101 protein-coding genes, 1 tRNA gene and 2 pseudogenes (2 of these 104 running past the window's edge) are annotated in these 113,256 nt (G+C 72.0%); 54 read left to right on the top strand and 50 right to left on the bottom strand.

Features of this window, described 5'->3' with window-relative positions; translation table 11 throughout:
- Positions 1–1,189, bottom strand: the beginning of a protein-coding gene (gene metH, locus AAW13_RS17840) for a methionine synthase (RefSeq protein WP_046734458.1). 2,327 nt of this gene lie to the left of the window's left edge; only the first 1,189 of its 3,516 coding nucleotides appear in the window; its start codon is at positions 1,187–1,189; its stop codon lies off the left edge, out of view.
- 382 nt (positions 1,190–1,571) lie between these two features.
- Between metH and AAW13_RS17835 the strand changes: the two genes are divergently transcribed.
- The 7 genes from AAW13_RS17835 to AAW13_RS17805 all read left to right on the top strand — a co-directional run bounded on the left by AAW13_RS17835 (position 1,572) and on the right by AAW13_RS17805 (position 12,525).
- Positions 1,572–2,336 carry an IclR family transcriptional regulator gene (locus AAW13_RS17835; protein WP_046734457.1) on the top strand — a complete coding sequence of 255 codons (765 nt, stop codon included), beginning with the start codon at positions 1,572–1,574 and terminating at the stop codon, positions 2,334–2,336.
- Positions 2,337–2,714: 378 nt separating this feature from the next.
- Positions 2,715–3,509, top strand: a complete 795-nt coding sequence (locus AAW13_RS17830) for an MIP/aquaporin family protein (RefSeq protein WP_046734456.1) — start codon at positions 2,715–2,717, stop codon at positions 3,507–3,509.
- A 54-nt stretch (positions 3,510–3,563) separates the two neighbouring features.
- The gene (glpK, locus tag AAW13_RS17825; RefSeq protein WP_046734455.1) at positions 3,564–5,105 is read left to right on the top strand and encodes a glycerol kinase GlpK; all 1,542 of its coding nucleotides are present in this window, start codon (positions 3,564–3,566) and stop codon (positions 5,103–5,105) included.
- A 67-nt stretch (positions 5,106–5,172) separates the two neighbouring features.
- Entirely contained in the window at positions 5,173–6,789 is a 1,617-nt protein-coding gene (locus tag AAW13_RS17820; RefSeq protein ID WP_046734454.1) for a glycerol-3-phosphate dehydrogenase/oxidase, read from the top strand.
- 515 nt (positions 6,790–7,304) lie between these two features.
- Complete coding sequence (locus AAW13_RS46790) at positions 7,305–10,556, top strand: hypothetical protein (protein WP_338059050.1); 3,252 nt, start codon at positions 7,305–7,307, stop codon at positions 10,554–10,556.
- 51 nt (positions 10,557–10,607) lie between these two features.
- Entirely contained in the window at positions 10,608–11,279 is a 672-nt protein-coding gene (locus tag AAW13_RS17810) for a FadR/GntR family transcriptional regulator (RefSeq protein WP_046734453.1), read from the top strand.
- 196 nt (positions 11,280–11,475) lie between these two features.
- A complete protein-coding gene (locus tag AAW13_RS17805) occupies positions 11,476–12,525 on the top strand; it encodes a PAC2 family protein (protein WP_046734452.1) in 1,050 nt (349 codons plus the stop codon).
- A gap of 285 nt (positions 12,526–12,810) precedes the next feature.
- Here the strand turns inward: AAW13_RS17805 and mshC are convergent, their stop codons facing one another.
- The 4 genes from mshC to AAW13_RS17785 form a co-directional block, all read right to left on the bottom strand.
- Entirely contained in the window at positions 12,811–14,040 is a 1,230-nt protein-coding gene (gene mshC / locus AAW13_RS17800; RefSeq protein ID WP_046732829.1) for a cysteine--1-D-myo-inosityl 2-amino-2-deoxy-alpha-D-glucopyranoside ligase, read from the bottom strand.
- A gap of 92 nt (positions 14,041–14,132) precedes the next feature.
- Positions 14,133–14,948, bottom strand: a complete 816-nt coding sequence (locus AAW13_RS17795) for an SCO1664 family protein (protein WP_046732791.1) — start codon at positions 14,946–14,948, stop codon at positions 14,133–14,135.
- Positions 14,912–15,502, bottom strand: coding sequence for a DUF3090 domain-containing protein (locus AAW13_RS17790; protein WP_046732792.1), 591 nt, complete (start codon positions 15,500–15,502; stop codon positions 14,912–14,914). Before AAW13_RS17790 ends, AAW13_RS17795 begins: the two co-directional genes overlap by 37 nt.
- A 101-nt stretch (positions 15,503–15,603) precedes the next feature.
- The gene (locus AAW13_RS17785; protein WP_046732793.1) at positions 15,604–16,290 is read right to left on the bottom strand and encodes a histidine phosphatase family protein; all 687 of its coding nucleotides are present in this window, start codon (positions 16,288–16,290) and stop codon (positions 15,604–15,606) included.
- A 62-nt stretch (positions 16,291–16,352) separates the two neighbouring features.
- On the opposite strand from AAW13_RS17785, the gene corA reads away from it, so the two are divergent.
- Positions 16,353–17,357, top strand: coding sequence for a magnesium/cobalt transporter CorA (gene corA / locus AAW13_RS17780; RefSeq protein WP_046732794.1), 1,005 nt, complete (start codon positions 16,353–16,355; stop codon positions 17,355–17,357).
- 111 nt (positions 17,358–17,468) lie between these two features.
- Here corA and AAW13_RS17775 read toward each other — a convergent pair whose 3' ends face one another.
- Together AAW13_RS17775 and AAW13_RS17770 are read right to left on the bottom strand one after the other, a co-directional pair.
- A complete protein-coding gene (locus tag AAW13_RS17775) occupies positions 17,469–18,257 on the bottom strand; it encodes a ferritin-like domain-containing protein (RefSeq protein WP_046732795.1) in 789 nt (262 codons plus the stop codon).
- A 229-nt stretch (positions 18,258–18,486) separates the two neighbouring features.
- Entirely contained in the window at positions 18,487–19,542 is a 1,056-nt protein-coding gene (locus AAW13_RS17770) for an LLM class F420-dependent oxidoreductase (RefSeq protein WP_046732796.1), read from the bottom strand.
- A gap of 262 nt (positions 19,543–19,804) precedes the next feature.
- Here AAW13_RS17770 and AAW13_RS17765 point away from each other — a divergent pair, with 262 nt between their 5' ends.
- Entirely contained in the window at positions 19,805–20,788 is a 984-nt protein-coding gene (locus tag AAW13_RS17765) for an aldo/keto reductase (protein WP_046732797.1), read from the top strand.
- Positions 20,785–23,127, top strand: a complete 2,343-nt coding sequence (locus tag AAW13_RS17760; protein WP_046732798.1) for a helix-hairpin-helix domain-containing protein — start codon at positions 20,785–20,787, stop codon at positions 23,125–23,127. The genes AAW13_RS17765 and AAW13_RS17760 overlap by 4 nt, the downstream gene beginning before the upstream one ends.
- Positions 23,128–23,210: 83 nt before the next feature.
- Here AAW13_RS17760 and AAW13_RS17755 read toward each other — a convergent pair whose 3' ends face one another.
- Positions 23,211–23,939 carry a hypothetical protein gene (locus tag AAW13_RS17755; RefSeq protein ID WP_046732799.1) on the bottom strand — a complete coding sequence of 243 codons (729 nt, stop codon included), beginning with the start codon at positions 23,937–23,939 and terminating at the stop codon, positions 23,211–23,213.
- A 47-nt stretch (positions 23,940–23,986) separates the two neighbouring features.
- Between AAW13_RS17755 and AAW13_RS17750 the strand changes: the two genes are divergently transcribed.
- A complete protein-coding gene (locus AAW13_RS17750) occupies positions 23,987–24,175 on the top strand; it encodes a DUF5703 family protein (protein WP_046732800.1) in 189 nt (62 codons plus the stop codon).
- A gap of 85 nt (positions 24,176–24,260) precedes the next feature.
- Here AAW13_RS17750 and AAW13_RS17745 read toward each other — a convergent pair whose 3' ends face one another.
- From AAW13_RS17745 to AAW13_RS17735, 3 genes are all read right to left on the bottom strand, one after another.
- A complete protein-coding gene (locus tag AAW13_RS17745) occupies positions 24,261–25,409 on the bottom strand; it encodes a chaplin family protein (RefSeq protein ID WP_420855472.1) in 1,149 nt (382 codons plus the stop codon).
- Between the two features lie 163 nt (positions 25,410–25,572).
- Positions 25,573–25,806, bottom strand: coding sequence for a chaplin ChpH (gene chpH, locus AAW13_RS17740; RefSeq protein WP_046732802.1), 234 nt, complete (start codon positions 25,804–25,806; stop codon positions 25,573–25,575).
- A gap of 145 nt (positions 25,807–25,951) precedes the next feature.
- Positions 25,952–27,277, bottom strand: a complete 1,326-nt coding sequence (locus AAW13_RS17735) for a M20/M25/M40 family metallo-hydrolase (protein WP_046732803.1) — start codon at positions 27,275–27,277, stop codon at positions 25,952–25,954.
- 199 nt (positions 27,278–27,476) lie between these two features.
- On the opposite strand from AAW13_RS17735, the gene AAW13_RS17730 reads away from it, so the two are divergent.
- Positions 27,477–27,564 (top strand) — tRNA-Leu (locus tag AAW13_RS17730).
- Positions 27,565–27,671: 107 nt separating this feature from the next.
- On the opposite strand, the gene AAW13_RS17725 is transcribed toward AAW13_RS17730, so the two are convergent.
- Together AAW13_RS17725 and AAW13_RS17720 are read right to left on the bottom strand one after the other, a co-directional pair.
- Complete coding sequence (locus AAW13_RS17725) at positions 27,672–27,902, bottom strand: DUF397 domain-containing protein (RefSeq protein ID WP_046732804.1); 231 nt, start codon at positions 27,900–27,902, stop codon at positions 27,672–27,674.
- A 3-nt stretch (positions 27,903–27,905) separates the two neighbouring features.
- On the bottom strand, positions 27,906–28,772 hold the full coding sequence (locus AAW13_RS17720; protein WP_046732805.1) for a helix-turn-helix domain-containing protein: 867 nt from the start codon (positions 28,770–28,772) through the stop codon (positions 27,906–27,908).
- A gap of 241 nt (positions 28,773–29,013) precedes the next feature.
- Here AAW13_RS17720 and AAW13_RS17715 point away from each other — a divergent pair, with 241 nt between their 5' ends.
- The 4 genes from AAW13_RS17715 (at position 29,014) to AAW13_RS17700 (ending at position 35,488) form a co-directional block, all read left to right on the top strand.
- The gene (locus AAW13_RS17715) at positions 29,014–29,457 is read left to right on the top strand and encodes an ATP-binding protein (protein WP_046732806.1); all 444 of its coding nucleotides are present in this window, start codon (positions 29,014–29,016) and stop codon (positions 29,455–29,457) included.
- Between the two features lie 273 nt (positions 29,458–29,730).
- The gene (locus AAW13_RS17710; protein WP_046732807.1) at positions 29,731–33,597 is read left to right on the top strand and encodes a Pls/PosA family non-ribosomal peptide synthetase; all 3,867 of its coding nucleotides are present in this window, start codon (positions 29,731–29,733) and stop codon (positions 33,595–33,597) included.
- Positions 33,598–33,677: 80 nt separating this feature from the next.
- A complete protein-coding gene (locus tag AAW13_RS17705) occupies positions 33,678–35,051 on the top strand; it encodes a M1 family metallopeptidase (protein WP_046732808.1) in 1,374 nt (457 codons plus the stop codon).
- A gap of 14 nt (positions 35,052–35,065) precedes the next feature.
- Positions 35,066–35,488 (top strand): YchJ family protein, encoded by a 423-nt coding sequence (locus AAW13_RS17700; protein ID WP_071659583.1) that lies wholly within the window; start codon positions 35,066–35,068, stop codon positions 35,486–35,488.
- 5 nt (positions 35,489–35,493) lie between these two features.
- Here AAW13_RS17700 and AAW13_RS17695 read toward each other — a convergent pair whose 3' ends face one another.
- On the bottom strand, positions 35,494–36,195 hold the full coding sequence (locus tag AAW13_RS17695) for a FadR/GntR family transcriptional regulator (protein ID WP_046732810.1): 702 nt from the start codon (positions 36,193–36,195) through the stop codon (positions 35,494–35,496).
- 149 nt (positions 36,196–36,344) lie between these two features.
- Here AAW13_RS17695 and AAW13_RS17690 point away from each other — a divergent pair, with 149 nt between their 5' ends.
- On the top strand, positions 36,345–36,866 hold the full coding sequence (locus tag AAW13_RS17690) for a gluconokinase (protein ID WP_046732811.1): 522 nt from the start codon (positions 36,345–36,347) through the stop codon (positions 36,864–36,866).
- Between the two features lie 23 nt (positions 36,867–36,889).
- A complete protein-coding gene (locus AAW13_RS17685; RefSeq protein ID WP_046732812.1) occupies positions 36,890–38,287 on the top strand; it encodes a GntP family permease in 1,398 nt (465 codons plus the stop codon).
- A 70-nt stretch (positions 38,288–38,357) separates the two neighbouring features.
- Here AAW13_RS17685 and AAW13_RS17680 read toward each other — a convergent pair whose 3' ends face one another.
- The 3 genes from AAW13_RS17680 to AAW13_RS17670 all read right to left on the bottom strand — a co-directional run bounded on the left by AAW13_RS17680 (position 38,358) and on the right by AAW13_RS17670 (position 40,756).
- Entirely contained in the window at positions 38,358–38,981 is a 624-nt protein-coding gene (locus AAW13_RS17680; RefSeq protein WP_046732813.1) for a cytochrome b/b6 domain-containing protein, read from the bottom strand.
- The gene (locus AAW13_RS17675) at positions 38,965–39,705 is read right to left on the bottom strand and encodes a molybdopterin-dependent oxidoreductase (RefSeq protein ID WP_046732814.1); all 741 of its coding nucleotides are present in this window, start codon (positions 39,703–39,705) and stop codon (positions 38,965–38,967) included. The genes AAW13_RS17680 and AAW13_RS17675 overlap by 17 nt, the downstream gene beginning before the upstream one ends.
- Positions 39,706–39,778: 73 nt before the next feature.
- On the bottom strand, positions 39,779–40,756 hold the full coding sequence (locus tag AAW13_RS17670; protein ID WP_240528641.1) for a hypothetical protein: 978 nt from the start codon (positions 40,754–40,756) through the stop codon (positions 39,779–39,781).
- 373 nt (positions 40,757–41,129) lie between these two features.
- Here AAW13_RS17670 and AAW13_RS17665 point away from each other — a divergent pair, with 373 nt between their 5' ends.
- From AAW13_RS17665 to AAW13_RS17650, 4 genes are all read left to right on the top strand, one after another.
- A complete protein-coding gene (locus tag AAW13_RS17665) occupies positions 41,130–42,041 on the top strand; it encodes a DMT family transporter (protein ID WP_240528640.1) in 912 nt (303 codons plus the stop codon).
- Between the two features lie 77 nt (positions 42,042–42,118).
- Positions 42,119–42,649 (top strand): NUDIX hydrolase, encoded by a 531-nt coding sequence (locus AAW13_RS17660; protein WP_046732815.1) that lies wholly within the window; start codon positions 42,119–42,121, stop codon positions 42,647–42,649.
- Between the two features lie 176 nt (positions 42,650–42,825).
- Positions 42,826–43,218 carry a YidH family protein gene (locus tag AAW13_RS17655; protein WP_046732816.1) on the top strand — a complete coding sequence of 131 codons (393 nt, stop codon included), beginning with the start codon at positions 42,826–42,828 and terminating at the stop codon, positions 43,216–43,218.
- A complete protein-coding gene (locus AAW13_RS17650) occupies positions 43,215–43,529 on the top strand; it encodes a DUF202 domain-containing protein (protein ID WP_046732817.1) in 315 nt (104 codons plus the stop codon). Before AAW13_RS17655 ends, AAW13_RS17650 begins: the two co-directional genes overlap by 4 nt.
- Here AAW13_RS17650 and AAW13_RS17645 read toward each other — a convergent pair.
- Positions 43,526–44,515 (bottom strand): NADP-dependent oxidoreductase, encoded by a 990-nt coding sequence (locus AAW13_RS17645; RefSeq protein WP_046732818.1) that lies wholly within the window; start codon positions 44,513–44,515, stop codon positions 43,526–43,528. The genes AAW13_RS17650 and AAW13_RS17645 overlap by 4 nt on opposite strands.
- Positions 44,516–44,644: 129 nt before the next feature.
- Here AAW13_RS17645 and AAW13_RS17640 point away from each other — a divergent pair, with 129 nt between their 5' ends.
- From AAW13_RS17640 to AAW13_RS17630, 3 genes are all read left to right on the top strand, one after another.
- A complete protein-coding gene (locus AAW13_RS17640; protein WP_046732819.1) occupies positions 44,645–44,941 on the top strand; it encodes a hypothetical protein in 297 nt (98 codons plus the stop codon).
- A 165-nt stretch (positions 44,942–45,106) separates the two neighbouring features.
- Positions 45,107–46,129, top strand: coding sequence for a phosphotransferase family protein (locus tag AAW13_RS17635; protein ID WP_046732820.1), 1,023 nt, complete (start codon positions 45,107–45,109; stop codon positions 46,127–46,129).
- Between the two features lie 6 nt (positions 46,130–46,135).
- Positions 46,136–47,350, top strand: a complete 1,215-nt coding sequence (locus AAW13_RS17630; RefSeq protein ID WP_046732821.1) for an acyl-CoA dehydrogenase family protein — start codon at positions 46,136–46,138, stop codon at positions 47,348–47,350.
- A 71-nt stretch (positions 47,351–47,421) separates the two neighbouring features.
- Here AAW13_RS17630 and AAW13_RS17625 read toward each other — a convergent pair whose 3' ends face one another.
- Genes AAW13_RS17625 through AAW13_RS17615 form a run of 3 tightly spaced genes read right to left on the bottom strand, consistent with a single transcriptional unit; the run spans position 47,422 to position 50,482 of the window.
- Positions 47,422–48,015, bottom strand: a complete 594-nt coding sequence (locus AAW13_RS17625) for a TetR/AcrR family transcriptional regulator (RefSeq protein ID WP_046732822.1) — start codon at positions 48,013–48,015, stop codon at positions 47,422–47,424.
- Between the two features lie 29 nt (positions 48,016–48,044).
- The gene (locus AAW13_RS17620; RefSeq protein WP_046732832.1) at positions 48,045–49,721 is read right to left on the bottom strand and encodes a class I adenylate-forming enzyme family protein; all 1,677 of its coding nucleotides are present in this window, start codon (positions 49,719–49,721) and stop codon (positions 48,045–48,047) included.
- Positions 49,718–50,482 (bottom strand): SDR family oxidoreductase, encoded by a 765-nt coding sequence (locus tag AAW13_RS17615; protein ID WP_046732823.1) that lies wholly within the window; start codon positions 50,480–50,482, stop codon positions 49,718–49,720. The genes AAW13_RS17620 and AAW13_RS17615 overlap by 4 nt, the downstream gene beginning before the upstream one ends.
- Positions 50,483–50,645: 163 nt before the next feature.
- Here AAW13_RS17615 and AAW13_RS17610 point away from each other — a divergent pair, with 163 nt between their 5' ends.
- Together AAW13_RS17610 and AAW13_RS17605 are read left to right on the top strand one after the other, a co-directional pair.
- Positions 50,646–51,881, top strand: coding sequence for an exo-beta-N-acetylmuramidase NamZ family protein (locus AAW13_RS17610; RefSeq protein WP_046732824.1), 1,236 nt, complete (start codon positions 50,646–50,648; stop codon positions 51,879–51,881).
- 79 nt (positions 51,882–51,960) lie between these two features.
- Positions 51,961–53,280 (top strand): hypothetical protein, encoded by a 1,320-nt coding sequence (locus AAW13_RS17605; RefSeq protein WP_046732825.1) that lies wholly within the window; start codon positions 51,961–51,963, stop codon positions 53,278–53,280.
- A 28-nt stretch (positions 53,281–53,308) separates the two neighbouring features.
- Here the strand turns inward: AAW13_RS17605 and AAW13_RS17600 are convergent, their stop codons facing one another.
- The gene (locus AAW13_RS17600; RefSeq protein WP_046732826.1) at positions 53,309–56,092 is read right to left on the bottom strand and encodes a penicillin acylase family protein; all 2,784 of its coding nucleotides are present in this window, start codon (positions 56,090–56,092) and stop codon (positions 53,309–53,311) included.
- 269 nt (positions 56,093–56,361) lie between these two features.
- Here AAW13_RS17600 and AAW13_RS17595 point away from each other — a divergent pair, with 269 nt between their 5' ends.
- The gene (locus tag AAW13_RS17595) at positions 56,362–56,964 is read left to right on the top strand and encodes a hypothetical protein (protein WP_046732827.1); all 603 of its coding nucleotides are present in this window, start codon (positions 56,362–56,364) and stop codon (positions 56,962–56,964) included.
- Positions 56,965–57,104: 140 nt separating this feature from the next.
- Positions 57,105–58,172, top strand: a complete 1,068-nt coding sequence (locus AAW13_RS17590) for an RNA ligase (ATP) (protein WP_071659581.1) — start codon at positions 57,105–57,107, stop codon at positions 58,170–58,172.
- 14 nt (positions 58,173–58,186) lie between these two features.
- On the opposite strand, the gene soxR is transcribed toward AAW13_RS17590, so the two are convergent.
- Positions 58,187–58,648, bottom strand: a complete 462-nt coding sequence (gene soxR / locus AAW13_RS17585) for a redox-sensitive transcriptional activator SoxR (protein WP_046733498.1) — start codon at positions 58,646–58,648, stop codon at positions 58,187–58,189.
- Positions 58,649–58,769: 121 nt separating this feature from the next.
- On the opposite strand from soxR, the gene AAW13_RS17580 reads away from it, so the two are divergent.
- Positions 58,770–59,231: a MaoC family dehydratase gene (locus AAW13_RS17580; protein ID WP_046733523.1), complete on the top strand. Its 462-nt coding sequence runs from the start codon at positions 58,770–58,772 to the stop codon at positions 59,229–59,231.
- On the opposite strand, the gene AAW13_RS17575 is transcribed toward AAW13_RS17580, so the two are convergent.
- The 3 genes from AAW13_RS17575 to AAW13_RS17565 all read right to left on the bottom strand — a co-directional run bounded on the left by AAW13_RS17575 (position 59,222) and on the right by AAW13_RS17565 (position 61,547).
- Positions 59,222–59,872 carry a TetR/AcrR family transcriptional regulator gene (locus tag AAW13_RS17575; protein WP_046733499.1) on the bottom strand — a complete coding sequence of 217 codons (651 nt, stop codon included), beginning with the start codon at positions 59,870–59,872 and terminating at the stop codon, positions 59,222–59,224. The two genes, AAW13_RS17580 and AAW13_RS17575, sit on opposite strands and share 10 nt — an antisense overlap.
- 176 nt (positions 59,873–60,048) lie before the next feature.
- Positions 60,049–60,336 (bottom strand): YiaA/YiaB family inner membrane protein, encoded by a 288-nt coding sequence (locus tag AAW13_RS17570; RefSeq protein ID WP_046733500.1) that lies wholly within the window; start codon positions 60,334–60,336, stop codon positions 60,049–60,051.
- 59 nt (positions 60,337–60,395) lie between these two features.
- On the bottom strand, positions 60,396–61,547 hold the full coding sequence (locus tag AAW13_RS17565; RefSeq protein WP_046733524.1) for an acyl-CoA dehydrogenase family protein: 1,152 nt from the start codon (positions 61,545–61,547) through the stop codon (positions 60,396–60,398).
- A 61-nt stretch (positions 61,548–61,608) separates the two neighbouring features.
- Between AAW13_RS17565 and AAW13_RS17560 the strand changes: the two genes are divergently transcribed.
- Both AAW13_RS17560 and AAW13_RS17555 read left to right on the top strand, forming a co-directional pair.
- A complete protein-coding gene (locus tag AAW13_RS17560; RefSeq protein WP_046733501.1) occupies positions 61,609–62,304 on the top strand; it encodes a TetR/AcrR family transcriptional regulator in 696 nt (231 codons plus the stop codon).
- A 93-nt stretch (positions 62,305–62,397) separates the two neighbouring features.
- Complete coding sequence (locus AAW13_RS17555) at positions 62,398–62,652, top strand: hypothetical protein (protein ID WP_046733502.1); 255 nt, start codon at positions 62,398–62,400, stop codon at positions 62,650–62,652.
- 6 nt (positions 62,653–62,658) lie between these two features.
- Here the strand turns inward: AAW13_RS17555 and AAW13_RS17550 are convergent, their stop codons facing one another.
- The 11 genes from AAW13_RS17550 to AAW13_RS17500 form a co-directional block, all read right to left on the bottom strand.
- Entirely contained in the window at positions 62,659–63,747 is a 1,089-nt protein-coding gene (locus AAW13_RS17550; RefSeq protein WP_046733503.1) for a Zn-dependent alcohol dehydrogenase, read from the bottom strand.
- Between the two features lie 13 nt (positions 63,748–63,760).
- Positions 63,761–65,149 (bottom strand): aldehyde dehydrogenase family protein, encoded by a 1,389-nt coding sequence (locus AAW13_RS17545; protein ID WP_046733504.1) that lies wholly within the window; start codon positions 65,147–65,149, stop codon positions 63,761–63,763.
- A 97-nt stretch (positions 65,150–65,246) separates the two neighbouring features.
- Positions 65,247–65,699: a DUF3574 domain-containing protein gene (locus AAW13_RS17540; protein WP_046733505.1), complete on the bottom strand. Its 453-nt coding sequence runs from the start codon at positions 65,697–65,699 to the stop codon at positions 65,247–65,249.
- Between the two features lie 51 nt (positions 65,700–65,750).
- Positions 65,751–67,091, bottom strand: a complete 1,341-nt coding sequence (locus AAW13_RS17535; protein ID WP_046733506.1) for an ABC transporter ATP-binding protein — start codon at positions 67,089–67,091, stop codon at positions 65,751–65,753.
- A 361-nt stretch (positions 67,092–67,452) separates the two neighbouring features.
- On the bottom strand, positions 67,453–68,124 hold the full coding sequence (locus AAW13_RS17530) for a class F sortase (protein ID WP_046733507.1): 672 nt from the start codon (positions 68,122–68,124) through the stop codon (positions 67,453–67,455).
- Positions 68,111–68,809: a hypothetical protein gene (locus AAW13_RS17525; RefSeq protein ID WP_046733508.1), complete on the bottom strand. Its 699-nt coding sequence runs from the start codon at positions 68,807–68,809 to the stop codon at positions 68,111–68,113. The genes AAW13_RS17530 and AAW13_RS17525 overlap by 14 nt, the downstream gene beginning before the upstream one ends.
- A gap of 101 nt (positions 68,810–68,910) precedes the next feature.
- Positions 68,911–70,155 (bottom strand): MFS transporter, encoded by a 1,245-nt coding sequence (locus AAW13_RS17520; protein WP_071659580.1) that lies wholly within the window; start codon positions 70,153–70,155, stop codon positions 68,911–68,913.
- 45 nt (positions 70,156–70,200) lie between these two features.
- Positions 70,201–71,637, bottom strand: a complete 1,437-nt coding sequence (locus AAW13_RS17515; RefSeq protein ID WP_338059049.1) for a CitMHS family transporter — start codon at positions 71,635–71,637, stop codon at positions 70,201–70,203.
- Positions 71,638–71,723: 86 nt separating this feature from the next.
- Complete coding sequence (locus AAW13_RS17510; protein WP_046733511.1) at positions 71,724–73,955, bottom strand: molybdopterin oxidoreductase family protein; 2,232 nt, start codon at positions 73,953–73,955, stop codon at positions 71,724–71,726.
- A gap of 206 nt (positions 73,956–74,161) precedes the next feature.
- A complete protein-coding gene (locus AAW13_RS17505; protein WP_046733512.1) occupies positions 74,162–74,770 on the bottom strand; it encodes a TetR/AcrR family transcriptional regulator in 609 nt (202 codons plus the stop codon).
- Between the two features lie 72 nt (positions 74,771–74,842).
- On the bottom strand, positions 74,843–75,406 hold the full coding sequence (locus tag AAW13_RS17500) for a hypothetical protein (protein WP_046733513.1): 564 nt from the start codon (positions 75,404–75,406) through the stop codon (positions 74,843–74,845).
- Positions 75,407–75,563: 157 nt separating this feature from the next.
- Here AAW13_RS17500 and hmgA point away from each other — a divergent pair, with 157 nt between their 5' ends.
- From hmgA to AAW13_RS17485, 3 genes are read left to right on the top strand one after another with little or no spacing between them, the layout of a single operon-like run.
- Complete coding sequence (hmgA, locus tag AAW13_RS17495) at positions 75,564–76,928, top strand: homogentisate 1,2-dioxygenase (protein ID WP_046733514.1); 1,365 nt, start codon at positions 75,564–75,566, stop codon at positions 76,926–76,928.
- 28 nt (positions 76,929–76,956) lie between these two features.
- Positions 76,957–77,706 carry a GntR family transcriptional regulator gene (locus tag AAW13_RS17490; protein WP_046733515.1) on the top strand — a complete coding sequence of 250 codons (750 nt, stop codon included), beginning with the start codon at positions 76,957–76,959 and terminating at the stop codon, positions 77,704–77,706.
- Between the two features lie 12 nt (positions 77,707–77,718).
- Positions 77,719–78,873 (top strand): type ISP restriction/modification enzyme, encoded by a 1,155-nt coding sequence (locus tag AAW13_RS17485; protein WP_046733516.1) that lies wholly within the window; start codon positions 77,719–77,721, stop codon positions 78,871–78,873.
- Positions 78,874–78,915: 42 nt separating this feature from the next.
- On the opposite strand, the gene AAW13_RS17480 is transcribed toward AAW13_RS17485, so the two are convergent.
- The gene (locus tag AAW13_RS17480; RefSeq protein WP_046733517.1) at positions 78,916–79,626 is read right to left on the bottom strand and encodes a TetR/AcrR family transcriptional regulator; all 711 of its coding nucleotides are present in this window, start codon (positions 79,624–79,626) and stop codon (positions 78,916–78,918) included.
- A gap of 63 nt (positions 79,627–79,689) precedes the next feature.
- Between AAW13_RS17480 and AAW13_RS17475 the strand changes: the two genes are divergently transcribed.
- From AAW13_RS17475 to AAW13_RS17465, 3 genes are read left to right on the top strand one after another with little or no spacing between them, the layout of a single operon-like run.
- Positions 79,690–80,634: an ATP-binding cassette domain-containing protein gene (locus AAW13_RS17475; RefSeq protein ID WP_046733518.1), complete on the top strand. Its 945-nt coding sequence runs from the start codon at positions 79,690–79,692 to the stop codon at positions 80,632–80,634.
- Positions 80,631–81,407, top strand: a complete 777-nt coding sequence (locus AAW13_RS17470; RefSeq protein WP_046733519.1) for an ABC transporter permease — start codon at positions 80,631–80,633, stop codon at positions 81,405–81,407. Before AAW13_RS17475 ends, AAW13_RS17470 begins: the two co-directional genes overlap by 4 nt.
- 59 nt (positions 81,408–81,466) lie before the next feature.
- Entirely contained in the window at positions 81,467–82,663 is a 1,197-nt protein-coding gene (locus AAW13_RS17465; RefSeq protein WP_046733520.1) for a CaiB/BaiF CoA transferase family protein, read from the top strand.
- Positions 82,664–82,678: 15 nt separating this feature from the next.
- On the opposite strand, the gene AAW13_RS17460 is transcribed toward AAW13_RS17465, so the two are convergent.
- The 3 genes from AAW13_RS17460 to AAW13_RS17450 all read right to left on the bottom strand — a co-directional run bounded on the left by AAW13_RS17460 (position 82,679) and on the right by AAW13_RS17450 (position 84,417).
- Positions 82,679–82,948 carry a hypothetical protein gene (locus AAW13_RS17460; protein ID WP_071659579.1) on the bottom strand — a complete coding sequence of 90 codons (270 nt, stop codon included), beginning with the start codon at positions 82,946–82,948 and terminating at the stop codon, positions 82,679–82,681.
- A 126-nt stretch (positions 82,949–83,074) separates the two neighbouring features.
- Positions 83,075–83,878, bottom strand: coding sequence for an anti-sigma factor (locus tag AAW13_RS17455; protein WP_046728962.1), 804 nt, complete (start codon positions 83,876–83,878; stop codon positions 83,075–83,077).
- Positions 83,875–84,417: a sigma-70 family RNA polymerase sigma factor gene (locus tag AAW13_RS17450; RefSeq protein ID WP_046728963.1), complete on the bottom strand. Its 543-nt coding sequence runs from the start codon at positions 84,415–84,417 to the stop codon at positions 83,875–83,877. The genes AAW13_RS17455 and AAW13_RS17450 overlap by 4 nt, the downstream gene beginning before the upstream one ends.
- 207 nt (positions 84,418–84,624) lie before the next feature.
- On the opposite strand from AAW13_RS17450, the gene AAW13_RS17445 reads away from it, so the two are divergent.
- The 4 genes from AAW13_RS17445 to AAW13_RS17430 all read left to right on the top strand — a co-directional run bounded on the left by AAW13_RS17445 (position 84,625) and on the right by AAW13_RS17430 (position 91,042).
- Positions 84,625–86,154, top strand: a complete 1,530-nt coding sequence (locus AAW13_RS17445) for a DUF4331 domain-containing protein (protein WP_046728964.1) — start codon at positions 84,625–84,627, stop codon at positions 86,152–86,154.
- Positions 86,155–86,230: 76 nt separating this feature from the next.
- Positions 86,231–87,682, top strand: coding sequence for a tetratricopeptide repeat protein (locus tag AAW13_RS17440; RefSeq protein ID WP_079178849.1), 1,452 nt, complete (start codon positions 86,231–86,233; stop codon positions 87,680–87,682).
- Entirely contained in the window at positions 87,679–89,397 is a 1,719-nt protein-coding gene (locus tag AAW13_RS17435; RefSeq protein WP_046728966.1) for a sulfite exporter TauE/SafE family protein, read from the top strand. The genes AAW13_RS17440 and AAW13_RS17435 overlap by 4 nt, the downstream gene beginning before the upstream one ends.
- A 46-nt stretch (positions 89,398–89,443) precedes the next feature.
- Positions 89,444–91,042, top strand: coding sequence for a serine/threonine-protein kinase (locus tag AAW13_RS17430; protein WP_046728967.1), 1,599 nt, complete (start codon positions 89,444–89,446; stop codon positions 91,040–91,042).
- A 25-nt stretch (positions 91,043–91,067) separates the two neighbouring features.
- On the opposite strand, the gene AAW13_RS17425 is transcribed toward AAW13_RS17430, so the two are convergent.
- Positions 91,068–91,868 carry an SGNH/GDSL hydrolase family protein gene (locus AAW13_RS17425; protein WP_046728968.1) on the bottom strand — a complete coding sequence of 267 codons (801 nt, stop codon included), beginning with the start codon at positions 91,866–91,868 and terminating at the stop codon, positions 91,068–91,070.
- 458 nt (positions 91,869–92,326) lie between these two features.
- On the opposite strand from AAW13_RS17425, the gene AAW13_RS17420 reads away from it, so the two are divergent.
- From AAW13_RS17420 to AAW13_RS17400, 5 genes are all read left to right on the top strand, one after another.
- The gene (locus AAW13_RS17420; protein WP_079178848.1) at positions 92,327–92,683 is read left to right on the top strand and encodes a hypothetical protein; all 357 of its coding nucleotides are present in this window, start codon (positions 92,327–92,329) and stop codon (positions 92,681–92,683) included.
- Between the two features lie 409 nt (positions 92,684–93,092).
- Positions 93,093–93,914, top strand: a complete 822-nt coding sequence (locus AAW13_RS17415) for a glycosyltransferase family 2 protein (RefSeq protein ID WP_046728970.1) — start codon at positions 93,093–93,095, stop codon at positions 93,912–93,914.
- Positions 93,911–94,909, top strand: coding sequence for a glycosyltransferase family 2 protein (locus AAW13_RS17410; RefSeq protein ID WP_046728971.1), 999 nt, complete (start codon positions 93,911–93,913; stop codon positions 94,907–94,909). Before AAW13_RS17415 ends, AAW13_RS17410 begins: the two co-directional genes overlap by 4 nt.
- Positions 94,902–95,702, top strand: coding sequence for a polysaccharide deacetylase family protein (locus tag AAW13_RS17405; protein ID WP_046728972.1), 801 nt, complete (start codon positions 94,902–94,904; stop codon positions 95,700–95,702). The genes AAW13_RS17410 and AAW13_RS17405 overlap by 8 nt, the downstream gene beginning before the upstream one ends.
- Positions 95,695–99,429: a lipopolysaccharide biosynthesis protein gene (locus AAW13_RS17400; RefSeq protein WP_046728973.1), complete on the top strand. Its 3,735-nt coding sequence runs from the start codon at positions 95,695–95,697 to the stop codon at positions 99,427–99,429. The genes AAW13_RS17405 and AAW13_RS17400 overlap by 8 nt, the downstream gene beginning before the upstream one ends.
- Before the next feature lie 14 nt (positions 99,430–99,443).
- On the opposite strand, the gene AAW13_RS17395 is transcribed toward AAW13_RS17400, so the two are convergent.
- Entirely contained in the window at positions 99,444–100,868 is a 1,425-nt protein-coding gene (locus tag AAW13_RS17395) for a GH39 family glycosyl hydrolase (protein ID WP_046728974.1), read from the bottom strand.
- 174 nt (positions 100,869–101,042) lie between these two features.
- Here AAW13_RS17395 and AAW13_RS17390 point away from each other — a divergent pair, with 174 nt between their 5' ends.
- Together AAW13_RS17390 and AAW13_RS17385 are read left to right on the top strand one after the other, a co-directional pair.
- Positions 101,043–102,137, top strand: a complete 1,095-nt coding sequence (locus AAW13_RS17390) for a DUF5925 domain-containing protein (RefSeq protein ID WP_046728975.1) — start codon at positions 101,043–101,045, stop codon at positions 102,135–102,137.
- A 15-nt stretch (positions 102,138–102,152) separates the two neighbouring features.
- Entirely contained in the window at positions 102,153–102,923 is a 771-nt protein-coding gene (locus AAW13_RS17385) for a DUF72 domain-containing protein (RefSeq protein ID WP_046728976.1), read from the top strand.
- Between the two features lie 264 nt (positions 102,924–103,187).
- On the opposite strand, the gene AAW13_RS17380 is transcribed toward AAW13_RS17385, so the two are convergent.
- Positions 103,188–103,556, bottom strand: a complete 369-nt coding sequence (locus AAW13_RS17380) for a GntR family transcriptional regulator (RefSeq protein WP_046728977.1) — start codon at positions 103,554–103,556, stop codon at positions 103,188–103,190.
- A gap of 69 nt (positions 103,557–103,625) precedes the next feature.
- Here AAW13_RS17380 and AAW13_RS17375 point away from each other — a divergent pair, with 69 nt between their 5' ends.
- On the top strand, positions 103,626–104,555 hold the full coding sequence (locus AAW13_RS17375) for a GNAT family N-acetyltransferase (protein ID WP_046728978.1): 930 nt from the start codon (positions 103,626–103,628) through the stop codon (positions 104,553–104,555).
- A complete protein-coding gene (locus AAW13_RS17370) occupies positions 104,536–105,039 on the top strand; it encodes a ribonuclease FAU-1 family protein (protein WP_046728979.1) in 504 nt (167 codons plus the stop codon). The genes AAW13_RS17375 and AAW13_RS17370 overlap by 20 nt, the downstream gene beginning before the upstream one ends.
- An 8-nt stretch (positions 105,040–105,047) precedes the next feature.
- On the opposite strand, the gene AAW13_RS17365 is transcribed toward AAW13_RS17370, so the two are convergent.
- A complete protein-coding gene (locus AAW13_RS17365) occupies positions 105,048–105,662 on the bottom strand; it encodes a class I SAM-dependent methyltransferase (protein ID WP_046728980.1) in 615 nt (204 codons plus the stop codon).
- A gap of 139 nt (positions 105,663–105,801) precedes the next feature.
- Here AAW13_RS17365 and AAW13_RS47425 point away from each other — a divergent pair, with 139 nt between their 5' ends.
- On the top strand, positions 105,802–105,936 hold the full coding sequence (locus AAW13_RS47425; RefSeq protein WP_107483344.1) for a hypothetical protein: 135 nt from the start codon (positions 105,802–105,804) through the stop codon (positions 105,934–105,936).
- Positions 105,937–105,987: 51 nt separating this feature from the next.
- Here the strand turns inward: AAW13_RS47425 and AAW13_RS17360 are convergent, their stop codons facing one another.
- Positions 105,988–108,483, bottom strand: a complete 2,496-nt coding sequence (locus tag AAW13_RS17360; protein WP_046728981.1) for an SIR2 family protein — start codon at positions 108,481–108,483, stop codon at positions 105,988–105,990.
- A 309-nt stretch (positions 108,484–108,792) separates the two neighbouring features.
- On the opposite strand from AAW13_RS17360, the gene AAW13_RS17355 reads away from it, so the two are divergent.
- Complete coding sequence (locus AAW13_RS17355) at positions 108,793–109,842, top strand: macro domain-containing protein (protein WP_046728982.1); 1,050 nt, start codon at positions 108,793–108,795, stop codon at positions 109,840–109,842.
- Between the two features lie 252 nt (positions 109,843–110,094).
- Here AAW13_RS17355 and AAW13_RS17350 read toward each other — a convergent pair whose 3' ends face one another.
- Complete coding sequence (locus tag AAW13_RS17350) at positions 110,095–110,955, bottom strand: esterase/lipase family protein (protein WP_046728983.1); 861 nt, start codon at positions 110,953–110,955, stop codon at positions 110,095–110,097.
- A gap of 174 nt (positions 110,956–111,129) precedes the next feature.
- A pseudogene (locus tag AAW13_RS47780) lies at positions 111,130–111,320 on the bottom strand (MarR family transcriptional regulator); the annotation flags it as partial.
- A 5-nt stretch (positions 111,321–111,325) separates the two neighbouring features.
- Here AAW13_RS47780 and AAW13_RS47615 point away from each other — a divergent pair.
- Positions 111,326–111,451 (top strand): annotated as a pseudogene (locus tag AAW13_RS47615) (cupin domain-containing protein); the annotation flags it as partial.
- 64 nt (positions 111,452–111,515) lie between these two features.
- Here the strand turns inward: AAW13_RS47615 and AAW13_RS17340 are convergent.
- Both AAW13_RS17340 and AAW13_RS17335 read right to left on the bottom strand, forming a co-directional pair.
- On the bottom strand, positions 111,516–112,490 hold the full coding sequence (locus AAW13_RS17340) for a DNA polymerase Y family protein (RefSeq protein ID WP_046728984.1): 975 nt from the start codon (positions 112,488–112,490) through the stop codon (positions 111,516–111,518).
- Positions 112,487–113,256: the final stretch of a DNA polymerase III subunit alpha gene (locus AAW13_RS17335; protein ID WP_046728985.1), read on the bottom strand. It continues 2,731 nt past the right edge of the window; the window shows 770 of its 3,501 coding nt (coding positions 2,732–3,501); its start codon lies beyond the right edge, outside the window; its stop codon occupies positions 112,487–112,489. Before AAW13_RS17335 ends, AAW13_RS17340 begins: the two co-directional genes overlap by 4 nt.

Genomic DNA, 113,256 nt, shown 5'->3' with positions numbered 1-113,256 from the left:
CCACGCAGAGGTCCAGCATGTGGGCGCCCTCGCGGATCTGCTCGCGGGCCATCTCCACGCAGTCGTCCCAGCGGGCCGCGAGCATGGCCTCGCGGAACTTCTTGGAGCCGTTGGCGTTGGTGCGCTCGCCGATGGCCAGGTACGAGGTGTCCTGCCGGAACGGGACCGTCTGGTAGAGCGAGGCGGCGCCGGGCTCGGGGCGCGGGCTGCGCTCGGGCGGGGTGACGCCCCGGACCCGCTCGACGACCTGGCGCAGGTGCTCGGGGGTGGTGCCGCAGCAGCCGCCGATGAGCGAGAGGCCGTAGTCGCGGACGAAGTTCTCCTGGGCGTCGGCCAGGCCCTCGGGTCCGAGCGGGAAGTGCGCGCCGTCCTTGGTGAGGACCGGCAGACCGGCGTTCGGCATGCACAGCAGCGGGATCCGGGAGTGCCGGGTGAGGTAGCGCAGGTGCTCGCTCATCTCGGCGGGGCCGGTCGAGCAGTTCAAACCGATCATGTCGATGCCCAGCGGCTCCAGCGCGGTCAGCGCGGCGCCGATCTCGGAGCCGAGCAGCATGGTGCCGGTGGTCTCGAAGGCCATGGAGACCACAAGGGGGACGTCGACTCCGAGGGCCTCCATGGCACGGCGGGCGCCCAGCACGGAGGACTTGGTCTGGAGGAGGTCCTGGGTGGTCTCGACGATCAGGGCGTCGGCGCCACCGGCGAGCAGGCCCTCGGCGTTCTGCTGGAAGCCGTCGCGGATGGTGACGTACGGGACGTGGCCGAGGGTGGGCAGCTTGGTGCCGGGGCCGATGGAGCCGAGCACCCAGCGCGGGCGGCCGTCCCGGGCGGTGAAGTCGTCGGCGGTCTCGCGGGCGATGCGGGCACCGGCCTCGGACAGCTCGTGGACGCGCTCGGGGATGTCGTACTCCGCCATGGCGGAGTGGTTGGCCCCGAAGGTGTTGGTCTCGACGCAGTCGACGCCCACGGCGAAGTACGCCTCGTGGACCGAGCGGACGATGTCGGGGCGGGTCAGGTTCAGGATCTCGTTGCAGCCTTCCAGCTGCTGGAAGTCCTCGAGCGTGGGGTCCTGCGCCTGGAGCATGGTGCCCATGGCGCCGTCGGCGACCACCACACGGCTGGCGAGCGCCTCTCGGAGCGCGGACACCCGGGTCCGGCTGTCGGCGGAAGGGGACGTTGGCGACGAGGCCATGAAGGGGCTCCCTTGGATGCGACGGCTGTCGGCTATGCGGTCTTCCCGGGCTCACCCGGGTGCGGACGCACGGCGCCAGCGTAACCGGGAGTGGGCTTGGATGGGCAGGGCGTCCATGTGGCGGACGAGTGAGGCGGGCGCCGACCAGGGACGTATGCCCGGCGAGGGCGGATCATGCACGGGGCGGGTCGGCCTGCCCGGACCCGTCACGGAGTGGTCACGGGTGGACCGGTGAGGTGGCCGGTCCGCCACGTGTGATGTAACAGGTGTCGACCAACCATTGGCGGCGAGTCGACATCGACCGGTAGTGTTCGACATTGCCGAACGCCGGTTACGGCGGTCGTGACGGTGAGTTCCACAGGGGACGGAGGCAGGAACGGCGATGGCACGGAACATCCAGTCGCTCGAACGGGCGGCCGCGATGCTGCGGCTGCTCGCGGGCGGCGAGCGACGGCTCGGCCTGTCGGACATCGCCTCGTCACTGGGTCTCGCCAAGGGCACCGCCCACGGCATACTGCGCACCCTCCAACTGGAGGGGTTCGTGGAGCAGGACGAGGCCTCGGGGCGCTACCAGCTGGGCGCGGAACTGCTCCGGCTCGGCACCACCTACCTGGACGTGCACGAGCTGCGGGCGCGGGCCCTGGTGTGGACGGACGACCTGGCCCGTTCCAGCGGCGAGAGCGTCTACCTGGGCGTCCTCCACCAGCAGGGCGTGCTGATCGTGCACCACGTCTTCCGGCCGGACGACAGCCGGCAGGTGCTGGAGATCGGGGCGATGCAGCCGCTGCACTCCACGGCACTGGGCAAGGTGCTCTCGGCCTACGACCCGGTGGCGCACAGCGAGGCCCTGGAGGCCGACCGCAAACCCTTCACCGACCGCACGACCTGCGAGCTGGACGCCTTCGAGCACATCCTCGACATCACGCGCGCGCGTGGGTACGCGGCCGACGTGGAGGAGACCTGGGAGGGCGTGGCCTCGGTCGCGGCGCCCATCCACGACCGGCGGCGGATGCCGGTGGGGGCGGTGGGCATCACGGGCGCCGTGGAACGGCTGTGCCGCGACGGGGAGTTGACGCCCGAGCTGATCGCCGCGGTGCGGGACTGCGCCCGCGCGGTGTCGCGGGACCTGGGCGCGGGGCGGTTCTGACCGCGCGCCGCTGAACGTCGTACGAGGCCGGTTCGCCTGTCGGTGGACCGGCCTCAGTCGTACCCTGAAGTGGACAAAGCAGGATAAACCCGCAGTTCAGTGGGGTTTTCGCAGCACATCCGGCCGGGCGGACCCGACAAAGATCGATAACTCACAGCAATCAATAACGATCGTGCTTTCGATAACAGAACTCTTGACGCACGTGTGACGCCGGGGCGAGACTCCCGTCCATCGGTCGGCATTGTCGAACACCTACCGGCAATACGCGCTAGAGTGTGACAACGCCAAGGACCGGATTCGCTCTCACCCCCGAGGGCGCCAACACCCCGAAGGGACTCGGGGTTCGGCTTCCCTGGACGAAGGACAAAGGAGTCGCGGGTGTCCAGCTCCGACATCTTCATCGGCGAGACCATCGGTACCGCCATACTCATCCTGCTCGGCGGTGGCGTGTGCGCCGCCGTCACGCTCAAGGCCTCCAAGGCCCGCAACGCCGGCTGGCTCGCCATCGCCTTCGGTTGGGGCTTCGCCGTCATGACGGCCGTCTACATCTCCGGACCGCTGTCCGGTGCCCACCTCAACCCGGCCGTCACCGTCGCTCTCGCCATCAAGAACAGCGACTGGAGCAACGTCCCGGTCTACTTCGCCGGACAGCTGCTCGGCGCGATGATCGGTGCCGCTCTGGTGTGGGTCGCCTACTACGGCCAGTTCCACGCGCACCTCACCGACAAGGAGATCGTCGGCGGCCCGGGCGCGCAGGCCACCACGGCCAAGGCCGTCGAGGCCCAGGAGAAGGGCGCCGGCCCGGTCCTCGGCATCTTCTCCACCGGTCCGGAGATCCGGAACGCGGTGCAGAACCTCGCCACGGAGATCATCGGCACCGTGGTGCTGATCCTCGCGGTCCTCACCCAGGGCCTCAACGACAAGGGCAACGGCCTCGGTGTGCTCGGCGGCCTCATCACCGCCCTCGTGGTCGTCTCGATCGGTCTGTCGCTCGGCGGTCCGACGGGTTACGCCATCAACCCGGCCCGTGACCTCGGTCCCCGTATCGTGCACGCGCTCCTCCCCCTGCCCAACAAGGGCGGTTCCGACTGGAGCTACGCCTGGATCCCGGTGGTCGGTCCCCTGATCGGCGGAGCCATCGCGGCAGGCATCTACAACGTCGCCTTCGCTTAAGACACAGGCTCGCGCCGTACCGCCTGTCCACCACGGATCTTCGAGGAGCACACAGTGACCGACGCTCACACCGCAGGCCCCTTCATCGCCGCCATCGACCAGGGCACCACCTCCAGCCGCTGCATCGTCTTCGACAAGGACGGCCGTATCGTCTCGGTCGACCAGAAGGAGCACGAGCAGATCTTCCCCAAGCCGGGCTGGGTCGAACACAACGCCAACGAGATCTGGACCAACGTCCAGGAAGTCGTCGCCGGGGCCATCCAGAAGGCCGGCATCACCCGCGACGACATCAAGGCCATCGGCATCACCAACCAGCGCGAGACCACCGTGCTGTGGGACAAGAACACCGGTGAGCCCGTCCACAACGCCATCGTCTGGCAGGACACCCGCACCGACGCCCTCTGCCGCGAGCTCGGCCGCAACGTCGGGCAGGACCGCTTCCGCCGCGAGACCGGCCTCCCGCTGGCCTCCTACTTCGCCGGCCCCAAGGCCCGCTGGCTGCTCGACAACGTCGACGGCCTGAAGGAGCGCGCCGAGGCGGGCGACATCCTCTTCGGCACCATGGACACCTGGGTCATCTGGAACCTGACCGGCGGTGTCAACGGCGGCAAGCACGTCACCGACGTGACCAACGCCTCCCGCACCCTTCTCATGAACCTGCACACCACGCAGTGGGACGAGAAGATCGCCGAGTCCATCGGCGTGCCGCTTCAGATCCTTCCCGAGATCCGCTCCTCCGCCGAGGTCTACGGCGAGGTCACCGGCGGCAAGCTCGGCGACCTGCTCGGCGGCATCCCGGTGGCCTCCGCGCTCGGCGACCAGCAGGCGGCCCTGTTCGGCCAGACCTGCTTCTCCGAGGGCGAGACCAAGTCCACCTACGGCACCGGCACCTTCATGGTGATGAACACCGGCGACAAGATCATCAACTCCTACGCGGGCCTGCTGACCACGGTCGGCTACAAGATCGGCGAGCAGCCGACCGTGTACGCGCTGGAGGGCTCGATCGCCGTCACCGGCTCCCTGGTGCAGTGGATGCGCGACCAGATGGGCCTGATCTCCACCGCGGCCGAGATCGAGACGCTCGCGCTCTCGGTCGAGGACAACGGCGGCGCCTACTTCGTGCCGGCCTTCTCCGGTCTGTTCGCCCCGCACTGGCGCTCCGACGCCCGCGGTGTGATCGCCGGCCTGACCCGGTACGTCACCAAGGCGCACCTGGCCCGCGCGGTCCTGGAGGCCACCGCCTGGCAGACCCGCGAGATCGCGGACGCCATGACCAAGGACTCCGGCGACGAGCTGGTGACCCTCAAGGTCGACGGTGGCATGACCGCCAACAACCTGCTGATGCAGCAGCTCGCCGACGTCCTGGACGCGCCCGTGGTGCGCCCGATGGTCGCGGAGACCACCTGCCTCGGCGCCGCCTACGCCGCCGGCCTCGCCGTCGGCTTCTGGTCCAGCACCGACGAACTGCGCGCCAACTGGCGCCGGGCCGCCGAATGGACCCCCCGCATGGACGCGGAGACCCGCGACCGTGAGTACAAGAACTGGCTCAAGGCCGTCGACCGGACCATGGGCTGGATCGACGACGACGAGAGCTGACGAGAGCGCACCAGCTCTCACGATCGAGCTCTGACGATCGAGCTCTGACGAGGAGTAAGAACCCGACATGACCAGTCAGTCCACCCTCCAGTCCGTGCCTGCCCTGGGGACGCACCCGGCCTCCGGCTCCAACCCGAGCCGGGCCGAGACCAGGGAGCAGCTCGCCAAGGCGTCGTACGACCTTCTCGTGATCGGCGGCGGCATCCTGGGCATCTCCACCGCCTGGCACGCCGCGCAGTCCGGGCTGAGGGTGGCACTGGTCGACGCCGGCGACTTCGCCGGCGCCACCTCCTCCGCCTCCTCCAAGCTCCTCCACGGCGGTCTGCGCTACCTACAGACCGGTGCGGTGAAGCTGGTCGCGGAGAACCACTTCGAGCGCCGTGCGGTCTCCCGCCAGGTGGCCCCCCACCTGGCGAACCCGCTCACGTTCTACCTCCCCGTGTACAAGGGCGGTCCGCACGGCGCGGCGAAGCTCGGAGCGGGCGTGTTCGCCTACTCCGCGCTCTCCGCGTTCGGTGACGGAGTGGGGCACCTGCTGAGCCCGGCGAAGGCCGCACAGGACGTGCCGGAGCTGCGCACCGAGAACCTCAAGGCCGTGGCCGTGTACGGCGACGACCAGATGAACGACGCCCGCATGGCGCTGATGACGGTCCGCGCGGCCGTCGAGGCGGGCGCGGTCGTCCTCAACCACGCCCAGGTCACCGGCCTGCGCTTCACCCGGGGCCGGGTCACCGGCGCCGACCTCAAGGACGCCCTCTCCGGCGAGGAGTTCGGCGTCAACGCCCGGCTGGTGCTCAACGCGACCGGCCCCTGGGTCGACCACCTGCGCCGGATGGAGGACCCGAACGCGGCCCCCTCCATCCGTCTGTCCAAGGGCGCGCACCTGGTCCTGAAGCGGACGGCGCCGTGGAAGGCCGCGCTGGCCACCCCCATCGACAAGTACCGGATCACCTTCGCCCTCCCGTGGGAGGACATGCTGCTGCTCGGCACCACCGACGAGCAGTACGAGGGCGACCCCGCGGACGTGTCCGTCACCGAGAAGGACATAGCCCAGATCCTGGACGAGGCCGCGTTCTCCGTCCGGGACCAGCAGCTCAAGCGCGAGCTGATCACCTACGCCTTCGCCGGTCTGCGCGTGCTGCCGGGCGGCCCCGGCGACACCGCCAAGGCCAAGCGGGAGACCGTGGTCACCGAGGGCAGGGGCGGCATGCTGTCCGTCGCGGGCGGCAAGTGGACGACGTTCCGGCACATCGGCCGCACCGTGATGCAGAAGCTGGAGGCGCTGCCGGGCCACCCGCTGGGCGACGACTTCGAGCCGATCTCCTCGCTGCCGAAGAAGCTGCCGCTGCCCGGCGTCGCCAATCCGCGCGCCGTCGCCCACCGGCTGCTGGTGGACAACCCGGCGCCCGGCCCGCGCATGGCCGCCGACACCGCCAAGCACCTGGCCACCCACTACGGTTCGCTGGCCTTCGACATCGCCCGCATCGCCAACGAGCACCCGGAGCTGGGCGAGCGCGTCCACCCGGACGCCCCGGAGATCTGGGCGCAGGTCGCCTGGGCCCGCGACCACGAGTGGGCCGAGACCGCCGACGACGTGCTGCGCCGCCGTACCACCCTGACCATCCGCGGCCTGGCCACGGACGACGTCCGGGCGAAGGTCCAGGACCTGCTCGACAAGAAGTGACCCGCTGAACTGGCGGTTGCCGGGTCCTTGCCCTGACCGTCCCGGCAACCGCTGAGGTCCCGGCCCCGCCGTACCGGGGACGGGCGGCACGAGGGGCGGCTCCCTTTCCCCGGGGGGCCGCCCCTTCGCCGTACCGGGCATCGCCCTTTCGCCGTGCCGGGCATCGCCCTTTCGCCGTACCGGGCATCGCCCCGGCACCGCGCCGCGCCGCCACACGCCGTCGCCACACGCCGTCGTATGCCGTCGCCTTGTGCCGCCGTATGCCGTCGCCTTGTGCCGCCGGTATCTGCCCGCGAGGTGTGTCGCACCACCAGCCGCCCCTCGAACACCTCCACGCGCTCCCCCGGACGTGTTTCGAACATCGCGTTTCCCCGCCGATAGGCCGACTACAACGGATCGTTCCGGCACGGCGGTACGGCAGCACGGGGCCACCGCGGTGCGCGCTCAGGCACGGCTCCGGGGAGCGGGATATGCACGGCGGATGGCACGGTGCCCGGGTGCGGCGGCGCCTGGGGTTGTCTGCGTGCGCGGCGGCGCTCGCGGCCCTCACCGGCGTGCTGCGGTTCTGGTGGGACGACGTCGCCACCGCGGGCGTCCTGGTGTCGGCGATCGGCACCCTGGTGTCGGTCGCGGCGCTCGTGGCCGACGTGCTGCGCGGCGACGCCGACCCGGCCCCGCGCTCGGCCGAGGAGGACCGGCGCCGGGCCGCCGACGCGCTGGCCGAGGCCGTACGCGAGCAGTGGGCGGCGGAGGCCCGGTTACGGCGGCTACAGGATCCGGAGCCGATCGAGGTGGCCTGGGCGCCCGCGGACCGGCGGCTGGCCGACCACGCGGAGAACGTCCGGCGCGGCGCCCGGCTCCCCGCACCGCGCGCGCGGCGGGTCGAGGACATGGCGGCGTGGTTCGGCGGTCTCCCGGGCCGGCGGCTGGTGATCCTGGGCGGGCCCGGCTCGGGCAAGTCGGTACTGGCGATGCGGTTCGTGCTCGCCCGGCTCGCCTGCCGTCGTCCGGGCGCACCGGTGCCGGTGCTGTTCCCGCTGGCCGGCTGGGACCCGCGGCGGACCGGGCTGCGCGACTGGCTCGCGGACCGGCTGGCCGCCGACCACCCGCCGCTGGGTGCCGTGCTGGACGGCTCGCGCACCCTCGCCCGCGGCCTGCTGGACACCGGGCTGGTGCTGCCGGTCCTCGACGGCTTCGACGAACTGCCCCGGCCCGGCTACGGGGAGGCGGTACGACGGATCAACGCCGAACTCGACGACGACCTGCCCCTGCTGCTCACCAGCCGCCGGGCGGCGTGGGCGACCGCGGTGACCGAGGGCGACGTGCTCACCGCCGCCGAGGTGGTCGAACTCCTGCCCCTGGACCTCGCCCAGGCCTCGGCCCACCTGGAGCGGACGGCACGGCCGCTGCGCACGGCGGACGGGACACCCGGGACCGTGTGGACGCCGGTGCTCCGCGCACTCGCCGCGCGTCCGCGGTGCGCCGCCGCCCTGGCGCTCAGCACGCCCCTGATGGTGGCGCTCGCCCGCGCGGTGTACGGCGACACCTCCCGGGATCCGTCGGAACTGCTCGACCGGGAACGATTCAGCTCGGTGGGCGCCGTCGAGGAACACCTGCTCGGGGCGTTCGTACCGGCCGCCTACGCGGACGCCGACCCGCCCGCCGCCTCGGACGCGGTACGGCGGCTGGCCCTGCTGGCGCGGGCGTTGCGGCGGCGGGACACCACCCGGCTGGCGTGGTGGGAGCTGGAGTCACTGCTGCCCCGGCCGCTGCGGGTCCTCGGGCCGGGGCTGCTGTCGATGGCCGTGCTGTCGACGCTGCTGGTGCCCGTCACGGTGGCCCGCGCCTTGCACCGGCTCGCGGGCGTCGAGGACTTCCTGTCGCTCGCCGCCACGCTGGCGGGACAGGTCCTGGGCTTCGCCTTCGGGGTGGCGCGGCTGCTGCCTGACGGACCGGAGGACGGGTCCGGGGCGGGGGCGGGGAGCGGGTCGGAGAACGGACCGGGCCGGCGGTTCCTGGTCCGTCAGGGGCTGACCGTCGTCGGGGCGACCGGGGTGCTGTGGGCGGCCTTCGCGTACGCCGACGATCTGCGGTTCGGCTTCCGGTTCGGCTCGGTGACCGACGGCCGGCTGCCCGATCTGCTCGGCGGGACCCTGTTCGCCCTGCTGTTCACGCTGTTCTTCGGCACCGCCGGGCTGTCCCGGCGGCCGGTGCCGCTCGGGCTGCCGTGGAGCGGTGCCGGGGAGCGCGCCACGGCCCGGCTGTCCGGGGCGGTCCTGCTGCTCGGCGGGGCGGGCACGGCGGGGACGGTCCTGCTGGGGCGGACCGGTGATCCGTGGACGCTGCTGGTGGGCGTCACGGCAGCGGGGGCGGGGGCCGCCCTGCTGGTGAGCGCCACCCGCCGGGCCGGGCGGGAGAGCGCGCTGCCGGCCCGGCCCGGCCGAGTGGTCCGGCGGTTCGCGACGGGCATGGTCCGGGGCACGGCCGTCACCCTGCTGACCGGGGTCACCGCCTGCGCGGTCGCCGGGCTCGCCGCCACCGGCGTGACCCTCCTCAAGTCCGGCTCCGCGCCCGACCTCGCCGGACGCCACGTCGACGGCTGGTGGTTCACGCAAGACCGCGGGGTCAGGACGGCGGGCACGACGCGGCCGTTGCGGGGCACGCTGCTGCTCCCCGGTTCGGGGGCCCGGCCGATCGCCTACCCGCAGGGCGCGGTACCGCCCGACTGCACGCTCCCGCTGGTACCGGAGCGCCGCTGCGTCCCCTTCCACTCGGGCAGGACGGAGTTCGTGTCCCGGGCGGGGTCGGTGACGGTACACCTCACCGCGCCGGGTCCGTCCCGCGGTACCGGAGCGGATGAAGCGGCGGCCGGGACGGACCGCACGGACGGAGCGGGCCGCACGGACGGAGCGGGCCACGCGAACGGAGCGAGCCGCGCAGACGGAGCGAGCCGCGCAGACGGAGCGAGCCGCGCGGACGGAGCGAGCAGCACAGGCCGATCGGACGGGTCGATGTCCGGTGGGACCGCGTCCGGCGAGGCCGCCTCCGGTGAGCCCGCGCCCGGTGGGACCGCCTCCGGTGGGACCGCCTCCGGTGGGACCGCCTCCGGTGGGGCGGTGACGGTCGCGTACGCGGCCGACCTCCGGTCGGTGCTGCCGCCGCAGGCGCGCGCCTGGCTGACCCAGGGCCCGGCCGCCGGGTTCGTGGCCCGGTGTCTGCCGCCGTTCGTGGCGGCCGGAGTGCTGGTCGGACTGGTGGGCGGCTGCGTGTGCGGGGTCTACCGGGCGCTGAGCGTGCCGTCCGACGCCATGCGCGCCACCGGCCCCGGTTCCTCCCTGCGTACGGACCGCACGGCGTCCTTCGCCCGTGGCGGTGTCGTCGCCCTGCTGGTCGCCTGCGTCTGCGTGCCGGTGACGCTGCTGCCCGGCGACTGGGGCGGACTGGTGCACGTCGGCACCCAGTTGTGGCTTCCGATGGGCACCACGGCACTGGCCCTGAGCGCCTGGGGCCGGTTCGCCGTCGCCCGGGTCTGGCTCGGAGCCACCGGCAGGCTGCCGTGGCGGTTGATGGCGTTCCTGGAGGACGCCCATCGCCGTGGCGTACTGCGCCGGTCCGGGGCGTACTTCGAGTTCCGGCATCTGCGGCTCCAGGCCCACCTGGCGCACGAGGACCCGCCGTCCCCCGGCCCCGCTCCCGCCGGCGGCACGCCCCGGCCCCGCGAAGCCCCTGACGGACCGGTCAGGGAGCACCGCGACCGGCCTCTCTAGGCCGCATAATGTGGCAGAGACATCGGAGGTCTCAACTACAGGGAGGCCGGTATGGCAGTCACCGATGAGGCGATCGAGAAGATCAAGGACATGATCGTCTCCGGTGCGCTGCGCCCTGGTGACCGGTTGCCCAAGGAAAGCGAACTCGCCGCCGAACTCGGCCTGTCCCGCAACTCGCTCAGGGAGGCGGTGCGGGCCCTGTCGCTGATCCGGATCCTGGACGTACGGCAGGGCGACGGCACGTATGTCACCAGCCTGGACCCGCAGTTGCTGCTCGAGGCGATGAGCTTCGTCGTGGACTTCCACCGTGACGACACGGTCCTGGAGTTCCTGGCGGTGCGCCGGATCCTGGAACCGGCCGCGACCGCGCTGGCGGCCTCCCGGATCAGTGAGCAGCAACTGGACGCGCTGGGTGCCCAGTTGGACGCGCTCGGGGCCGCGCCCTCGGTGGAGGAACTGGTCGCGTGCGACCTGGAGTTCCACCGGGGCATCGTGCAGAGCTCGGGGAACTCGGTGCTCTGCTCGCTGCTGGACGGGCTGTCGGGGCCGACCACCCGGGCCCGGATATGGCGCGGGCTGACCCAGGAGGACGCGGTGGCGCGCACGCTGCACGAGCACCGGGCGATCCTGGCCGCGCTGCGCGACCGGGACGCGGAGGCGGCCCGTTCCTGGGCGACCGTGCACATCGCGAGCGTGGAGCAGTGGCTGCGCAGCAGCCTGTGAAGCGCAGGCCGGCCGGCCGCCGCGGGCCGGTGAAGCGCTTGCCGCCCGTGGCCGGTTCCCGGTCGGAACGGGGTGTTCGAGCGGGGCGAACGGGGCAGTGATCCGTTCACTCCCCCGTGCAAGGGGGCTGCGGGCGCCCCCGCTCGACGCCGTAAGGTTGGGACGTACGCGAGGGCACGTCGGAAGGAGGCACTGGGTGATCGAGCTGGAGGGGGTTCCCGAGCTGATCGACCCAGTCATGGTGGCCGCGTTCGAGGGCTGGAACGACGCCGGCGACGCCGCTTCCACCGCGGTCGCGCATCTGGAGCGCGAGTGGAAGGGCGAGGTGTTCGCGGCCCTTGACGCCGAGGACTACTACGACTTCCAGGTCAACCGCCCCACGGTGTGGATGGACGCCGGCGTGCGCAAGATCACCTGGCCGACGACGCGGCTGTCGGTGGTCCGGGTCGGCGGGGAGAAGCCGCGGGACCTGGTGCTGGTCAGAGGGATCGAACCGTCCATGCGCTGGCGGTCCTTCTGCAACGAACTGCTCGGCTTCGCCCACGAGCTGGGCGTGGAGCTGGTGGTCGTCCTGGGCGCGCTGCTCGGCGACACCCCGCACACCCGACCGGTGCCGGTCAGCGGGGTCACGTCGGACTCCGACCTGGCGCAGCGGATGGATCTGGAGGAGACCAAGTACGAGGGCCCCACGGGCATCGTCGGCGTCCTCCAGGAGGCCTGCACGCACGCGGGCGTCCCGGCGGTGTCGCTGTGGGCGGCGGTGCCGCACTACGTCTCGCAGCCGCCCAACCCGAAGGCCACACTGGCCCTGCTCAACCGCCTCGAGGACCTGCTCGACCTGCGGATCCCGCTGGGTGAGCTGGCCGAGGACGCGCGCGCCTGGCAGGTCGGCGTGGACCAGCTGGCAGCCGAGGACAGCGAGGTCGCCGAGTACGTGCAGACGCTGGAGGAGGCCCGGGACACCGCCGAGCTGCCGGAGGCGTCCGGCGAGGCGATCGCCCGTGAGTTCGAGCGTTATCTGCGGCGCCGGGACGTGAACCCGCCGGGCGGGCACGCCACGGCGGACGGCGCGGACAGCGCGCCGTATCTGCGGGACAACCCGGGGAACCCGGGCGGCAAGGCCCGGCCGCCGCGCCCGCCGAAGCCCGACATGCCCGGGAGCACCGGAAACGCGGAAAGCGCCGGGGAGGGCGAGGACGCCGAAGGGGGCTCCGGACCTGACGGCGAGGATCCCTCCGAGAGCTGAGACCTCCGGGGACCGAGACCTCCGGGGACCGAGACCTCCCCGGGGACAGGGACCGAGACCTCCCCGGGGACGAGCGATTCGGCCGGGGGGAGTTCCGCGAGGGGTTCCGCGAGCGGTTCGGCCCCGGGGACCGAGACCTCCGGGGACTCAGACATCGAGGAGTGCGGCAGGGGCGGTACGCGTTGTGCGTACCGCCCCTGCCTGTCGAGTGCCGGCCTCGCGCCGGTGGAGGTCGAGCGCGCGGTTCCCCGCGCCCCTGAAGGGCGCGGGAAAGCCTGCGTCAGTTCAGAGGGCCACGCCCAGCAGGGCGTCCACCGCTCGGGACACGACCCCGGGCGCGCCGGTGTCCGTGCCGCCCCGCTCCTGCTGGAGTGCCGCCCAGCGGTCCACGGCCGCCAGGGCCGCGGGCGCGTCCAGGTCGTTGCTGAGGGCCTCGCGGATCTCCTCCACCAGGGCCTCGGCGGGCGGGCCGTCCGGGCGGGAGACCGCCGCGCGCCAGCGGCCGAGGCGGGCCACCGCGTCCGCCAGCACCTGGTCGGTCCACTCCCAGTCCGCGCGGTAGTGGTGGGAGAGCAGGGCGAGCCGGATCGCGGCCGGGTCCACGCCGTCCCGGCGGAGCTGGGAGACGAAGACCAGGTTTCCCTTGGACTTGGACATCTTCTCGCCGTCGAGCCCGACCATGCCGGCGTGCACGTACGCCTTGGCCATCGGGAACTCGCCGGTGAGCACCTGGGCGTGCGAGGCGCCCATCTCGTGGTGCGGGAAGGCCAGGTCGGAGCCGCCGCCCTGGACGTCGAAGGTCATGCCCAGATGGTCCAGCGCGATGGCCACGCACTCGATGTGCCAGCCCGGCCTGCCGCGGCCGAGGGAACCGCCGTCCCAGCTGGGTTCGCCCTCGCGGGCCGCCATCCAGAGCATCGGGTCGAGGGGGTTCTTCTTGCCGGCGCGGTCCGGGTCGCCGCCGCGCTCGGCGGACAGCAGCCGCATGGCGGCCGCGTCGAGGCCGGAGACCTGGCCGAAGTGCGGGTCGGACTCCACGGAGAAGTAGATGTCGCCGTCGAGTTCGTAGGCGGCCCCGAGGTCGCGCAGTCGCTCGACCAGCGGCACGATGCCCGGTATCGCCTCGACCGCGCCTATGTAGTGCTGCGGCGGCAGCATCCGCAGGGCGGTCATGTCCTCGCGGAAGAGGGTCGTCTCCTGCTCGGCGAGGGCGACCCAGTCGACGCCGTCGCGCTGCGCGCGTTCGAGCAGCGGGTCGTCGACGTCCGTGACGTTCTGGACGTAGTGCACCTGCCGCTTGGTGTCGAGCCACACGCGCTGAACCAGGTCGAACGCGTTGTAGGTCGCCGCGTGCCCCATGTGGGTCGCGTCGTACGGCGTGATGCCGCAGACATAGATACGGGCGACGGGACCGGGGTCGAGGGTGACGGGACCGCCGGTCGCGGTGTCGTGGATCCTCAGGTCGCGGCCCTGACCAGGCAGGGCGGGGACCTCGGAAGCGGGCCAGGCATGCATGTACATGAGCGTAACCGGACCCGAGTTCGGTATACGAACCGGACGGCCGGGAAGGCACTCTTGATCTCTGGTACCGAATGTGCTGGTGGGCGCTACACAGGCGGCCAGGGGATGGCCGGCCACTCGCCGCTCGGTTCCGGGTGCTTCCCGGAGGTGAGCAACGCCTCGACACGGGCGCGCACGGCGTCCAGCTCGGCCGTCGTGATCAGTTCGGCCAAGCGGGTCCCCAGAGCCCCGGCCAGGGCCTCTCGCAGCCCCTCCAGCACCTCGACGGCCTCGCCGGTGAGCGGCTCGCCCGCCCACCCCCACAGCAGGGTGCGCAGCTTGTTGTCGACGTTGAAGGTGACGCCGTGGTCGATGCCGTAGAGCCGGCCGTCGGCGGTGGGCAGCAGGTGGCCGCCCTTGCGGTCGGCGTTGTTGATCACGGCGTCGAGGACGGCGAGCCGGCGCAGCCGGGTGTCGTCGGCGTGCACCAGCAGCGCGGTCTTCCCGTCGCCGACCTCCGCGAACCCGATGGCCTTCCAGCCCGGTTCCGGCTCCTCGGCGTCGACCAGCGCCAGCAGTTCTGCGCCCTCCGGGTCGACGTCGATCCACAGCTGGCACATGCCCTCGCCGTACGGGCCGTCGCGCAGCACGGTCGGCGGGACCAGGTCCCAGCCCATGGCCTCGGAGACCTCGTAGGCGGCCACCTCGCGCTGGGCGAGGGTGCCGTCGGGGAAGTCCCACAGCGGGCGCTCCCCGGCGACCGGCTTGTAGACGCAGGACGCCTCCTCGCCGTCGAACGCGACCGTGCAGAACAGCGCCGCGTTGGAGGCGTCGCGGATCCGGCCGCGTACCTTCAGCTCACCGCGGGCGAGCAGGTCGGCGGCGGTCACGCTCCGCGGCGGTATCCGTTCTGGCGCGGACATACGTGTCCTTCCGGGTCGAGCGGGAGGCTGCACAGCGGGCACGGCGGCCGCCCGGCGTTGACGACGTCCAGGGCGCGCTTGGCGAAGGCCCTGGCCTGCGCGCCGCTCAGCCGGACCCGCAGCATCGGGGGCCCGTTCTCCTCGTCCTGGAGGAGCCGTTCCTCGGCCTCGGCGAGGTCCTCCTCGGAGTCGGCGTCCAGTTCCACCAGGGCCTGCGCCTCGACGATCATGCGCTCCTCGTCGCCGTCCCAGGCGAGCGCCATGGTGCCGACGCGGAACTCCTCCTCGATGGGGGTGTCCAGCGGGGCGGTGTCGGTGATCTCGTTGGGCGCGACGGCGGGGACGGCCGCGCTGCCTCCGCTACGGCGTACGACCTCGTCGAGGAGTTCGTCCATGCGTTCGGCGAGCGCGGCGACCTGGGTCTTCTCCAGGGCCACGCTGGTCGTCCGGGGGCCGGCCGTGGCCTGGAGGAAGAACGTACGGCGTCCGGGCAGTCCGACCGTGCCCGCGACGAAGCGGTCCGGCGGATCGTAGAGGAACACCTGACGGGACACGTCCTGTCTCCATGGGAATCGGGGGTGCGTGGGAACGGGCGGGGGTGGCGGCGGCTACGGGACCGCTCGCACGAGTCGCTTCACCCTACTGCGGCTGACGATCACGGCGCGCCGGCGCCGCCACCGACCGGTGCGTCTTCCCCGGGAGGTTCCGCGCGGGGAGCGAGCGAGGCGAGATCCCCGGTGTCCCCGAGACGAACGAGAAACGGCCTGAGGCGGGTGTAACGGATCGCGGTGATGGAACACGGTTCGACGGAGATCCGCTGGAAGAGGTCGAGATGAAGACCGAGTGCGTCGGCGACGAGGGACTTGATGATGTCACCGTGCGAACACATGAGATAGACCGCGTCGGCGCCGTGATCGCGCTCCACGCGCGCGTTCCACTCGCGTACCGCCTCGGCCGCGCGGGTCGCCATGGCGCGCATGGACTCGCCACCGGGGAACGCGGCCGCCGACGGATGCGCCTGTACGACGTCCATCAGCGGGTCGTCCTTGAGTTCGGCGAGCTTGCGGCCGGACCAGTCGCCGTAGTGGGCCTCCCCGATCCGCTCGTCCGTGTGGGCGGTGAGACCGGGCCGGGCGTCGAGGAACGGCCGGATCGTCTCCTGGCAGCGCTGGAGCGGGCTGGTGACCACCTCGGAGACCGGCAGCCCGGCGAGCCTGCCGGGCAGCGCGGCGGCCTGGGCGGCGCCGCGCTCGTCGAGGGCGACGCCCGGCGTCCAGCCGGCGAGCACGCCCGAGGTGTTGGCGGTGGAGCGTCCGTGCCTTACGAGGATCAGCGTGGGCATGCGGCCCAGGGTAGGCGCATGCCGAAGTGCGCAGGCGGGCGGGCGACGGGAGAATACGCTCCGTGATCGTCGACTGCGCCATCTACCGGGGCGGGGAGCGCATGGAGACCCCGCAGGACTTCTCCGACGCCCTCGCGGAGGCGCGCACGCGGGGCGACAGTTTTCTGTGGATCGGTCTGTACGAGCCCACCGAGCGTGAGTTCGACCTGGTCACCGACGAGTTCGGGCTGCATCCGCTGGCCGTGGAAGACGCCCTGACGGCCCACCAGCGGCCCAAGCTGGAGGTGTACGACGACTCGCTGTTCGTCGTCCTGAAGCCGGTGACGTACGAGCCGAAGAGCGACACGGTGACCTCCGGGGAGCTGATGATCTTCGTCGGGGACTCCTTCGTGGTCACCGTGCGCCATGGGACGCCCTCGCCGCTCGGGGACATCCGGCGACACCTGGAGGAGCAGCACGAACTGCTCAAGCACGGGCCGACGGGGGTGCTGTACTCGATCTCCGACGCGGTCGTGGACCACTACCTGGAGGTCGCGACCGAGCTTCAGAACGACCTGGAGGAGGTGGAGGCCGAGGTGTTCTCGCCGGGCGGCGGCGGTTCCCGGCACACGGCGTCCCGGATCTACTCCTTCAAGCGGCAGATCCTCGAGTTCCGCCGTGCGACCGTGCCGCTGGCGGTGCCGATGACCAAGCTGGCCGGGGTGGGCCCGTACGGCGGCGGCACGACGGTGCCGTTCGTGCACGAGGAGGCCCGGCCGTTCTTCCGGGACGTCAACGACCACCTGCTGCGGGTGAACGAGGGGGTGGAGGCCCTGGACCGGCTGGTGTCGGACGTCCTCAGCGCCCATCTCGCGCAGATGAGCGTGCGGCAGAACGACGACATGCGGAAGATCTCCGCGTGGGCGGCCATGGCGGCGGTACCCACGATGATCGCCGGCATCTACGGCATGAACTTCGACCACATGCCCGAGCTGCACTGGCTCTGGTCGTACCCTGCGGTGATCCTGATCATGGCCGTGCTGGAGACGGTGCTGTACCGGCTGTTCAAGCGCCGCGGCTGGATGTGAGCGGCCCGGACACCAGGCACCGGGCGCGGGCGCGGGCGTCGGCTCAGGCGAACTCGGGGGCGGGCGTCGGCGTCGGCTCAGGCGAACTCGGGGGCGGGCGTCGGCGTCGGCTCAGGCGAACTCGGGGGCGGTGGTCGCGGGGCCGCCCAGGGCGTCGCGGCGCTCCGGCATCCGCAGCGAGACCATGCGGCGCCAGCCTGCGGCACGCTCGTAGGCGTAGACGGCGTGGATGGCGGCCGCGAGGAGCACGGACCTGCCCCTCGGCCAGCCGAGGATGCGGCCCATGTGGGTCATGACCGCGAGGCTGACGTCCCGGTAGACGCGGATCTCGGCCAGCGCGCACGCGCGCAGGGTGCGCCGGATGGCCGGGCCGTGCCCGGCGGCGGCGAAGCGCAGCAGCTCCTCGTGGCAGTAGGCCAGGTGGTTGTCCTCGTCGCCGGAGATCATCCGTACCGCGCGGCCGACGTCCGGGTGGTCGGCGAAGTGCCTGCGGAGCAGGTTCATCTGTTCGGACGCCCGCTGCTCGGTGACCCGGCTGTGGGCGAGGTAGGTGACGATGTCCTCGACGGTGAGCGGCTGCCGGTCCCGGAGCCGGTCGTGGGCGAGTCCGATGCCGTGCCGTTCCAGGATCATCGTGTAGTCGGTGTCGGGCGGGACCGGGACCGGGGTGAGTCCGCGTTTCCTCAACAGGGCCTGGAAGATGCGTCCGTGCTTGTCCTCGTCGGCGCCATGACGGGTGATCTTGGGGGCGAGGCCGCGTTCGCCGTCCGGCACCAGCGCGGCGATCCGCGCGTTCTCCCAGCCGCCCTGCGACTCCCCGCTGGCCGCGATGGAGCAGAAGAGCCGGAAGGACTCGTCGTCGTCGAGGATCTCCTGGAACAGACTCCTGGCCGAAAGCATCGTGGACACCTCTCCGGAGGACTCACCGGACCCGGGAAGAACGAGTCAAATGCCGCATCGGAGGCGCTGCAACAGCTGTGCGGGCGGACTCGGCCGAAAGGAGGAGCACCGGGGTCACTCCGGGGGCGTAACCGCGCGGGCGCGGGCGCGTTGTTCTCCATGACGGCCGTGGCGGGGAAGACCCCCCGAGCCCCCACCACGGCCGCGGACTTCTCGCCCGCCGGGCCGCCTACGCGAGCCCGGACCGCTCCAGGGCCTCGGCGCCGGCCCGCAGCGAGGCGAGCCGCTCGTCCAGGGTGAAGCCGGCCGGGGCCAGGGACAGGGTGGTGACCCCGGCGGCGGCGTAGGCCTTCATCCGGTCGGCGATCCGGTCCACGGACCCGAGCAGCGTGGTCTGGTCGATCAGGTCGTGCGGTACGGCGGCGGCCGCCCCGTTCTTGTCCCCGGACAGGTACTTGTCCTGGATCTCGGCGGCCTCGCGCTCGTACCCCATGCGCTGGGCGAGCTGGTTGTAGAAGTTCTGCTTGCGGCTGCCCATGCCACCGACGTACAGCGCGGTGTAGGGCCGGAAGGTGTCGGCGAGCGTGGCCACGTCCTTGTCCTCGCCGACGGCGAGCGGCAGCGTCGGGCAGATGTCGAACCCGTCGAGCGTCTTGCCCGCCTTCTCCCGTCCGGCGCGCAGGTACCCGACGGCCGTCTCCTCCAGGTGCTCGGCGGACGGGAAGATCAGCAGGGCGCCGTCGGCGATCTCGCCGGTCTGCTCCAGGTTCTTCGGACCGATGGCGGCGATGTAGACCGGGATGTGCTCCCGCTCCGGGTGCACGGTCAGCCTGATCGGCTTGCCCGGGCCGCCCGGCAGCGGCAGCGTCCAGTGCTCGCCCTCGAACGACAGCCGCTCCCGGCTCATCGCCCTGCGCACGATCTCCACGTACTCGCGGGTGCGGGACAGCGGCTTGTCGAACTTGACGCCGTACCAGCCCTCGGAGACCTGCGGCCCGGAGACACCGAGGCCGAGGCGGAAACGGCCGCCGGAGAGGGAGTCGAGGGTCGCGGCGGTCATCGCGGTCATCGCGGGCTGCCGGGCCGGGATCTGGAAGATGGCCGAACCGACGTCGATGCGCTCGGTCTTGGCGGCGACCCAGCTGAGCACGGTGGCGGCGTCGGAGCCGTAGGCCTCGGCGGCCCAGCACACGGCGTACCCGAGCCGCTCGGCCTCCTGCGCCACGGCCAGATTGTCCCCGTCCATCCCGGCACCCCAGTAGCCGAGGTTGATCCCGAGCTGCATGGCCGATCCCCTTACCGATCAGTAACGTCGCTGTCGCGAGAGACCTTAGCGTGGCGGATTCCGGCACGGGGGTACAGGTTCGCGTCGACTGCGGGACTGCGAGTGGTGAAGGCTCGTCCCGCTCGCGCGGCGCAGCCGCGTACCGATACGGCCCCGCGCACCTTGGCCGGGTGAGTCCCGTACCTTCGAAGCCCCCGTGCTGGGGAAATCGGTTATCCACAGGCAACCCAACGCATCAACTCTGGCCAGTAATCTCGCGGACATGGAGCAGAGGCATCTCGGCCGTACCGGCCTTCGCGTGTCCAGAATCGGACTCGGCACCCTCACCTGGGGCCGGGACGTCGACGAGCACGACGCCGCGGACATGCTGAAGACGTTCTGGGAGGCCGGCGGCACCCTCGTCGACACCGCGGACGTGTACGGCGACGGAGAGGCCGAGTACCTGCTCGGGCAGCTCATAGAAGGGCTGGTGCCGCGCCGGGACCTGGTCATCTCGACCAAGGCGGGCAGCGTCCCCGACCCCGACCGCCGTTTCGACGGCTCACGTGGCCATCTGCTCGGCGCGCTGGACGCCTCCCTGGCCCGTCTCGGCACCGACCACGTCGACGTCTGGCACGTGCACGCCTACGACCCGGACACGCCGCTTGAGGAGACCCTGCACGCCCTCGACCTGGCCGTCAGCAGCGGCCGGGCCCGCTACGCGGGCGTCTCCAACTTCTGCGGCTGGCAGCTGGCGAAGGCGGCCACCTGGCAGCTCGCGGCGCCCGGCCACCGCACCCGGCTGGCCAGCACGCAGCTGGAGTACTCGCTGCTCCAGCGCGGCGTCGAACGCGAGGTGCTGCCGGCCGCGCTGGACCTGGGCATCGGCCTGCTGCCGTCCTCCCCCCTGGGCCGGGGTGTGCTCACCGCGAAGTACCGCAACGCCACTCCCCCGGACTCACGGGGCGCGTCCGAGCACCTGGCGCCCTTCGTCGCGCCGTACCTCGACGACACCGCGACCCGGATCGTGGACGCGGTGCAGACCGCGGCCGACGGGCTCGCGGTGACACCGCTCCAGGTGGCGCTCGCCTGGGTGCGGGACCGGCCGGGCGTGGCCGCGCCGATCGTCGGCGCGCGCAACGCGCAGCAGCTCACGGCGGCGTTGTCAGTGGAGGCACTTACGCTTCCTGACGAGATCTGCCGGGCCCTCGACGACGTGTCGGCGCCCGTGCACCGCTATCCCGATCACGACTGGAGCACGCTGTGAGCACGGAGCCGGGGCTGGGCGCCACGCCCGAGGCCGACGACGAGGGGACGCCGGAGGCCGCGAACCTCACCGCCGGCCCAGCCGAAGCGAGCGACTCGCCGGGCGCCGACGCGACCGGCACGAACAGCCGGGACGACGACAGCAGAACCGACGCCGACGAAGCCGACGAAGCCGAAGGCAGCGGAGCCGGAGGGGCCGGCCCGGAGGGCGTCGGCGGCGGGGCCGGGAGTGACGGAGCCGAGGCGGCCGGCCCTGAGGGCGTCGGCGGCGGGGCTCAGGGCGACGGGACGGCCTCCGGCTCCGCGCCGGGCGGTGGGTCCGGCTCCGGTGGCGACTCGGCGGACGCGGCTCAGCGGTCTGAGGCAGAGGCCGAGCTGGCCGCTCAGCGGGTCGAGCGGGAGCGGATCGAACGGCGGAAGGCCGAGCGGAGGGGTCCCGTCGAGAGCGGCGGCAAGCTCAGCGGCAAGGCGGCCGACCTGCTCGCGGCGATCCGGGCGGTGGAGGGCGGCGAGAAGCCGGCGGCCACCGTGTTCGGCGACCCGGAACCGGCTCCGCGCCGGGCGGCCGCCGCCCCGGAGCCGGTCCGTCGGCCGCAGCCCGCCGCCCCGGCCGCCACCGGGCCCGCCGCCGAGACGGTCACGGCGGTACGCGGGGTCCTGGCCGACGGCGGTGCCCCGGAGTCACTCGCACCCCAGGTCGCCGCCGCCCTCGGCGAGGGGGCGGACGTCCTGCTGCGGGAGGACCCCTGGCAGCTGCTGCGGGTCCCCGGCGTGCGCCCGGACCAGGCCGACGGGTTCGCGCGGGCGCTGCTCGGCGCGGAGTGCGGCCCGGACGACGAGCGGCGCGGCCGGGCGCTGACCGGCTGGCTCCTCGAACAGGCCGCCCTCGCCGGGCACACCGCGCTGGAGATGCCGACGCTGGCCGCGGCGCTGGCCCAGCGGGCGGTGCCGGACCCGGACGCGGCCGTGCAGAGCGCGCTCGCCGAGGGCGAGGCCCTGGTCTTCCAGGACGCGCTCGATCCGGGCGCCCCGGAACCCGCGGACGACGAGGAGGAGCGGCCGGTCCGGGTCCTGGTCGGTCTGGAGCGGTACGCGCTGGCCGAGGAGAGCCTCGCCGACGGACTGGCCCGGCTGGTCAACTCCCTGGCCAAGGACGCGCCAGGGCCCTGGGACGCGGTCGCCGCGGCGGCCTCGGGGGGCGCGGCCGAGCTGGCGAGGGCGGTCGCCGGACACGGGCTCGTGCTGCACACGGGCGGCGAGGCGGCCCGCCCCGAGCCGGCCGCGCTGCTGGCCGCCGCCCGCGCCGCGGGTCTGCGTGCCTTCGCCGCCGCCCACACCCCCGACGGGTGCCGGCAGCTGACGGCACCGCAGGAGGACGGCGCGGCGGCCGTCGGCACGGTCGCCGGGCTGCTCGCCGGTGCGGAGGGGCCCGGCCGGGACGCGGAGGGCGCTCTCGACCTCGACCTGCTGATCGTGCTGGACGCGCCCCAGCTGGACGTGGAGAGCGCGGCCATGGTCGTGGAGGCGCTTCCCGACGGGGCGCGGCTGGTGCTCAGCGGGGATCCCGCGGTGCTGTGGTCGGCGGGGCCGGGGCGGGTCTTCGCCGACCTGCTGGCGGCCCGCGTGTGCCCGCAGCTCGCCTCTCGTACGCCCGACCCCGGTCCGCTCGGCGAGCTGGTCTCCGGGATCGGTGTCGGTGAACTCCTCCAGGTCGACGCGCCCGGCAAGGAGGTCGTGATCGTGCCGGTGCGGGACGCCGGCGAGGCGGTGCACCGGACGGTGCAGCTGGTCGCCGACTCCGTGCCGCGCGCCATCGGCGTCCCCGCCGAGCAGACCGTGGTGATCACCCCGGGCCACGGCGGCGCGGCGGGCACCCGGGCCCTCAACACCGCTCTCAAGGAACGGCTCAATCCGGGCCCGGGCCGCTTCGGCGGCTTCGACCCGGGCGACCGGATCGCCTACTCCCCCGCACCGGGCCGTACGCTGCCGGGCCGAGTGGTGAAGGCGGACGGCGACGGGCTGCACCTGTCGTGCGCGGGCGGGCCCGTCGTCGTGTCCAAGGAGCAGGTCGAGCAGTCCGTGCGGCACGGCTGGGCGGTGACCGCCCACCAGGCGGCGGGCGGCCGGTGGCCGGCGGCGGTCGTGGTGCTGCCGGGGGACGCGGCCCAGTCCCTCAGCCGTCCCTGGGTGTACACGGCGTTCAGCCGGGCGGAGCGGCATCTGTCGGTGGTGCACGGCGTGGAGCAGGCCCTGCCGAGGGCGGTGGCCGAGGCCCTGCCGAAGCCCCGGACGACCCGGCTCCCGCTGCTGCTCAGGACGCTGGTGCCGACGGCGGGCTGACCGCCCTGACCGCCACGGGACCCCGCGGCGGCGGTGCCGGACCGGTCACGGAGGACCGGTCCGGCACCACCGGCCGGGGCGGGTCAGCGGTCGGCGGCGTCCAGCGGTTCCAGGTCCTCGTCGAGGTCGAGGTCGTCCTCCAGCGCGTCGGACCCCTCCGTGTCCCCGTCGTCGCCGTCGTCGCCGTCGTCGCCGTCGTCCTCGTCGTCGAAGACCGCGCTGACGTCGAACCGGCACACCACCAGCTGCGGATCGACGCCCTCGAACGGCGCCTCCAGCCACTCGCCGGGCTCGGCCGGTTCCTCCGCCGCGGTCACCCACAGCGTGGAGTCGCCCTCCTCCAGCCCGAACTCCTTGTGCCGGGAGGCGATCTCGTCCGGTTCGAACTCGCCGAACAGGACCCCCAGGGCCTCGTGGATCGTGCCGGCGGCGTCCTCGCCCACGCCGGGGCCGTCGCCGTACTCCGCGGCCTGGACCCGCTGGGCCTGCGCCAGCAGTCGCTGCGGTTCCGCCACGGCGTAGTCGCGGCGGATCAGCACGCTGATCGCGTTCGGTTCCTCGGGACCGGCGTACGGCGGCAGCGAGTCATCGGTGCCGGGGATCTCGAAGGGCGTGACCTCGTCGTAGCGGTCGTACAGGAGCTCGTCGTAGACCTCGGCGGCCGCGGCAAGCTGGTTGAACGCCTCGTAGACAGCCGGGTCGTCCTCCCCCGACCTGCGTTCGACCGCGGCCAGATGGCGGTCGAGCGCGGTCTTGACCGCCTCGGCGGCGGCGCGTACCTCGGCAGCGGTGGGCTGCGCAGCATCAGACATAGTGCAGACGCTATCCGTACCGGGCACCAGCCCGCACAATAGATGCGATGCCGGAATACGAATTTGTCGACGTGTACGTACCTCGCGGGGTGTCCCGCAAGGAGGCCACACGTCTGCTGACGGACCATGCCGAGTACGGACACTGGGAGTTGGACCGACTGAGCCTCATGCGCGACGGCAGCCGCAGGGTGCGGTTGCGCCGGCGGATCATCCGCCAGGTGCGTGCCACATGGTGAGACTGGCCGACTGACGGAAAGGGCCCCGCGTCGACGGGGCCCGTTCCGGTCCACGCACCGCCGCCGGTGCGTCACCGTCCGTGCGCTACGCCGTGGCGCGCGCCTTGCGGTAGAGCACCGCACCCGCGAGCAGCGCGCCGGCGCCCGCGGGCAGCGCGAGGCCCAGCGGGAGGTCACTGCCCGTGTGCGCGAGCTGCGCGGCGCCGCTGCCGGGCTGCGTCACGGAACTGCTGCCCACCGGGCTGACGACGGACGACCCGTGCCCCCCACTCGGAACACTCCCGCCCCCGGGGTGCCCGGGGGTGCCGGGGTGCCCCGGAGTGCCGGGGTTTCCGGGAGTACCCGGCTGGCCCGGAGTACCGGGAGTGCCCGGGTGCCCCGGAGTACCGGGCTGACCCGGCGTACCAGGGTGTCCCGGAGTACCAGGGTGTCCCGGAGTACCCGGCTGACCCGGGTGCCCTGGATTCCCCGGGTTTCCGGGGGTTCCAGGGTTGCCACCGTGCCCGCCGTGACCGCCATGACCACCGTGACCACCGTGACCGCCATGACCGCCATGACCGCCATGACCGCCGTGCCCACCATGACCGCCGTGCCCACCATGACCGCCGTGGCCACCATGACCGCCGTGCCCACCATGACCGCCGTGGCCACCATGACCGCCGTGGCCACCGTGACCGCCCGAGCCGCCGTAGCCGCCGTGGTCGCCGTAGCCGCCGTCGTTGGCGCAGTCGTTGCCCGCGGCCGTGTTGCCGATGCCGATCACGTTGACGCTGTTGCCGCACACGTTGACCGGTACGTCGATCGGCGCCTGCACCGTGTTGCCCGAGCCGACGCCGGGCGAGCCGCCGGTGTGGCCGCCCGCGTGCGAACCGCCCCGGCCGCCGCCCTGGCCGCCGCCGTGACCGCCGCCGTGACCGCCCGAGTCGCCGTGACCGCCCGAGTCGCCGTAGCCGCCCGAGTCGCCGTACCCACCGTGGCCGCCCGAGTCGCCGTAGCCGCCCGGCGCGTCGCCGCGGGTGCCGTGGTTGACGCACTTGTTGCCCATCGCCGGGTTGAGGGCGCCGACGACGTTGACGGTGTTGCCGCAGACGTTGACCGGCACGTGCACCGGCGCCTGCACCGTGTTGCCGGACAGCACGCCCGGTGAGTCGCCGGCGGAGCCGACGGCTCCCGAGTCGGCGTGTGCGTAGCCGCTCGCCGCGGCGATCACGCCGGTCGCCGCGGCCACTGTCATAAGGCCCTTACGGGCACCCTGTCGCATTATCTGAATTCCCCCCTGCCTTGGATCCTGACCGTATGCATTCCGCGCGGAAAGAACCGCGGAAAACCGGTCGGCCCCGGAGCGCGTGGCGCGCGCTCCGGGGCCGACGGAAAGACGCCCCCTCAGGGAGCCGGCGTCACTTGTTGATGCAGGTGTTGCCGAAGGCGGGGTTCAGCAGCCCGATCACGGAGATCGTGTTGCCGCAGACGTTCACCGGGACGTGCACGGGAACCTGGATCACGTTGCCGGAGATGACACCCGGGGAACCCACGGCAGCGCCCTGGGCACCCGAGTCGGCGACGGCCAGGCCCGCACCCGCGAGAACCAGACCACCAGTGGCAGCCGCAGCAGCGACGACCTTCTTGAGCATTATTCCTCCTTGTTGGCAATGCGATCCCAAGTAGCGGATCGCACCCGGTGTAACGAGGAGGGAGTAATGGAGCTACGAGCTTATCGTCGCATTCACTCTTTTCAGGAGAACTCGTACAGTCGCTCGATTAGCCCAAGCCAGTGATTCACGACGCGTCGATAAACCGGTCGAGCACTCGCACTCCGAACTGGAGGCCGTCCACCGGCACCCGCTCGTCGACACCGTGGAACATGCCGGCGAAGTCCAGCTCCGGCGGCAGCCTGAGCGGCGCGAAGCCGAAGCCGCGGATGCCCAGGTCGTCGAAGGACTTGGCGTCGGTGCCGCCGGAGAGCATGTAGGGGACCGCCTTCGCGGTGGGGTCCTCGGCGAGCAGTGAGGACTGCATGGCCTCCACCAGGGCCCCGTCGAAGGACGTCTCCAGCGCCTTGTCGGAGTGCACGTCCGCGCGGACCACGTTCGGGCCGAGCAGCCGGTCGAGGTCGGCGAGGAACTCCTCCTCGTGACCGGGCAGGAACCGTCCGTCCACGTGCGCGGTGGCCTCGCCCGGGATGACGTTGACCTTGTAACCGGCGTTCAGCTGGGTCGGGTTGGCGGTGTTGCTGAGCGTCGCGCCGATGAGCTTGGCGATGCCGCCGAGCCGGGCCAGCGTCGACTCCATGTCCTCCGGATCCAGCTGGGTGCCGAGCGCGTCGCCCAGTTCGTCGAGGAAGGCCCGGGTGGTCTTGGTGACCCGCACCGGGAACTTGTGCCGGCCGACGCGGGCGACGGCCTCGGACAGCTCGGTGATCGCGTTGTCGCGGTGGATCATCGAGCCGTGCCCGGCGGTGCCTGCCACCTTCAGCTTCATCCAGTGCATGCCCTTCTCGGCCGTCTGGATCAGGTAGAGCCGCCGCTCCTCGCTCACCGTGAAGGAGAAGCCGCCCACCTCGCTGATCGCCTCGGTGACGCCCTCGAAGAGGCCCGGGTGGTGGTCGACGAGGTACCGGGCGCCGTAGGTGCCGCCGGCCTCCTCGTCGGCGAGGAAGGCCAGCACGATGTCCCTGGGCGGCTTGCGGCCGCTGCGCAGCCGGTCCCGCACGACCGCCAGGGTCATGGCGTCCATGTCCTTCATGTCCACGGCTCCCCGGCCCCACACGCACCCGTCCGCGACCTCGCCGGAGAAGGGGTGGTGGGTCCAGTCGTCGGCGTTGGCCGGTACGACGTCGAGGTGCCCGTGGATCAGCAGGGCGGGCCGGGTGGGATCCGCGCCCTCGATGCGGGCCACCGTGGAGGCGCGGCCCGGGTGGGACTCGAAGATCTCCGGCTCCAGCCCGACCTCGGCGAGCTTCTCCGCGACCCATTCCGCGGCCTTGCGCTCACCGGGGCCGGAGTGGTCGCCGTAGTTGCTGGTGTCGAACCGGATCAGCTCGCGGCAGAGGTCCACGACCTCGTCCTCGCCGGTGACGCCCCTGGCCGTGTCCGTCTCGCTCACGCTGCTTCCCTCCGCTGTCACTGCCGGCCGGTCCCGGCCATCCTCTCTCCCTTTCCGTCCCGACCCCAAGAGCGGTCCCGGCCCGTCACACGCCGTTCACGCCCGGCCCCGCCCGGAACGGGGTGTGATCGGCCACCCCGGAAAGCCTGGTAGTGTTTCCTTCGTCGCCGCGGGGGAAACCCCGCACGACAGACACCTTGTCCGGGTGGCGGAATGGCAGACGCGCTAGCTTGAGGTGCTAGTGCCCTTTATCGGGCGTGGGGGTTCAAGTCCCCCCTCGGACACCATGAAGGAATCACGAAGAAACCCCTGCTGAGCAGGGGTTTCTTGGTTTTCCGGGGCAGAGCGGCAGGCGACCACCTCGCGGTGGGCGCCATTCCTTCGGTCGAGCCTCTCAGTCGAGGCGGTCGCCTGTTCGGCCGTCACCGAGCGCCAGCGCCGTGGTGAACGCGGAGAGCGACGGCCGGCCGAACAGCAGCGCGGGCCCGTGCGGGCGCTTGCTGTCCCGGACGGCGACCGTCGCCCCGTCGACGATCCCGCATTCCACGCAGTCGGACTGTGATGCGGACGCAGAGGACTTCCACCAGGTGACCGGCAGAGCCGACGCGTCGTCAACGTGCTTCATTCGCTATTCGTTCTTCCTTATCTGGGTGATCAGTTCCACCGACGCCTCGACGGACTCGGCGGCAGACGTGAGGCGTTGCCACGCGGCCCGGTGCGTGGAGACCCGATCACGTTCCTCGATGTACAGGGCGGAGGTCAGCCCTTCCTGGTGGACGACGTCCAGGTCCGTGTGCGGACCGAAGCCCAGGATGCTGAAGGTGCCGGTGAGTCCGGCGTGCAGGGGAGCGTCCGATCGCAACACCTGGATGTTGATGTTCGGGCGCCGCCCCATCGTAAGCAGGCGCCCCAACTGCTCGTACATCAGGGCGGGATCCTCGGTGGTGGAGCGCAGGGCCTGTTCGGAGATGATCGCCCAGAGCGCCAGCGGGTCGCTGTCCCGGGTGAGGACGGCCTGGCGTGCCAGCCGTACCTCGACGAGCGCGTCGACCCGTGCCTCGACCGCCTCGGACATGGCGGTCGCCCGGATGATCTCGCGGGCGTACTCCGCGGTCTGGAGCAGTCCGGGGACCATGCCCAGCTGCCAGGTGGAGACCGTCTCCGCCTCGGCCTCCAGGCTGATCAGGTCCTCGTACACCGGGGTGAGCACACCCCGGTACGAATGCCACCAGCCGCGTCTGCCGCCCTCCTTGGTGAGCATGATCAGGGCCGCGCGCAGCTCGTCGCTGACGTCACGGCCGAGTTCCGCGTACAGGTCGAGCAGCGCCTGGATGTCCGCTGCCTTGGGGGCGGTCTTGCCGGTCTCCATCCGGGACAGCTTCGAGGAGACGAACGCGCCTGCGGAGTGCTCCGCGACCTCGTCGAGGGTCAGCTCGCCGCGCAGGTCGCGCAACTTCGCACCGAGCCGACGCCGGCGCACCGTGGGCGTGCTCACGGCTTCCCCCTTCTGTCCGATGAACTGCCGGACAGTCTGCCGTGCCGCCCCAACCCTCGCCACCGACTGACGACTTGTGCCGCAACTCTCTCGACACCACGCGCAATTTTTCACATCCTGCGGGACGTATTGCGATCGACTGTGCCGGGAAGGCACCATGAATCCGGGAAATACGAAAGTGACCGCACTCGCATGGCGAACCACCGTGCCTGCGTTGGGACATGCCCGTGAGGGGATCCACATGATCGAACGCCAGCGGAGCACCGCGACCGAACCCCGTGCACTGCAAGTCGCCCCGCCGCCCGTCCTGTTACTGGCGAGCGAACCCCAGTCGGCCAGGGCGGCACGGCGGTACGTGAGTGACTTCATCACGCACCACATCCCGGACGCCTCCCGTGACCACATCGACGCCGTCGCCCTGGTCACCTGTGAGCTGGTCACCAACTCCCTGCGCTACGAGACCGACCCGGACGACCCGGTGCGTCTCGTCATCGACAGCGACGCGGCCCGGACCCGGGTCGAGGTGCACGACCCGCTGGGCCGTCACCCCCGCCTGCGCCCCATTTCGGTGGAGCGGGACCGCGGGCGCGGCCTCCTCATCCTCGACGCGCTCTGCTCGGGCCGCTGGGGTGTCGGCAACCTGCCCTGGGGCAAGTCCATCTGGGCGGAGGTCAGCGCCGCGTGAGGGCCGGGTGCGGGCCGCCGGACACACGGAGTTGGCCCGCATCACGCTGTGTGGCCCATCTCTCGCCGGGCACGTGAAGTCCCTGGTCAGAGCTTGCTCAAGATTCAACCGACTGCCCCGAACGGCCGCTTCCGAGTGGTCGCGAGAGGAACGGCGGCCTAGCGTCGTACTAACATTTCCGGTTTGTTACCCAGCCGGAGCCGGACAACCCCAGGCAGACCTGAGGGCCCGCCGGCGCCCCGGAGGGTTCCGGGAACGAGACGCGAGGACCGGATGGCAGCGACTGACGAGAGCAGTGCTCTCGGCCTGCTCGACGAGGAGATCCGCGAGGAGTTCGGGGACACGGCACGGTTCTCGGCCGGGCCGGCGGCGTCGCCGCGCACGCTCGTGGACGTCTTCGAAGCGAGTGTACGGGCCCATCCCGAGGAGCCCGCACTGGACGACGGCACCACCCAGCTCAGCTACCGCGCGCTCGCGGCGGAGGTGGAGCGGCTGCGGCGGCGACTGGCCGGGGCCGGGATCGGGCTCGGCGACCGCGTGGGCGTCCGGGTCCCGTCCGGAACCAACGACCTGTACGTCGCCGTGCTCGGCGTGCTGGCCGCCGGTGCCGCCTATGTGCCCGTGGACGCCGAGGACCCGGACGAGCGGGCCGCGCTGGTGTTCGGGGAGGCGGAGGTCGGCGCCGTCGTGGGCGCGGGCCTGGAGATCGATGTCCGGCGCGACTCCGGCAGACCCGCCGGCCGGCCCGGCACCGGGCACGACGCCTGGATCATCTTCACCTCCGGTTCCACCGGCAAGCCCAAGGGCGTCGCAGTCACCCACCGCAGCGCCGCCGCCTTCGTGGACGCCGAGGCCGCGCTGTTCCTGACCGAGGAGCCGATCGGCCCCGGCGACCGGGTCATGGCGGGCCTCTCGGTGGCCTTCGACGCCTCCTGCGAGGAGATGTGGCTCGCCTGGCGCTACGGCGCCTGTCTGGTGCCGGTGCCGCGCTCCCAGGTGCGCAGCGGTGCCGACCTCGGCCCCTGGCTGGTCGAGCAGGAGATCACCGTCGTCTCGACCGTGCCGACCCTGGCCGCCCTCTGGGAGCCCGAGACCCTGAACGACGTCCGCCTGCTGATCTTCGGCGGTGAGGCCTGCCCGCCCGAGCTGACGCAGCGGCTGGTCACCGAGGGCCGCGAGGTCTGGAACACCTACGGGCCCACCGAGGCCACCGTGGTCGCCTGCGCGGCCCTGATGACCGGCGAGGAGCCGATCCGCATCGGGCTGCCGCTGAACGGCTGGGAGCTCGCCGTCGTGGACGACGCGGGCGAGCCCGTGGCGATGGGCGACAGCGGCCAGCTGGTGATCGGCGGCGTCGGTCTCGCCCGGTACCTCGACGCCGAGAAGGACGCGGAGAAGTACGCGCCCCTGGAGTCGCTGGGCTGGGAGCGGGCGTACCGCAGCGGTGACCTGGTGCGCGCCGACCGTGCGGGACTGGTGTTCCTCGGGCGGGCCGACGAGCAGATCAAGCTCGGCGGCCGGCGTATCGAGCTCGGCGAGGTGGACGCGGCCCTTCAGGCGCTGCCCGGCGTCGCGGGCGCGGCGGCGGCCGTACGGACCGCGCGCAGCGGCAACCAGCTGCTGGTCGGCTATGTCGTCACCCAGGACGGCTGGGACCAGGCGGCGGCCGTCGAGAAGCTGCGCGCCGAGTTGCCCGCCGCGCTGGTGCCGCTGCTCGCGCCGGTCGCCGAGCTGCCCACCCGCACCTCCGGCAAGGTCGACCGCAACGCCCTCCCCTGGCCCCTGGAGGGCCTGGAGAGCGGCGGCCCGGCCGAGCAGCTGTACGGCACCGAGGCCTGGCTCGCCGAGCAGTGGACCGAGGTCCTGGGCATCCCGGTGACCAGCGCCTCCGACGACTTCTTCGCGATCGGCGGCGGCAGCCTGTCCGCCGCCCAGCTCACCACCCGGCTGCGCACCCGCTACCCGAGCGCGGCCGTCCTCGACATCTACCAGCAGCCGGTGCTGCGCAAGCTGGCCCGCCGGCTGGAAGAGTCCGTGCAGGACGACGGCGCCGAGCGCACCATCGCGCCGGTGCCGCGCGGGGCCCAGCTGGTGCAGCTGTTGCTCCTGCTCCCCCTGTTCACCCTCCTCGGGCTGCGCTGGACGGTGGTCCTCGCCGCGCTCGGCAACGTGCTGGGCGGCTACGGCTGGCTGCCCACGGCCTCCTGGTGGCTGGTCGCCGCCGGGGCCCTGGTGCTGTTCACCCCGCCCGGCCGGATCGCGCTCGCGGCCGGTGGCGCGCGGCTGCTGCTGCGGGGCGTGAAGCCGGGCACGTACCCGCGCGGCGGCTCCGTCCACCTGCGGCTGTGGACGGCCGAACGGCTCGCCGAGTCAGCCGGCGCGACCGCGCTGACGGGGTCCTGGCTTGAGCGGTACGCGCGGGCGCTGGGCGCCAAGATCGGTCCCGACGTGGACCTGCACTCGCTGCCGCCGGTCACCGGTCTGCTCAGGGTGGGGCGCGGTGCCGCCGTGGAGTCCGAGGTGGACCTGTCCGGCTCCTGGCTGGACGGCGACCGGCTGGTGATCGGCCCGGTCCGGATCGGCGCCCACGCGGTCGTCGGCACCCGCAGCATGCTGTTCCCGGGCGCCCGGGTCGGCAAGCGCGCCGAGGTGGCCCCCGGTTCGGCGGTCACCGGGCAGATCCCGACCGGTCAGCGCTGGGCCGGCGCCCCGGCGGTCAAGCTGGGCAAGGCCAAGCGGAACTGGCCCAAGCACCGGCCGCAGCGCGGCACCTACTGGCGGGTGATGTACGGCCTGACGGGTCTCGGGCTGAGCGCGCTCCCGGTGCTGTCCGGTGCCGCCGCGCTGCTGGTCGCCGGGCGTTTCGTGGCCCCCGGGGACGGTCTGGGCGAGGCTCTGCGGGGCGCGGCGGTCGCCCTGGTCCCGGCCACCCTCGCCTTCGGGCTGGCGTACGCCCTGCTGATCCTGGTCGCCGTCCGGCTGCTCAGCCTGGGTCTGCGGGTCGGCACGCACCCCACGCACAGCCGGGTCGGCTGGCAGGCGTGGACCGTGTCCCAGCTGATGGACCGCTCCCGCGAGACCCTGTTCCCGCTGTACGCCGGGCTTGTCACGCCGGTGTGGCTGCGGCTGCTCGGGATGCGGATCGGGCGGGGTGCCGAGGTGTCGACGGTGCTGGCGCTGCCGAGCCTGACGACGGTCGGCGAGGGCGCGTTCCTGGCCGACGACACGCTGACCGCGCCGTACGAGCTCGGTGGCGGCTATGTGCGGATCGGGCGCGCGGAGATCGGACGGCGGGCCTTCCTCGGGAACTCCGGGATGACCGCGCCGGGCCGCAGCGTGCCCGACGGCGGTCTGGTGGGCGTGCTGTCGGCGACGCCGAAGAAGGCCAAGAAGGGCACGTCGTACCTGGGGCTGCCGCCGGTGAAGCTGCCGCGCAGCGCCGCCGACGGCGACCAGAGCCGCACCTACGAGCCGCCGGCGCGGCTGCTGTGGGCACGGGCGCTGGTGGAGACGTGCCGGATCGTGCCGGTGCTGTGCTCGGTGGCGCTGGCCGGACTGACGGTCGCCGCGCTGTGCGCGCTGGGCGCCTGGGCGCCGCTGCTGTCCGGCCTGGTGCTGCTCGGCGCCGGTGCGGCCGCGGGTCTGGTGTCAGTGCTGGCCAAGTGGCTGCTGGTCGGGCGGCACCGCAGCGGGGAGCACCCGCTGTGGAGTTCGTTCGTGTGGCGCAACGAGCTGGCGGACACCTTCGTGGAGGTGCTTGCGGTGCCGTGGCTGGCCGGCTCGGTTCCGGGTACACCCTTGATGACGGCCTGGCTGCGCGGTCTCGGTGCGCGCGTCGGCAGGGGCGTCTGGGTGGAGAGCTACTGGCTCCCGGAGACCGATCTGGTGACCCTGGAGGACGCGGCCACCGTGAACCGCGGCTGTGTCCTGCAAACTCACCTCTTCCACGACCGGATCTTGCGGACGGATACTGTGGTTCTCCGTGAGGGCGCCACGCTGGGCCCTGGCGGGATCGTGCTGCCCGGCAGCACGATCGGGGCCCGTACCACCCTGGGTCCCGCGTCGCTCGTCATGGCGGCGGAGTCGGTTCCCGACGACACCCGCTGGCTCGGCAACCCGATCGAGGCATGGCGTCCCTGAGCGCGGGCCGTCCGACGGTGGCCGCGGGCATCGGTGCACCGAGAGACGGTTCGAGCACAGCGCAGGGAGCGAACGCGGAAGTGGCAGTGCAGCAGTCAGCGGGTCCGGACCCGTACTTCCCGGACAACGGCGACGCCCGGTACCGGGTGCATCGCTATGAGCTCACGCTGGACTACCGGCCCGGACCCAACCGCCTGTCCGGCATGGCCCGGATCAACGCGATCGCGGGCCGGGCAGCGCTGCCCGAGTTCCAGCTGAACCTGGCCGACTTCAAGATCGGCCGGATCCGGGTGGACGGCCGCCAGCCGCACTGGACGCACCGCGGCGGCAAGCTGCGGGTGAAGCCCGCGAAGCCGCTGCGCGCCGGGGCCGCGTTCACCGTGGAGATCCACTGGTCGGGCAATCCCAGGCCGGTGAACAGCCCCTGGGGCGGGATCGGCTGGGAGGAGCTGACGGACGGCGCGCTGGTGGCGAGCCAGCCGGTCGGCGCGCCCTCCTGGTTCCCGTGCAACGACCGGCCCGCCGACAAGGCGTCCTATCTGATCTCGGTCACCTGCCCGTCCGCCTACTCGGTGGTGGCCGGCGGCCGGCTGCTGACCCGGACCACCAAGGCGTCCACCACGACCTGGGTGTACGAACAGGCGGCGCCGACGTCGAGCTACCTGGTGAGCCTCGCGATCGGCAAGTTCCAGACCGTGCTGCTGGGCGACCCGGGCTTCGGCGGGGTGCCGATGCACGGGCACATACCGGCTCATCTGCTGCCCGAGTTCTCCAGGGACTTCGCGCGGCAGCCCGCGATGATGGACCTGTTCCAGCGGCTGTTCGGGCCGTACCCGTTCGACGAGTACGCGGTCGTCGTCGCCGACGAGGAGTTCGACGTCCCCGTCGAGGCCCAGGGGTTGTCGCTGTTCGGCGCCAACCACGTGGACGGGGCGCGGGGTTCGGAGCGGCTGGTGGCGCACGAACTCGCCCACCAGTGGTTCGGCAACAGCGTGTCCATCGCCGACTGGCGGCACATCTGGCTGAACGAGGGGCTCGCCAAGTACGCGGAATGGCTGTGGTCGGAGCGGTCCGGTGGCCGTAGCGCCCAGCAACTGGCGGGGATCGCACACCGGTTGCTGGCGGGGCTGCCGCAGGACATCCGGATCGCCGCCCCGGGCAAGAAGGCCATGTTCGACGACCGGCTCTACGAGCGCGGCGGGGTCACGGTCCACGCGATCCGCTGCGCGCTCGGCGACGAGCGGTTCTTCCACATGCTGCGGGCGTGGGCGGGGCTGCACCGGGGCGGGGCCGTGACCACGGCGACGTTCCAGGCGCACGTGAACCGCTTCGCCGACGAACCGCTGGACGGGCTGTTCGACGCCTGGGTGCACCGGGCGCCGCTGCCCGCGCTGCCCACCCAGTCGGTCCCGGCGCGTCCGGCGCAGCCGCCCACCAATGCCGAGTCGGCGTAGGCGAAAATAGGCGCATGGCCCGACGTACCCCGCAGCCCCGGCGGCAGCCCGGCTCCGCACCGGCTCACGGCACCCCCTGTCCCTGCGGCCTCGCTGAGACGTACGAGGGGTGCTGTGGCCGGTTCCACCGGGGTGCGGCGGCGCCCACCGCGGAGCGGCTGATGCGCTCGCGCTACAGCGCCTTCGTCGAGCGGGACGAGGGGTACCTCCTGCGGACCTGGCATCCGCGGACGCGTCCGCCGGGGATCGACTTCGAGCCGGGGATGCGCTGGACCGGCCTGGAGATCCTGGGGACGACCGACGGCTCGGCCTTCCACACCACCGGCACGGTCACCTTCCGGGCCTCCTTCCAGGGTGGTTCGCTGGTGGAGCGCAGCCGGTTCGAGCGGGTGGACGGGGCGTGGGTGTACGTGGACGGTGAATTCCCGCAGGCGTAGCGGCGCTACGGCGCGAGCACGTCCAGTTCCTCGAGGGCGCCGACGGTGATCGCGCGGGTCAGCCGCTCCGCCCGGTCCGCGTCGCCCTCCCGTACCGCCTCGGCGAGCTGCACGTGCAGGGTGACGGCGGCGGGGGCGGGGTCCTCGAACATCACCTCGTGGTGGGTGCGGCCCGCGAGGACCTCGGCGACGACGTCACCGAGCCGGGCGAACATCTCGTTGCCGGACGCGGTGAGGATCACCCGGTGGAACGCCATGTCATGGACTAGGTACTGCTCCAGCCGGTGGCCGCGCGAGTTGGCCACCATGCCGAGCGCGCACTCGGTGAGTTCGGCGCACTGTTCCGCGGTGGCGTTCCGCGTCGCCAGCCGGGCCGCCACCGGTTCGATCGCCGAGCGCAGCACCGTGAGCGAGCGCAGCTGGTGCGGGCGGTCGGCGCCGGCCAGCCGCCAGCGGATCACCTGCGGGTCGTAGACGTTCCACTCGGCCTTGGCGCGGACGATGACGCCCACCCGGCGGCGGGACTCGACCAGGTGCATGGACTCCAGGACCCGGACGGCCTCGCGCATCACCGAGCGGGAGACCTCGAAGTGCTGGGCCAGTTCGTCCGTGCGCAGGACACTGCCCGGCGGGTACTCGCCCGCGGTGATGGCGGGACCGAGGGTGTCCAGTACGCGGCCGTGCAGCCCTCGGCCCGGTGTGCTCATGCACTCAGCGTACAGAGCGGATCACAGGCACAAAAAGTCAGACTTATTTGTCACACACTCTTGAATTCGTCGTACCTAATGGGTTTCATTTGGGCCGGCACCGGATGACGTTCGCCGGTGCCGATGTCGAGGAAGACAGCGAGGCAGTGATGCGGACCCCCCACGTCGTCGTGGTGATGGGCGTCGCCGGCACGGGCAAGACCACGATCGGTCCTCTGCTCGCCGCCCGGCTCGGCGTCCCGTACGCAGAGGGCGACGACTTCCACCCGGCGGCCAACATCGCCAAGATGTCGGCCGGTCACCCGCTGGACGACGCCGACCGGTGGCCCTGGCTGGACGCCATAGGCGCCTGGGCGCACGGGCGGGCCGGGCTCGGCGGGGTGGTCAGCAGCTCGGCGCTGAAGCGGGCGTACCGCGACCGGCTGCGGGCCGCCGCGCCCGGGGTGGTGTTCGTGCACCTCACCGGCGACCGCAAGCTCATCGAGGACCGGATGTCGCACCGGCAGGGTCACTTCATGCCGACCGCGCTGCTGGACTCCCAGTTCGCCACGCTCCAGCCGCTGGCGGCGGACGAGGCGGGCGTCGCCGTGGAGGTCTCCGGCACTCCCGAGGAGATCACCGCCCGTGCCGTCCGGGCGCTGGACGCCCTTCCCGACCCCACCGACCAGTAACCCATACCGCCAGAGGAAACCCTGTGACCAGACTCAGTGTCGAGTTGCTGGCTGCGGACCCCGTCGCGCCCATCACGTCGGCCGGACATGCCCAGCTGGGCATCGCCGTGCTGGCGGGCTTCGCGGTCATCATCCTGCTCATCACCCAGTTCAAGCTCCACGCCTTCCTGGCGCTGACCGTCGGCTCGCTCGCGCTCGGCGCGTTCGCCGGGGCACCGCTGGACAAGGTGATCACCAGTTTCACCACCGGGCTCGGCACCACCGTCGCCGGCGTGGGCGTCCTGATCGCGCTCGGGGCGATCCTGGGCAAGCTGCTCGCCGACTCCGGCGGCGCGGACCAGGTCGTCGACACGATCCTCGCCAAGGCGGGCGGACGCGCGATGCCGTGGGCGATGGTGCTGATCGCCTCCGTGGTCGGGCTGCCGCTCTTCTTCGAGGTCGGCATCGTGCTGCTGATCCCGGTCGTGCTGATGGTGGCCAGGCGCGGCAACTACTCCCTGATGCGCATCGGCATCCCGGCGCTCGCGGGTCTGTCCGTGATGCACGGTCTGGTGCCCCCGCACCCCGGCCCGCTGGTCGCGATCGACGCGGTCCACGCGAACCTCGGCGTGACCCTGGCCCTCGGCGTCCTGGTCGCCATTCCCACCGTGGTGGTCGCCGGTCCGCTGTTCTCCAAGGTCGCGGCCCGCTGGGTGGACGTCCAGGCACCCGACCGGATGCTCCCGCAGCGCGCGTCGGAGGAGCTGGAGCGGCGCCCCGGCTTCGGTGCCACACTCGCCACCATCCTGCTCCCGGTCGTCCTGATGCTGTCCAAGGCGCTGGTGGACATCGTCGTGGACGACCCGGCGCACACCGTGCAGCGCGTCTTCGACGTCGTCGGCTCGCCGCTGATCGCTCTCCTCGCGGCGGTGATCGTCGGCATGTTCACGCTGGGCCGGCCGGCCGGGTTCTCCCGGGAGCGGATCTCCCAGACGGTCGAGAAGGGGCTCATGCCCATCGCGGGCATCCTGCTGATCGTGGGCGCCGGCGGCGGCTTCAAGCAGACGCTGATCGACTGCGGGGTGGGCCAGATGATCCTGGACATATCCAAGGACTGGTCGATCCCGGCACTGCTGCTGGCCTGGCTGATCGCGGTCGCGATCCGGCTCGCCACCGGCTCGGCGACGGTGGCCACGGTCTCGGCGGCGGGCCTGGTGGCTCCGCTGGCCGCCGACATGTCGACGGCCCACACGGCCCTCCTGGTCCTGGCCATCGGCGCGGGCTCGCTGTTCTTCAGCCATGTCAACGACGCCGGGTTCTGGCTGGTCAAGGAGTACTTCGGCCTGAGCGTCGGCCAGACCATCAAGACCTGGTCCGTGATGGAGACGATCATCTCGGTGGTGGCGGGCGCCCTGGTCCTCCTGCTGTCCCTGGTGATCTAGCCGGACCCCGCCAGGGCGTGTTGCGCGTGCACGGCGTCGTGAGGCAGGCGGGACTTTCGCAACACGCCCCTCAGGGCCGCCACAGCGGATGCTCGCGCTTGGCCCAGTCCCGGCTCACCGACCCGGTCCGCAGGCCCCGCCTCGCCTCCGGGTCGCCGAGGGCCATGCCGATGTGGCCGGCCAGGACGACGCCGATCGTCAGGGCCAGCCAGTCGTGCACGAAGGTGGCCGAGGTGCGCCACATCAGCGGGGTGAGGTGGGTGAACCACATCATCAGGCCGGTGGCGAGCATCACCAGGGTCGCGCCGGCGATCCAGTTCGCGTAGATCTTCTGCCCGGCGTTGAACTTGCCCGCCGGGCGGGAGGAGCGGCGCCTGTCGCGGGCCAGGACGGCGTGCAGCCAGAGCCTGTCGTGGGGGCCGAAGCGATTCAGGAAGCCGAGGTCCCTGCGGAAGGCGCGGGAGGCGAGTCCGAGCAGGACCGGGACGGGGAGGGCGAGGCCCGCGCACTCGTGGATCCGGACGACCAGTTCCCGGCGGCCGACGAGAACCGCCAGCGTCGGGATGTAGAGGCAGGCGGCGGTCAGGACGCAGACGCCCATCAGCGCCGCCGTCGTGCGGTGGATCCAGCGCTCGGCGGCGGTGAAGCGGCGCAGCCGGTCCGTGGCGGCCGGCGCCTCAACCCGTAGGCTCATCGTCCCGTCCGTTCGACTTGCCGACCCAGGCGTCGACGTCGTAGCCCAGCTTCTCCCAGTAGCCCGGTTCCACCTTGTCCGTGACGGTGATCCCGGAGAGCCACTTCGCGGACTTGTAGAAGTACATCGGGGCGACGTAGAGGCGGACCGGGCCGCCGTGGTCGTGGCCGATGGGTTTGTTCTGCATGCGCAGGGCGACCATGACGTCCGGCCGGCGGGCCTGGTCGAGGGTGAGGCTCTCGGTGTAGGCGCCGTCGAAGCAGGTGAAGCGGATCGCCCTGGCGGTGTCGCGGACGCCGGCCAGGTCGAGCAGGTGCGAGAGCCGGACGCCCTCGAAGGGCGTGTCGGGCACCCGCCAGCCGGTCACGCACTGGACGTCCTTGACCAGCTTGGTCTGCGGCAGGGCGCGCAGGTCGGCGAGGGTGTAGGTGCGCTCCTCGTCGACCAGCCCGTCGATCTTCAGCCGGTAGTCGGCGGCGGTCCTGTCCGGCACCGACCCGGTCACCGAGTAGTAGCGGAACCCGCCGCCGTTCGGCAGCAGCCCGGTCAGGCCCGTGGGGTCCTTGCCGGAGAAGGTGCCGAGGACCGTCTCGGTGACCCGCTGGAGCACGGGAGCGGTCACCACGCCGAGCGCGCCGAGGCCGAGGGTGCCCAGGAACACCCGGCGGCCGATCGGCCTGCCGTCCTCGCCGGGCCGTGGTTCCCCGGTCGGTTCAGAATTCACGTACCCATTCGAACACCGTCCGGGCGGGTCCGGCCACGAAATCCGGCGGCCGTAAGGAATCCACAACCTCTTCTCATGAACCTCCCAGCGCCCGGTGCCGGGCCGCCCGGAACGCCTCGCAGGGGTCGCGGTCGGGGTACGACCAGGGCACCTCGGTGGTGTGCCGGCCGATGCGCTGGAAAAGGGCGGCCGCCTCGGCGTACCGGCCGGCGTCGCAGGTGGCCTGGGCGAGGTGGTTGAGGTCGACGTGCCGGCGGGGGTGCTCCTCGATGCCCCACTCCAGCCACCAGTCGAAGGCGGCGCTCAGGGCGCGGCGGGCGGCCGGCTCGGCCCAGTGCGCGGCGCCGGCCGGGGCGGCGGGCGCCCTTCCGGTGGCGGCCAGCGCCCGGTGGCGTTCGTTGTACGCGACGACCGGGAGGACCGCGAGCGGGGAGTCCGCCGGCGCCTCGGCGGCCGAGCGTTCCGCGAAGGCGCGCAGCTCGTACGCCCCCCGGGTCCCGGGCTCGGTCTCCGCGAGGCGGGCGGTCATCAGGTGGTGGGCGTGATGGTGTTCGGGGTGCCGGCGGCGCACCTCGGCGAAGGCGCCCCGGACCTCCTCGTCGGTGCCCAGGTGCCGGGCCAGCAGGAGCAGGCCGAGCCAGGGGGTGGGGTCGGCGGGGGCCAGCGCGGCGGCGCTGCCGCAGGCGTCGCGGGCCCGCTCGGGCGGCTCCTTGCCGCGCAGCGCCCGCCGGACCAGGGTCAGCGCGTACAGGCAGGCGGCGCCCGGGGAGCCGGGCTCGGCCAGCAGCCACTCGCGGGACCAGGCGATGGCGTAGGGCTCGCGCGCGAGAACGGTGACCCGGTGGCCCCGGCGGTCCCAGTCCTCACCCGTGTGGAGCAACAGGGAGCGGGCGGACTGCCAGCGGCCCTGGGCCAACGCGGCGCGGGCGGAGATGAGTTCGGCGTCGCCGAGGGCGTCGTCGGGGCAGTGTTCGCACCTGGGGTGCGCTGCCGCGGGGTGGCCTTCGGCAACGGCCCGGCCTGGGCCTACGAGGGGCGGGGTTGGGGGCACCGCGGAACTTCCTGGTTGTCGGGCTGCCATCGGCCGATCACGCACAGCAAACCCCCAGCCAAGACTTTGCGTCAAGCCGGACACCGCTGGTCCTCAGTTCAACTACCCTGGAACAGACGGAACTTGACGCGCGCCGGGCGGCGTTTGGCGTACCGTGACCGTAGGGCTTCGGGTTCCTGCTGTGGCGTACGCCATGGCGCGAGCCGTCCGGGCGTCGGACCATGGCAGTGCGGTTCCGCCGCCGCTCCGATCCATCCTCCGCGATCGACCCGGCCGTCATGACCGAGTCCGTCGCCCGGTTCCGGGTACTCCCGGAGCAATACCTGTCCGGCAGCGCTACAGTCGGCCACTACGCACCCCGTAGCCCGGCCGCATGATCGAGGTACGCAGCGTGTCCGTCCTGGTTCTGGTTCTCGCCGTGAGCGCGGCCTGTTGCCTCGGCTTCGGGTTCGTGCTCCAGCAGAACGTCGCCCAGAAGGCCCCGCTCAGCGACTTCCTCTCGCCCCGGCTGCTGCTCGACCTGATGCGGGTGCCGCGCTGGCTGGGCGGGATCGGCCTGATGGTGGCCGGCATGGTCCTGGGAGCGGTCGCCCTCGGCAAGGGCGAGATCTCCCTCGTCGAGCCGCTGCTCGCCACGAACCTGCTCTTCGCCCTCGCGCTCTCCAGACACCAGACCAAGCACCCCCTCAGCCACCAGGGCTGGGCCGGCCTGCTGCTGCTCGCGGGCGGGGTCACCGCGTTCATCCTGGCGGGCGAGCCACGCGGTGGCAACGCCATCGCCAACCCGCTGCGCCACTGGCTCATCATCGGCCTGGTGGTCGGCATCGCCCTGCTCCTCACCACCTACGCCAAACGGTCCCGGCTGAGCGCCGGGCCCACCCTGCTCGCCCTCGCCGCCGGCCTGCTCTACGGCGTCCAGGACGCGCTGACCCGCGTCACCAGCACCCGCTTCTCCGAGGGCGGCATCATGGAGGTGCTGACCGGCTGGCAGCCGTACGGCGTGCTCGTGCTCGGAGTCACCGGGCTGATCCTCGTGCAGAGCGCGTTCGAGACGGCGGAGCTGCGGATGTCGCTGCCGGCGCTCACCGCGGCCCAGCCGCTCGCCGGGATCCTGTGCGGCGTGGGTTTCCTCGGGGACCGGCTGCGCACCGACACCGGGGCGCTGGCCTGGGAAGCGGCCGGGCTCGCGGCGGTCGTGGCGGGCATCGTGCTGCTCGGGCTGCACCCGGCGATGCCGCGCGGTGCGGCGCCCAAGGAGCAGTCCCTGGACCTCCAGCCACGCTGACGCCCCTCGCTCGCCGCCCGACCTCCAGCCGCGCCGACGCCCCTCGCTCGCCGCCCGAGGCCTGCTTGGATGGCCGCATGAGCGCTGCTGACGAAATCCTCGACATCGTCGACGAGAACGACCGGGTGACCGGGCAGTCCCCCCGCGGCGAGGCGTACGCCCGGGGCCTGCGCCACCGCTGCGTCTTCATCCAGGCCAGGGACGCCGCGGGCCGCGTCTTCGTCCACCGCCGCACCGCGACCAAGCTGGTCTTCCCCTCCCTGTACGACATGTTCGTCGGGGGCGTGGTGGGCGCGGGCGAGTCCTACGACGACGCCGCGCTCCGGGAGGCCGAGGAGGAACTCGGGGTGACCGGGCTTCCCCGGCCGGCGTTCCTGTTCAAGTTCCTGTACGACAACGGCGCCGGGCAGAGCTGGTGGTCGGCGGTGTACGAGGTCCGCTGCGAGCTGCCGGTCCATCCACAGGCGGAGGAGGTGGCCTGGCACACCTTCCTGACCGACGAGGAACTGACGGCCCGCCTCGGGGAATGGGAGTGGGTGCCGGACGGCTTCGCGGCCTGGGACAGGCTGCGGGAGTGGCGAAGCGCCCATGGAAAGGGCACGCTCTGAAAGGGCACGCTCCGAAAGGGCACGCTTCGAAAGGGCACGCTTCGAAAGGGCACGCTTCGAAAGGGCACGCTCCGAAAGGGCGCGAGGAACCGCGCGACCTGCCGCCACCGGCCCCGACCGGCCCGCGGCCGGACGCCCGCGCGGCCCCCCGCGGCCCCCCGGTAGGCTTCCTGCACGTGATCGAATTCGCGCGGAACGTCCGATTGTGGTTCGCCCCCGAGGCCGTGCGGCAGGAGGGGACGACCCCCGACTACCGTTTCTCCCTCGCCAACGAGCGGACCTTCCTGGCCTGGCTGCGCACCGCTCTCGCCCTGATCGGCGGCGGCTTCGCCGTGGACCAGTTCCTGCCCGACCTCCGCTGGGGCTGGCGCGTCGGCCTCGCGCTCGCGCTGCTCGCCGCCGGCGTGCTGTGCTCGCTGCGCGCCGTGAACCACTGGATGCGCTGCGAGCGGGCGATGCGGCGCGGTGAGGACCTGCCGGTCTCCCGCTTCCCGGCCCTGCTGAGCGTGGTCGTCGCCGTGGTCGCCGTGGCGATGGTGGTCGTGGTGCTCGTCGGGTGGGAGGGATGACCGGGCCCGCCCGTGACCCCGGGCTCCAGCCGGAGCGGACCCGGCTGGCCTGGCGCCGCACCACGCTCTCCGCCACCGTCGTCGGTGTCCTCGCCGCGAAGACCGCGCTGCACGACAGCACCTCGGCCGCCGGGATCGTCGCCTGCGCGGGCTGCTGTGCCCTCTGGCTGGGCTTCCTGCTCGTCGCCAACCGCCGGATCCGCGCCCTCGCGGCCACCGGCCGCCCCCCGGCGCTGCCTCCCCGGCAGGCGACCACGGCGGTCCTGTGCACGGTCGCCGTCGCACTCTGCGCGCTGGCCCTGGTCGTCTAGGACGCCCCGACAGGACGCCGGCCGCGAGGACGCCCGGCTCCGGGCTGGCCCTCCGCCGGCCCGCTCACCGTGATCACCAGCTTGCCCCGGGTCCGTCCCTCCGCGCTGCGCCGCTGGGCGTCGGCCGTCCGCTCCAGCGGGAACGTCTCGGCGACGTGCACGACCAGCGCCCCCTGTTCGGCGAGCGCCGCGAGTCGTCTGAGGTCCTCGGTGTCGGGGCGCACGAAGCAGTATCGGCCGCCGAGGTCCGCCACGGCCGGGTCGGCGATGGAGGCCATCCGGCCCTCGGGGGCGAGCAGGTTCGCCGAGGTGGCCAGGGTGTCCCCGCCGATCGTGTCGAAGACCGCGGCCACCCCTTCCGGGGCCAGCCCCCGGACGCGTTCGGCCAGGCCCCGGCCGTGGCTCACCGGTTCGCCGCCGAGCCCCCGTACGAACGCGTGGTTGCCCTCGCTCGCCGTGCCGATGACCCGGGCACCGAGGTGGGCCGCGAGCTGGACGGCCAGGGAGCCGACCCCGCCGGCGGCGGCGTGCACGAGGACCGTCTCGCCGCGCTTGACCTCCAGGGCGTGCACGAGCACCTGGTAGGCGGTGAGACCGGCCAGCGGCAGCCCCGCGGCCTCCTCGAAGCCGAGGTTGCGCGGTTTGCGGGCGAGGGTGCGCACGGGCGCGGCGACGTACTCGGCGCAGGTGCCCCGGGAGAGGAAGTCCTCGCGGACATAGCCGATCACCTCGTCGCCGGCCGCGAACTCGGTGACCGCGGCGCCCGGCCGGACGACCACACCGGACACGTCCCAGCCCGTGACCACCGGGAAGACCGCGTCCAGGACGCCGTCCAGAAGGCCCTCGCGGCACTTCCAGTCGACCGGGTTGACGGCCGCCGCGCGGACCTTCACCAGCACCGAATCAGGGCCGACCGTGGGGTCCTCGACCTCGCCGTACTCCAGCACCTCGGGACCGCCGTACCGGCTGTAACTGATGCCCTTCATGCCCACGACCCTCCGGGGTACTCGGACGCCACGCAAGCGGGATGCCCCGATATGCGGCGTACGCGTGGCAGCCTTTGCGACGGCGTCACGCCACGTTCCCCGGATCCCGTACCCCTGAAGGCGAGCACCATGACCACCCTTCACCAGGAACACACCGCACACGGCCACAGTCACGGACCGGACTGCGGGCACGACCAGGTGCCGCACGGCGACCACGTCGACTACGCGCACAACGGGCACCTGCACCGCGAGCACGGCGGCCACTGGGACGAGTGCGAGCCCGAGGCGCACGTCACCCATGACGGCCACGACCACCGGCACGGCGACGGCTGCGGGCACACCGGCGTCCTGCACGGCGACCACGTCGACTACCTTCACGACGGTCACCGGCACGCCGAGCACGACGGCCACTGGGACGACCACTGAGCGACGCGTCCCGATCGGCGGCTCCCCGTTCTGCGCGCGCGGGGAGCCGCCTTCCGGCACCGGGCCGTAGGGTGGTCCCGGTCACGTTCGACTCATCCACTGGACGACATACCGACCGGTCGGCATCATAGTCGGGACCTGTTCATTCGTTCGTAGGAGCGATGCATGAGCCCCGACCACCCGCCCGGACTGGATCTCGACCGGCTGCGCGGCCTGCTCGACCGCGAGCGCCCCGGCCTGGTGAGCGGTCCGCTGACCGGCAGGCTGATCGAGGGCGGGCGGTCGAACCTCACCTACGCGGTCTCCGACGCCACCTCGAAGTGGGTGGTACGACGGCCGCCGCTGGGCCATGTCCTGGCCACCGCGCACGACATGAAGCGCGAGCACCGGGTGATCAGCGCGCTGCACCCGACCGAGGTACCGGTGCCGCGGCCCGTGCTGCTGTGCGAGGACGAGGAGGTCCTCGGCGCGCCTTTCTACGTGATGGAGTTCGTCGAGGGCACCCCGTACCGCACCTCCGGCCAGCTCGCCCCGCTCGGCCCGGAGCGCACCCGCGCCGCCGTGCTCTCCCTCGTCGACACACTGGTGGAGCTGCACGCCGTGGACCCGGCGGAGGTGGGCCTCGCCGACTTCGGCCGGCCCGAGGGCTTCCTGGACCGCCAGCTGCGCCGCTGGGGCAAGCAGCTGGACGCCTCCCGCAACCGGGAGCTGGCCGGCATCGACGAGCTGCACGCCACCCTGGGCCGCCGGCTGCCCGACTCCCCCGCACCCGCCGTCATCCACGGCGACTACCGCCTGGACAACGTCCTGATCGGCGACGACGACACGATCAAGGCGATCCTCGACTGGGAGATGTCCACACTCGGCGACCCGCTGACCGACCTCGGCCTGCTGGTGATGTACAGCCAGCCGCTCGGCGCGCCCGACTCGCCGGTGTCGACCACCGCGGAGGCGCCCGGTCACCCGTCCCCGCAGGAGCTGGTCGAGCGCTACGCGGCCCGCTCCGGCCGGGACGTGTCCGCCGTCTCCTGGTACACGGCGTTCGCCTGGTTCAAGCTCGCCGTGATCCTGGAGGGCATCCACTACCGGTACACGCTGGGCCAGACGCTCGGGCAGGGCTTCGACCGCATCGGCGAACTCGTCCCCGTCTTCATCGACCACGGACTGACGACTCTTCAGGAAGGCTGACCGGCCATGGACTTCGCGTTCGACGCGCGCACCGAGGAACTGCGCGCCCAACTCCTCGCCTTCATGGACGAGTTCGTCTACCCGGCGGAGGCGGTGGCGGAGGAGCAGCGGGCCGCGCTCGCCTCACCGTGGGACACCCCGGCCGTGGTCGAGGAGTTGAAGGCCGAGGCCCGCAGGCAGGGCCTGTGGAACCTCTTCCTGCCCGACGCCGAGTACGGCGCCGGCCTCACCAACCTCCAGTACGCGCCCCTCGCCGAGATCACCGGCCGCTCCCCGCACCTGGCGCCCACCGCGCTGAACTGCGCGGCCCCGGACACCGGCAACATGGAGGTGCTGGCGCAGTTCGCCGACGAGGCGCAGAAGAAGCAGTGGCTGGAGCCGCTGCTGGCGGGTGAGATCCGCTCGGCGTTCGCCATGACCGAGCCGGAGGTGGCCTCCTCGGACGCCACCAACATCACCACCCATATCGAACGCGACGGCGACGACTACGTCGTCACCGGCCGCAAGTGGTACATCTCCGGGGCGATGAACCCGGACTGCAAGATCTTCATCGTGATGGGCAAGACCGATCCGGACGGCCCGGACATCCGGCGTCAGCAGTCCATGGTGCTGGTCCCGCGGGACACCCCGGGTGTCACCGTGAAGCGCGCGATGCGGGTCTTCGGGTACGAGGACCACTCGCACGGCGGCCACGCCGAGGTCGTCTTCGACCACGCGCGCGTGCCGGTGTCGAACCTGGTCGGCGAGGAGGGCGGCGGCTTCGCGATCGCCCAGGCCCGCCTCGGCCCCGGCCGGATCCACCACTGCATGCGGCTGATCGGCATGGCCGAGCGGGCCATCGAGCTGATGTGCCGCCGGGCCGTGTCCCGCCAGGCCTTCGGCAAGGCGCTGGCCCAGCAGGGCGTGGTGCACAACTGGATCGCCGACGCCCGGGTGACGGTCGAGCAGCTGCGGCTGCTGGTCCTGAAGACGGCCTGGCTGATGGACACCGTCGGCAACCGGGGCGCCCACACCGAGATCCAGGCCATCAAGATCGCGACGCCGCGCGCGGTCGTGGACATCATCGACCGGGCGATCCAGCTGCACGGCGCGGGCGGGGTCAGCCAGGACTTCCCGCTGGCCGAGCTGTACGCGGCGGCACGCACGCTGATGATCGCCGACGGCCCGGACGAGGTGCACCAGCGCTCGCTGGCCCGCCGGGAGCTGAAGAAGTACCTGTAGGCGCTGGTCCGGGAACGGAGACGACCGGCGGTCCCTCGATCGGGGCCACCGGTCGTCTCCGTTCTTCGGCCTCAGGGGCGCAGTGCCCGCAGCAGCAGGTCGGCCAGGTGGTCGGCGACCTCCTGGGGGGTCATGGGCCCGTCGGGGCGGTACCAGGTCGACAGGTGGTGGACCGAGCCGAAGTGGTAGTCCACCACCAGGTCGGCGGGGGTCGCGGTGGAGAAGACGCCCTCGCGCTGGCCCTCCTCGACGAGCGCGCGGAAGCGTTCGTGGTAGCGCCGGCGCTCGGCGCGTACCTGCTTGTTCTTCTCCGGGCTCAGATGGTGCATGGACCGGAAGAAGATCGACGCGTCGTCGAGGTTCTCGATGGTCGTGACGACCACGTCCGCCGCCGCGCCCCGCAGCCGCTTCTCGATGGGCTCGTCCGCGTTCGCGAAGGCGTCGAGCCGGTCCTGCTGGACGCGCAGCACGCGCGCGTACACCTCGTGCAGCAGGTCGTCCTTGGAGCCGAAGTAGTGGTACAGCGCCCCCTTGGTGACGCCTGCGGCCTCCACGATCTCCTGCACGGAGGTCCGGTCGTATCCCTGCTCCGCGAAGAGCCGGGTGGCGGCGGCGAGAAGCCGCTGCGGAACAGGAGCCCCGTCTCCGTCCGTCGTCCTGGGCACTGCCGCCACCTGCCTTTCTCGTAGATCCACTAACCCTGTTGCGGTCGGGAACGCAGTTCCCGTCGGAGGATCTTCCCACTTGCCGACTTCGGCAGGTCGGGCAGGATCTCCACCTGGCGCGGATATTTGTACGCCGCCAGTCTCTCCTTGCAATAGAGGGCGAGATCGTCCGGATCGGTTGCAGCCCCCGGGCGAAGACTGATGTAGGCCTTGACGGTCTCCCCGCGGTAGCCGTCGGGGATCCCGACGACGGCCGCCTCGCGTACCGCCGGATGGGTGTACAGCACGTCCTCGACCTCGCGCGGCCACACCTTGAAGCCGGACGCGTTGATCATGTCCTTCTTGCGGTCGACCACGTACAGCCAGCCCTGCGGGTCCATGAACCCGATGTCTCCGGTGCGCAGCTCGCCGTCCGGGAAGGTCTCGGCGGTGGCCTCGGGCCGCCGCCAGTACCCGGGCACCACCTGCGGCCCGCTCACGGCGATCTCGCCCTGCTGGCCGAAGGGCACCTCGTCGCCGGCGTCGTCGATGATCCGGACGACCGTGTCCGGGCCGGGCACCCCGACCGCGAGGGTCCCGGAGACGGGGTCGACGGGCGCTTCCAGCTGCGGCGGCACGGAGGCGCAGGGCGCGGTGCACTCGGTCAGCCCGTACCCGTTCCTGATGTACGGTCCGAACCCGGCCCGGAACTTCTCGACGAGGGCCGGCGGCAGTGGCGCGCCGCCCGAGGAGATGTTCGCGAAGGAGGCGAAGTGCTCCGGGGTGACGTCCGGGTGGGCGGCCAGGGCCATGAAGGCGGTGGAGGGCCCCACCGTGTACTGCGGGCGGTGCTCGGCGAACGCCTCCAGGACCACACCGGGCTCGAAGCGGTACGTCAGCACGAGGGTGCCCACGCTGGTGACGCAGGCGGCGAGCTGGCAGACCATGCCGGTGATGTGGAACAGGGGCGCGAGGGCGTAGTAGACCGGCCCGTCGGGCAGGGCGAGCCCGGTGCGCTGCCGCTCGGCGTTGTACATGATGTTGCCGTGCAGGTTGGTGGCGCCCTTGGGGGTGCCGCTCGTCCCCGAGGTGTAGCTGATCAGCGCGATGTCGGAGGGGACCGGGTCGCGTCCTTCGGGGGCCTTGCCGCCCCTGCGGGCGACCTCCACCAGGTCTTCGGCGTCGGCGGCCTGCGGCAGCCGTTCGAAGGTCAGCACGCGCGCGTCGTCGCGGGTCTGGAAGTCCAGTTCGCTCGCCGTGAGCACGATCCGTACCGGCGAGCCGGCGGCCGTCTCGCGCAGATACGACTCCCAGGCCCGCTGCGAGCAGATCAGCGCGGCCACCTCGGCGTCCCGCAGGACGTGGGAGACCTCCCCCGACTTGTACATCGGGTTGACCGGCACCACGGTCGCCCCGGCCTTCCAGGCGCCGAGCAGCGCCAGCACGAAGTGCGGGGAGTTCTGGAGGACGACGGCGACCCGGTCACCGCGCTCCAGGCCCTGTTCGGCCAGGTGGGCGGCGACGGCGTCGGTCAGCTCGTCGACCTCGCGGAAGCCGAGCCGGGCGTCGAAGTAGGTGAGGCAGGTCCGGTCGGGCGCCTCGGCGGCGGCGGCCCGCAGGGCGTGCACCAGCGAGGCGGGCGGTTCGACCGGACCGCGCTGGGCCTCGTCGAGCAGCGCCACCCAAGGCCGGGCGGCGTAGTGGGACTCGGGGTGCGGCCGGTTCACCGGGTGGCCTCCCACTTCTGCTGGATGTGGTTCATGTTCGTCAGCCAGCGGTCCGGGTCGGCCGCCCGGGCCTGGTAGAACCCGGCCACCTCCGGATGCGGCAGGATCAGGAACCGGTCCTCCGCCATCCCCTTGAACAGCGCGTCCGCGACGGCCTCCGGCTCGATGGCGGTCGGCTGGAGCACGATGTCGCCCGCGCTGCCGGTGGCGGCGAGCATGTCGGTACGGACGCCCTGCGGGCAGATGGCGTGCACCTTCAGGCCACGGTGCCGGTAGGTCAGCGACAGCCACTCGGCGAAGGCGTACGCGCCGTGCTTGGTCACGCTGTAGGGCGCCGCGCCGATCATGGTGAGCAGCCCGGCGGCGGAGACGGTCGACACGAACCGCCCGCTGCCCCGCTCCAGCCAGTCGGGCACCAGTTCCTGGGCGGCCCGTACGTGCGCCATGACGTTGACGTCCCAGGCCGAGGCCCACACGGCCGCGTCGGCCGCCTCGGACCCGCCGGAACCGAGCCCGGCGTTGGCGCAGTAGACGTCGACGGTCCCGCCGAGCGCGTCCCGGGCGGCCCCGACGATGCCGGACGCGTCACCCGCGAGAGCGATACCGCCGATCTCCTCGGCGACGGCGGCGGCCCTGTCCCCGTCCAGGTCGTTCACGACGACCCGGGCCCCCTCGGCGGCGAACCGCCGGGCGAGGGCGGCCCCGATGCCACCTCCCGCCCCGGTGACCACGACTCCGGCATCCTGCACGGCTCCCACCATCGGTCTCCTTCGACACGACGCGACACGACACGGCCCCAGCAGCGGCCAGACTAACCAGTCGGTATGTGTAAAGGGAAGGGTGACCGGTCCAACCTAGGGGCGCGGGGAACCGCGCGACCAGCCCCCACCGACCCGCGCCCGGACGACCACGGAGGCGACCCCCATGCGCCTGTCCAGAAGAGCTCTGCTCACCGCCGCCACGGCAACCGCCTCACTCACGGCGACGCCGGCCACCACAGCCGACTCCCACGGCACCCTCCACACCGGTTTCGACCGTCTCGCCGCCGACGGCTACTCTCTGCTCGGCGGCCAGAAGGTCGGCATCGTCACCAACCCCACCGGCATCACCCAGGACGTCCGCCACATCGTCGACGTCATGCACGCCGACCCCCGCGTGCGACTCACGGCCGTCTTCGGGCCCGAGCACGGCTTCCGCGGCACCGCCCAGGCCGGCGGCTCCGAGGGCCGCCACGACGACCCGGCGACCGGCCTCCCCGTCTACGACACCTACCTCAAGAGCGGTCAGCCCCTCGCCGACGTCTTCACCGCCTCCGGCGTCGACACGGTCGTCTTCGACATCCAGGACGTCGGCGCCCGCTTCTACACGTACATCTGGACGCTGTACGACTGCATGGAGGCGGCGCGCCTGGCCGGCAAGCGCTTCGTCGTGCTGGACCGCCCGAACCCGGTGACCGGCCGCGCCGCCCAGGGCCCGGTGCTGCACAAGGAGTTCGCCAGTTTCGTCGGCCGGCAGCCGATCGCGCAGGCGCACGGCATGACCGTCGCCGAACTCGCGAAGCTGTTCAACGCGCGTTTCCTGGGCAGGCCGGTCGCCCTGGACGTCGTGGCGATGTCCGGCTGGCACCGCGACCTCTTCTACGACGCCTACGGCCTGCCGTGGGTCCCGCCGAGCCCCAACATGCCCACCCCGGACACCGCGCTGGTGTACTCCGGGACCTGTCTCTTCGAGGGCACGAACCTCTCCGAGGGGCGCGGCACCACCCGCCCCTTCGAACTCCTCGGCGCGGAGGGCGTCGACGCCCGCTGGGCCGCCGCGGCCGACGGACTCGCGCTGCCGGGCGTGCGGTTCAGGGAGGCGTACTTCGCTCCGACGTTCTCCAAGTTCCAGGGCAGGACGGTCGGCGGGGTGCAGATCCACGTCCACGACCGGGCCGCCTACGACCCCGTGCGCACCGGCGTCGCCCTGCTCGTCACCGCGAAGAAGGTGTGGAGCGGGTTCGCCTGGCGGCCGGACCACTGGATCGACACGCTCACCGGATCCACGACCGTCCGCACGATGGTCGACGCGGGCGCCGGCCCGGACGAGATCTCCGGCGCCTGGCAGGACGAACTCGCCGCGTTCCGCCGGACGCGAAAGGAATTTCTCCTCTACAGGTGAGGCGCGGTGTATGGCCAATGTTGCCCCGGAGCGGGACGATGCGCCCACATCGCACCGGTTCGGGGACGAGGAGCCTGGTATGGCGGATCCTGGGATGAGTGTGGCTCCTTACTGGGAGCTGACCTTCGACGCGGACGGGGATCCGGACGGCGCCGAACGCGACCGGCTGCTGGACGAGGTCACGGGGCACGGCGTACGCGACCTGGTCGTCTTCGCGCACGGCTGGAACAACGACCGGTCCGGCGCGACCGCCCTGTACCGGCGGTTCTTCGCCCCGATGCCGAAGCTCGCGCCGAGGGCGGCGCTCGGGTACGTCGGAGTGATCTGGCCGTCGATGCGGTTCTGCGACGAGCCGATCCCCGACTTCCCCAAGTCGGTGGTGGCCACGGAGGCCGAGGAGTCCCCGGCGCCCGTCCTCGACAAGGACACCCGGCACGCGCTGCTGGAGACCTTCCCGGGGCGGGCCACGGTGGTCGATCAGCTCTCCCGGATGCTGGACCAGCGGCCGGCCGCCGAACTGGAGGAGTTCGGGCGCCTGGTACGGCTGCTGGTCGAGGTCCTCCCCGGCGGACCGCAGCCCCTGTTCGCGGCGGACACCCTCGCGGAGGGCGTCCCGGAGAGCGAGCCGGTGCTGTTCGGTACGGCGGCCACGGAGCTGTGCGAGGAGTTCGCGCAGGCGCTGACGTCCCCGCGGGAGGGCCCGGACGCGGCCGGGTTCGCCCTGCCGAACCCGTGGGACGGGGCGAAGGAACTGCTGCGGCAGGCGACGTACTGGGCGATGAAACGGCGGGCGGGGACCGTCGGGGAGCGTGGCCTCGGCCGGGTGGTCGGGCAGTTGGCGCAGGCGGCGCCGGAGGTGCGGGTGCATCTGGTCGGGCACAGCTTCGGCGGTCGGCTGGTGTCGTTCGCGCTGCGCGGGCTGCCCGACGGGGTGCGCACGGTGAAGTCCGTGACGCTGCTGCAAGGGGCCTTCTCGCACTACGCGTTCGCCGCCCGGCTGCCGCACGACCCGCGGGCGGGCGGGGTGCTGCATGGCCAGCAGAACCGCATCGACGGGCCACTGGTGTGCTGTTACTCCCACTTCGACGGGGCGCTCGGCACGTTCTATCCGCTGGCCTCCCGGACGGCGGACGACTGCGAGTCGGCGCTCGGCGCGGACCTGGCGGGGATGCTGGGCGACCGGTGGGGCGCGATGGGCCACGACGGCGTCCAGGCGGTGCCGGGTACACGGTCACTGGACCTGGCGGCGGCGCTGCGCGGACCGCTCGCCGCGCCGGGTTGCGTGAACGTCGACGCGGCGGCGGTGGTGCGGCGGGGCGGGCCGCCGACCGGGGCGCACAGCGACATCGTGCACCCCGAGCTGGCGCGGTTGGTGCTGGCGGCGGGGCGCGTCGCGTGACCCGCCGCCGTTCCCGTGTCCTGCCGTGTCACCGGTGTGACGTGTACTCCACCACCTGCTGGAAGGTCGGCCGGTTCTGCCAGCTGATGTTGTAGTGCTTGATGCCGCCCAGGGTGCGCTGGACGATCGAGTCGGCGCACCACTGGTCGCCCGCCGAGCACAGCGAGTCCCCGGGGTAGACGGTGGAGGCACTGGTGCCGGCCGCCGTCTTCAGGGTGCTGATGAGGATGTCGCGGCAGGAGCTGAGGCTGCCGCCACCGCAGTACTGCTCGGCCAGCGGTCCGGACACGCTCTGCCCGAGCACGGAGCGGACGTCCTTGTCGACATAACTCCACCAGCCGTACTGGTAGGAGCTGCCGGCGTGCGAGCCGGTGGGCCCGTGTGCGGCCCAGGGAGCCTCGTCGATGGGCAGGTTGGCGGTGAGCGCGGTGTACAGGTCGTCACCGAGGCCGGGCTGGAACTCGGCCTTCACCAGCAGGGGCCACCAGGCGTCGAGGATCCGGATGGCGTCGGAGTTGGCGTAGGTCTTCGAGCCCGCCGACGTCTCGGTGCGCTTGCCGCCCGCCGTCAGCCAGGTCTGGAGTTTGGTGACGGCCGCGGCGGCGGTGGAGTCGGTGACCGTACTGCTGTTGATCACCTTCAGCAGGTCCGGCAGCACGTCCTCGGCCCGCAGGTCGGTGAGTGACGCGTCTGCCATGGCCTTGACAAGCGAGGAGCGGGTGACGCCTCCGGCGGCCACGAGTTTCTTCACCCGGTCGTCGAGGAGGTTGCCCCGGTGGACCGAACCGTCGCCCCAGCTGGCGGTCGTGTAGTTGAGCGCCTGCTTGTTGTTCCAGGAGATGTAGTAGTCCTGGTCGACGGACTGGGGGTGCTGGGAGGCCGGGGTGTAGTCGGCCGTGTTGGTGGTCGGGTCCCAGTTCTGCCACTCGTACGCGGCCTGGCCCCAGACCGGGAACTCGGGGTCCACCCCGCTCGGGCGCACCGGGTTGTTGCCGCTGTTGTAGTACGCGGTGTGCGAGGAGTCGGCGTAGAACCAGTTGAAGGTGTAGTTGATGTGCTGCACCGCGCTCTGGAAGGTCCCGGGGCTGTTCACATAGCTGGGATCGTTGAGCATCTGGAAGCCGATGATCGAGTCGGCCTCGTGCATGTAGGAGGAGCGCAGGGTGGTGTAGGCGACCTTCTTCCCGCCGACGGTGGCCCGGTACTCGACCGGTCCGTACTTCGTCTTCCAGACCCGCATGGTGTACGAGCCGGCGGCCGTGCCGTCGGCCGTGGTCGGCTTCCAGGAGTTCGCCTGCTCGACCTTGTCCATGGCCGTGCAGGTGCCGTGGTACAGGTAGTGGTAGTCGTCCTGGCAGAGTTCGACGGCGTAGCTGTCGATGATGTCCTGGCCGGACGTGGTCGCGGACCACGAGTAGTCCTGGCCACGGCCGAGTTCGACGTACATGCTCAGGCCGGCGAAGGAGGCGCCGCGGGCGCTGATGCCCGGGCCCTGGATCTCCTGGAGCATGAGCAGCTGTGGGGCGAAGTAGCCGGTCTGCGGCCCGAAGACGGCGATCGGGTGCCCGCTCGCGGTGTACTTGCCGCTGACCACCAGGGCGTTCGACATCCCGCGCTTGGCCGAGCTGAGCGCGGTCGCGGTCGCCGCGGCGGAGGCGGCGCTCGCGCTCTGGTCGGCACCGGTGCCGGTGGCGTTGTACACCAGTGGCTCGGTCGTCACCGACCCGGCGTCGGGCAGCGCCTCGCCCTGCGGGCTGCTGGGCTTGGTGCCGTAGGGGAAGCTCTCGCCGTTGTGGACGGTGAGCACGGCCTCGGGGTCGTTGCGTTCCCGGAACGACTCCCAGACCTTGGTGCCCTCCGTCACGCCGTACTGCTCCTGGGCGGCGAGCAGCGAGATGGCGTTGTTGACCTCGCCACCGCCGCCGGAGCCGAACAGCGTGCCGATCACGGAGGCCAGCGCCACCAGGTCGGTGATCTTGAAGTGGTCGATCGTGCCGGCGTTGGTGATCGAGTCCTTGTGACCGGTCAGCACGTACTCACCGGGGAAGTAGCGGCCGCTGTCGGAGGCGTCGATGTAGGAGTTGATGCCGTCCAGGTAGGCGTCGGCGTCCGCGAGGGCCTGCTGGCCGCGGGTGCCGTTGTTGGCGACGGCGTTGTCGATCTGGGCCTGGAGGTCGGCCTCGGTGTAGGGCGCGTTGCGGTAGAACTCCTGCTCCAGGCCCTGGTTGGAGGCTACGCCGCCGGCGAAGGTGGTGAGCTGGCCGCGCCCGACGTGCCGGAACACGTCCATGAGCCACAGCCGGTCCTCAGCGGCGGCATACCCGGCGCCGAACTCGGTGCCGTATCTGGTGGTACCGGTGATATGAGGCACCCCGGTCGCCTTGTCGCGGACGATGGTCACGTCGCTGCGGCCGGCCGGGCTCTCCGTGGAGGCGACTTGACTCGAGGCGACCCCGAACGACGCGTCGTTGAAGAACGTGTTGATCTTCGCGTCGGTGAGGGTGGAATAGCCGGTGGCCAGGTTGGCGTAGGGGCCCAGCTGGTCCTCGGCGTGGCTGGGCTGGGTGCCGAAGGCCTGGTTGAGCAGGATCTGGGCGAGGGTGGCGTTGCCGTTCTCGCCGGGCGGCAGGATGTCCGAGCACTGGCCGCCGCAGTAGTCGTTGGAGGCCGCCGCCGCGGCGGGGGTCTGGGCGAGCGGGGAGAGCAGCCCGGCTATCAGCGCGCATACGGATGCGGCTTTCAGGAACCCGGGGAGCCTGCGGGGAGTTCTCAACTTGTCGAACAACGCGTGATGTCTGGTGCGTCGTTGCATGACATCTCCTCTGGACGAGGGGTGGTGCCGGACGTTACCGCCGGTATCCCCGAGATTGAAGATGAACATGCGTCAAGTTTTGGGATGGTCGCCGGACCGGCCGGCGACACCGGCCGCCGGTCAAGGCGGGCGGCCTTATGGGCGGCATCGGAAATCGGATGGAGCCGATTCGAGTGTCGATACGTCTATACAGCAACGCCGCGCGAAGTCCGTGCGGCGACGCCGAAGTGACCGAAGTACAGGTGCAGGTGTGACGGAGGTGCAGGGCGATGGCCGGTTTCCGGAGTCTGGCGAGACAGGTGCGAGACCCGCGGTGTGATCTGGCGCTGCGGCGTTACTCGCTGCGCAAGTGCCTGGAGCGGTTCGCTCCTTACGGGCACCGCGCGACCTGGGACCATCTGTGTGCGCGGGCCGGGTTCGGTCCTGAGGACAGGTCCCCCGATCCGGTGCGTCTCGTGGGCGCGCTGGAGGAGTTGGAGGAGGCGCGGGCGGTCTGGCTCGCCTACGAGGTCGACTTCGCCTCGCGCCGCAAGAAGGAGAAGCACGACGGGCTGCGCCGCCCGGGCAGCGTGGACGACTGGCACCGGCTGACCTGGGGCGGATTCGGAGTGGCCTGGTGCGACGACCCACGGGTCCACCCCGACGAACCACTGGCCGAGGTGCTGCGACGGCTGATCGCCGCCCTGGAGCGCGAACCGGGTACGGGCTGCCCGGTGTGCGAAGGGGAGCGCCTCATCTGGAAGTACGACCTGGACCACGAGCCCTCCGCCGGTCCGGTCTGCGCGGACTGCGGGATCCTGGTGCCGCGTCCGGTACTCACCGCCGAAGCCCTGGCCTACGCCAGGCGCGGGCGGCTGCTCATGTCGGCCTGACCACGTGGGGGTGCGTCGGGGATGCCGCACCCCCCAACTGCGCGGGAGACGGTAGCAGTCGTGAAACCGCTGGTTCCACCCCTTTCCGGTACGGACAGTTGGGGGCGATGACACCCGTCTGAGGAACCGCAGGAGCACCGATGTCGACGCTGCGCGTCACCGCCGAGGTTTTGACCGTGCACGAACACCCCAACGCCGACGCGCTGGAGCTGGCCCAGGTGGGCCTGTACCGCGCGGTCGTCGCCAAGGGCGCCTACCGTACCGGCGAGGCCGCCGTGTACATCCCCGAGCAGTCCGTGCTCCCGGCCGGGCTGATCGAGGAGCTGGGGCTGACCGGGCGGTTGGCCGGCAGCGGCTCCGACCGGGTGCGGGCGGTCCGGCTGCGCGGTGAGCTGTCCCAGGGGATCGTCTGCCGGCCGAAGGCGCTGGCGGGCGTGGACCTGGCGCGCGCGGCGGCCGAGGGCACCGACTTCGCCGGGACACTGGGCATCGTCAAGTGGGTGCCGCCCGTTCCGCCGACCATGGACGGCGAGGTCGAGTCCGCGCCCGGACTGATGCCGTGGGTCGACATCGAGAACATCCAGCGCTATCCCGGCATCTTCGAGTCCGGCGAACCGGTGGTCCTCACCGAGAAGATCCACGGCTCGGCGTGCCTGCTCACCTACCTCGCCGACGAGGACCGGGTGCACGTCTCCTCCAAGGGCTTCGGCGCCAGGTCGCTGGCGCTCAAGGAGGACCCGCGCAACCTGTACTGGCGGGCCGTGCGGGCCCACGACGTCGCCGGGACGGCCGCGCGCCTCGCCGCCCGGCTGGGCGCCCGCCGTATCGGGATCTTCGGCGAGGTGTACGGCGCGGGTGTCCAGGACCTGGCGTACGGCGCCGACGGCCGGCGGGAGTCGCTCGGGTACGCCGCGTTCGACGTCTCCGCGGAGATCGACGGGGCGGTGCGGTGGCTGGACGCGGCGGAGTTCCTGGAGGGGGAACTGCCACTGGTGCCCCGGCTGTTCGAGGGGCCGTACGACATCGAGCGGGTGCTGGAGGTCGCCACCGGCCGCGAGACCGTGTCCGGGCGGGGTCTGCACCTGCGGGAGGGCGTGGTGATCCGGCCGACGGTGGAGCGGTACAGCCCGGTGACCGGGGGCCGCGCCATAGCCAAGGCGGTGAGCGGCGCGTACCTGACGCGCAAGGGCGGGACCGAGTTCGAGTAGCGGGCGCAGCCGAACTACCGCTTTCTCTCCGGCAGCAGCCTGGACCCCGCCGCGCGTTCGCCGAAGGCGTCGTGCGGGTTGGACAGCACGCACGTGTCCAGCGAAAGGCAGCCGCACCCGATGCAGTCGGTCAGGTGGTCGCGCAGCCGGTTCAGCTGCCGGATGCGTTCGTCGAGCTCCGCGCGCCAGGCCTCGGAGAGGCGGGCCCAGTCCTCCCGGGTCGGGGTGCGTTCCTCGGGGAGTTCCGACAGGGCCTCTCGGATGGTGGCCAGCGGGATGCCGACCCGCTGCGCCGCCCGCACGAAGGCCACGCGGCGAAGCGTGTCGCGGGTGTAGCGGCGCTGGTTCCCCGAGGTGCGCCGACTGCTGATGAGCCCCTTGGACTCGTAGAAGTGCAGCGCGGAGACGGCCGCGCCACTGCGCGCGGACAGCTGGCCGACGCTCAGCTCGTGGATCTCCTCGGAAATCTGCGGCATCCGGCAGAGACTACCCGCCGGGCCCGGCCGCGGTCCGTTGACAGCGGGCCCGCACCCGACCATGCTAAGCAGTTGCTTAGACAATGCAGGGGTGACCCGCGAACGCGAGAGGGCCGGCACCATGGCAGAACCGAGGATCTTCGCTTCCCCCGACGAGCTGAAGGCGGCGGTGGGCGAACAGCTGGGCTTCACCGACTGGCTGGAGGTCGACCAGAAGCGGATCGACCTGTTCGCGGACGCGACGGGCGACCACCAGTGGATCCACGTCGACCCGGAGAAGGCGGCCGCGGGGCCGTTCGGCACGACCATCGCGCACGGCTATCTGACCCTGTCGCTGCTCCCCCTCTTCGGCCCCCAGCTGATCAAGGTCGAGGGCGTCAGGATGGGCGTGAACTACGGCACCAACAAGGTCCGCTTCCCCGCCCCCGTCCCGGTCGGCTCCCGGCTGCGCGCCACCGCGACGATCACCGGCGCCGAGGAGGTCCCGGGCGGTGTCCAGGTGACCGTCGCGTTCACCGTGGAGCGCGAGGGCGGCGACAAGCCGGTCTGCGTCGCGGAGTCGGTGTCCAGGTACTACGTCTGAGCCGGGCGCCGGGCGTCCTGCTCGGCCCCCACCATCCGCAGCACGAGGTCGGCGTAGAGCGCGCCGACCTCCTCCGGGGTCCGGGGGCCGTCCACGTTGAACCACCGGGCCACGTCGATGCAGAGCGACAGCACCGCGAGGGTGGTGCCGTGGACGTCGATGACGTCGAACTCGCCGGACGCGACGCCCTCCTGGACGATCCCGCGCACCTCGGCGTCCACCTGGCGGCGGAGCGCGAGGATCTCGGCACGCGCGTCGGGGCCGAGAGCGTCCAGTTCGTACTGCACGACCCGGGCGGTGGTGCGCCGCCCGGCGTGCCAGCGGACGAAGGAGCTGACGGCGTCGGCGAGCCGCTCGGCGGCGGTGCCCTCGCGCCGGGCGGCCGTCCGCAGGATGTCCAGGGCCTTGTCGTGACCGATGCGGCTGATCCGGTGGAGCAGCTCTTCCTTGGTCTTGTAGTGGATGTAGAGCGCTGCCGGGCTCATGCCGGCCCGGCCCGCGATGTCGCGGGTGGTGGTGGCGTGGTAGCCGCGCTCGGCGAAGGCCTCCACGGCGGCGACCAGCAGTCGCCGGGCCGCGTCAGGGGTGACCTCTTCCCACGGCTCGATCTCGCCGCCGGTCGTCTCCTCCGCCGTACTCATCGCTCGCTCGCCCCTCTCGATACCGGAGCTCCACCATACCGCCGAAGCTGAGCGAGCGCTTAGTGTGCCCGCTCAGAGCTTTTCAGGCGGCTTCTCGCGCCGGTTCCCACGCCGTGCCCGGCGCCGGTTCTCGCGCAGGGCCTCGCGCCGGTTCCCACGCCGTGTCTCGCGCGGGGTCAGAGCTTCTCGAAGGGGTCGTGTTCGGCCAGCAGCTTCTCCAGCCGTGCCTGGTCGACGCGGCTGACGATCTGGCCTGCCTCCTGGCGGTCGCGGATCACCTTCGCGAGCGTGAAGGCGGAGGTGACGAGGTACAGAACGGCGATGCCGAGGAAGCCGCGCACCCAGGCGTCGGCGTGCAGCCGGAAGATGCCGATGACGGTGGCCACCATGGCGATGCCGAAGGACGCGACGGCCTGGCCGTAGAAGGCAGCCGTGCTCTGGTTTCTTACCGGTGTGTCGCTCATGGGTCGAGTCTCGGCAACAGCGGCCCGGACCACATCCGCCGTGGTACTCAGGGACGTACTCAGAACGCCGAAACGCCGGTCAGCGCCCGCCCGATGAGCAGTTTCTGGATCTGGCTGGTGCCCTCGTAGAGGGTCATCACCCGGGCGTCGCGCAGGAGTTTGCCCACCGGGTACTCGTCGATGTAGCCGTAGCCGCCGAAGACCTGGAGGGCGTTGTTGGCGGCACGCACGGCGGCCTCGGAGGCGAAGAGCTTGGCCTTGGAGGACTCGGTGGCGAACGGCAGCCCGCGGTCCACCAGATCAGCCACCCGCCAGGTCAGCAGCCGGGCCGCGTCCACGTCGACGGCGATGTCGCTGATGAGCTCCTGGACGAGCTGGTGCCCGGCGATCGGCGTGCCGAACTGCTCCCGCTCCCCCGCGTACCGCACGGCCGCGTCCAGGGCCGCCTGGGCTATGCCGACGCAGCCGGCGGCAACCGACATGCGCCCCTTGGCGAGCGCCGACATGGCGACCGAGAAGCCCTTGCCCTCCGGTCCGAGCAGCGCGGACGCCGGCACCCGGACGTCCTCCAGGACCAGCTCGGCGGTGGCCTGCCCGCGCAGACCGAGCTTGCCGTGCACGGCACGACGGGTGAGGCCCGGCGCGTCGGCCGGCACCAGGAAGGCCGAGACGCCCTTGTGGCCCGGGGCGTCGGTGGAGCGCGCGAACAGGAGCACCACGTCGGCCCAGGTGCCGTTGGTGATGAACATCTTGGCGCCGTTGAGGACGTACTCGTCGCCTTCGCGTACGGCACGGGTGGTGAGGTTGCCCGCGTCGGAGCCGGTGCCGGGCTCGGTGAGGCCGAAGCAGCCGACGTACGCGCCGGAGGTCAGCCCCGGCAGCCAGCGCCGCTTCTGCTCCTCGTCGCCCCAGGCGGCGATCGACTTGGCGACGAGCCCGAGGGAGACGGAGACAATCCCGCGGACCGAGGAGTCCCCCCGGCCCAGCTCCTCCGTCACCAGGCAGTACGACAGGTGGTCGCCGCCCGATCCGCCGTACTCCTCGTCGATCGTGAGGCCCAGGAAGCCAACCTCGCCGAGCTTCTTCACGATGTTCCGGTCGACCTCCTCGGCGCGGTCCCAGGCGATCACGTGCGGGGTGATCTCGCGCTCGACGAAGTCCCGGGCCAGCTGCCGTACGGCGGTCTGCTCCTCACCGAGCCCCAGGTTCACCATGCGTCCGCCCTTTTAATTAGCACTGCTAGTTTCTTCTTCCCGACCTACTATGTGCGCCATGGCCCGACCGCGCAAGCCCCTCCTCAGCACCGACCGGATCGTCCGGGCGGCACGGGAACTCGTGGACACGGAGGGCCTGGCGGCCCTCTCCACCCGGCGTCTCGCGGCCGAACTGGGGGTGAGCGGGCCCTCGCTCTACAACCACTTCCGCACCAAGGACGAGATCCTGGAGGCGGTCGCGGACTCGGTCAGCGCGCAGGTCGACCTGTCGATGTTCGAGAACCTCGGGCAGGACGCCGGACGGGACTGGCGGACCGCGCTGCACGACTGGGCGGTGTCGTACCGGGCCGCGCTGCGGGACCACCCGAACATCGTCCCGGTGCTGGCCCGCGGCCCCGGCCGGCGCCCGGCCGGACTGCGGCTCGCCGACGCGGTGTACGGCGCGATGGTGGACGCGGGGTGGCCGGCCGCCCAGGCGACGTCGATCGGGGCGCTGATGCGCTACTTCATCATGGGCTCGGCGCTGGGGTCCTTCGCCGGCGGGTTCGTGGACGACGCGAGCGCGTACGACCCGGCCGACTACCCGCACCTGGGACAGGCGCACCTGCTCGCGGACCAGCAGGAGAAGATCGACGAGCGGGCGTTCGAGACGGGGTTGCGGGCGCTGCTGGACGGGTTGGGCCAACAGTTCGCACGGGTGAACCACGAGCCTCCGGCCAAGGCGGCCGGAGACGATGTCGAGCACGTCAAATGAAACCGCTGGATCCAGAAGGTCCAGTGGATTCAGAAGGTCCAGTGGGTCCAGTGGGTCCAGTGGGTCCAGTGGGTCCAGTAAGGGGGAAGTGACATGGGGTACGGCTCGTTCTTGCTGTTGTGGCTCGGGCTGGTCGTCGCCGTCTCGGTGTGCGCGGGCTCGCTGGGCATGTACGCCTTCACCCGCAACCGGGTGCCCGGCGGGCTGCGCCGCCTCGTGCGCAATCCGCGCCTGTGGGGGCTGGGCCTGCTGCTCCAGGTCGCGAGCCTGCTCACCTACTCCTGGGTCCTCCTGGTCGCGGGCCTGGGCTGCACCGTCTGCGGCCACGTCCTGAAGCCCACCGGGTAGGACCGCTCAGAACACCACCAGCGCCCGGCCGCCCTTGCCCGCGAGCATGTTCCCGAAGGCGTCCGGGATGTCCTCCAGCGTGATCCGTTCCGTCACCAGCGCGCCCAGGTCCAGGCGGCCGGCCCGGACGTGCTCGGCGAGCACCGGCAGATCGCGGGCGGGGTCGGAGTTGCCGTAGACGCAGCCGGCGAGGGTGCGGCCCCAGTGGAAGAGTTCCAGGGCGTTGAACGTGACCTGTTCCGACCTGCCGCCGATGCCGACCACCGTCGTACGGCCGCCCCGGCGGGTGGACTCCCAGGCCGCGCGGATGCTGACGGCGCGGCCGGCGCACTCCACGGCGACGTCGACGCCCTGCTTGTCGGTGAGGGCGCGGATCGCGCGCGGAGTGGTGTCGGAGGCGACGACGTAGTCCGTGGCGCCCGCCGCGCGCGCGAGGCCTTCCTTCTCCTCGGAGACGTCCACCGCGACGATCCGGGACGCCCCCGCGATCCGGGCCGCCTGGACGGTGGCCAGGCCGACCCCGCCGACGCCGAACACCGCGACGGTCTCGCCCTCGCGGACCCGCGCCGAGTGGTGCACGGCTCCGTACCCGGTGAGGACCGCGCACCCGAGGAGGGCCGCGTCGGTGAGCGGGATGCCGGGCGGCAGCGGCAGCACGCAGGACTCGGCGACCACCGTCTCCTCGGCGAACGCGGCGACGTTCAGGCCGGGGTGCAGGTCGGTGCCGTCCGCCGTGCGGGCGTACACGTCGGCGGCGCCGGCCAGCGCGTCGGCGCACAGCCAGACCTCGCCGAGCGCACAGGCATGGCAACGTCCGCAGGAGGGAGCCCAGTTGAGGACGACGGGGTCGCCGGGTGCCAGCCGGGTGACACCCTCGCCCACGGCGACCACGGTGCCCGCGCCCTCGTGGCCGAGGACCGCAGGGACCGGCACCCGCATGGTGCCGTCGGAGAGGGAGAGATCGGAGTGGCAGACACCGGCGGCGGCGAGCCTGACCCGGACCCGGCCGGGGCCGGGGTCCGGGAGCTCGATCCCGGTGACCGTCAGCGGGGCGCCCACGGCGGGCAGTACGGCGGCACGGACCTGGATGGCCATCGGAGCGACCTCCTCAGAACTGAAGGGACTTGGTCTGGAGGTACTCGGCGAGACCGTGCGTGCCGAGTTCGCGGCCGACGCCCGACTGCTTGTAACCGCCGAACGGGGCGAGGGGGTTGAACCGGCCGCCGTTGATGTCGACCTGCCCGGTGTCCATGCGCCGGGCGAAGGCCACCGCCTCCGACTCGTCCCCGGCCCAGACGGCGCCCGCGAGGCCGTAGACGGTGCCGTTGGCGATCCGGAGCGCGTCCTCGGTGTCCTCGTAGCGGAGGATCGACAGCACCGGGCCGAAGATCTCCTCCTGCGCGATCGTCATCTCGGGGGTGACGTCCGCGAAGACCGTGGGGCTGACGAAGTAGCCCTTCTCGCGCGGGGACTCGGGGCCGCCCGCGACCAGCCGGGCGCCCTCCGCGACGCCCTTCTCGATGTAACCCCGCACCCGTGCCTGCTGCTTGGCGCTGACGACGGGACCGATCCGGTCGCCGTACTTGGCGGCGGCCGCGGCCGCCAGCTCGACCGCCTCCTCGTACTGGTCGGCGTGGACCAGCATCCGCGTCCAGGCGCTGCACGTCTGGCCGGAGTTGGACATCACGTTGGCCACGCCCACGTTGACCGCCCTGGCGAGGTCGGCACTCGGCAGGATGACGTTCGCGGACTTGCCGCCCAGTTCCAGCGCCACCTTCTTCACGGCCGCCCCCGCGGTGGCGCCGATCTGCCTGCCGACGGCCGTGGAGCCCGTGAAGGAGACCAGGTCGACGCCCGGGTGCTCGGCGAGCGCCTGTCCGGCGATCGGGCCGAGACCGGTGACCAGGTTGAACACGCCCGCCGGCACACCCGCCTCGTGCACCGCCTCCGCGAACAGCTGGGCGGTCAGCGGGGTGTCCTCGGCGGGCTTGAGGACCACCGTGCAGCCGGCGGCGAGCGCCGGCGCGACCTTGGCGACGATCTGGTGCAACGGGTAGTTCCAGGGCGTGATCGCGCCGACCACGCCCACCGGCTCCTGGTGGACGGTCGAGTTGCCGACCTTCTCCTCGAAGGGATGCGCGGCCGCCAGCTCGGCGTAGGATCCCGCGACCGCGATCGGCATGCCCACGTGCACGGCCTGGGAGAACTTCAGCGGTGCGCCCAGCTCCGTGCCGACGGTCTCGGCGATCTCGTCCTTGCGGGCCGTCAGGACGTCCCGCAGCGCGCCGAGCCGGGCGGCGCGCTCGGCGGGCGGGGTGGCGGCCCAACCAGGCAGGGCGGCACGGGCGGCGCGTACCGCGGTGTCGACGTCGAGCGCGCCGCCCGCCGGGACCCGGCCGACGACCTGTTCGTCGACCGGGTTCACGACCTCGATCACGTCCCGGCTCTCGGCGGGGCGCCAGGCGCCCTCGATGTACAGGCCGTCGTGTGCCTTCATGCTGCTTCCTCCCGGCGGGGCTGGGTCTCCGGCTCACAAACTAGCGGCGATAGTTTTACCGCGCCAGACATGGCCGCCGGCATCGGCGGCCGCCCGGTCAGAAGTCGACCCGGGCCCGGGCGTCCACCCTTCCCACGCTCTCCTGCGCGAAGGCCTTCTCGTAGGCCCGCCGGATCTCCTCGATCTTCCGGTCGCCGCCCTTCGCCGCCGACTCGGGATACAACAGGATCAGCTCGTAGGACCGCTCCTTCTCGATGGTCCCGTGCGCGTCCCGCCACTGCCCGCGCCCGGTCTGCACGGTGAGGCCGTCGGGGAAGTCCGGGGTGACCTCCCTGTCCACGAAGGCGGTGAACTGCCGGTCGGTGACGGCGGATCCGCCGTCGGGGCGGGCGGTGCCGAAGAACAGCCGGGTCTCGAGGTAGGGCTTGCCGCGGGCGGGCGCCGCGGCGGGCGTGTCCGCGGCGAACGCGGTGTACGCGGTCGGGGCACCGGCGAGCAGCAGACCGGCCACCGCGAGGGCCGACCGGTTACGGAGAGATTGTGGGCGCATGCCCCTTTCCTATGGTTTCCGTGCCGTCGCGGTGCCGGATTCCCGCCGGGTTCACTCGTCCAGGTCCGGCAGCCGGGCCGGGGACGGGCAGATCCGTTCGCCGTGCTGGTCGAAGACGAACAGATGGGCGAGGTCGACGAGGAGCGGGACCTGCATGCCGTGCCGGAGCTGGATGTCGGGCGTGGTGCGGACGACCAGGTCCCCGGGCAGCCGCCCCTCCGGCGGCGCGGGCTCGGGCCCCGTGTCCGCCGGATGCTCCAGTACGACGACCGGTCCCGCCCGCTTCGAACTCGCCCGGTCCCGCAGCCGGTCCAGCACGGTCGCCCCGTCCCGTCGCCGGCGGCGCGGCGGCCGGCCGGTCGGGCGCGGGGCCTCCAGGTCCGGTACGACGGCGGGCCGGGAACCGGTGTCGAAGTGGACGAGCACCTCGTGGCCCTGGAACTCGACATGCTCCACCAGCCCGGTGAGCGGCACCTCGCCCGGCCGCGCGGTGGCGTGCCTGGCGATCCGCACCGCCTCCGAACGCAGCCCGACGATCACCTCCCGGCCCTGTTGCACGCGCAGCAACCGGTGGTCCAGGGAAAGGGGTTCGGGCAGCCGCAGGGCCTGCTTGCCGAGGCTGACGGTCATGGCGCCGTCGAGCGGGGCACGGACCACACCACGCAGGAGGTTGATGCGCGGGGTGCCGATGAAGGCGGCGACGAAGACGTTGCGGGGCAGCGCGTAGACCGCGCGCGGGGTGTCGACCTGCTGGAGGACCCCGCCGCGCAGCACGGCGACCCGGTCGCCGAGCGACATCGCCTCGGTCTGGTCGTGGGTGACGTAGACCGTGGTCACGCCCAGTTCCCGGGTCAGCCGCGAGATCTCGGCACGCAGGTGGTTGCGGAGCTTGGCGTCCAGGTTGGACAGCGGCTCGTCCATCAGGAAGACCGAGGGGTGCCGGGCGATCGCCCGTCCCATCGCCACCCGTTGGCGTTCGCCGCCGGAGAGCTGGCTCGGGAAGCGGTCGAGGAGGTCCTCGATGCCCAGCATGCGGGCGGTGGCGTCGACCCGGGGGCGCGGATCCGTGCCGGGGGCCTCGATGCGCAGCGGGAAGCCGATGTTGTCGCGGCTGGTCATGCTCGGGTAGAGGGCGAAGCTCTGGAACACCATCGCGATGTTCCGGTCGGCCGGCAGCAGATCGTTGGCGTACTCGCCGTCGAGGCGTAACTCGCCCTCGTCGGCCTCCTCCAGGCCGGCGATCATGCGCAGCACGGTCGACTTGCCGCAGCCGGACGGCCCGAGCAGCACGAGGAACTCGCCGGGGTCGATGTCGAGGGAGAGCCGGTCCACCACGCGGACACCGCGCGCGAAGGCCTTGCTCACGTTGTGCAGAGAGATGGCGCGTGTCATGCCGCAGCTCCGTGTCCGAGGGCCGCGTGCGGGTCGTACGGGCCTGTGGGTCACGGAAGTTAACGGAATGTGCCGGGCCGGGGAAGACATTCCGCGGCATCGGTGACCAGGGCGCAGGCAGCGGGAAAAACGGACGATCGCATTCGGCGGGGCGGGGGCGCGAGGACGGCCAACCGGCACGGAGGGCGGCCGCGGCCGAGCGGTGCGCAGGGCGGCCGCGGCCGGGCGGTGCGGAGGGCGCCCTCAGCCGGGCAGTGCGGAGGGCGCCCGCGGCCGAGCGGTGCGGAGGGCGCCCGCGGCCGGACGGTGCGGACGACGGGCCGCACCACGCGGCCACCGCGCCTCGGCCACCCCGTCTCGGTCAGTCCGTTTCGGTCAGGTGGGCGAAGACCACCACGTTGCTGGTGTAGCCCGTCCGCCGGCTGAAGAGTCCGCCGCAGGTGATCACGCGGAGTTCGGGACGCCGGGTCGGTCCGTACACCTCCTTGTCGGGGAAGCCGGCCTTGTCGTAGACCTTCACCCGGTCCACGGTGTAGACGGCGGTACGGCCGTCCACGCGCTTGGCCTCGATCCGCTTACCCGGCTTCACCTGGGCGAGCGCCGCGAAGACGGCGGGTCCCGTCCTGGTGTCACGGTGGCCGACGGCGACCGCGAGGCCGGACTCGCCCGGAGTCGCGCCGCCCTGGTACCAGCCGATCAGCTTCGGCTCGTCGACCGGCGGGGTCTCCAACTGCCGCCCCCGGTCGAGCCGGACGCCGACGACCGGCGCGTCGACACCCAGGGAGGGAATGCGCACCGACGTCGGCCGGGACCGGGAGAGCGGGCGGGGCGGGGGCAACGGCCGGGCGGCGGCACGGGTCCCGTCGGACCCGTCCCGCCCCCCGCCGGCCACGGCGTCCGGGCCACCGGGCCCGTCGTCGTGCCCCCCGCACCGGACCAGCGCCACCAGGACGATCGCCAGCAGGGTCGTTCTGGCGAGGCGGTAGGCGCGGGTCCGGTGCCAGGGCCTGCGTCCGCGTCTACGCGGCGCCATGGGGCCGACGGCGGATCAGCCGGATGTACACCACACCGCTGGCCGCGACCAGCCCCACGGCCGCCGCCGCGGCCACGGGCGAGAACGCCGCCGCGGTGTCGACGAGGCCGCCGCCGCCCGCGTGCACGCCACCCTGCGGGCCGTCGTGGTCGTCACCCTTCCCCCAGCTGCTGTCGCCGTGCTGGTTGTCCTCGATCTGGCCGTTCTGGCCCTGCTGGCCGTTCTGGCCGTTCTGGCCGTTCGGGCCCTGCGCCCCGTCCGGCTTGCCGTCATGGCAGTTGAGCCGGAAGACCTTCTCCTTCAACGCGCCCGCCACGACCCAGGTGAGCTTGTACTGTCCGTCCGCCAGGCCGAGCGGATCGGTGTGGCCGGCGCCTCCGGCGAGCTGGATGGTGCCGGCGACGGTGGCGGCGGTGGGCAGCGGTGGCTGCGGGGTGATGGTGTAGGCGATGGCGGGCAGCACGTCGAAGTTGACGGCGTCGAGGTAGAACCGGCAGACCACCGGGTCGTCCTTCGAGACGCCGAAGGGCACGCCCACCCGGTGGATCCTGATGTCGCCGTTCTCCCCTTGGGCCACCGCGTTCGGTGCCGCCACCCACGACGCGCCCGCCGCGGCGAGGGCGGTGAGGACGACGGTGGCGCCCGCACGGGAACCGGCGGAGCGTGGAAGTGTGAGGGTCGGCATGCAAGCTCCTCCAAGTTAGACGATTTTCATACAAATCGGCCTTTCGCCTGGACTATCACTCACCCACTCCATGACCCACGGCATCGGCGCCCGACACGCCGTCAGATATCGCCCGGGCGGCGCAACACCGAGCCCCTGCGGCTCGTCCGGGGCACCGGCGGAGCGCCCCCGGACCGCTCCGCCGCCCCCGGCGAGCGCACCGCCACCCCCGCCGACAACAGCAGGGACGCCCCCAGCATCACGAACGGCGCGGCCACCCCCGCCACCCCCGCCACCAGCCCCGCCGCGGCCGGCGCCGCCACCTGGCCCAGCCGGTTCCCGGTCAGCCGCAGGGCGAGCGCCGTGGACCGGGCGCCGTCGGGCGCGGCCTGGACGACCGTCGTCATCGACAACGGCTGCCCCACCCCGAGGCAGAACCCGAGCGCGCCGAGCATCAGTCCGAGCACCCAGAGCGGCACCGGCAGCGCGATCCCCGCGCACAGCAGGGCCGCCAGGAAGCAGGTCACGGTCAGCAGCACGGGCCGGCCCAGCAGCCTCAGCAACGGTGTGAGGACCAGCCGGCACGCGATGGTCGCCCCGGCCCGCACGCTCAGCAGCACGCCGATCACCGCCGGCGAGATCCCCCGGTGCTCGCCGACCACCGGCAGGTACGCCGTGAGGATGTCGGTCGCGGACAGCACCGAGAGACTGATCAGCATGCCCGCAGGCACGCCCCGGGCGCGCAGGATGCGGCCGACCGCCACGGGCTCGCCGTGCCCGGTCCGGGACGTGACCGCCGTACGGTCCTCGACGCGCCACAGCGACGTGAGGGCGACGGCCGCCCCCGCGCCCGCCACCACGAGCGCGAGCGCGCTGCTGCCCGCCATGTCGGGCCCACCGATCAGCGCACCGGCGGCGACCGGTCCGATCAGCTGGCCCAGCGACGCCCCGATGGTGAAGTGGCCGAAGTTGCGGTCCTGTTCGTGCGGGGCCGACTGGCGGGCCACCAGCGACTGGGCGCCGATCACGAAGCAGAGGTGGCCGAGGCCCATCACCCCGCTCCACAGCGCCATCGTCCACAGCGAGTTCGCCAGTCCGCTGAGCGCGCAGCCGCCGGATATCAGCACCACGCCGACCGGCAGCAGGGGTGCGCAGCGGCCGTGGTCGGTGCGGCGGCCCAGGGGTACGGCGGCGAACAGCGGGAGCAGGGCGTAGACACCCGCGATGACCCCGATCGCCCGTTCGTCGGCGCCCAGCGCGAGCGCGCGGTAGGAGACGGCGGGCCGGGCCATCGACACCGCCCCCTGCGCGAAGCCGAAGGCGATGACGAGCCGGAGCAGCCAGCCGCGGTTCCTGCCGGGCGTCATGGTCAAGTCCTCCCGCGCACTGGTCGGTCGATTCGGTCGGGCGGCTCAGATGATCCCGAACAGGATCCCTGCCCCGAGCACCACCAGGGATGTCAGGGCGGCCCACTTCACGACGAAGCGGGTGTGGTCGCCGAACTCGACCTTGGCCATGCCGACCAGGACGTAGACGGCGGGGACCAGCGGGCTGGACATGTGCAGCGGCTGGCCGACGATGGAGGCCCGGGCGATCTCCACGGTGGAGACGCCGTGCGCCTGGCCGGCCTCGGCGAGGACCGGGAGGATGCCGAAGTAGAAGCCGTCGTTCGACATGAAGTACGTGAGCGGGATGCTCAGCACGCCGGTGACGAGGGCCATGTGCGGGCCCATGCCGTCGGGGATGTTGCCGACCAGCCACTCGGCCATGTGGTCGACCATGCCGGTGCCCTGGAGGACGCCGGTGAAGACCGCGGCGGCGAAGACCATGCCCGAGACGTTGAGGACGTTCTCGGCGTGCGCTGCGAGCCGGGCCCGCTGGGCGGGCATCTGCGGGAAGTTGACGGTCAGCGCCAGGGCCGCGCCGAGCAGGAACAGCACCGGGATCGGCAGCCACTCCATGATCATGGCCGTGAGCAGGGTGACGGTGAGCGCCGCGTTGAACCAGTAGAGCCTGGGACGCAGGGTCTCGCGGTGCGGGTCGAGGCCCTGGAAGGTCTCGTCCTCCGCGGGCCGTCCCGCATCGGCGCCGGGCCCCGAACCGCCCGTGCGCGACGGGGACTTCCCGGTCCCGGAACCCGCGCCGACCAGCACCGTCTCGGTCTCCCGCTCCGCCACCAGCGCCTCGTCCAGGGTCAGCACGCCGAGCCGCCCGCGCTCACGGCGGCCGAGGACGTAGGCGAGGGCGATCACGAAGAGCAGGCCGGCGGCGAGCGCCGGGATCATCGGCACGAAGATGTCACTCGCGTCCAGCTTCAGCGCGGTCGCCGCGCGGGCGGTCGGACCGCCCCAGGGCAGGGTGTTCATCACGCCGTTGGCCATCGCGGCGACACCGGTCATCACGACCAGGCTCATCTTCAGGCGCTTGTACAGCGGGTACATCGCCGACACGGTGATCATGAAGGTGGTGGAGCCGTCGCCGTCGAGGGAGACGATCGCGGCGAGCAGGGCCGTGCCGACGACGATCCGCAGCGGGTCGGCCTTGCAGAACCTCAGGATCCCCTTGACGACCGGGTCGAAGAGGCCGACGTCGATCATCACACCGAAGTAGACGATCGCGAACATGAGCATCGCCGCGGTGGGGGCGAGGCTCGTGACGCCGTCGATGACGTAGTCGCCGAGCTTGGCGCCCTTGCCGACGAACACGCAGAACAGCGCGGGGATCAGCACGAGCGCCGCGATCGGCGACATCTTCTTCAGCATGATCAGGACCAGGAAGGTCGCGATCATGGCGAAGCCGAGGATGGTCAGCATGAGTGGAACACCTAACGTTCGCCCTTGAACTCCCACCAGGGCCGGCGGTGCGACGACGTTAGGTCGCGTCGAACGTCGTTAACAAGACGTTGACACGCGAGCAATAAGCGCAGAACTCCAGGTCACAGCGTTGCGGTCACCTCGATGGGGATGCCGTTGAGGACCGCGTTGCCGGACAGCGGGTCGAGCAGGGTGCCGTCGAGGAGCTGGTTGACGTTGACCCCGGGGGCGGTCGCGGCGTGGCTGAGCCGGGTGCCGGGGCGGTCGTGGCCCCAGCCGTGCGGGAGGCTGACGACACCGCGCCGGACGCCGTCGGTGACCTCGGCGGGGGCGACCACCTCTCCCCCGGCGCCCTTGACGCGTACGTCCGCCCCGTCGCGCACCCCGAGCCGTTCGGCGTCCTCGGGGTGGATGTGCAGGGTGCAGCGGTTGGAACCGCCGGTGAGGGCGGGCACGTTGTGCATCCAGCTGTTGTTGGAGCGCAGGTGCCGGCGGCCGACCAGGACGAGCCCGTCGGGCCGGTCACCGAGGGCCGCGCGCAGCCGGGGCAGGTCGCCGGCGATCGGCCCCGGCAGCAGCTCGACCTTGCCGCTGCGGGTCTTCAGCGGCTGCGGGAGACGGGAGGTGAGCGGACCCAGGTCGATGCCGTGCGGGTGGGCGAGCAGCCGCTCCAGGGTGAGGCCGTCGGGCCGGGCGCCGAAGCCGTCGCCGTACGGGCCGAGGCGGAGCATCATGTCGAGCCGGCGCTCGGGGCCGGTGTCGCCGGTCAGCAGGGCGGCGAGCTCCCCCGGGTCGCGGCCGTGCGCGGGCGAATGGGCCTCGGTGACCGCCTTCCCGAGGGTCTGGCCGATGACCATGTCGTCGACGGCGGACGGTTCGGCGCCGTGCATGCCGCCGGCCGCCAGGACCAGCCGGGCCAGGATCTCGCTCTCCGCCATCCGGCCGGGCTCCAGCGGGACGGCGGGCGGGCTGTAGCGGACCTGGTTGCGGACGGCGAGGGTGTTGAAGGCGAAGTCGTGGTGCGGGCTCTGGGAGGGCGGCGGCGGGGGCAGTACGACGTCGGCGTGGCGCGCGGTCTCGTTGAGGTACGGGTCGACGCTGACCATGAAGTCGAGGGAGTCCAGGGCCTTGTCGAGGCGGCTGCCGTCGGGTGCGGAGAGCACCGGGTTGGTGGCGACGGCGATCAGCGCCCGGATCGGTTCGCCGTCGGCCGTCGCGGTGTCGATCTCCTCGGCGAGCGCGGAGAGCGGCAGTTCGCCCTTGGCCTCCGGGTGGCCGCTGACCCGGGAGCGCCAGCGGCCGAGCGCGAAGCCGCGGCCGGGACCTGCGGGGCGCGGGGTCCGGTCGGTGGCGGCCTGCGGGAAGAGAGCGCCGCCCGGGCGGTCGAGGTTGCCGGTGAGGATGTTGAGGACGTCCACCAGCCAGCTGGCGAGGGTGCCGTGCGGGACGGTGCAGCTGCCGATCCGGCCGTACACGGCGGCGGTGGGGGCGGCGGCGAGTTCGCGGGCGAGGACACGGATCGTGCCGGCGTCGACGTCGGTCGCGTGGGCGACCGCGTCCGGGGTGAAGTCGCCCAGCTCGGCGCGGAGTCCGGCGAGTCCTTCGACGTGCGGGGCGAGGTCGCCGAGGTCCACCAGGTCCTCCTCGAAGAGGACCTGGGCCATCGCGGCCAGCAACAGGGCGTCGGTACCGGGCCGGACGGCGATGTGCCGGTCCGCGAGGCGCGCGGTGCGGGTGCGGCGCGGGTCGATGACGGTGAGGGTGCCGCCGCGGGCCTTCAGCGCCCTGAGCTTGCCGGGGAAGTCGGGGGCGGTGCACAGACTCCCGTTGGACTCCAGAGGGTTGGCGCCGATCAGGAGGAGGTGGTCGGTGTGGTCCAGGTCGGGCACCGGTATCGCGTTCGCGTCGCCGAAGAGCAGGCCGCTGGAGACGTGCTTGGGCATCTGGTCGACCGTGGACGCGGTGAAGACGCTGCGGGTGCCGAGGGCGCCGATCAGCACCTGCGGGTAGAGGCCGCCGGCCACGGTGTGGACGTTGGGGTTGCCGAGGACGACGCCGACGGAGTGGGCGCCGTACCGCTCGACGACCGGCCGGATCCCGGCGGCGACCGCGTCGAAGGCCTCCGCCCAGGTGGCCTCGCGCAACTCGCCGTCCCTGCGGACGAGTGGGGTGCGCAGCCGGTCGGGGTCGGCTTCGACGGCCCCGAAGGAGGCGCCCTTCGGGCAGATGAACCCCTTGCTGAAGACGTCGTCGCGGTCACCGCGGGCTCCGGTGACGCGGGTGCCCTCGATGGTGAGGGTCAGCCCGCAGGTCGCCTCGCAGAGGGGGCAGATACGCAGGGCGGTGCGGGGCATGCGGGCCTCCGGAGGGGTGCGGCGACGGGGGGCGGCCGGACTCGGGGTGAGCATACCGGTTGGTATGTCGAGGGGGGAGGGCTGTCGTGTTCGGTATGCCGAGGGGGGAGGGCTGTCGTGTTTCGGGTGCGGGCCGGTGGGGGCTTGTCGCGCAGTTCCCCGCGCCCCCTTCGGGACGCTCCCATCGGGACGTTCGCTGGAGACCGTCAGTCCAGGACCCGGGCCAGGTAGGCCCGTAGGAGCTCGCGGGTTTCCGTGATGATCGCCTCGTCGCCGTCCGCGGCCATCCGGAAGGACAGGTGGACCAGGGTGTCGGCCGTCTCCACCGCGACCAGGAACGTGCGGCGCAGGACCTCGTCCGGTGGGCGGCCTATGTAGCTGGAGAGCAGGTCGGTCAGGCGGTCCGCGACCCGGTGGTTCGGCTCCGCGTGGCGGTCGCCCACCGGGATCTGGTTGCCGAAGTCGACGAGCGAGAAGCCCGGGGCGGTGCGCTTCATCGCCAGGTACTCGTCGAGCACCGCGTCCATCGCCGCCCGCCAGTCGCCCTTCGGCGCGTCCTTCAGCCGCTCGGTGACCCGCTCGGTGTAACGCTCCAGGTTGCGCTGCGCGAGGGCGTCGGCCATCTGCCGCTTGTTGCCGAAGAAGCGGTACACCGAGCCGATGGGCACCCCGGCGCGCACCGCGACGGCCCGGGTGCTCAGTTCCTCGTAGCCCACCTCGTCGAGGAGGTCGGCACAGGCGTCGAGGATCCTGGTCAGCCGTTCGGCACTGCGGCGCTGGACGGGCGCTTTGCGGAGCGGGGTCGCTGGGGGCACGGCTTCATGATGCCTTTTCGCGGGGGCGGGGTGAACCTCGCCCCCCGGTACGGTGGCCGAAGGTGCGGCCGCTCATCCCGGCGGGGCGGCACCGGTGCCGGTCCCGGCGGGGGTCCCCGCCGACGGGGTCGCCGTCTCCGTGCCGGACGCCGTGACGTCCGCCGTGCTCTCGACCGGCTTGCCGTGCACCGCCCACACCGTGCCGTCGTCCGCGTAGAGCCGGGCGGTGACGTGGTGGGTGCCGTGCGGCACGAGTCCGGCCGGGAGGTGGTACGCGGAGGTCCGCAGCCGGGTCACCAGGCCGCCGTCCACGAAGAGGTAGGCGAGGCCGCGCCCGGCCACCGCCTTCGCCCCGCCGCCCGTGCCGGAGAACCGGAAGCGGTGCAGGTCGAGCCGGACGTCCCAGCCGCCGGCCGGGTCCGGGGTGACCTCCGTGTCCACCTCGGGAGCCTGCTTCTTGTCGATCTCGCGGTAGTGGCGGCCGTTCTCGTCCGTGTCGTCGAGGATCTTGCCCACCGGCGACGGCGCTCCCGTCTCCCGCTTCCCGGGCGCCTCCCCGCTCCCGCACCCCGCCGCCGCGACCAGCAGCAGCGCGCAGAGCGCGAGCCCGCCCGGCAGTCCACGCGTCCACGACATGCCCGGGAGCGTAGAACAGCGCGGCGGCGGCCGGGATCCCCCTGGAGTCGGGTTCCCGCCCTCCCCGGGGATGATCCAGGGCCCTCTTGCACCCGCACCCGCGCAATCCTACGGTGATGCACAGGAATCGACGTCCGGCGTGTTGCAGGGAGCGATCATGAGCGTTGGGGGCGCCCTGGGCGCGAGCGGATCCGGGCGTGCGGAGGCACGCAAGGCCGCCGAGGGTCTGACGTACCTCTCCGGGTTCGGCAACGAGCACTCCTCGCAGGCGGTGCCGGGTGCGCTGCCCGAGGGCCGCAACTCCCCGCAGCGCGCCCCGCTCGGCCTGTACGCGGAACAGCTCAGCGGTTCCGCCTTCACCGAGCCCCGGGCCCAGAACCGGCGCTCCTGGCTCTACCGGATCCACCCCTCGGCCGCCCACCCGGCGTTCACGCGGGCCGCCGGCAACGGGGCGGTGCGCACCGGTCCCTTCACGGACATCGCCCCCGACCCGAACCGGCTGCGCTGGGACCCGCTGCCCCGGCCGCCGGCCGGCACGGACTTCCTCGCGGGCCTGTGGACCCTGGGCGGCAACGGCGACGCGACCCAGCGCACGGGCATGGCCGTGCACCTCTACCACGCCGACACCTCGATGGAGCGGGTCTTCTCCGACGCGGACGGTGAACTGCTGATCGTCCCGGAACACGGCGGACTGCTGCTGCACACGGAGTTCGGCCTGCTGCATGTGGAGCCGGGACATGTGGCGCTGATCCCCCGTGGGGTCCGCTTCCGTGTGGCGCTGCTGGACGCCTCGGCCCGGGGCTATGTGTGCGAGAACTACGGCTCCCCGTTCCGCCTCCCCGACCTCGGCCCGATCGGCGCCAACGGCCTCGCCAACGCCCGGGACTTCCGGGCGCCCGTGGCCGCCTACGAGGACGTCGAGGGCCCGGTGGAGGTCGTCAACAAGTTCTGCGGCAACCTGTGGACCGCCACATATGACCACTCCCCACTGGATGTGGTCGCCTGGCACGGCACACATGTGCCCTACGTCTACGATCTGCGCCGTTTCAATGTGATCGGCACCATCTCCTACGACCACCCCGACCCGTCGATCTTCACGGTGCTGACGTCCCCGTCCGACACACCCGGCCTGGCGGGCGTCGACTTCGTGGTCTTCGCGCCCCGCTGGCTGGTGGGCGAGGACACCTTCCGGCCGCCGTACTTCCACCGGAACGTGATGAGCGAGTACATGGGGCTGATCGAGGGCGCCTACGACGCGAAGACCGCCGGCGAGGGGGGTTTCGTGCCGGGTGGCGGCTCGCTGCACAACATGATGTCGGCGCACGGCCCGGACCGGGAGACGTTCGACCGGGCGAGCGCCGCCGAACTGCGGCCGCAGAAGCTCGACGACGGTCTGGCCTTCATGTTCGAGACCCGCTGGCCGGTGACCCTCACCCCGCAGGCGGCGGCCGCGGACCACCTACAGCAGCGGTACGACGACGTGTGGCGGGGCCTGGAACGCCACTTCCGCCCGTTGCGCTGAGCAGGCGCCTACCGGTACGGATGTGCCCGTGACCTCCTTCGCCCCGGATTCGATCGTCCTGAACCGCAAGCTGCCGCTCTGGTACCAGGTCTCGCAGTCGCTGCGTGCCTCGATACTCGGCCGCTCGCCCCGGGACCCGCTCCGGCTGCCCACCGAGGAACGGCTCGCGGAGCACTACGGGGTGAGCGTGCTGACCATGCGACAGGCGCTGAAGGAGCTGGAGGACGAGGGACTGATCAGCCGGCACCGCCGCCGGGGCACGTTCATCGAACCGGACGTCCGGCGGGGCGCCCCGGTGCGGCTGCTCGGCTCGGTGGACGCGATCGTGGCCCAGCAGTCGGGCATGACGGCGGAACTGCTGGACCACGGCACCGTGCCCGTGGCCGGCGAACTCGTCGAGTTCTTCCCGGATCTCGCGGAGGTCGCGACGTACCACCGGCTGCGCAGCGACGAGCAGACCGGTGAGCCCACCAACCACGCCCGCAACCACGTCCGTCCCGAACTGGCCGAGCGCATCGACCCGGAGGAGCTGGCCCGCCGGCCGATGACGAAGGTGCTGCGCGACGTGGTCGGCGCGGACATCAGCCGCATCACGGACACGGTGGAGGCGCGGCTGGCCGATCCGGAGACCGCCCGGCTGCTCCAGGTCCCGCTGCTCAGCCCGATCCTGCACTACACGGGCGTCACCTACGACACCACGGGCCGGGTCCTGGACCTGGCGGTCATCCACTACCGGGGAGACCGTTTCTCCTTCACGGTCACGCTCGACGCCACCTGAAGTCGTCGTACGATGCCGGGCGTGACGCACGACGACGCTCCGCCGCTGGCGGACCTCATGCCGTGGTCCGTCGCACCACTACGGCTGGGCCGGGGGTGGCCGACGGCCCCCGATCCGGCGACCCTGAAGGCCCGCTGGGAGGCGCTCCTGCGAGCCGAGGGTCCGGACCGCGCGGCCCTGTTCGAGCCGACGCGCGCCCGGACGGTCCACTCGGCCGTGCCCCAGCTCCCCGGCCGGCCCGCCGGCACGGAGCGGCTGGAGCAGGCGTCGGGCCCGGCCGCGGATCCGGTCCGCGTCCTCGCCGCCCCGTTCGACGAACAGTGGCTGATCCCGGACCACCGTCTGATCGACGCGGCCCGACCGGAGTTGTGGCGGGTGGCGGACGGCCACCAGGTCTTCACGGTGGAGTCGGCCGAGGGCATGCCGCTGCTGGCGACGTCCCTCGTGCCCACGTTGCGCGCGGGCCGCGTGCGCCCGCTGTACCGCCGCCCCGGCGGCGAGGAACCGAACCTGGCGCCGGGCCTGCCGGCCCACCTGACCGGCCTGCTGGGCCGCGCCGTGACCCCGCTGGACCTGCTGGCCTGGACCCTGACCGCGATCCGCCCGGACCACACGGTTCCGCTCACCGCGGATCCGGACCTGTGGTCCCGGGGTGTGGAACTGGGCCACCGCGCCCTGTGGCTGCTGCGCCGGGACGGCGAACGCCCCAAGCTCCCCGGCGGCCGCCGCCCCTACGTCCGGGCCCCGCTGCCCTCCCGCCCCCTCACGATCCGCTACGACCCCGAGGAGGAGGCCCTGCACCTCGACGAGGGCCGCATCTCCCCGGTACCGCCGGAGGCCTGGGACTTCCGGACGGGCGAGACACGTGCCCTGGAGGCCTGGTTCACGGCCCGGACGGCGGAACCGGCGGAACCGGGAACGCTGGCGGCGATCACCCCCGCGGTCTGGCCCCAGTCCTGGACGTCGGAGCTGCTGGAGCTGATCACGGTCCTGGCCCTGCTGGCGGAAGTACGGGACCGGCAGGCCGAGCTGGAGATCACGTCCCGGATCACGGCGAAGGACCTGAGGGCGGCGGACGTACTCCCACCCCCGGAGACGACCCGCAGACCGGCGTCGATCCTGGACCACAGGGAAGAAGGCCCGGCGGGCCAACTGACGCTGCTGTGAACGGCCTTCCTGGGGCCCTGGGGAACCCCACGCGCCCGCGGCCTAGGACGACGCGAACCCGCCCAGGACCCTCTCCAGCACCCGCCGGAAAACAGCCTCCATGTCAATCGGCCCCGCGTCCTGCGTGAACGCCTCCGCCAGCCGCGGATAGACCCCCGAGGCGACCTGCCCCCCGAGATAGGCGAGCCGCACCGCTTGCTCCCGCTCCTCCGACCAGGGCAGGTTCCGAACCCGCTCGGCGCTGTCGATCTCGTTCCGCACATAGGTCGTCACCACACCGTTCAGCATGGCGATGAGCTCGAACTTGGTGCCGTAGGACGCGTCCATCGGATCCAGGCAGGCCAGGCAGTGCTCCAGATACCGCAGCGCGTGGGGGCTGAACCCGTACACCGGTGACATCAGCCGGGGCAGCCAGGGATGCCGGCGCATCAACTCGCGCGTCTGCCCGGCGACCCGCATCATGTCGGCCCGCCAGTCCCCCGTCGGCTCCCACAACTCGTGCTCCGCGCTGACCGCGTCAACCATCAACTCGTACAGGTCCTCCTTGCGGGGGACATAGTTGTACAGGGACATCGTCCCGCACCCCAGCCCGGCAGCCACATGGCGCATCGACACGGCGTCCAGCCCCTCCGCGTCGGCGATCCGCACGGCCTCCGCCGCGATGTCGGCGCGCGTGAACGCCGGCTTCGGCCCCCGGCCGGCCCGCTCGGGGCGCGCCCAGATCACCCCGGGTTCGGCACCTCGGACTGCCATCGATCATCACCTCGCCCACCATATTAGTTACGTACACCGTACGTAGTGCGCTATGGTTGCCGCATGACGACTACGTACGCTGTACTTAGTGAAGGTCTGGAGAAGCGCTTCGGCGAGGTCCGCGCCCTGCGCGGTCTCGACCTGGCCGTACGACAGGGCTCGGTCTGCGGACTGCTCGGGCCGAACGGCGCGGGCAAGACCACGGCCGTACGCCTGCTGACCACCCTGCTCCGGCCGGACGCGGGTTCCGCCCGCATCGCCGGGCACGACCTGGTCCGGGACGCGGCGGCCGTGCGCCGCAGCATCGCCGTCACCGGCCAGTACGCCTCGGTCGACGGCGACCTCACCGGCCGCGAGAACCTCCGCCTCTTCGCGCGGCTGCACCGGGTGCGCGGGCCGAACGACCGGGCCGCCGAGCTCCTCGACCGCTTCGGACTCACCGAGGCCGCCGACCGCAAGGCGGCCGGCTACTCGGGCGGCATGCGCCGCCGGCTCGATCTGGCGGCGAGCCTGGTCCGCCGCCCCGAGGTGCTCTTCCTCGACGAGCCCACCACCGGACTCGACCCGGCCAGCCGGAACGGCATCAGGGAGGCGGTACGCGCACTCGCGACGGACGGCACGACCGTACTGCTGACCACGCAGTACCTGGAGGAGGCGGACCGACTCGCCGACGAGATCGTGCTGCTCGACCGGGGCCGGGTGACGCGGACCGGCTCGCCGGCCGAACTCAAGGCGCTCATCGGCTGGTACGCGGAGGCGGTGGTCGCCGACCAGGACGCGCTGCCGAAGGCGGCCGCCGTGCTCGACCGGCTCACCGGCGCCGAACCGAAGCTCGACCACGAACGGCTCACGGTGGGCGCCCCCACCACCGACCCGACCCTCACCCTCCCCCGTCTCGTCCGCGAACTGGACGCGGCGGCAGTGCCGTTGCTCGACGCGAGCCTGCGGCCACCGACCCTCGACGACGTCTTCCTCCGATTCCTCCGACTGACGGGGAGCCACGCATGAGCACCTTCGCGTACGACGGCGCGGCCATGGTGGGCCGGCAGCTGCGCCGGGTCCGCAACAGCCCGGGCCTGGCGGTCCTCTCCCAGCTGATGCCGGTCAACATGCTGCTGTTCTTCGGCTACGTGTTCGGCAGCGCGCTGGCCATGCCCGGCCCGGAGTACCGCTCGTTCCTGGTCCCGGGGCTGCTGGTGGCCACCGCGGCGGGCGGTGTCATGACCGGGATGTTCCAGGCGGCCCAGGACACGCACCGGGGCGTCATGGACCGCTTCCGGACCATGCCGGTGAGCCGGGCCGCCGTACCCCTGGGACAGGCGGTGGCCGACCTGGCCGTCACGGCGGTCGGAACGGTGCCGCTGCTGCTGGTGGGGCTGGCCGTGGGCTGGCGCGTCGAGGGGTCGGCGGCGGAAGCGCTCGGCGCCGTGGGGCTGCTGCTCCTGTTCCGGTTCGCCTGCACGACCGTCGGCATCTTCCTCGGCCTGCTCACGCGCAGCGAGGAGGCGGCCGGACAGCTGGGCGCGTCCACCTTCGTGCTGCCGCTGCTGTCGAACGCCTACATCCCCACCGGGAACCTGCCGGGCTGGCTGCGCGCCCTCGCCGAGTGGAACCCGATCAGCGCGGTGACGACGGCGCTGCGCGACCTGTTCGGCGACGCGCCCGTCCCCGCGGGCGCCGCCTGGCCGGTGGCCCACCCGGTCGCGGGCTCGCTGGCCTGGAGCGCGGTGCTCATCGCCGTCTTCCTGCCGCTCGCCGTACGCCGGTACGGACACCGCTGACGGAGCCGGCCCTCGGGCGGTACTGACAGATCCGCCGGCAGCGGGACATGATCCGGCCCATGGACCGTCTTCCGCTGCCCCTGGAGGGCATCACCGTCGTCGCCGTCGAACAGGCCGTGGCCGCGCCGTTCGCCACCCGGCAGCTGGCCGACCTCGGCGCCCGGGTCATCAAGGTCGAACGGACCGACGGCGGCGACTTCGCACGCGGCTACGACACCGCGGCCCGGGGTCTCGCCTCCCACTTCGTGTGGTGCAACCGGGGCAAGGAGTCCATCGCGCTGGACCTGAAGGACCCACGGGGCCTTGAGGTGCTGCGCAGGCTGGTCTCGGACGCGGACGTCTTCGTGCAGAACCTCGCGCACGGGGCCGCCGCCCGGCTCGGGCTGGACGCGGCCACCCTGTGCGCCGCCCACCCCCGTCTGGTCGCCGTGGACATCTCGGGTTACGGCGCGTCGGGGCCGTACGCCGGCAGACGCGCGTACGACATGCTCGTGCAGTGCGAGGCGGGGCTGGTGTCGGTCACCGGGACGCCGGAGCAGCCGGTGAAGGCCGGGATCCCGGCGGCGGACATCGCGGCGGCCATGTACGCCTTCTCGGGCGTCCTCGCGGCGTTGGTGCGGCGCGGTACGACCGGACGGGGCGGGCCCGTGGAGGTGTCCATGCTGGAGGCGCTGGCCGAGTGGCTGGGGCATCCGCTGCACCACACCCTCCACGGCGGGACTCCACCGGAACGCACCGGACTGGCCCACGCGGTGATCGCGCCGTACGACGCCTATCCGACCGCGGACGGCGGGCGGGTGCTGCTGTCGGTGCAGAACGACCGGGAGTGGCGGCGGCTGGCCGAGGGGGTCCTCGGGCGGCCGGAGCTGGGGTCGGATCCGGGGTTCGCGACGAACGCGGCGCGGGTGGCGAACCGGGCGCGCACCGACGAGCTGGTGGGGAAGGCCCTCGGGGCGCTGGGCGCCGACGAGGCGCTGGCACGGCTGGAGGCCGCGGGCATCGCGTGCGCGCGGCTGCGCGACCTGTCCGAGCTGGCGGAGCATCCGCAACTGGCGGCCCGGGAGCGGTGGCGGGAAGTGGGGTCGCCGGTCGGGCCGCTGCGCGCGCTGCTGCCGCCCATCACACTGCCTGGCGGGGACGAGGCACGGATGGGAGACGTGCCCGCGCTCGGACAGCACACCGAAGCGCTGCTGCGTGCCGTGGGGATGACGGACGCCGAGTCAGCAGCGCTGCGCCGGGACGGTGTGGTCGCCTGAGCGCGGGGCTCGCGGTCAGTGCTTGCTGCCGCCGAACAGCGAACGGCGCAGCCTGCGCAGTGGCGCGAAGAGGGAGACACGGCTGACCCGTGCGACCCGGTCGCTGCGCTGTGCGGGCGCACGTGCGGTCAGCTCACGCATCAGTGAGGTCGCCTCGACCGCCTGCTGCTGCGGTATGGCGGGTCCCGCCAGTACCGACAGATGGCGGTCGAGACGCGAACTGGTCGCGCTGCTTCCGCAGGTGATCGCAGGAACCCTCGCCCTGCTGCGTGTTATCTGTTCCATGTCACTCCCCACCCGTACGAGTCCACCCGGCCCGGGCAGGGTAACCCTATCGCCCCGACGGGGCACTCGTGTATCGCGGTCACAGGATTCACCTTCCCCGCAAGGGTGTTGACGACCCCTCTTTGATCACTCTCCGAATCCAACCGATTTCAGGGCGAGTTGGACAACCGGCTGGCTGGTGGGCTGCGCTGATCCACCGGCAGGCTCGACGGTCACGGCGAGTGACGTCGCGGATTTGACCAGACCCGTGGCGACCAGGGGCGTGTCGGCCTCGAAGAGCCCGAGGGAGCGCGGTTGCGCGCGGGGGCGCATCAGCCAGAGCTGGTGCACGCGTCCCTTCGGCAGCGCGCCGTATCCGCTCAGCGTGACGACCACCTGCCCCTCCGAAGCGGACGCCACCGCTCCGATACTTCGGCCCTGGGCGTCCTCGGCGCCGACCGCGCGGGCATCCGGGGCGGCCAGAACGTGGGCGATCTCACGCGACTGGGCACGCTCCGCGTCGAGTTGGTTCCGTGTCCGGTCGGCCTGCACCGCGAACAGCGAGGCGACGACCAGCGCGGCGGCCGCGGTGGCGGTGGCGAACGGCACGAACAGGGGCCGTGGCCGACGGCGCTGCGGCGGCGGCTGCACGCCCCAGACGTGCGGCGGCAGATTGGGGACGCGCTCACGGCCCGGGGCCGGCTCCTGCGGGGTGGCGCGCACGGCGGCCAGCACCCGGTCGCGCATCGCGACGGGCGGCGGGGCGGCCGTGGACCAGGCGAGCCGTACGGCGTCCTCGGTCAGTGCCCGCACCTCCTCGGCGCACCGGCCGCAGTCCTTGAGGTGCTTCTCGAAGCGGCGCCGCTCGCCGGGCTCCAGGGCGTCCAGGGCGTAGGGCGCGGCCAGGGAGTGCAGGTCCTCGCGGTGCAGCAGGCGGCCCATCAGGCTCATGCGACACCTCCGAGGCAGTCGCGCAGCCGGCTGAGCCCGTCGCGCATCCGGGTCTTGACAGTGCCCAGCGGCAGCTTGAGGCGCTCGGCGACCTCACGGTACGTGTAGCCGTCGTAGTAGGCGAGAGTGACGGACTGGCGTTGCAGGGCGGTGAGCCGGTCCAGGCAGCGCCGTACCCATTCGCGCTCCAGGCCGGCCTCCACCGTCTCGGCGACCTGGTCGAAGGCGGGTTCGCCCGCGCGCAGCGCCTCGCGCTGTTCGCGTTCACCGGCCGCGCGGGCGCTGCGCACCCGGTCCACGGCACGGCGGTGGGCGAGGGTGAGGATCCAGGAGAGGGCGCTGCCCCGGCCGGGGTCGAACTTGGGAGCGGAGCGCCAGAGTTCGAGGAGCACCTCCTGGGCCACCTCCTCCGACTGGGCGGGATCGCGGACCACACGCCGTACCAGCCCGAACACCGGGCCGGAGACCAGGCCGTAGAGATCCTCGAACGCCCTCTGGTCGCCACCCGCGACGAGCACCAGCAGTTGGTCCGCCTGCACCCCGTCCCCCCTTCTGTGGCCGCACCCGGCCCGCCCTCCCGTACCACGCATTCGCAACTGGACGCACCTCCGGCAGAAGTACGTAAGCGGGAGGCAAAAACGCGGGTCGAGCAGGAAGAAAAGATTTTTTTCTTCCGACCAATCCGAACGGCCCTTCTGGTCCGTATACCCGTCCGTCAAGCAAGTTGGGACCGAGGGACGGACGGCATGACACCTCTAATCTCCAGGAGCGGTGCGGGGCGCAAGGGCCTCGTCACCCTCATCTGTGGGGCACTGGCCACCGGCGGGATCACAGCCGCCAGCGTCGCCGCGCTGGAACCGGGGGTGGCCGCAGCCTCCTCCCACCGGGAAGCTCCCCTCATCTCGGGGACCCCGCAGTACGACAACACGGACCTGTACGCGTTCGTCAGCCCGGACAAGCCCGACACCACCACGATCGTGTCGGACTACATCCCGTTCGAGGAGCCCGCGGGCGGCCCGAACTTCTACCAGTTCGCGGACGACGCCCAGTACGACATCCACATCGACAACAACGGTGACGCGAAGGACGACCTGATCTTCCGTTACACGTTCAAGACCCAGATCAAGAACAAGAAGACGTTCCTCTACAACACCGGCGTGGTCGACAACCTGACCGACCCGGACCTGAACGTCACGCAGTCGTACAACCTCGACCTGATCAAGCTCAAGAACGGCAAGCAGCAGTACACGTCGAGGATCGCCAGCGACATCCCGGCCGCCCCGTCGAACGTCGGCAAGGCGTCGATGCCGGACTACGCGAAGCTGCGCTCCCAGGCCATCTACAAGACCACCAACGGCGGCGCGACCTTCGCCGGCCAGGCCGACGACCCGTTCTTCGCCGACCTGCGCGTCTTCGACCTGCTGTACGGCGGCAACCTCTCCGAGGTCGGCAACGACACCCTCAAGGGCTACAACGTCAACACGATCGCCCTCCAGGTGCCGAACGACCTGATCCGGCAGTCGAAGAGCCGCCCGACCGTCGGCATCTACGCGACGACCCAGCGCAAGAACGCGCAGGGCTACTACTCGCAGGTCTCGCGCCTCGGCAACCCGCTGGTCAACGAGGTCGTCAACCCGCAGAAGGACAAGGACAAGTTCAACGCGTCCCAGCCCAAGGACGACGCACAGTTCCTGAAGAACGTCACCAACCCGGAGCTGCCCAAGCTCATCGAGGCGATCTACCACATCAAGGCGCCGAAGGAACCCCGCGACGACCTCGTCAGCGTGTTCCTCACGGGCGTCAAGGGCCTCAACACACTTCAGCCGTACGCGACCCCGTCGGAGATGCTCCGGCTGAACACGTCCATCAAGCCGACGGCCAAGCCCAAGCGGCTCGGTGTCCTGGACGGCGACAACGCGGGCTTCCCGAACGGCCGCCGGCTCACCGACGACGTGATCGACGAGGCGCTCCAGGTGGTCGAGGGCGAACTGGTCGGTTCCAAGAACGACCTGGGCGACGCGGTCGACAAGAACGACAAGAGCTTCGAGAAGTACTTCCCGTACGTGGCCGAGCCGACCTCCGGTTCGCGCGGTCCGCTCGCCAAGGGCACGGGCAGCGGAAGCACCACGAAGAGCGCGCTGGGTGACACCCTGTCCGGCTCCGGCGGCACCGACACGACGCTGATCGCGGGATCGGCGGCCGCGGGTGCGGCGGGCGTGCTGCTGATCGGCACCGCGTTCGGCTGGTGGCGGCGCCGGATGCAGCGGCCCTACTAGACACCGCTTCCCCACCTGAAGACTGGCGCGGCCCGCTCCCCACCGAATCCCCCACGGCAGCGGGCCGCGCCGCCCCATGCGACAGCCACTAGGAGAGGGCATGGCCCCGGGTACGAACGACAAGCAGCCCGCCGAGACGAAGGACGCGCCGGACCGCAACGACGACGAGCGTGTCACCGCCCTGCGCCGGTTCGCCGCCGCGGGGCGGAACTGGCGGCGGGCCCGGCTCGTGGGCTCCGCCGCGCTGCTGGCCGTCGCGCTGACCGGCGGCGCCATCGCCTTCGGGGCGGCCCGGGACAGCGGTACGACGCCGGTCGCCGCGTCGAGTGCCGTGTCACCGGCGATGCTCGCGAGCGGGAGCCTCGACGCGAGCATCGCCTCCCTCCAGGCCCATCTCCGCACCCAGCCCAAGGACTCCGACAGCTGGGCCACGCTCGGCCTCGCCTATGTCGAGCAGGCGCGCACCAAGGGCGACCCGTCCCGCTACCCGCAGGCCGACAAGGCCCTGAAGCGCGCCCTGACGATCACCCCGGGCAACGACCAGGCGCTGGCCGGGCAGGCCGCGCTGGCCGCCGCCCGGCACCAGTTCGCCGACGCGCTCACCTACGCGGACCGGGCCCTGAAGCAGAACCCGTACAACGCGGGCGCCCTGTCCTCCCGGATCGACGCCCTGGTCGAACTAGGCCGGTACGCCGACGCGGCAAAGGCGGCCGACCTCGCCGACCAGCGCAAGCCGGGCGTACCGGTGTTCACCCGCTACGCGTACGTGCGGGAGCTGCGGGGTGACGTGAAGACCGCACGGCAGGTGCTGCAACAGGCGCTGTCCACGGCCACCTCGAAGGGCGACATCGCGTACGTGGCCGCGCAGCTCGGCCTGCTGGCCTGGAACCAGGGCGACTACCAGAGCGCGCTCGACTACTACGCCCGCGCCCTGACCGCCGACGAGAACTACCTCCCCGCGCTGGAGGGCCGGGCCCGCGCCCAGGCGGCGAGCGGCGACCGCGCCGACGCCATCAAGGGCATGGAACTGGTCGTCTCCCGCTATCCGCTGCCCCAGCCCCTGGTGGAGCTCGGCGAGTTGTACGAGGACCGGGGCGCCAAGGGCGACAAGGCGAAGGCCGAGGACCAGTACGCCCTCGTCGAGGCCTGGATCGCGCTCGCCCGCGCCAACGGCGTCAACGCCGACCTGGACACCGCGCTCGCCGCGGCCGACCACGGCGACAAGGCCGAGGCGCTGAAGGCCGCGCGCGCCGAGTGGGCCCGCCGGCACACCGTGCACACGGCGGACGCGCTGGCCTGGGCCCTGCACGTCAACGGCCGCGACAAGGAGGCGCTGCCGTACGCGCGGCAGGCCACCGCCACCGGCTACCGCAACGCCTCCTTCAGCTACCACCTGGGCATGATCGAGCTGGCCAACGGCGAGAAGGCGGCCGGCCGCGCCTCCCTCACCAAGGCCCTCGCACTCAACCCCGGCTTCTCACCGCTGGGCGCCCGGGCCGCCCGCAAGGCGCTGGAGGACTCGAAGTGACCCTCCGCCGTCGCGCCGCGGCCCTCTTCGTCGTCGTCTGCGGCCTCACCCTCCTCCCGGCCACGGCCGCGCAGGCGCATCCGCTCGGCAACTTCACCGTCAACAAGTACGACGGTCTGGTCGCCGCCCCCGGTCAGCTCCGCGTCGACCACTTCGAGGACCTCGCCGAGATCCCGGCGACCCAGGCCAAGCCGGACCTGAAGCGGCTGGGCGCCGCCGAGTGGGCCGAGCGGCGCTGTACGGCGGCGGCGGACGGCAGCAAGCTCACCGTCGACGGCAGGGCGACCCCCCTGGCCGTCACCGCGAGCCACGCCCAGCTGCGCCCCGGCCAGGCCGGCCTGAACACCCTGCGCGTCTCGTGCCGGTTCACCGCGCCCCTCGCCGCGGGCGCCACCGTCACCCTCGGCTTCCACAGCGCGGGCACCGACTCCGGCCCCGGCTGGCGGGAGATCACGGCACGCGGCGACCGGATGACGCTGACGAGGACGGACGTGCCGAAGACGTCCCTCTCCCACGAACTCACCAGGTACCCCAAGGACCTGCTGTCCTCCCCCGCCGACATCACGACCGCCGCGGTCCGGGTCCGTCCGGGCGGCCCGGCGCTGGCCGCGGAACGGCAGGACGCGCCGGGCGCCGCCGTCCTGCCCCGCGGTGTGGACCGCTGGACCCAGGCCCTCACCGACCTGGTCGCCCGCAACCACCTCACGGTCGGCTTCGCCACGCTCGCGCTGTTCATCGCGATCGCCCTGGGGGCGATGCACGCCCTCGCGCCGGGCCACGGCAAGACCCTGATGGCGGCGACGGCGGCGGCCCGCGGCGGCCGCGCCCGCCTCCGTGACGTCCTCCCGCTGGCCGCTTCGGTCACGATCACCCACACCCTGGGCGTGGTCGCCCTGGGCATCCTGGTCACCGCGGGCTCGGCGGCCACCCCCTCGGTGATCGCCTGGCTGGGCATCGCCAGCGGCGTCATGGTCCTGGCCGCGGGCACGAACCTGACCCGAAGGGCGTGGCGCAACCGGACCCACGAGCAGGCCCGGCACCACGAGCACACCCACGAGGACGCCGGACAGCGCCAGTTGGCCCTGGCCGGAACGGCACACGCGCACGCCGACATCCACCCCCACGCCGACGCACACCCCCACGCCGACATCCACCCGCACGCCGACATCCACCCGCACGCCGACGCACAGTCCCACGACCACGGACGCGAGCACGACCACGAGCACGAGCACGACCACGGTCACGGTCACGAGCACGACCATCACCACGGCCACAGTCACGGCCACGACCACACGGGTGGGCACACGCACCACCACGCCGCCGGACACACGCACACGCACGGCGGGCACACCCACACCCACGAGACGGCCCCCACGATCCGCGGCACCATCCTGCTCGGCTTCGCCGGCGGCCTGGTGCCCAGCCCCTCCGCCGTCGTCGTGCTGGTCGGTGCCGCGGCTCTCGGCCAGGCCTGGTTCGGCCTGCTCCTCGTCGTCGCCTACGGCGTCGGACTCGCGCTGACCCTGACCGCCGCCGGGTTCGCCGTCGTCAAGCTGGGTACGGGAATGACTCGGGTGCTGGACCAACGCCCGCGCTGGACCGCCCACCCCATGGCCACCCTGGTCCGCAGGACCACCCCGCTCGCCTCGGCGCTCGTGGTGGTGGCCCTGGGCGTCGGACTGGTCCTCAAGGGCGCCGCTTCCGCACTGCTCTGAGTTACTTTTGTGATGAGTTCGCACGAGCTGCCGTGGGGGGGCACCCGTGACCGATGAGCCCGGCCGAGAGCGAGTGATCGCCGGCCGCTACCGACTGCTGTCGCCGCTCGGCGAGGGCGGTATGGGCACCGTGTGGCGGGCCCGGGACGAGGTGCTGGGCCGTGAGGTCGCCGTGAAGGAGGTACGGGCGCCGGCCGGGCTGCCCGGATCCGACGTCGAGCGCATGTACGCCCGCCTGGAACGCGAGGCCTGGGCCGCCGCCCGCATCGCCAACCGCAACGTGGTGACGGTGTACGACGTGGCGATGGAGGGCGGACGGCCCTGGGTGGTCATGGAGTTGGTCCGCGGGGTGTCCCTCGCCGACGAGCTGGAGGCGGAGGGCCCGATGTCCCCGCAGCGGGCCGCGGACATCGGCGCCGAGGTGCTGTCCGCGCTGCGGGCCGCGCATGCCGCCGGAGTGCTGCACCGGGACGTGAAGCCGGCCAACGTGCTGCTGTCCGAGGACGGCCGGGCGGTGCTCACCGACTTCGGCATCGCCACCGTCGAGGGCAGCTCGGCGCTGACCATGACCGGCGAGGTGATCGGCTCGCCCGAGTACCTGGCCCCGGAGCGGGCGCTGGGGCGCGGGTTCGGCCCGGAGTCCGACCTGTGGTCGCTCGGCGTGCTGCTGTACACGGCGGTCGAGGGTGCCTCGCCGTTCCGGCAGGACACCCCGCTGAGCACGCTGCGGGCCGTGGTGGACGAGGAGTTGCCGCCGCCCTACCGCGCCGGGCCGCTCGCCCCGGTCATCGAGGGACTGCTCCGCAAGGACCCCGCCGCCCGGCTCTCCGCCGAACAGGCCGAGCGGGACCTGCGGCTGGTCGCGGCCGGGGGCGCCCCGGCGGGGAGCGCCACCCCCCACACGGCCGCCACCATTCCGATCCCGGTGCGGTACGACGCCCCGACCCGGGTCGACCGCCTGCCGCGACCGGGCTCCCAAACACCTCCGTCGCCCCTCCCGGCGGACACCCCGCCGCCCACCGCCGAGCGCGGCGGCAACCGCAGTGCCGGCACGGTCCTGCTCGTCGGACTGGTGCTCGTCGTCCTCGCGCTGGGCGGCCTCGTCTACGCCCTGCTCGACAAGAACGACGGGGACGGCGGCGACGCGGGCGCCAGTCAGTCGGCGAGCAGCCTCAGCTCCCCCGCCCCGAGCCACAGCAGCGGCACGAAGTCCGCTTCGCCGTCGGCGTCCGCGAGCAGCAGCTCCGCCGCGCAGAGCGTGCGGGTCGCCGTGGCCGGGTCCCGTACCGACTACTCGGGGACGTGTCCGCCGCCGACCGCGCAGGCGCCGTCGTTCACGGCGACGTTCACGGTGGGGAGCGTGCCCGCGCAGGTGCAGTACCGGTGGGTGCTGGAGAAGGGGTCGCTGGACGACCAGGGTTGGAAGACGCTGTCGTTCCCGGACGGCGGCGGGAGGACCCGGCAGACCAGGGTGACCGTGACGACCTGGTCCGACAGCGGGACGCTGAACGACGCGATCTCCGTCGAGGTGCGCAGCCCGGTGCGGACCACGTCCGACCCGGTGCCGTTCTCCGTCACGTGCACCAAGGCGACGGAGACCCCGACCGACGGGGCCTCCGCCTCGCCGTCGCCCTCGGACTCGTGACGGGTGGCGCGGACCTGCCGGGGACTCAGGCGTTGCTGGTCAGGACCGGCAGGTAGCCGCCGGACTGGCCGGCCGCGGTGGGGTGGTACGACTCGGTGATGTCCAGCCAGTTGACGCTGTGCAGCCAGGAGCTGCCGGAGCAGATCTCGTGGCCGGAGAAGGTGGCACGGACGTCGCCGTAGGTGAAGCCGTGGTCGGCGGCGCGCTTGGCGATCGCGGTGTCGATGTAGTCGGCGGCGTTGTTGATGGCGGAGCGCTTGGTCGCGGAGAGGCCGAGGCAGGTGGTGCCCAGCTTGTAGAAGCGGGGGTAGCCGAGGACGACGACCTTGGCGTTGGGGGCCTTGGCCCTGATCGCGTCGTACACGGCGTCGAGTTTGCCGGGGAGGGTGGAGTCGACGTACGCCTGGGCGGTGCTGATCCGGGACAGGCAGGTGCTGTCCGAGCTGGTCACACAGGTCGTCATGACATCGGCGAAGCCCGCGTCGTTGCCGCCGATGGTGACGGAGACCAGGGCAGTCGAGGAGCTGAGCGTGCCGAGCTGGCCGGAGAGCACGTCGTCGGTGGTGGCACCGGAGCAGGCGAGGAACGAGAACGAGGACGGGCTGTGGGCGGCGTTCCACAGGTAGGGGTAGGCGTTGGTGCTGCGGTCGCAGCTGCCGCTCGAACTGATGTAGCTGCCGGCGCCGACGCCGGAGGAGTACGAGTCGCCGAGCGCCACGTAGCCCCCGGTGGCGGCCTGCGCCTGTGTCGCGGTCGCCCCGGTGAGGGCGAGCCCGGAGGCGAGGAGGAGTGAAGTCACGTATGCCGTAATTCGGGAACGTCTCATGGAACCTCCCTTTAGCAGGATCTCTGCCACAACTTTCGTAGCAACTACGCGTGTTGACGGGAAGTGTCCATGCCAAAACTTTCCGGGGCCCCAATCAGCCCTGAACGGACCGATCCTGTACGTTCCCGGGCATTTGAGTACGTGCTCATGACAGGCGCGCGGCAGGTCGTCGACTCTTCGCCGACCACGACACCCAGGCCACCGCCACCGCCATCCGTGTCGCTACCGATCGTCAGTACGCAAAGGAATCGGGCGACTTGCTCCCCGGAGACAACAGCCGTCTCCGGGGATCGGTCATATCCGGAGGCCCGCTTGACGCCCCCGGCGGGCTGCGCCACATTGAAGTCCGGCATCCGGCGCCTTGGGGGGCAAAGTCGGCCATGCAGACCATACGGCTCAAGCCATCGCCAACAGCGGAGGAACGGGCGCGGCCAGGACCGGGGAGGGACCTGGGACCCGTGCTCGCGGGAGCCGCGACGGCCGTCGGAGCGACCGGTGCGCTGCTCGCGCTGACCGAATCCGGCTCATCGTCGCGTGCGCCGCTCGTCCTGCTGTTCCTGCTCGCCGCGCCGGCCGCGGCGGTCGCCCTGGCACTGCGCGGACTCGATCCGTTCGCCCGGGTCCTGACCGCGCTCGCGGGTGCCGTCGCCCTGGACATGCTGGTCGCCCAGGGCATGCTCGCCACCCATCGCTGGTCGTGGCGCGGCGGGATCGTCGCCGTCACCGCGATCAGCCTTCTCCTGCTTCTGCTGGTACGGCTGCGACCGGTGGAGCGAATTCTCAAACGGGCGAGGAAAATCCGTTCGAGTAAATGAGAATGCCTGGCCAAAGCTGCGCAACGGCCAATCCAAGAAAAACGCGAGACCGGCCTGCGGGTCTTGCCATATCGGCTTAATCATCAATATCGTCGTACATCTCACTCGCATCGGATCATCAGCCAGCGGTTCCAGGGGAGGGCTCGAAAACCGCGGTGTTCCGGGGCGGGGCGCGGTAGGGGGGTGCCGTGCTCGGTGAACGCACACGCAACAGCTGTGAGCGCTGTCGTTTCCGAGTCGTGCCGCGCGACCGGCTGCCGTTCTTCGGCAGACCGGCCAGCTTTTCCAGCTGACCTGCGGATACGGAGATCCGTTTTCCGTGCCGCGGGTGAGAACCCCCCTTTCGAACCGGACACGGAAGCGGGCTGCCCAGGGGCGGGCGGTCCACCGGACGAGAGGGACAAGACTCATGAGTTCCGTTCTGCGGCAGCCGGCTTCGGGCCAGGACCCGTTAATGGCTGCCGAATACCGACCGATCTCCTCCCACCTGGCGATCACACCGCCGGTGAGCGTGGTGATCCCCGCCATGAACGAGGCGGAGAATCTCCCCTACGTCTTCAAGACCCTTCCCGACTGGATACACGAAGTGGTGCTTGTCGACGGCAATTCCAGCGACGGCACCGTGGCAGTGGCACGGGAGTCGTGGCCCGGTGTGAAAGTCGTCGAACAGCGTGGCAAGGGCAAGGGGGACGCCCTGATCACCGGGTTCGAAGCGTGCACCGGCGACATCATCGTCATGGTGGACGCGGACGGCTCGGCCGACGGCCACGAGATCGTGTCGTACGTCTCCGCCCTGGTCTCGGGCGCCGACTTCGCCAAGGGCTCCCGCTTCGCCAACGGCGGCGGCACGGACGACATGACCTTCATCCGCAAGCTCGGCAACTGGGCGCTGTGCACGGTCGTCAACCGCAAGTTCGGCGCCCGCTACACCGATCTGTGCTACGGGTACAACGCGTTCTGGCGGCACTGCCTCGACAAGATCGACCTCGACTGCACCGGCTTCGAGATCGAGACCCTGATCAACATCCGGGTCGTCAAGGCCGGCCTGAGGGTGCAGGAGATCCCCAGCTACGAGTACCTCCGCATCCACGGCACCAGTAACCTGCGCGCCGTACGCGACGGGCTCCGGGTGCTCAAGGTGATCCTCGGGGAGCGCTCCAACCGGCGTGCCCTGCGCCGGCAGGTACGGCACTCCCCGCTGCTCGGCCAGGGCCGGGGAGAGTCGTCTTGAGCGATCCCGACATCTCCGTCGTGATCTGCGTGTACACCGAGGACCGCTGGGAGGACATCCTCGCGGCGGTCTCCTCGGTGCGCGCCCAGTCGTATCCGGCGCTGGAGACCCTGCTGGTCGTCGACCACAACCCGGCGCTCCTGGAACGGCTCACGAAGGAGTACAAGGAGTACAAGGAGGCCAGGGGGGTGCGGGTGCTCGCCAACGCGGGTCCCCGCGGCCTGTCCGCCGGCCGCAACACGGGCATCGCCGCCTCCTACGGCGAGGTGATCGCCTTCCTCGACGACGACGCGGTGGCCGAGCGGGACTGGCTGCGCCGCTTCGCCGAGGGGTACGCCGACCCGCGGGTGATGGCGGTCGGCGGCCGGACCGTGCCGCTCTGGGCCTCGGGCCGCCGGCCCGACTGGTTCCCGGAGGAGTTCGACTGGGTGGTCGGCTGTACGTACCGGGGCCTGCCCGCCGGGCGGGTCCGGGTCCGCAACGTCCTCGGGGGAAACGCTTCTTTCCGGCGTACCGCCTTCGACGCGGCGGGCGGCTTCGCCACCGGCATCGGCCGGGACGGCGACCGGCGCCCGCTGGGCGGCGAGGAGACCGAGCTGTGCATCCGGCTCACCCGGGCCCGGCCGGACGCCGTGCTGCTCATCGACGACCGCGCGGTGATCCACCACCGGGTGCCCGAAGCGCGTGAGCACTTCGGCTACTTCCGTACCCGCGCCTACGCCGAAGGGCTCTCCAAGGCCCTGGTCGCCCGGAGCGTGGGCGCCGGCAAGGGACTGGAGTCCGAACGCCGGTACACCACACGGGTGCTGCCCGCCGGGGTCGCTCGTGGCCTGCGGGACGCACTGCTGGCCAGGCCGGGCGGCGCGGGCCGGGCGGGCGCGATCGTCACCGGGGTGCTGACGGCGGCCGGCGGCTACCTGGTGGGGAGCGTACGGGCGCGGCGGGGCGGGGCGGCCTTCTCCGTCACCGAGATCGAGAGGAGATCCGATGGCTGAGGCATCCGTGCCCATCCTCATGTACCACTCGGTCGCGACCGCGCCGAACGACGCCACCCGCGCGCTGTCGGTGGCGCCCGAGGCGTTCGCCGAGCAGCTGGCGCTCATCGGCGACCTGGGACTGACTCCGGTCACCACGGCCGATCTGGCGGCGGGTTGGCGCTCAGGGAGTCCCCTCCCGCACCGCCCGGTCCTGATCACCTTCGACGACGGCTACGAGGGCGTGCACCGCCACGCCCTGCCCGTCCTCGCCAAGCACGGTTTCGCGGCCACCCTGTTCGTCTCGACGGGCTGGATCCGGGGCGCGTACGACACCGGAGGCGGTCTGGACGCCATGCTCGACTGGGACCAGGTGCGCGAACTGGCCGACGGGGGCTGCGAGATCGGCGGGCACAGTCACACCCACCCGCAGCTCGACCAGCTCGACGACGACCGGCTCCGCGAGGAACTGGTCCGTTGCCGGGAGATCGTGACCGACGAAATGGGCGCCCGGCCGGCCTCGTTCGCCTACCCGTACGGCTACTCCAGCCGCCGGGTGCGGACGGCCGTCCGGGCGGCCGGGTTCGCCCAGGCGCTCGCCGTCGGGAACGGACTCGCCCGCCGCCGTCAGGGTCCGTTCGCGCTGCACCGCGTCACCGTGCGCCGCAGCACGGACGCCGAGGAGTTCACCCGGCTGCTCGAAGGCCGGGGGATCGTCCGCAACTTCGCCAAGGACCGTGCCCTCACCAAGGGGTACGCCGTTCTCCGCAGAGCCCGCCAGGTCCGCCGGAAGGCCAGCCGTTCCCGTGTCTGACACGACGACCACAACCGAGGCCGCGACCACCGGGACGGCGGCGCCCGAGCAGTCGGGACGCCGCCTCCGCCTGCCCGGAAGGGGCGGCTCGCCCGGCGGCGGCCCCCTCTTCCGGAACGCCTACGCGCTGATGCTGAACACCGGCATCTCCGCCGTCCTCGGCCTCGGCTTCTGGCTGGCCGCGGCCCGCTACTACTCCGAGTCCGCGGTCGGCCAGGGTTCCGCCGCGATCGCCGCCATGAAGCTCCTCGCGGGCCTCACCGCGGTCACCCTGACCGGTGCGCTGGCCCGCTTCATCCCGGTCGCCGGACGCGGGACCGGCATCTTCATCTTCCGTACGTACGCGGGTAGTTCACTGATCGTCGCACTGGCGGCCGGCGTCTTCCTGATGACCCTCGGGGTGTGGGGTCCTTCGTACCGCTTCCTGCACGGACCGCTGCCCGGGGCCGGGTTCGTGGTGGCCGTCGTCGCCTGGAACCTGCTCACCCTCCAGGACGGGGTGCTGACCGGGCTGCGCAGCGCACCCTGGGTGCCGGTGGGCAACACCGTGTTCTCGGCGGTCAAACTGGCGCTGCTGGTCACCTTCGCGGCGGCCGTCCCGGTGGCCGGAGTCTTCGTCTCCTGGGTCGCCGCGATCGCCACCTCGTTCGTGCCGCTGGGCTGGCTGGTGTTCCGGCGGCTGGTGCCCCGGCATGTCAAGGCCACCGAGGACCACGCGAAACCGCCCACGCCGAAGGAGGTCGGCAGGTTCCTGGCCGGCGACTACACCGGCTCGCTGTTCTCCCTCGCCGTGGTCTACCTGGTCCCGGTGATCATCGCCTCGCAGGTCAGCTCCGAGGACAACGCGTACTTCTACATCACCACCACCATCGGCGGCACCACCAACCTGCTCGCCATCAACATGGGCGCGTCACTCACCGTCGAGGGCTCGCACGACCCGGCCCGGCTGGCCGCCAACACCCGGGCCGCGCTGCGGCGGATGGCCCGGATCATGATCCCGATCTGCGCGGTGCTGTTCTTCGGGGCGCCCTGGATCCTCGGCGTGTTCGGGCCGGGCTACGCGGACACGGCCACCCCGCTGCTGCGCTGGTTCGCGGTCGGGGCGCTGCTCCGGGTCGTCATGGAGACCTACTTCGCCGTGCTGCGCGCACAGAGCCGGACCGCCGGACTCGCCTGGCTCCAGGGCCTGTTGTGCGTCCTGGTGCTCGGTCTGACCCTGCTGCTCCTGCCACGGATGGGGCTGACCGGCGCGGGCGTGGCCGAGATCTCCAGTCTCGCGGTGATCGTGGCCGTCGCGGCGCCCCGGCTGTGGCGGACGCTCCGGGCGGCCCCGGGCGAGATCCCGGACGGCACGGCACCGGACGGCGACCTCGCCGACCTGGGGGCGCGCGAGGTGCCGTCGTCCGTGTCCCGCAGGCGGGGTCCGGCGTGGGCGCTGGACAGCGACACCCTGGCCCTCGGCATCCACGTCGACTTCGACCACGTGGAACGCCGGCCGGACGTACGGCCGGGGCCGGGGACCCCGCCCACGGGTACGCCGGTCGTACCAGCGGACGACCGGCCGACGCGGGCGCTGTGGTCACCGCGGAGTCCCGGGTCCCCCGTGGCGGGGCGTGAACCGGGTGCGGAGGCCTCGCGCGGGCCCGCCGAGGTCTCGCTGCTGACGGAGGCGGCGGCTCCGGAGGAACCCGCCCGGTCGCTGCGGGAGCGGCTGACGCCCACCCGTCCGGGAGTGGTCCTCGGCTGTCTGCTGGTCGCCGCCCTGCTGCTGTACTGGGTGCCGGCCGCCCGGCTCGACGACGCCGACCTGGACCGGATGGGCGGCCTGGGGCTGGTCTCGGTACTGCCGGTGCCGACACTGGCCGGGGCGGCCCTGCTGGTCACGGTGTTCGCCGCGCTGCTGTGGCTGCGCCGGGAGCACAAGGCGCTGCTCCTTGTCACCCTGCTGGCGACGGTCGTGTCGCTGCACGCGCTGCCCGCGGTGATCGAGACGGAGCCGCGGTTCCCGACCGCCTGGCAGCACCTCGGGTTCATCGACTACGTCGACCGCACCGGGTCGGCCGTACCGGACCTGGACGCCCGCTGGAGCTGGCCCGGGTTCTTCGCGGCGGCGGCCTTCGTCGGCCGGGCCTGCGGGGTCACGGACTTCACCGAGGTCATCCGCTGGTGGCCGACGTTCATCCAACTGGCCTACCTGGCCCCGATGTTCCTGCTCGTGCGGTCGATGCGGGCGAGCTGGCGGGCGAAGTGGACCGGCATCTGGGTCTTCGTGCTGTGCGGCTGGGTCGGCCAGGACTACTTCTCCCCGCAGGGCTTCACCTACCTCCTGTACCTGGTGTTCGTGGCGATCCTGCTCGTCTGGTTCCGTGCCCCGCACGTCATCTGGACGAGGTTCCGGCCCGGCGAGGCCGAGGTCGAGCCGGCCGACCGGCGGCAGCGGGCCGTGCTGCTCATGGTGCTGGTCGGTCTGTACGCGGCGACGGTCCCGGCGCACCAGCTCACCCCGTTCGTGATGCTGGGCGTGCTCGCGGTCCTGGTGCTGGTCGGCAGGTCCGAACTGCGCGGTCTGCCGCTGCTGTTCGGGGTGGTCGCGGCGGTCTGGCTGGGCTTCATGGCCGAGCCGTACTGGTCCGGTCACTTCGACGAGCTGTTCGGCGGGGTCGGGGGGGTCGGCAGCAATGTGTCGACATCGGTCTCCGGTCGTATCCAGGGCGGCAGTTCGACCCACAAGCTGGTGCTGTACGTCCGGGTCCTGCTGGCCGGGAGCACGCTGGCGTTCGCCGTCTGGGGCTGGTGGCGGCGCCGCTTCCACCGGTACCGCGAGCGCTCCCTGCCGGTGCTGGCCTTCGTGCCGTTCCTCGGCTTCGGGATGCAGTCCTACGGCGGCGAGATGGCGCTGCGGGTCTTCATGTTCGCCCTGCCGGGCGCGGCCCTGCTCGCCGGTCTCGCCCTGTTCCCGCGCACCGGGGCCACGGCGAAGGAGCGGGAGCGGGACCGGGTCGGCCTGGCGCCGGTGGCCGCGCTCGTGGCCGGGCTGCTGCTCATGGGCGGCTTCCTGGTGGCCCGCTGGGGCAACGAGTCGTTCGAACGGGTGCGGCCCGGCGAGGTCGCCGCCATGGACTACGTCTACGCCCACGACAGACCGACGGTACGGCTGCTGTGGCTGAGCAACGACACCGTCGACGACGTGACCCCGGCGATCCCGTGGGGCGCGAAGGACATGGAGCGGGTCGACTACGTGCCGACGCTCGCGCCGACCGACCCGGTGCTGGTGTCGGGCCTGGTCAAGGGGCTCAGGGACGCCGGTCCGAACTCGTACCTGATGGTCAACAGCAGTCAGGTCACCTACCTCCGGATGGACGCCGGCTACTCGGCGACCTGGCAGAGCCGGCTGATCCGGAACCTGGACGGCCGGCGGGATCTGAAGAAGGTCCTGGTCAACGACGACGTGACCATGTACGCGTTGCGCACCCCACCGGCGGGGGCGGTCGAAAAGCCGGATCCGGGGCCGATCGGGCCGCGGATCACCTGGACGCCGTGGTCGGTGGTCGGCGGTCTCGCGGCCGCCGTGCTGATCCTGCTGCTGACGGCGCGCGAGGCGGTCCGGGTGGCGGTGCGGCCCGGGGTGCGCCAACTGCGGCTGCTCCAGGCCGGCTTCTGGTTCTCGATGCCGTTGCTCGCGGTGCTGCTGGCTTCGCTGGCACAGCGGTTCCTGACGCTCAAGTGAGGGGGTGAAGTGGCTCACCTGGTGAGCCACTTCACCTCGTACGCCTTCATGTCGAACCGCTTCCCGTCCACCTGGGCGCTGATCGCCCGGTCGAGGGTGTTGACGACCAGCACCGTCCTGTCGTCGGCGAGGACCCGGACGCCGGGCACGTCGTCCGCGGCGACGGAGACCTTCTCGTACCGGGTCCCCGGTGGGAAGGCCCGGCCGAAACGGGACACCAGGTCGTACATGGGCTCGGGCCGCCCGCCGGTGGCGCTGTCGGTCGTGGTCCACAGGCAGCCCGCGCAGTCGCCGCCCTGCTCGGCCTCCGGGTTCCAGTAGAAGGCGGAGTCGGTGCCGCCCTCGGCCAGCGCGATCATGCCGGTGGCCTGGACGGCGACCCGGTGCGGTTCGGTCCAGCCGGCGCGTTCGTCCTCGCCGTCGGCGGGCTCCACGTAGTACTCGGCCCACCACAGCGGCAGGTCGTGGGTCCGGGCCCGCACCCACTCGCTCACGTAGGTCAGCTTGGCCGTGGCCGCGAACTCGTTCGGCAGCGGTTCGTCGTCGTTGGTGTAGCTGGACCCGTCGACCACCACGAAGTCGGCGCCCGCCTTGTGGGAGTTCCAGTAGTCGAAGGCGTCCACGACCCGCTGGTCCATGACGCCCCAGGGGCCCTTCAGGGTCGCGGAGGCGTTCTCGGTCCGGCCCGGGCCGAAGCTGTCCATGACGAGGTAGGGCCCGCCGACCATGATGTCCTTGTCGACCGCCTTCAACGCCTTGTAGACGAGGTTGTAGAGCTGGGTGTACCCCTCGTAGTCCCAGCGGGCCCTGGAGTTGTTCCAGAAGCCCTTGAACTCGTTCCAGACGATGAAGTGCCGTACGTCCGGGTAGCGCCTGGCGACGGTCGCGGCGAGGTCCGCGTAGTCCTGGTAGTGGTCGGGGGTGGGCGCGGTCTCCAGGGCGGCCTGGCTCCAGTCGGTGTTGTCCACGCCGGCCCTGCCGCCCTTCATCCAGTCCGGGGAGCAGCACAGGGTGATCACCGGGGTACCGCCGGACCTGCGCATGAAGTCGACCCGGCGGTCCAGCGCGCCGAAGTCGTAACGCCCCTTCACCGGTTCGGGGTTGTCGGCGCCCCAGCCCATGACGGCCTGGTTCTGCGGCAGTCCGGCGTCCTTCGCCAGCAGGCCCTCGACCCGTTCGGTGGCGGTCGCGCTGCCCTCGTCGGCGCTGTACTGGGTGTGGGTGAAGCCCCACCCCACGTACGGCTCGACCGTGTCCGGCGGGGTCGCGGGGGTGCCGTGCACCTTGTCGCCGTCGCGGGTGGTGCCCGCGGCGCCGCTCCCGCCCCCGGGAAACATGTGGACCAGTGCGACGATCAGGGCAAGAGCGGCCGCACCCACCCCTAACAGGGCGGCGAGCCGCCACCGCCCAGCCCCCGAATTCCACCCATGACGTCCCATCAAGGACAACAGTAGTGGCGGATTTCGCCGCCCGGGCAGGTATCCGCGATCGGCAGCAGCGCGACAGGAGCGGGGAGCACTCGGGACACTCCGGAAGACCGGCGCACTTCCGACACTCGCCGCCCACTTCGGAAAACGGATGCGCGCCGGGCCCCGGTGACGGATCATGGCGGCATGTCTGCGAAGCCGCACGAGACGCTGCCGATCCGGCTCAACGTCGACGACTCCGACTCCCCGTCCGACGTCGTCGACGCGCTGTTCCTCGGCCGCTTCGCGACCGGCGAGCAGCCGTACTCGCACGCGGCGAACATCGACCGGGTGCGGTCCGGGGCGACCCTGCTGCCGAAGGAGGCGCGGGTGCTGCGGGTGGCCCGCGACGACGACCGCAGCGCGACCCTCGCCGAGGGCGACGGCTGGACACTGCTGGTCTCCCGCTGGAACCGGGGCGCGGACGTCACGGTCACCGCGACCACCGCGGAGCTGGCCGCGAAGGTGCTGAGCGAGGCGACGGACGGCGCGGCGGACGAGCCGGAACCGCAGCCGGAGAACGTGACGATGGGCTTCTGGTACGTCTCGCCGCGCCGCGGTCCGCACCGCACCACCCGGCAGATCTCCGCCGGCACGTGGGACGAGGTCCGTGCCAACTACACGGCGCCGGTGGCCGACGCGATGGACCGGCTGATGAAGACGACGCCTGAGGACATCGCCGGCCGTCTCCTGCTGCTGCACGGTCCGCCGGGCACCGGCAAGACCTCCGCCCTGCGCACCCTCGCCCGGTCCTGGCGGGACTGGTGCCAGGTCGACTGCGTCCTCGACCCCGAACGGCTCTTCTCCGACGTCGGCTATCTGATGGACATCGCGATCGGCGAGGAGGACGGCGCCGGCAAGGGCCGCTGGCGGCTGCTCCTGCTGGAGGACTGCGACGAACTGATCCGCGGCGAGGCCAAGCACACCGCCGGGCAGGCGCTGTCACGGCTGCTGAACCTGACCGACGGACTGCTCGGCCAGGGCCGTAACGTCCTGGTCGGGGTCACCACCAACGAGGACCTGGAGCGGCTGCATCCCGCCGTGGTCCGCCCCGGCCGCTGCCTCGCCCGGATCGAGGTGGGCCCGCTGACCCGCCCCGAGTCGGTGAACTGGCTCGGCACGGAAGACGGCGTGGGCCGCGAGGGGGCCACCCTGGCGGAGCTGTACGCGCTGCGCAGGGGCACCGCGCCGACCTCGGTGCCGGGGGCCCGCGAGGGCGCGGACGCGGGGCTGTACCTGTAGTGCTTTGATGGGGGTGTGCCCCTGTTCATCGGAACGTCGGGCTGGCAGTACAAGGACTGGAGAGGTGTCCTGTACCCGGCCGACGTGCCCATGCGCTCGTGGCTGGAGGAGTACGCGGCGCACTTCACCACGGTGGAACTGAACAACGCGTTCTACCGGCTGCCGAGTCACGAGAACTTCGTGTCCTGGCGGGACCGGGTCCCGCCGGACTTCGTGATCGCGGTCAAGGCCAGCCGGTATCTCACGCACATCAAACGCCTGAAGGAGCCCGAGGAGCCGGTCGACCGCCTGATGACCCACGCGGCGGGCCTGGGCGACCGGCTGGGCCCGGTCCTCCTCCAGCTCCCCCCGACGCTCAAGGCGGACCCGGCCCTGCTGGACGCCTGCCTGGCGTGCTTCCCGCGCGGCACGCGGCTCGCGGTGGAGCCGCGCCACGACTCCTGGTGGACGCGGCAGACCCGGGAGGTCCTGGAGTCCCGGGGAGCGGCCCTGTGCTGGGCCGACATCCAGGCCCGCCCCATGACTCCGCTGTGGCGCACCACCGACTGGGCCTACGTCCGCTTCCACCAGGGCCGGGCGACACCGTGGCCGCGCTACGGCCGCCGCTCCCTGGAATCCTGGATCGACCGCATCGCCACGGCGTACCCCGGGAGCGCCGACGTCTACACGTACTTCAACAACGACCCGGGCGGCGCGGCGGTCCGGGACGCGGTGGCGTTCAGGAGGGCGGCGGAACGGGCGGGTCTGACGACGACCAGGACGCCGGCACTGAACACGAGCAGCTGACGGCTGACGACAAGCGGCTGACGGCTAGCGGCTGACGGCTAGCGGTTGACGGCTAGCGGTTGACGGCTAGCGGTCAGCGGTCAGCGGTCAGCGGCAAACGGCTGACCGCGAGCGGCTGACGGCCGGCCTGGCTGAGCGGGGTCCGGCACCGCCGGATCGCGCCGAAGTGGCTGATCACCGTTGCGGCGGAAAACAGCTTTCGTCCCGCCACGACGGTGGGATCCGGCGGTGCAGAGCCCTGCTCAGCGCGACCGGGGCAACTCCCTACTCCCCGTAAGCCGCCCGCAGGGCATCCCGGACCGCTGCCAGGGCCTCCTCCTCGGCCAGCCCCAGGCGACGGGCCCGGTCGGCGTAGGCCTGCGCGGCGGCCGCCGCTTCCCGTTCCGCCGCCGACCCCACCGCCGCGACGAACGTCCCGTTGCGTCCCCGCGTCTCGATCACCCCGTCCGTCTCCAGCGCCCGGTACGCCTTGGCCACCGTGTTCACCGCCAGCCCCAGCGTCTCGGCCAGCCCCCGCACCGTCGGCAGCCGGTATCCCACCGGCAGCACCCCGCTCCGCGCCTGCTCCGAGATCCGGGCCCGCACCTGCTCGTACGGCGGCGCGCTGTCATCGATGTGGATCTTCAAGGTCACGGCCCGATTCTCCCGCATCCGCCGGAAAATGAGAGGCATCCCGCACACCCCGCGCATAGCGTGCGCCCCATGACAGTGATCGTGCGCGACCTGCGCCCCGATGTCCGGTCCGACGCCGAGGGTTTCGCCCGGGTCCGGCAGTCGGCCCTCCCCTTCATCCTGTTCACCCCGGAGTCCCTGGTCCACGACCTCACGCACACTCACCCGGACGCCCGCTTCCGGCAGCTGATCGCGGAGGAGGACGGCGAGGTCATCGGCACCGCCCAGGTCGGGCTCGCCCACGAGAGCACGGAACCCGGCCAGGGCTTCGCCAACGTGTACGTCCACCCGGAGCGCACCGGCCGGGGCGCCGGCACCCTTCTCGCCCGCGCGGCGGAGGAGCACCTGTCGGCCGTCGGCGCGACCACGTCGTACGCCTGGGTCCTGGACGGCCCGGCCAACCGCGCCTTCGCCGAGCGCCACGGCTACACCGCGAGCCGCTCCGCGCACTTCCTCCGGCTCGACCTCGCGCACGGCACCCTCCCCCCGCTGCGGACCCCGCCCCCCGGCGTCGAACTGCGCACCGGCGCCGACTTCGCCGACGACCCGCGTCGGCTCTTCGTCCTCGACGCGGAGACGATGCTGGACGAACCGAGCGACATCGACACCGAGTTCACCGACTACGAGGCCTGGCTGGACGGCACCTGGCGGCACCCGCTGTTCAGCCCGGAGCTGACCTCGGTCGTCCTGGTGGACGGCCGGCCGGCGGCGTTCAGCGCGGCCCGCACCGACGGCGGCACCTGGTACGGCACCGTCATGACCGGGACGGCCCGCGCCTTCCGCGGCCGCGGTCTGGCCAAGCTCGCCAAGAACGACTCGTTGCACCGCGCCCGCGCGGCCGGCTGCACGGAGGCGTTCACCGGGAACGACAGCGGCAACGGGCCGATGCTGGCGATCAACAAGTGGTTCGGGTACGACATCTGCGCGACGGAGGTCAGGTATGTCCGGGAACTCGGCTGAGCCGACGGCCGTGGTGGACGTCGTCCTGGTCAAGGCGGGCCGAACGAAGATCCGTTACCCCGCCGAACTGCTGCACGACGACGGCAACCGGATCGCCGTACGCGCCCCGTGGGCCGGTGACGTGACCCGCGACTTCGGCTTCGTCCGCTTCGAGCGGGGTGACGTCTTCACCGAGTTCTACTGGCGCGACCGCTGGTACGCCGTGAAGGAGGTCCGGGCCGCCGACGGCACGCTGAAGGGCTGGTACTGCGACATCACCCGCCCGGCGACCCTCACCGGCCGCGAACTCGTCGTCGAGGACCTGGACCTGGACCTGTGGCGGTCCGGCGACGGCACGGACGTGCGCCGACTGGACGAGGACGAGTTCGCGGAGAGCGGGCTGGCGGAGCGGGACCCGAGGGCCGCGGCGGCGGCCACGGCGGCACTCGACGCCCTGGAGTCGCTGGCCCGCGAGGGCGCCGGTTTCGAGGCGCTGCTGTCCTGACGACGTCGTCACACCGCCGCCACCACCGCGTACCGCTCGTCGCTCACCTCCTTGCCCCACAGCACGGCCGCCTCCGACAGGCGCTCCAGGCGCACGTCGGCGGTCAGCGGGGCCAGGAGGGCGGTGAGCCGGTCGGCGGGCAGGCCGACCGGGGCCACGGTCCCCCACACCCCCTCCACCAGCACGAACCGCCCGCCGGGGCGCAGCAGCGCCCGCCAGTGCCGCAGCACGCGTGCGGGGTCGGGCAGCGCCCACAGCACGTGCCGGACGAGCACGACGTCGAAGAGCCGCTCGCCCACGGGCGGTATCGCCGCGTCACCGAGGAGGAACACCGCGTCACGGCCGGCGAGCTTGGTGCGGGCCCGCGCCACCATCGCCGGCGAGCTGTCCACCCCGGTGACGCGGTGTCCCTGCTCGGCGGCGAGGAGCGAGAGGCTGCCGGTGCCGCAGCCGAGGTCGAGGATGTCGGCGGGGCGCCCCGGCAGCCAGCCGCGCAGCCGATCGGCCCAGGCCGCACGGACCTCGGGCGCGCCCAGACCATGATCCGGTTCCTCGTCGAACCGGGCGGCCTCGGCATCCCAGTCGACACTCGCCGCGATCGTCCGATCACTTTCGTTCGTCATGCCCCCAGCGTGACACCCGCCACTGACACTCGGTCCTGTGACAGCGACCACTGACAGACCAGCACCGATGAGGAACTCTCGCCAAAAGGGTCTATCTCCGTGCCAATGCGGAACTCGGTAGGCACTGAAGGAGGCAGCCATGCGCCGCACGACCGTGCAGAAGCCCCTGAAGAGGACGGACAGCCGCCGGATCCGCGAGGAGGCCGACCAGCGTCCCGCCGGACGCCCCGAGGTGCGCAAGGACATCGCACGCACCTGGTGGCCGGACGGCTGACGGGGGCGTCGGGGCACCCTCGGCCGGGACCGACGCCGCGGAACGCCACGATCAGCCGGAGTCCTCCGGCTTGATCTTCAGCGACGCCCACCTCTGGGAGAGCGCTTCGGCACGCCTGGCCGACTCCAGGTTCTCCTCGCCCGAGAGGGAGAGCCGCAGGACGGCGTATTCGCGCTCCCAGTCACCCATCACCTCGTGCAGATTCTCAGCGGAGGTCGGCAGGGCCGCCCCCTCGGCGAGGATCTCGTTCATCGCTTCCGTCAGCGCCAGGGTCGCGTTGAGGTAGGCGAAGGCTGTCACACGGTTGAGCCGGTCGCGATGAATCGCCGTCTCGAACTGCTCACGGCCACGCCGGTAGAACTCCCACCACTTGGGGTCACCCGACTTGGCCAGGTCTTCGGCCCTGTTCACCAGGATCGTGCCGTGCGTGGTCCTGGTGTACACGTCGTCGTACAGGGTGACGGCGCGGCCGGCGAAGGAATCGGCCTTCTCCCACCGCCGCTGCCTCTTGGCGTAGATCGCCCGCTGTTCCCAGAAACGGCCGTTCCATCCGCCGAAGACGGGGTGCAGTTTGGCGAAGAACTCCGACTCCAGCTCGATCTTCGGGAAGTTGGCTTGCAGGTGGTTCACGGTCATCAGGTAGCCGACCAGACGCGCGCCGCGATTGCGCTCCCGCAGGCTCGCCCGAGTGGCGAGCGGTGACAGGTTCTGGACCATCGCGAACACCTGCTTGAACGCGACCTGATCAGAGATGTCGTCGATCAACGCGTCCACCGCGTTGCCGCGCTGACGAGCCAGAAGAATGTCACCGGTTTGTTCCACGAGCGCGCTGAGGTGACCGTCCCCCTTGAGGGCTTCGGAGATCTCGCTGGTCTTCCGGCCGACAGCGATGGACGCTTCCAGGATTCCCACCTGGTGAGCTTCCTGCGCCGACAGCGCAAGAAGGAGGATGAGGTTCTTCTTCCAAGGAGCGTCGAGGTCCTTGATCTCCGCCTGTATTCTCTTGCGGAACCCGGTCGCGTACTCCACGTCCACAAGGGCGGAGAAGATGTCACGCCCCTTCAGGTTCTTCACCCGGTGCTGGTGGCTGAACCCTTCGAGAGCACCGAGGCGGCCGAACTTCTCCAGGTGCCTGACGATCTGCTGGGAGTCCTTGTGCCCGAGGCTCTTCGGGATACGCGTCACTGCCCGTGAGTAACTTCCGGTGAGTCGCCCCTCCATACGGAGGTGGTTCCGGGGGTCTTCGGTGACGGTGACGTAGATGCGCACGTTGTTGTTCTGCGACACCTCGTTGAGGAGTTCGTCCACGTCATTGGCGAAGTCCGCTCCGGAGTCGATGAGAAGCACCGTCGGTCTGCCGTCGAGACAGGACTTGATGACCAGGTCCACATCGAATCTGGATGACCCGTCGAAGATGAAGACGTCGGCGTGGTATCTGATGAAGTCACGGGCGGAGAGCAACAGACCACTGGACGTACCGGAAAGCCTCCGGCCGTAGATGATGTGGAGCCGGGATCCCGCGGTTTCGTCATCCAGCCACTGGGAGAAACCCTTTCGCACCTCCTTCATCCACTCGAGCTCGGCCACGTTCCCCTCGAGCACGTCCTTCCAGACCGGGGCATCGCCACCGAGGTAGTCATGCGCCCGGGGGAAGGGTGCCGATCGGTTCGTCTGTAGTCTGGAGAACTGGGGAATCGACAGCATCTGGGCGTCTTCGAGTTCCGTCAGCGTCGACTCGGTGAGCCCGAGGTCCTCCTCCCAGGCGCTGAGGAACTCCTCACCGGTCATACGGATGATGCGGTAGCCGTTCTCCTCCAGCTCCCACGCGTTGTCGTCGGGAATCTTCGGGTCGACGATTATCGACGGCGCGGTCGCGCAGGGCGACGACCCCAGCAGGGCCGCCTCCACGTCGGGGTCCCCGAGGATGCTGGCTCCGATGACGACGAACGGCTTGGTGCTGAGGCTCCCGTCGAGCACCTGCTTCCAGACCCGTTTCTCGGCCGCCAGCTGCTGGTACTCGGACAGCGAGAAGATGAGGCTCTTGGGTGTCGAGCCGATCACATGCCCGTGCAGGTGCACGACTTCGAGGCCGCCGGTCTCGGAGAACGGGTCGTCGAAATTCACGGTGCGCAGGCGCCGACGGGTCCGGTGTTTCGCGGCCTCGAAGGAGTTCTCGAAGGCGTCGTCGATGTTGAGTGTCCACACTCGGTTCCACGGCATGACGGCGAGCCGCTGGAACCACGGGGCGTGCTCCGCACCGGAGAAGACGGACTTCAGGAAGCGCCACACCTCGTCGCGCGAGCTCACTTTGACCGCTCGTTGATAGGCGCGGTGCAGGGAGATCGAGTCGCTTATGGGAGCGTTCCGGTACTCGCCCCCGAGGACCGGGACGAGGCCCTTGGCGTCCGGCAGCGCTCCCCTGGTGTTCCTGGCCCCCCTGCTGGCGCCCGCACCGAGCAGCAGGTTGTACTCGCCGCCCCTCGCCGCGTTCCGTGCGGACTTGAGGTCTCTCGCGTCGAGACCCAGCTTGGAGGTGCTCGTCGACACGCCATCATCTCCCGTTGGCCGCAGGGCCTTTGCTGAACTCGACAAGCCGTTCGTGCCGCCTGCCGCCCCTTGTGGGGCAGTTTAGCCAGCGAAGGCCGCCCAGGTGCTCACCTTCCGTCATTGTCCGCACACACTTGACCAGGTGTCACGAGTGCTCTGCGCGCACCTGCGCGGGCCACCTGCCGGGAGCCCTGTGCACCGTTCGCCCACAACCCGTCAGGAACCTCCGCCGGAGTCGGTATGCTCGGCTGGCTGGGGAGGGGTGGCCGGCCAGCCGCCACCGCCACGGATGCGGAGGAGCTGTCACGGATGCGCCCGCTGGACCTGGCCGTCACCGCGGTCCTCACCGTCTCGGGTGTCGCGCTACAGATCTGGGCGTCGGCGCCTCGTCGTGCCGCACGGCAGTACGCCCTCCAACTGCCCGTGATCCTGCTCTACTCCCTGGCATCGGCGCTCTTCCTGTTCTCCGCCTTCCCCGACTCACTGACCGAGGGCAGGGCCCTGGGGTTCGGGCTCGGCGGCGCCGCGGGCTTCGCCGCGTTCTTCATGACGGCCTCGTTCGCCTGGCTCGCAAAGACGCGCCGACGCGACGAGATCGCCGGGCGGTTGAAGAAGGCCGAACAGGAGAACGCCGCGCTGCGTCGGCAGTTGCTCGGCGAGCGTCCCGCAGGTGACGCTCCACGTCCCCTCAGCCGCAGTACCAGGTACGAACTGCCCCTGCGCGGCAGCCGCCGGCACCGGGTGGGAATGATCACCGGGAATCTGGCCAACGTCCTGGGGACGGATGTGTGGGTCAATCCGGAGAACACCCGGATGGAGATGTCCCGTATCGACGAACCCACCATTTCCGCGACGATCCGCTATCACGGCGGCCGCAGGAACGGCATGGGCCATCTCGTCGAGGACGTCATCGCCGAGGAACTGGCCGCGCTCATGGCGGACCGCTCGCACGTGTCGGCCGGCCAGGTGCTGGTCACCGGGCCCGGAGAGCTGGCGGAGAGTCACCAGGTCCGGCGGATCCTGCACGTCGCGGCTGTCGAGGGAGAGCCCGGCTCGGGGTTTCGCCAGGTCATCGACCTGGAACGGTGTGTCCGCAACATCCTTGCCGAGGTCGACCGGCTCGCCGCCACGGACGAGCCCCTGCGTTCGGTCGTGCTGCCGCTCCTCGGGACGGGCGGCGGCAACAGCGACCTGCCCAAGACCGTGGAGACGCTGCTGGCCGCGGTCATGGGTTACTTCCGCTCCCGTCCGACCTCGCGTGTACGCGTCGTCTACCTGCTGGCCTACACCGATGTGCAGGCCGCCCTGTGCAGGTCGGCGCTGGACGGGGAACCCGATCTGTCGGCGCAGGACGAGTGAGCCCTTCCAGGGGGTCCGGCCGTGCTGCCCGGTCCCGTTCCTGAGCTATCGGTTAGCTCGCCCTTAACGGAGCCATAAGGATCCCCGCCCGCCGTCCCCAGCAGGAGATTTCACGGTCCTCTGGGGCTAGCTTCTGATCACCCCCACGAGGTCCGGCCCTCCCCCGAGGCCGTCGCGCCCTCATGGCTCCGGGGCCTGACCGGCGGCTCAGGCCGGACAGGCCCCGGGAGGGCGTTCAGGCGGGCTGCCGGCTCAGCTGAACGCCGACGCACAGGTGGTGGCGGTGGCGTGCGCGGGGTCGAGCGCGTTGGCCACCTCGTGGAAGGCGATCCGGTCGAAGAGCCCGATCGCCACGTGCTCGGAGAGGTCCAGCGGGCACAGGTCCTGGAGCAGCACGTTGGTGACGTCGGAGCCGCTCAGGTACTGACTCTGCCAGGGGGTGGCCACCTCGTCGTACTTGGTGGCGATGACCGTGTAGCGCACTCCTGGGACGGTGTCGCCGCCCGCGTTGAGCTTGGTGAGGAAGGCGGAGCCGGGGATCTGGTCGGCGAGGCCGGGGGTGGTGGCCTTGATCAGGTCCGCGGCGCCGGGGAAGTAGGGCAGCAGGTTGGTGAGGCCGCTGAGGGTGGCGCCGTGGTTGTCGGGGGCGAGGCCGACGAGGGCGTTCACCTTGGCGGCGCCGCCGAGGAACCTCAGGTAGTAGCGGGGCATCAGGCCGCCCTGGGAGTGGCCGACCAGGTCGGCCTTGGCGGCGCCGGTGGCGCTGAGCACCTTGTCGACGTAGTCGGACAGTTGCTGTGCCGACTTGTCGATGGGGCCGAGTCCGTAGAAGAGGGGGACACCGGACAGCTGTCCGTAGTCGAGGGAGAAGACGCAGTAGCCGCGGTCCTCCAGGTAGGGGGCGAGGGACAGCCAGTTGTCGACGGAGTTTCCGAGGGTCCCGTGGACCAGGATCACGGGGCGGGGGTGGGCGGCGGAGGGGCGGCAGGAGTAGTCGTTCCAGCCGGTGCTGGGGGCGCTGGACGCATGGGCGGTGGCGGCGGGGACGGTGGCGACGGCGGCGGCGACGAGCAGCGCGGTCAGGGGTCTGAGCACTCGCTTCCAGGGCAGCATCGTGTGATCTCCTTGCGGCTCAAGGGAGTTGCGACGGCCTTACGCCCTGTGATCCGGATCACGAGGATGCTGTTCACTCATCAAGTTACGGACGGGTAGCGCAAGCGTGAAGTTACGCGTCAGTAAAACTTTCCAGTAATATCCGGCGTCCCGTCGACCTCTGACGAACCATCATTAGGCGGGCCTGACCGGACCATAGGGAGCGATCCGGGCCAAACGCTCCCCCAACACGCGCACTTCACCCTCGCCCAGCAGTTCGACCCACTCCTCCACGACCTCGGCGGCAGCCGCTCGGCACAGCCCTTCCGTACGACTTCGTCGACAAGCTGACTCGCGGCCTGCTCGGTCACCCCGAGGTGCGCGGCGGCCCGGCGACACCGTCATCGTCAACGCGGGCGCGACCCTCGCCGTCGAGAACCCGACCGACCACACCGCGCTCTCCTGGGTCGCCACCTCCGTCGGCCTGGAGGCCGAGCTGACCGACGGCACCCGGATCGTGCGTCGTGGGCCGACTGACGGAACGTGCCGCCGTGGGTCGACTGACGGGTACGGAAGAGGAGCTACGCGGCCAGCGCCCCCGGCATCACCGCGCGGGGGCCGAACTTCGCCCGGGCGCGGTCCGCGACCTCCTCGATCCGGCGGACCTTCTCGTCCACGGGGTCGAAGGTGAGCTGGTGGGTGGCCTGTCCGGCGGAGGTGAGGCCGTCCGCGCGCAGGACGAACGCACGGACCCGGGCGCGCTGGAGGCCGAGGCCGTCGTACATGCCGTACGCCGTCCTGGCCAGCGCCGACGAATGCGCGGTCGGCTCCTCCAGGGTCCGGCTGCGGGTCGTCGCCGAGCGGTCGGCGTAGCGGACGGTGAGGGTCAGGGTGGCGCAGACCTTCTCCAGGGCGCGCAGCCGGGCACCCAGTTCCTCGGCGGCGGAGAGCAGGGCGCGGCGGTGCCGGTCCGGGTCCAGCTCGTCGCGTTCGAAGGGGCGTTCCGCGGCCAAGGAGCGGGAGACCGCGTTCGGGACGACCCGGCCGCGGTCGACGCCGTTGGCCTTCTCGCGCAGTTCGCGGCCGGCCTTCGCGCCGATCAGCCGCTGGAGCGTGCCGAGCGGCGCGGCGGCGACCAGGCCGAGGGTGTCCAGGCCGTACTCGCACAGGGTGCGGGCGGTCGCCGTGCCGACCCCGGGCAGCACGGTCACCGGCCGGTCCGCGAGGAACCGTGCGATGCCCTCCGGGTCGGTGGGGACCTCGCAGGTCACCCCGGGGCGGGCCGCCCCCAGCGCCACCCGGGCCAGCATCGGGCCGGGTCCCGCACCGATCGCGCAGTCGACGCCGTGCAGGGCGAGGGCCCGGACCCGGATCACCGCCGCCAGCTCCACGGCGCCGCGCCCGAAGTAGCGTTCGGCGCCCCGCAGATCGGCCAGTGCCCGGTCCGGCGGCAGCGCCTCGACGACCGGGGTGAACTCCTCGAGCAGCCCGAGCAGCCCGGGCAGGGCGGCCTCGCGCGCCGACGGCAGCTGGAAACGTACGCAGAGGATGGTCATCCCGCACTCCCCGGACTCTGGTGCCACAACTTCCTTCCCACCGCGGGCCCTTCGCCCGCGGGGCGCAGATCAGCCCAGGGGTGCATCTCGTACCCCGTGGGCATACGGATCCTCCGGTCCTCCATCGGGTCGCGGGCCGCCGAGCCCGCGGGCGCCGGCCGGCCGTCCGAACCGGCGAGCCGGGCCGGCGACGACGTGCCGTCCGCCGACGCGGGGCCGTCCGCGGGCGGCCCCGCGAGCCGGGCCGCGACTCCGTCGAGCCCTTCCTCCTGGCGCACCTCCAGCAGCTCCGCGAGGTTCCAGGCGGCGGCCCCCACCACGCTGAGGCTGCGCGGGCCGCGCCGCTGCACCACCCCGCGCACCAGCAGCAGCCAGGAGTGGAAGACGGTGTGCGCGCAGGCGTCGTGCGAGTCGTCGAAGAAGGCCAGGTCGACCAGGCCGGTGCCGTCGTCCAGGGTGGTGAAGATGACCCGCTTGCCGGACCGGATCGGCGGGGTCTGGGTGGCCGCCTTGGCCCCGGCCACCAGCACCGTCTCCCCGTGCCGGGTCTCGCGCAGCCGCCGCGCCGACACCACGCCCAGCTCCTTGAGGAAGACCCGGTGGTCGTCCATCAGGTTGCGGGAGGCGTCCATCGACAGCACGCCGAGCTCGGCGCTCAGCCGCTCGACGGAGGACAGGTCCGGCAGGCCGGCCGACGCCGTCTTCCGGCCGCCCGCCAGGGGCAGTTGGCCGCCGCCCGCACCCCGGGCGCCCCGGTGCAGCTCGG

This window comes from Streptomyces humi, from assembly GCF_001005085.2.
In the GTDB taxonomy this organism is placed as follows: Bacteria; Actinomycetota; Actinomycetes; order Streptomycetales; family Streptomycetaceae; genus Streptomyces; species Streptomyces humi.
Note: the sequence above shows the minus strand (reverse complement) of the source record. Positions and strands in the feature narration are given on the sequence as shown.

What these genes read in the sequence shown, in the direction of transcription:
- AAW13_RS17835 (WP_046734457.1), top strand. Translation starts at nt 1,572, where the DNA reads ATGGCACGGAACATCCAGTCGCTCGAACGGGCGGCCGCGATGCTGCGG.
- AAW13_RS17820 (WP_046734454.1), top strand. Translation starts at nt 5,173, where the DNA reads ATGACCAGTCAGTCCACCCTCCAGTCCGTGCCTGCCCTGGGGACGCAC.
- AAW13_RS17810 (WP_046734453.1), top strand. Translation starts at nt 10,608, where the DNA reads ATGGCAGTCACCGATGAGGCGATCGAGAAGATCAAGGACATGATCGTC.
- mshC (WP_046732829.1), bottom strand. Translation starts at nt 14,040, where the DNA reads ATGCATGCCTGGCCCGCTTCCGAGGTCCCCGCCCTGCCTGGTCAGGGC.
- AAW13_RS17795 (WP_046732791.1), bottom strand. Translation starts at nt 14,948, where the DNA reads ATGTCCGCGCCAGAACGGATACCGCCGCGGAGCGTGACCGCCGCCGAC.
- AAW13_RS17785 (WP_046732793.1), bottom strand. Translation starts at nt 16,290, where the DNA reads ATGCCCACGCTGATCCTCGTAAGGCACGGACGCTCCACCGCCAACACC.
- AAW13_RS17775 (WP_046732795.1), bottom strand. Translation starts at nt 18,257, where the DNA reads ATGCTTTCGGCCAGGAGTCTGTTCCAGGAGATCCTCGACGACGACGAG.
- AAW13_RS17770 (WP_046732796.1), bottom strand. Translation starts at nt 19,542, where the DNA reads ATGCAGCTCGGGATCAACCTCGGCTACTGGGGTGCCGGGATGGACGGG.
- AAW13_RS17765 (WP_046732797.1), top strand. Translation starts at nt 19,805, where the DNA reads ATGGAGCAGAGGCATCTCGGCCGTACCGGCCTTCGCGTGTCCAGAATC.
- AAW13_RS17755 (WP_046732799.1), bottom strand. Translation starts at nt 23,939, where the DNA reads ATGTCTGATGCTGCGCAGCCCACCGCTGCCGAGGTACGCGCCGCCGCC.
- AAW13_RS17750 (WP_046732800.1), top strand. Translation starts at nt 23,987, where the DNA reads ATGCCGGAATACGAATTTGTCGACGTGTACGTACCTCGCGGGGTGTCC.
- AAW13_RS17745 (WP_420855472.1), bottom strand. Translation starts at nt 25,409, where the DNA reads ATGACAGTGGCCGCGGCGACCGGCGTGATCGCCGCGGCGAGCGGCTAC.
- chpH (WP_046732802.1), bottom strand. Translation starts at nt 25,806, where the DNA reads ATGCTCAAGAAGGTCGTCGCTGCTGCGGCTGCCACTGGTGGTCTGGTT.
- AAW13_RS17725 (WP_046732804.1), bottom strand. Translation starts at nt 27,902, where the DNA reads ATGAAGCACGTTGACGACGCGTCGGCTCTGCCGGTCACCTGGTGGAAG.
- AAW13_RS17715 (WP_046732806.1), top strand. Translation starts at nt 29,014, where the DNA reads ATGATCGAACGCCAGCGGAGCACCGCGACCGAACCCCGTGCACTGCAA.
- AAW13_RS17710 (WP_046732807.1), top strand. Translation starts at nt 29,731, where the DNA reads ATGGCAGCGACTGACGAGAGCAGTGCTCTCGGCCTGCTCGACGAGGAG.
- AAW13_RS17700 (WP_071659583.1), top strand. Translation starts at nt 35,066, where the DNA reads ATGGCCCGACGTACCCCGCAGCCCCGGCGGCAGCCCGGCTCCGCACCG.
- AAW13_RS17695 (WP_046732810.1), bottom strand. Translation starts at nt 36,195, where the DNA reads ATGAGCACACCGGGCCGAGGGCTGCACGGCCGCGTACTGGACACCCTC.
- AAW13_RS17690 (WP_046732811.1), top strand. Translation starts at nt 36,345, where the DNA reads ATGCGGACCCCCCACGTCGTCGTGGTGATGGGCGTCGCCGGCACGGGC.
- AAW13_RS17680 (WP_046732813.1), bottom strand. Translation starts at nt 38,981, where the DNA reads ATGAGCCTACGGGTTGAGGCGCCGGCCGCCACGGACCGGCTGCGCCGC.
- AAW13_RS17665 (WP_240528640.1), top strand. Translation starts at nt 41,130, where the DNA reads ATGATCGAGGTACGCAGCGTGTCCGTCCTGGTTCTGGTTCTCGCCGTG.
- AAW13_RS17660 (WP_046732815.1), top strand. Translation starts at nt 42,119, where the DNA reads ATGAGCGCTGCTGACGAAATCCTCGACATCGTCGACGAGAACGACCGG.
- AAW13_RS17650 (WP_046732817.1), top strand. Translation starts at nt 43,215, where the DNA reads ATGACCGGGCCCGCCCGTGACCCCGGGCTCCAGCCGGAGCGGACCCGG.
- AAW13_RS17645 (WP_046732818.1), bottom strand. Translation starts at nt 44,515, where the DNA reads ATGAAGGGCATCAGTTACAGCCGGTACGGCGGTCCCGAGGTGCTGGAG.
- AAW13_RS17640 (WP_046732819.1), top strand. Translation starts at nt 44,645, where the DNA reads ATGACCACCCTTCACCAGGAACACACCGCACACGGCCACAGTCACGGA.
- AAW13_RS17635 (WP_046732820.1), top strand. Translation starts at nt 45,107, where the DNA reads ATGAGCCCCGACCACCCGCCCGGACTGGATCTCGACCGGCTGCGCGGC.
- AAW13_RS17630 (WP_046732821.1), top strand. Translation starts at nt 46,136, where the DNA reads ATGGACTTCGCGTTCGACGCGCGCACCGAGGAACTGCGCGCCCAACTC.
- AAW13_RS17615 (WP_046732823.1), bottom strand. Translation starts at nt 50,482, where the DNA reads ATGGTGGGAGCCGTGCAGGATGCCGGAGTCGTGGTCACCGGGGCGGGA.
- AAW13_RS17610 (WP_046732824.1), top strand. Translation starts at nt 50,646, where the DNA reads ATGCGCCTGTCCAGAAGAGCTCTGCTCACCGCCGCCACGGCAACCGCC.
- AAW13_RS17605 (WP_046732825.1), top strand. Translation starts at nt 51,961, where the DNA reads ATGGCGGATCCTGGGATGAGTGTGGCTCCTTACTGGGAGCTGACCTTC.
- AAW13_RS17600 (WP_046732826.1), bottom strand. Translation starts at nt 56,092, where the DNA reads ATGCAACGACGCACCAGACATCACGCGTTGTTCGACAAGTTGAGAACT.
- AAW13_RS17595 (WP_046732827.1), top strand. Translation starts at nt 56,362, where the DNA reads ATGGCCGGTTTCCGGAGTCTGGCGAGACAGGTGCGAGACCCGCGGTGT.
- AAW13_RS17590 (WP_071659581.1), top strand. Translation starts at nt 57,105, where the DNA reads ATGTCGACGCTGCGCGTCACCGCCGAGGTTTTGACCGTGCACGAACAC.
- soxR (WP_046733498.1), bottom strand. Translation starts at nt 58,648, where the DNA reads ATGCCGCAGATTTCCGAGGAGATCCACGAGCTGAGCGTCGGCCAGCTG.
- AAW13_RS17580 (WP_046733523.1), top strand. Translation starts at nt 58,770, where the DNA reads ATGGCAGAACCGAGGATCTTCGCTTCCCCCGACGAGCTGAAGGCGGCG.
- AAW13_RS17575 (WP_046733499.1), bottom strand. Translation starts at nt 59,872, where the DNA reads ATGAGTACGGCGGAGGAGACGACCGGCGGCGAGATCGAGCCGTGGGAA.
- AAW13_RS17570 (WP_046733500.1), bottom strand. Translation starts at nt 60,336, where the DNA reads ATGAGCGACACACCGGTAAGAAACCAGAGCACGGCTGCCTTCTACGGC.
- AAW13_RS17560 (WP_046733501.1), top strand. Translation starts at nt 61,609, where the DNA reads ATGGCCCGACCGCGCAAGCCCCTCCTCAGCACCGACCGGATCGTCCGG.
- AAW13_RS17555 (WP_046733502.1), top strand. Translation starts at nt 62,398, where the DNA reads ATGGGGTACGGCTCGTTCTTGCTGTTGTGGCTCGGGCTGGTCGTCGCC.
- AAW13_RS17550 (WP_046733503.1), bottom strand. Translation starts at nt 63,747, where the DNA reads ATGGCCATCCAGGTCCGTGCCGCCGTACTGCCCGCCGTGGGCGCCCCG.
- AAW13_RS17545 (WP_046733504.1), bottom strand. Translation starts at nt 65,149, where the DNA reads ATGAAGGCACACGACGGCCTGTACATCGAGGGCGCCTGGCGCCCCGCC.
- AAW13_RS17540 (WP_046733505.1), bottom strand. Translation starts at nt 65,699, where the DNA reads ATGCGCCCACAATCTCTCCGTAACCGGTCGGCCCTCGCGGTGGCCGGT.
- AAW13_RS17535 (WP_046733506.1), bottom strand. Translation starts at nt 67,091, where the DNA reads ATGACACGCGCCATCTCTCTGCACAACGTGAGCAAGGCCTTCGCGCGC.
- AAW13_RS17530 (WP_046733507.1), bottom strand. Translation starts at nt 68,124, where the DNA reads ATGGCGCCGCGTAGACGCGGACGCAGGCCCTGGCACCGGACCCGCGCC.
- AAW13_RS17525 (WP_046733508.1), bottom strand. Translation starts at nt 68,809, where the DNA reads ATGCCGACCCTCACACTTCCACGCTCCGCCGGTTCCCGTGCGGGCGCC.
- AAW13_RS17520 (WP_071659580.1), bottom strand. Translation starts at nt 70,155, where the DNA reads ATGACGCCCGGCAGGAACCGCGGCTGGCTGCTCCGGCTCGTCATCGCC.
- AAW13_RS17510 (WP_046733511.1), bottom strand. Translation starts at nt 73,955, where the DNA reads ATGCCCCGCACCGCCCTGCGTATCTGCCCCCTCTGCGAGGCGACCTGC.
- AAW13_RS17500 (WP_046733513.1), bottom strand. Translation starts at nt 75,406, where the DNA reads ATGTCGTGGACGCGTGGACTGCCGGGCGGGCTCGCGCTCTGCGCGCTG.
- hmgA (WP_046733514.1), top strand. Translation starts at nt 75,564, where the DNA reads ATGAGCGTTGGGGGCGCCCTGGGCGCGAGCGGATCCGGGCGTGCGGAG.
- AAW13_RS17485 (WP_046733516.1), top strand. Translation starts at nt 77,719, where the DNA reads ATGCCGGGCGTGACGCACGACGACGCTCCGCCGCTGGCGGACCTCATG.
- AAW13_RS17480 (WP_046733517.1), bottom strand. Translation starts at nt 79,626, where the DNA reads ATGGCAGTCCGAGGTGCCGAACCCGGGGTGATCTGGGCGCGCCCCGAG.
- AAW13_RS17475 (WP_046733518.1), top strand. Translation starts at nt 79,690, where the DNA reads ATGACGACTACGTACGCTGTACTTAGTGAAGGTCTGGAGAAGCGCTTC.
- AAW13_RS17470 (WP_046733519.1), top strand. Translation starts at nt 80,631, where the DNA reads ATGAGCACCTTCGCGTACGACGGCGCGGCCATGGTGGGCCGGCAGCTG.
- AAW13_RS17465 (WP_046733520.1), top strand. Translation starts at nt 81,467, where the DNA reads ATGGACCGTCTTCCGCTGCCCCTGGAGGGCATCACCGTCGTCGCCGTC.
- AAW13_RS17460 (WP_071659579.1), bottom strand. Translation starts at nt 82,948, where the DNA reads ATGGAACAGATAACACGCAGCAGGGCGAGGGTTCCTGCGATCACCTGC.
- AAW13_RS17455 (WP_046728962.1), bottom strand. Translation starts at nt 83,878, where the DNA reads ATGAGCCTGATGGGCCGCCTGCTGCACCGCGAGGACCTGCACTCCCTG.
- AAW13_RS17445 (WP_046728964.1), top strand. Translation starts at nt 84,625, where the DNA reads ATGACACCTCTAATCTCCAGGAGCGGTGCGGGGCGCAAGGGCCTCGTC.
- AAW13_RS17440 (WP_079178849.1), top strand. Translation starts at nt 86,231, where the DNA reads ATGCGACAGCCACTAGGAGAGGGCATGGCCCCGGGTACGAACGACAAG.
- AAW13_RS17425 (WP_046728968.1), bottom strand. Translation starts at nt 91,868, where the DNA reads ATGAGACGTTCCCGAATTACGGCATACGTGACTTCACTCCTCCTCGCC.
- AAW13_RS17415 (WP_046728970.1), top strand. Translation starts at nt 93,093, where the DNA reads ATGAGTTCCGTTCTGCGGCAGCCGGCTTCGGGCCAGGACCCGTTAATG.
- AAW13_RS17405 (WP_046728972.1), top strand. Translation starts at nt 94,902, where the DNA reads ATGGCTGAGGCATCCGTGCCCATCCTCATGTACCACTCGGTCGCGACC.
- AAW13_RS17395 (WP_046728974.1), bottom strand. Translation starts at nt 100,868, where the DNA reads ATGGGACGTCATGGGTGGAATTCGGGGGCTGGGCGGTGGCGGCTCGCC.
- AAW13_RS17390 (WP_046728975.1), top strand. Translation starts at nt 101,043, where the DNA reads ATGTCTGCGAAGCCGCACGAGACGCTGCCGATCCGGCTCAACGTCGAC.
- AAW13_RS17375 (WP_046728978.1), top strand. Translation starts at nt 103,626, where the DNA reads ATGACAGTGATCGTGCGCGACCTGCGCCCCGATGTCCGGTCCGACGCC.
- AAW13_RS17370 (WP_046728979.1), top strand. Translation starts at nt 104,536, where the DNA reads ATGTCCGGGAACTCGGCTGAGCCGACGGCCGTGGTGGACGTCGTCCTG.
- AAW13_RS17365 (WP_046728980.1), bottom strand. Translation starts at nt 105,662, where the DNA reads ATGACGAACGAAAGTGATCGGACGATCGCGGCGAGTGTCGACTGGGAT.
- AAW13_RS47425 (WP_107483344.1), top strand. Translation starts at nt 105,802, where the DNA reads ATGCGCCGCACGACCGTGCAGAAGCCCCTGAAGAGGACGGACAGCCGC.
- AAW13_RS17355 (WP_046728982.1), top strand. Translation starts at nt 108,793, where the DNA reads ATGCGCCCGCTGGACCTGGCCGTCACCGCGGTCCTCACCGTCTCGGGT.
- AAW13_RS17350 (WP_046728983.1), bottom strand. Translation starts at nt 110,955, where the DNA reads ATGCTGCCCTGGAAGCGAGTGCTCAGACCCCTGACCGCGCTGCTCGTC.
- AAW13_RS17340 (WP_046728984.1), bottom strand. Translation starts at nt 112,490, where the DNA reads ATGACCATCCTCTGCGTACGTTTCCAGCTGCCGTCGGCGCGCGAGGCC.